Origin of the sequence: Tistrella mobilis KA081020-065 (genome assembly GCF_000264455.2) — a bacterium.
In the GTDB taxonomy this organism is placed as follows: domain Bacteria; phylum Pseudomonadota; class Alphaproteobacteria; order Tistrellales; family Tistrellaceae; genus Tistrella; species Tistrella mobilis.
In genome coordinates this window covers 110,957-223,496 of record NC_017956.1, presented here as the reverse complement: position 1 = coordinate 223,496, position 112,540 = coordinate 110,957, and the positions used below count along the sequence as shown (strand labels likewise).

The window sequence follows — 112,540 nt, the reverse complement described above, 5'->3', positions numbered from 1 at the left end:
CCGGTGCGGCTGGCTTCGGCCGAGACCTTGACCACGGTTTCCGCCACGTCGCGGGTGCCGTTGGCCGCTTCGGAAATGCTGCGGGCGATCTCGGTCGCCGCGGCTGCCTGCTGCTCCACGGCAGAGGCGATGGTGGTCGCAATGGCATCGACTTCCGACACCCGACGGCCGATACCGCCGATGGCATCCACCGCCGCATCGGTCTCAGCCTGAACGGCGCGGATCTGGGCGGCGATTTCTTCGGTCGCCTGGCTGGTCTGGCGGGCGAGGTTCTTGACCTCGGCCGCGACCACCGCGAAGCCCTTGCCGGCATCACCGGCCCGCGCCGCCTCGATCGTGGCATTCAGTGCCAGCATATTGGTCTGGGCGGCGATGCCGTTGATCAGGTCGACCACCCGGCCGATCCGGTCGGCCGCTTCGGCCAGGCCGTGGACGGTAGAGGCGGTGGCATCGGCCTCGCGCACCGCCAGGGCGGTGATGCGCGCACTTTCGGTCACCTGCCGGCCGATCTCGCGGATCGAGCTGGTGAGTTCGTCGGTGGCCGCCGCGACGGTCTGGACATTGGTCGAGGTCTGTTCGGTTGCAGCCGAGGCCGAGCCGGCATGGGCATTGGTCTGTTCGGCGATGCGGGTCATTTCGACCGCGGTCGATTCAAGCTCGTTGGCGGCCCCGGCGACCTGGTCGACCAGCTCGGCGATCTCCAGATCGAAATCACGCACCAACGCCTCGATCCGGGCGGCACGGGCATCGCGGGCGGCCTGATCGGCATCATGTTCCGCCTGCAGGCGCTGGCGCTCACGGGCGTTGTCGCGGAAAACCTCCAGCGCCCGCGCCATCTCCCCCAGCTCGTTGCGCCGGTCGGTGCCGCGGATCTCGACCGTCACGTCGCCATCAGCCAGCCGGCCCATGGCACCGGTCAGGCCGCGCAGCTCACGCGACAGCCCCCGCGCGTTGAGCGTAGCCAGCCCCACCAGAACCAGCGCCAGCAGCCCCGCCCACAGGGCATTGCGCAGCATCGCCGCCTGAAGCTCGGCATTCAGATCGTCGATGTAAACGCCGGACCCGATCACCCAGCCCCATTCCGGTACCAGCTTCACATAGGACAGCTTCTCCACCGGCTCGGTTCCGCCCGGGCGCGGCCAGTGATAGGTCAGCAGCCCCGACTTTTCCGGCCCGGTGGCCGCGTCGACCATCTTGTGGAAGATCAGGTCGCCGGTCGGATCCTTGAAGTCGCTCATATCCTGGCCGTTCAGCCGCGGCTGGATAGGATGCATCACCATCCGATAGTCCAGATCGTTGACCCCAGACATATTCACCATCATTGAAGCGCATGGCCTCCAGCGCCCGCAGCGCCGCAGCCTTGGCCTGATCGGCGGTGGCGGGGGTGGCGTGCTTCACTTCGGCCGCAACGATGGCGGCCGCGGCATCCACCGAGGAGCGGACCAGCCTTTCGCGATCTTCCAGCATCTGGGTGCGCTGGTCGAAGGCGCCGATGATCGCAAGCGCCAGAAGGCCGATGGCGGAGAGCCCGACCATCACGGCAAGCCTGAGGCCGATGGTCGCGTTCCTGAGGCGCGGCAACGAGAGCGACATAGGATGTGCCTTCCCGATCTTCATGACCGGCTGCGGGGGACGAGCCGGTGCTTCTTTTTGTGAAGACAACCGGTCGATGCCTGCCCCTTTGCGGACCTGGGTACGGCATCCCGGCTGCCGGACCCCGTCCGGCGGCTGCAAGACTAGGTCTTGCACCATGAACCCGCCTTGATCTGTGCCAAAGCCTAGACCTGATGGCATCATCTGCGACGCAATGCCGCAGCCTGCTGCGAAAGATCGATCTTGTGGTCTTCCGCACGGGAAAAGTCACGGCGACGGGCTAGACTGTGTGCGTTCCGTGATCCGTCGCGGGATCACCACCGTAGTTCACGGCATGGCCACCAGACAGTCGGCCGGCCCACGAAGGCGATGACGCCTCCACGAGGACGAGACAGATGACCTTGTTGACCAGGATCGGCGCGGCCTGCGCCCTGACCGTCACCATCGCGGCCGGCGTGGCCTACGCCCAGTCCGATGTGATCAAGGAACGCCAGGACGGCTTCCAGACCATGCGCAAACAGCTGGGGACCGTGAAGGCAGCGGTCGAGGGCGGCGGCCCGGCCGATGCCGTGATCGCCCCGGCCGAGGCGATGGTGGCCTATGCCGAACGTATCCCGACCCTGTTCCCGGCCGGATCGGACAGCGGCGACACCAAGGCGCTCGCCAGCATCTGGACGGATCGTGCGGGCTTCGAAGCGGCCGCCAGCAATTTCCGCCAGGCCGCCCAGGAACTGGCCGATACCGGCCGGTCGGGCGACATGGACGCCGTTGCGGCCGCCTTCGGTGATGTCGGCAAGGCTTGCGGCGCCTGCCACAACGATTATCGCGGGAAGTAAACCGCATCTACCTGACAGAGAAGAAACGGCGACACCCCGAGGTGTCGCCGTTTCGCTGTCGGCAGACTACGGCGGCCCGCTAGCCGCCCCAGACCATGATCGCCACCACGACGGCGATCCCGACCGCAAGGGCAAGGACGGCGCGTGGCAGGGAGCCCGCCCGCGGCGGCAGCGGCTTCACCTCCACCGGCGACACCCAGGGCTTGTAGCCGGTGATCATCGGCCGGATCAGGTTCTGGCGGCGGGCGATCCAGTAGAGCAGCACCGCCGCGACATGGACGCCGATCACCCAGGGCAGGATATTGCCCAGCACCGTGTGGATCGCGGTGATCTGCAGGCGGGTGTCATAGGACACCAGTTCTCCCAGCGGGCCCACGAACAGGATGTCGTCGTCGGTGAACAGGCCTAGCGTCACCTGCAGGCCGATCAACCCCAGCAGCAGCAGCACCATCCAGCCGCCGGCGGCATTGTGCCCGGCCTCGGGCGGCGCCGTCTTCGCATCGCGCAGCTCGCGCAGATGCAGCGCCACGGCCTTCGGCCCGCGCACGAAATCGGTGAACCGGGCATGGCGACCGCCGATCACCCCCCAGATCAGGCGGAAGACGATCAGCACGATGATCGCATAGCCGCACCAGACATGAACCTGGCGCGGCCCCTCACCCGTCGCCCAGGCCCCGATCACGGCTGCGGCCAGCAGCCAGTGGAACAGGCGGGTCGGCAGATCCCAGACCAGGGCCCCCTTCGGCTTCGCGCCGCCGGGGCCGGATCGGGAGGTGGCGTCGGACATGATCTCGCCCTCTTTGTCGTCATTCGGTCATGCCGGAGGTGCGGCCACCGGGGCCGCAGCCTCTTCAACATGTCGCGGGACGACATCGCGCGGCAAGACCGCAGATCCACAGGGCCCGGCTGACGTGGCGATTGTCACGGCCGCAACGCATCAGGGGCCGGAGACGGCCTGCCGCCCCCGGCCCCTGAGGATGTTGAAAGCGTCCCCGGTCAGGACGGCCGGACCGGGAAGAACCCGTCATACACGCAGATGCAGAAATTCAGCGTCAGCGCCGGCTGCCGGTTTTCATGCGCCTGATAGCTGCCGACCTGGGTCAGGCTGCGCACATCCATCATCACTACCGGCGAGGGCGACGGCAGCGGGTTTGGATACTGGGCATAGGGGGCAGCATTCGCGGTACGCCCGAGCATTGCCGTGGCTGACGGGGTCAGTGTCTGATCACTTGTGGCGGTTTCGTTGAGTGCCTGGGCTGTGTGAGTGTGGGGCGGGATCTGTGAGATCGACAAGGTCACGGTCTCGGTCCCGATCTGCTGCGCGACGGTGCGTGGCGTCAACCCGACACCGGTTCCCGACCCGACCGCCACCTGGCCCTGCAGATTGGGCAGGTTGATCTTGTTCTGACTGAGATTGCCGCCATACATGGTACCGATCACAGCCGCCAGGGCCTGATACTGCTGGATCTGAACCTCCTGACCGGCACAATACGCCCAGTTTGCCGGCGCGAAGGCGAACGTGAATGCGCGGATTTCACCGTAAAACGGATCTGCCATGATCGCCTTCTCCTCACGGACGGGTCGGGTAATTGCCCTTCAGGGCAATGATGAAGCTGATCACCAGCCCCGGCATAATATTGGCATGCGCGCCGCCGAGCCCGGTCGACCCGATCACTTGAGACGCCATCGGTCCGACATTGGTCGACGTCGGCGCCGTGGTCCTGTAGATACCAGCAAAAGTCGGCGCCGTGCTGGTCGGCACATTGGTGCCCAGCATCTGCGCCTGGGGCGCCTCGGTGGCCGAGGGCTGCGGATAGGTCTGCCAGCTATGGCTGTGCGCCGGCATCATCGCCTCGGTCAGCGTCACCGTCTCGCTGCCGAATTGCTGCGCCAGCGGATGCGGAAACGGCATGCCCGGCCCCTGTCCGGCATGCACCGCCATCCGGCCGCGCAGATCCGGCAACGCAAAGTTGGTCACCGCGTCGCCGCCGTACTTGACGCCGAGCAGCGAGTACAGTGCCTCATTACCCACGATCGGCAGCAGCGCGCCGTTGCAGATCGCCCAGTCTTCCGGCGCGTAATTGCCGGCGAACATCCTGATTTCGCCCAGAAATCCGTCCATGATGTCTCATCCTGTCGATGAAGATCTATCAACCGGTTGTGCACACCGATCCGGTGATTGCATGCCCGGCCGCAGAGATGATGGTCGGGTTCAGGACCGCGGCGGCCACAGCCCGGTGGTCGCGATGCAGTAGTACACCGCGAGACTGGGCTGCTCGTTAGGATGCGCCTGGCCGCCACCGGTGGAGGACACCGCCTCGGGACGGAGCGGCGTCAAAGTCGCCGTCGGAGGCGGCGTAAGATAAATCTCAGGCCCATCCGGCTGGGAGCCCGATTCACGTGAGTTGGCGAGCAGTGTGGTGATGCCCGTGGACGTCGTCGGCAGGGGCAGCGTGCCCTCGGTGCTCAAGGCGGACATCGTATGGGTATGCTGGGGCAGTTGGCCGACCGTCAGCGTTACGGTCTGGCTGCCGATGGCATTCCCCATGCTGTAGGAGAAGCCATTGTGCTGGCCCTGCCCCAGAGGAGCGCGACCGCGCAGATCCGGCAACTTGAACGTGGTTGGCCAGTTGCCGCCATAGGTGTTTCCGAGCAGAGCGGCAAGCGCCTGATTCTGGCTTACCTGCAGTTCCTGGCCTTCACAGGGCAACCAACCGGTCGGCGCAAAACCGAACGGAAAGATGCGGATTTCTCCAATGAAAGGATCCATCGTCCGTCATCCTCGCGGGGATCAAACAAACATTGTGGGCCGTAGAATGAATGCAACCTTCGAACCCCCAGCAGACACCAGGGCGTGTCGCTTTTGCATGCAACCGGCTGCCACACCGATAGATTAAAGAACGCTCAACTAACAGACGCAAACAAATTAAGTGCCCACAAAATATTAAATGGGCTCGCATTGCGTCTTATTCGCAAACATAGAAAAACGCCCGCGCTCCAGAGAGCGCGAGCCTCGAAGTAAATGCAACGCCGTTCAAATGTTCTTTACGCCTCCAAAAGGGCATGAGCCTCAGGAGTTACTATAATCACCGTCAGTATTTGTCACATAGAAATTACCCAAAGTGATCGTCCCCGTCCCTTCGACAACCAAAACAGGCTTCCGCCAAGTTGCGCACACACTCTCCGCATCAGCGGGCGTGCCACTAACACGGCAGAATTCGCTACGATTTTCTTCCATAGGGCACCCCGTACGCTTGCATCACTACATGAGAGAACCAGAAGCGCAACCGGTAAGCCAACAAGAACGGCTTCCGGACGCCGCATCGTGTACTATACTACACCTGGGCGATAATATCTGACGAATTGTCGATAAAACAGCCCAAAAAGCGCACATGAAGGAACAATCATGCGATCCCTCATGGATCTTACCGCCGACGAATTCGAAGCCGCTGCCGCCCACCCCTTCGACATCCCCTCGGGCGAAGCAGGGGTTCTGATCGAACGACTCACGCTTAAAAGCGTGACCCGTAAGCCTCCGTTGCCGAGCTTCGCTCGGGAACGGTTCAGCCTGTTTCTGGACGGCAGCCGGACGGATATCGCCATCGACGGTCAGGAGGTTCTGCTGTCGCACGAAACCATGGGCCAGATGCGCCTGTTCATGGTGCCGATCGGCCGCAATCCCGACGGGACGGTGCGGTATCAGATCGTGTTCAGCTGAGCCCTCTCTCCGGCGACCGTCTCGGCATCGGTGGGATAATCCCCCCAGCTCATATAGAAATAGGGGCCTTCCAGCCGGCGATCGACGAAGCCGAGCCGCTGATACAGCCGCCGGGCCGGGTTGTAGCTTTCCACGTGCAGCCCGATATAGCGGCCGGTGCGCGCGGCTTCGTCCAGCAGCACGCGGATGATGGCGGAGCCGATGCCCTGGCCGGTGAGGGCCGGCACCAGGATGATGTCCACCAGCCGGATCTCGGGCGCGCCCCCCCGGTCGATATACAACCGGCCGACCGGCGCACCGTCCTTCGTGATGATCAGGAAGGCGGTGGTGGTGTAATGGGTGGTGTAGTGGTTGTCCTGCAGCCGGAACTGATCGGCCAGGAAACTGCGCCGCGTGGCCTCGGGCCAGCCGGCGGCCTCGAGTTCCGCCCAACGGAACGAGATGTACAGCTCGCGCAGGAAGTCGGTGTCCTGGGGCGTGCGCGGCCGGACGGCGAAGCCTTGGGCTGCAAGCGCCGGCGGCATCTCGAAACTGAGGTCGGGGGCGGGCATGGTTTCGGACATGAGGCACTGCCTGGCGGATGGGATGAGAGAGGCCATGCATCATGGCCACGCCGTCAAACCATCCCACGCAGCGGTCGTCTGCGTCCAGGCGAAGTTGCGCCCGCGGCGGGGCGGACTGAGACCACTCAGGCGGCGACGCGCACCAGATCGTGCTCGGCCATCCGCTCCAGAAGCTCCATCAGATCGGCACGGATCTCTTCGGCATCGCCCTCGTAATCGGCGACCAGGGCGGCATGAAGATCGGCCACCGAGACCGGCCCGGCCATCCGCTCCCAGATGTCGGAGCCGATCTGGTCCAGGCCGTAATAATTGCCCTTGTCGACATGCATCAGCACAACCTCGCCGTCGATTTCGGCGATCATCAGATCGTCATTGCGGGTGACGGTGGTCTCGGGCGTGATCGGCATCGGAACGTCCTCTGGTGCGTCTGCGGCTGCGGGTCGGCCGGTGAACGATCGGCGACCTCTGATGGGGAAATATATCGAGCACGACGCGACAAAGCGCCATGATCAAGTGCATCGGCCGCCGGAAAAATGCCGGATGCACCCCGGCCGCACTCTGCCTTCGGTCTCGCACAACCATGATAGGGCAAAGGAGCGACGCTGATGCCGCACCCGTCATCCCCCCACCTCTCCTCACATCCCCGGATCGGCCGCCGCAGCTTTCTGGGGCTGCTGGGCGCCGGGGCAACCACACTCGCCGTCGGCGGTACTGCACCGTCCTGGGCCGCCGATCCGCTGCCCCGGCCGGTGGTCACCGGCGATGCCGCGCTGGCCCGGCTGATGGCCGGCAATGCCCGCTGGGCCGAGGGCAAACCGGAAGCGCGCGACCCCATGGCCGGCCGCGACGCCCGCGCCCGGGCGCAATACCCGATTGCGGCGATCATCTCCTGCGCCGACAGCCGGATCGCCCCGGAACTTGCTTTCGACCAGGGGCCGGGAGAGGTGTTCGTCGTGCGCCTGGCCGGCAATTTCGCCAATGACGACGGCATCGCGAGCCTGGAATATGCCGTGGCCGTGCTGGGCGTACCGCTGGTGATGGTGCTGGGCCATTCCGGCTGCGGCGCGGTTTCCGCCACCATCGACGTCATCCGCAACGGCACCATCCTGCCCGGCCATCTGCCCGGCCTGATCGATGCCATGCGCCCGGGCATCGAGCCGGTGGTCCTGTCCTCCGCGACCGGCCGCCCGGCCGCAGACCTGCTGGCCGATGCAACCATCGGCAATGTCCGCCACACCCTCAGCACACTGGCAGATGCAACCCCGGTTCTGTCCCAGGCCATCGCCGACACCCGTGTCAAGGCGGTGGGCGGGGTCTACGACATCGCAACCGGCAAGGTGACGCTGGTCTGACGAGGGCCTTGAAACCGGGCGCCGGGCCGCCGCTCGCCCACACGGTGGGTCGTATGCACGATAACCACCTGGATCATGAGCCAAGGGTGCATGGACGGCCCGTGATCGCCGGAGGGTAGCTCCGTCACGGAACACCGCCCCCGCAGGCATATGTCATCAAAGCGTGATGGCGGATCCGCCACAGCTTGATCATCATCTCCATATCTCATGAGTCATTGAGATATGGAGATGATGATGGACGAACCGCAGGCACTGACAGCCTTCGCGGCACTCTCCCAGGAGACCAGGCTCCGGATCGTGCGCCTTCTGGTCACCGCCGGACCTGACGGGCTGGCGGCCGGCGCCATCGGCGAGGCGATGGGGGGTGCGTCATCATCACGCATGTCCTTCCATCTCGGGCAGCTTCAGCAGGCAGGGCTTGTCACCTCCCGTCGCAACGGCCGCTCCATCCTCTACAGCGCAGCCTACCCGGCACTCTCGGATCTCGTCGACTTCCTGATGCGTGACTGCTGCCAGGGTCATCCCGCCGTATGCGCGCCGGCCAGCGCGGCAGGCGGCTGATGCAGATCCTGACGGAAAGGTCGGATGTCAGGGCCTGGAGCGATATTGCAGCGCTCGGCCTGACGCAGATCATCGGCTACGGCACGCTCTATTACAGCTTCGGCATCCTGGCGCCTGCCATGGCTCGGGATCTCGGCTGGCCGGAGGAATGGGTATTCGGCGCCCTGTCGATCGCGCTGCTCACGGGCGGTCTGATCGCCCCCTGGTCCGGACGATGGATCGACCGTTTCGGTGCCGGCAGGGTGATGACCGCAGGTTCCGTCACCGCAGTGCTGGCACTGGCGGTCTGCGCGGCGGCGCCCTCCGGTTTCACCTTCCTGCCAGCCCTCATCGCCATCGAGATCGCGTCGACCATGGTGCAGTACGGCGCGGCCTTCCCCCTGCTCGTCCAGCGTCATCCGCGGACGGCCCAACGCAGCATCGTCTGGCTGACCCTGATCGCCGGCTTCGCCTCGACCCTGTTCTGGCCGTTCACGTCGTGGCTGCACGGCTTCATGAGCTGGCGCGAGGTCTACATCGTCTTCGCGGCCCTCAACCTCATGCTATGCGTGCCGTTACACGCCTGGCTGAGCCGCCCGGCGGAGGCGGACCCGAAGACGCTCCGTGCCGGGCAGCCTGCCTCGGACCCGCCCGAGAGCCCGCAGGGCAGCGTCGCGCCTGCCAACCGACGAACGGCGTTCATCCTGATGGCGGCCGCTTTCGCCTTCCAGAGCTTCGTCAGCTCAGCGGTGCTGGTTCACATGCTGCCGATGCTGGGCAGCCTGGGCCTCGGGGTCATCGGGGTAACGGTCGGCGCCCTCTTCGGCCCATCCCAGGTGGCGAGCAGGTTGATCAACATGATCTTCGGCCGCAACCTGTCGCAGCTCATCCTGGCTGCGGTCGCCGCAGCCCTGTTGCCGGGTGCGCTGGTACTGTTGACGCTGACCGCGCCTTCGATTGCCGGGGCCATGGCCTTCGCCGTTCTGTTCGGCATGGGCAACGGCCTCTACAGCATCGTCGGCGGCACGCTGCCGCTGGCCCTGTTCGGCGCGGACGGCTATGGCCGGCGTCAGGGGCAGATCATGTCGGTCAGGCTGATCGTGGGATCCGTCGCACCATTCGCCTTCGCCCTGATCATGCATCAGCTCGGCATTCATACAGCGCTCGGCATGTCGGCAGGTCTGGGGTTCTGCGCCGTCGCCGCGCTGGCAATGGTCGCCGTTCTGCTACGGCGGACAGCCATGCCGGCTTCCACGGCGTCCGCGGTGCCATGACGAACGACCTTGCAATATCCCAAGGCCGGACGAGTGTCCGCCCGTCGCCGTGAGCGGCGGCGCTATCGGACCCGAGAGCGGAGATCGGTGGTGCGTGGCGGAGGGAGTGGGATTCGAACCCACGATACGTGTTACCGTATACACACTTTCCAGGCGTGCGCCTTCGACCGCTCGGCCATCCCTCCGGCCTTGTGCCCGATCGACTGTCTTGCTTGGGATGCTTTGCGGTGCGTGCATCCCGGTCGACCGGCGGCGCGCATTATAGCTGGACGACGGCGGGGCGCAACCGCCGATCTGGGGTCCGGGCCGGGATAATGGCAAGGGCATGTCGGAGCCTGGACATGCCGGGGCATATGCCGGAACCGCATGGCGGACGAAGTGCGGCGGCGGTTGCCAAGACGGGTTGATGGTCTAAGCTTGTCGTCGCTGGTCCTTGCACCCGCAGAACGGAGATTGTCTGCCGCATGTCGGTTCGCCGAAGCCTCGCCTTCCTGCTGCTCATCGCCGCCCTGGTTCTCGTCGGTCTCGAAGCCGTCGGGGCCTGGTATCAGGGGACATGGGAGATCATCCCCCTGTCCAGCCTGTGGGCAGCCATCGACCGCAACAGCCTGATCGGCCTGCAGGCCGGCATCGAGAACGCCCTGTGGCCCGGCCTGTGGCCGCCGGTGCGGACGGTTCTGGAACTGCCGATCTGGGCGGTGGCGGGCGTGCTGGGCGTCCTGCTGCTGGCAACCGGCGGCAGAAGCGGCGAGGGTGACCGGCGTCGGCGGTTCAGTCGGCGGCGCTGACGAAAAATGCCCGGGGTGCATCAACCCCGAGCATCAACTTTATCCGGACGACCGTCGATCGGTCGATCAGCCGTCGATCTTGAGCGCGGCGATGAAGGCCGACTGCGGGATCTCGACATTGCCGTAGGTCCGCATGCGCTTCTTGCCTTCCTTCTGCTTCTCCAGCAGCTTGCGCTTGCGGCTGACGTCGCCGCCATAGCACTTGGCCAGCACGTCCTTGCGCAGTGCCTTCACGGTCTCACGTGCCACCACCCGGCCGCCGATCGCCGCCTGAACCGCGATCTGGAACATCTGGCGGGGGATCAGGTCCTTCAGCCGTTCGCAGATCACCCGGCCACGCCCCTCCGACATGGCACGGTGGACGATGATCGACAGCGCGTCGACCGGCTCCTTGTTGACCAGGATGGTCAGCTTGACGAGATCGCTCTCCTCATAGCCCTGAAGCTGATAGTCGAAGCTGGCATAGCCGCGGCTGACCGACTTCAGCCGGTCATAGAAATCGAACACCACCTCGGCCAGCGGCAGTTCATAGACGACCATCGCCCGGCCGCCGACATAGGTCAGCTCCTTCTGCCGGCCGCGCTTCTCTTCGCAGAGCTTCAGCACGGCGCCCAGATGGTCGTCCGGAACCATGATGGTGGCGTTGATCATCGGCTCTTCGATATGGTCGATCTGCACCGGGTCGGGCATGTCCGCCGGGTTGTGCAGCTCCATGATCGAGCCGTCGATCTTATAGACCTTATAGACCACGCTCGGCGCGGTGGTGATGAGGTCGAGATTGAACTCGCGCTCCAGCCGCTCCTGGATGATCTCAAGATGCAGCAGCCCCAGGAAGCCGCAACGGAAGCCGAGGCCCAGCGCCGTCGAGGTCTCGGGCTCGAAATGCAGCGCCGCATCGTTGAGCCGGAGCTTGCCCAGGCTGTCGCGCAGATGCTCGTAATCGCTGGCATCGACCGGGAAGAGCGAGCAGAACACCACCGGCACCGTCGGCTTGAAGCCGGGCAGAGGGGCCGCCGCCGGCCGGTCCTCTTCGGTGATGGTGTCGCCGACCTGGGCATCGGCGATGTCCTTGATGCCGGCCGTGATGAAACCGATCGAGCCGCAGCCCAACGTGTCGATCATCAGCGGCTTGGGCGTGAACACGCCCACCCGGTCGACCGGATGCGCACGCTTCGTCGCCATGAAGCGGATCTTGGCGCCCTTCTTGAGCGTCCCGTCCTTCACCCGTACCAGAATGACCACGCCCAGATAGGGGTCGTACCAGCTGTCGACGACCAGCGCCTTCAGCGGTGCGGCCGGATCGCCGGCAGGCGCCGGCAGGCGGGCCACCAGGGCCTCCAGCACATCGTCGATGCCGACACCGGTCTTGGCCGAAATCGGGATCGCCTGCGAGGCATCGAGCCCGATCACGTCCTCGATCTGCTGCTTGATGCGCTCGGGTTCCGCCGCCGGCAGATCGACCTTGTTCAGCACCGGCACGATCTCGTGATCATTGTCGATGGCGAGATAGGCATTGGCGAGCGTCTGCGCCTCGACGCCCTGGCTGGCATCCACCAGCAGCAGAGAGCCTTCACAGGCCGACAGCGAGCGGCTGACCTCGTAGGAGAAGTCGACATGACCGGGCGTGTCGATCAGGTTCAGCTCGTAGGTCTTGCCGTCCTTGGCGTCATAGGTCAGCCGGACGGTCTGCGCCTTGATCGTGATGCCCCGCTCGCGCTCGATATCCATCGAGTCGAGGATCTGCTCCTTCATCTCGCGGCCCTGAAGACCGCCCAGCCGCTCGATCAGGCGGTCGGCGAGGGTCGACTTGCCATGGTCGATATGGGCGATGATCGAGAAGTTGCGGATGTTCGCGAGGTCGGTCATGGACATCCCCGAAGGGCCGGGCCCCGTCAGCCGGATGGGCACAAGGGGCCGGGCAGGCACAAGCGTTTGAGTTGCCGGGGAACATAAGGCCCGCAAGGGGCGCTGGCAACCGGGATCGGCGTCGGCGGGCCGGCGCAGGCAGACCGGGTTCAGGCGGCGCCGCGCACCAGCCCGTTGGCCACGGCCGGCGCTTCGTCTTCGGCCTCGTCCATCTCCACCACCCAGGGTGTGGCGTGGAGGCCCGGCAGGATCACGTCTTCATCCTGATCTGCCGCGGTATGCCCCAGCACCGCATAGAGCTGGATCGGGTCGGTCTTGCCGGCGAGCACGGTCGGCGCCAGCCGCTCGAGCAGGAAGCCCCCGCCGGCCTTGGCGACCACAGCCTCCGAGATCAGCAGGTCACGGCCATGCTGTTTGCACGCCGCCTCGATCCGGCTTGCAGTGTTGACCGTATCGCCGATCACCGTGTGTTCCAGCCGCTCGGGCGTGCCGACATTGCCGACGAGCGCCGGGCCGACATGCACGCCGATATCCTGGGCGAGCGGCGGTTCCCCTGCGGCGATCCGCCGCCGGTTCAGCCGCTCCAGCGCCTCGCGCATGGCAAGCGCCGTCTCCAGCGCCCGGCGGGCCGGGTTGGGGTCGGGTTCGGCCGAGCCGAAGGTCACCATGATCGCATCGCCGATGAACTTGTCGAGCGTGCCGCCATGGGCGAAGACGGTGGCGACCATCTCGGCATGGTAGCTGCGCAGCAGATCCAGCACATGGGCGGGCGGCATCTGGGCGGAGAGGTGGGTGAAACCGCGGATGTCGGCGAACAGAACCGCCACCTCGCGCACCACGCCGCCGGGGCGGAAGAAATCGTCACCGCCTTCGGCGATCCGGGCGGCCACGGCCGGCGAGAAATAGCGGCGAAGCTGGTCCGAGGCATGCTGCTGACGTACCGCCTGAACCGCCATGCGGCGGGCGACCCGGGTCATGACGGCGAGCAGCAGCCCCACCACCATCACGATCACCATATCGGCGACCACCAGCCTCGGCGCCACCCCCATGCCGGTCATGGCCGCGAGCGGATCTGTGGTGATCGCCGTGCGCGGATCATTCAGGATCATGCCCGAGAAACCCCCATAGATCGCCACGAAGCCGACGGCGATCACCAGCGGATAGGCCGGACGGAAGGCGAGCGCATTCACCACCATCACCATCAGCACGCCGACGGTCATGCGGGTCTGCAGGAAGAATTGCGGCCCGACCACCTGATCCGCGCCGGTGCCGATATACCAGATCACCGGCAGCCCGCTCAGCACCAGCACATCCAGAATGGTCGCCAGATAGCCGGTCAGCTTGGGACAGCCCTGGCGATCCAGATGCATCAGCAGGGCTGCGGTACCGATCGCAGCACCGCCGCAGAGCAGACCGACCAGCGCCAGTTCACCGATGGTGTGATAGAGGAAGACGTGCAACCCGAAGACGATGCCGAGCATGCCGAGCCGGGCAACCAGCGCAAAGCGCACGCCCTTCTTTTCCCGGGCAAGCAACAGTTGATCGACTTCGGACATGCGCCGGCAGCCTCTGACGGACAGGTATGGCAAGAAATGTGGCGATCTGGCGGAGGGTACAGCCGCCCCACCGCATGCAGGCCGACCGCATATGGGCGTGTTTCCGGGCGCCATCAATGCCGCAACCGTTCCGAATGACACCCGGATGACAATCATACGGCAGCGCAGCAAAAATGGATCGTGTCAAAAACGCAGGGGCGGCACGGTCTGCGACGCATGTCACACCCCGTGCCGCCCCCGGCTTTTTTTGTCGTGGCTGTTTCGTCCGGAGCTGCCGGCCCCCGTCAGCCCCGCAGCACGGCCCCCGTCGCCTTGGTGACCGCCGCGACGATCCGGTCCGACACCGCCTGGATTTCGGCATCGGTCAGTGTGCGCTCCACCGGCTGCAGGGTCACCGACACCGCAAGCGAGACCTTGCCGGCGCCCAGCCGCTCACCCTCGTAGCGGTCGAAGACCGAGACGTCGGTGATCAGCTTCTTCTCGGCGCCACGCACCGCCTTGATCAGCGCCTCGGCCGCAACCCCGGCATCGACCACGAAGGCGAAATCGCGCTCGACCGGCTGCAGGTCGTGCAGCACCAACGCCGGACGGGTCCGGTCGGCCTTGCGCTTGGGCTCCGGCAGGGCGTCGAGATCCAGCTCGAAGCCGACGGCCGGCCCCTTCACGTCATGAGCCTCGACCACCAGCGGATGCAGCTCACCGAAGAAGCCCAGCGTCAGCTTCGGCCCCAGCTTCATCGCGGCCGACCGGCCCGGATGGTAGTGGCCGGGCGCCTCGCCGGCGACGATCTGCACCTTGTCGGCATCCATGCCCGCCGCCGCAAGCGCCGCCAGGATGTCGGCCTTGGCATCGAAGACGTCGACCGGCCGCGGCTGCCCGGTCCAGCTGCGCGGCCCGGTGCGGCCGGTACGCAGACCGGTCGCCAGGTTGCGCTGGTCGGCGGGTGCGATGCCGCGCCAGCCGGGCCCGACCTCGAACCACCGGCCGTCCAACTCGCCACGGGCGGCAGCCCGACCGGCCACCATGACCAGAGAAGCGAGCGGGGTGGGCCGCATCACTTCCAGATCCGCCGAGATCGGGTTCAGCAGATGCAGCTCGTCCGCTCCGCCGCCGAAGCGCCGGGCGGCGGCCGCGGTCAGGAAGGAGTAGTTCACCGTCTCGACCAGGCCGCGGGCGGCCAGATCGCGGCGGACCCAGCCGGCCCGGCGACGCCGGTCGTTGGCTGCGGTGCGGGTCACCACATCCACCCGCGGCAGCGGCACCGGCGGCACGGCGTCATAGCCGTTGATGCGCAGCACCTCCTCGACCAGATCCGCCTCGCCCTCGACGTCCTGGCGCCAGCTCGGCACCCGGACCTGCCAGAGGGCGTCGCTCTCTTGCACCACGTCGAAGCCGAGGCGGGTGAGGATGGTGGCCTGCGCCGCCGGATCGACGACGATGCCGCCCAGGCTTTCCACCCGCGCCGGGCGGAAGCCGATGACCCGATCGAAGCCCGGCACCTCGCCCGCAACCGTGACCTCGGATGCCTCGCCACCGGCAAGCTTCAGGATCAGCGCGGTCGCAATCTCGGTGCCCGGCAGCACCGTCTCGGGGTCGACGGTGCGCTCGAACCGATAGCGGGCATCGCTCAGGATCGAGAGGGCCCGGCCGCTTTCGGCGATCCGCTTCGGATCGAACCAGGCGCATTCCAGCACCACCTCGGTGGTGGTCTCGTCGACGCCGGTCGCCTCGCCACCCATGATGCCGCCCAGGCTCTGCACCCCGGCATCGTCGGCGATCACCACATCGCGGCCGGCACCCAGCGCATAGGTCCGCTCGTCCAGCGCCTTCAGGCTTTCGCCCTCGGCGGCGGTGCGGATGGTCAGATCGCCGGTCAGCTTCTTCGCGTCAAAGACATGCAGCGGCCGACCCAGATCCAGCGACACATAGTTGGTGATGTCGACCAGCACCGAAATCGGCCTGAGCCCGACCGCGGTCAGCCGGCGCAGCATCCAGTCGGGCGCCACACCATTGGTCACGCCGCGGATGGTACGCCCGGCAAAGACCGGGCAGCCGGACTTGGCGTCATCGGTGATCCGGATGGCGACCGGGTTCGGGAAACGGCCGGCAACCGGGGTCGCCTCCAGCGGCTTCAGCGTGCCGAGACCGGCGGCGGCCAGGTCCCGGGCAATGCCGCGCACGCCCAGACAGTCACCCCGGTTGGGGGTGATCGCAATCTCGATGACCGGGTCGTCGACGCCCAGCACCGGCGCGAAGGGCTGGCCGAGCGGCGCATCCCCGGGCATCTCGATGATGCCGTCATGCTCGTCCGACAGGCCCATCTCGCGCATCGAGACCAGCATGCCGTTGCTTTCGACGCCGCGGATCTTCGAGGGCTTGAGCGTCAGCCCGGTGCCGGGCACGGTCAGGCCCGAACGGGCGAAAACCGCCTTCATGCCGGTGCGGGCATTGGGGGCGCCGCAGACGACCTGAACCTCGCCATCGCCGGTATCGACCCGGCAGACCCGGAGCTTGTCGGCATCCGGGTGCTTCTCGGCCGAGATGACATGGGCGACGGTGAACGGCGCGAGGGCCGCGCGCCGGTCGGTGATCTCTTCGACCTCGAGCCCGACGGCGGTCAGCGCCAGCGCGATCCGGTCCAGATCGGCATCGGTGTCGAGATGGTCCTTCAGCCAGGACAGGGTGAACTTCATCGCGAGTGATCTCCGTTCAGCGCGTCAGACCGCCGGCAAGCGTCGGCAGATCGGCCGCCGCGAAGCCGTAATGCTTCAGCCAGCGCGGATCGCCCTCGAAGAAGGTGCGCAGATCCGGCACGCCGTACTTCAGCATGGCGATGCGTTCGATGCCCATGCCGAAGGCGAAGCCCTGATACTCGTTGGGGTCGATGCCGGCCATGGCCAGTACCTTGGGGTGGACCATGCCGCAGCCCAGGATCTCCAGCCAGTCGCCGTAATTGCCGATCTTGAGTTCGCCGCCGCCGCGCTGGCAGCCGATATCCATCTCGGCCGACGGTTCCGTGAAGGGGAAATAGCTCGGCCGGAAACGCACCGGCAGATCGTCGACCTCGAAGAAGGCCTTGGCGAACTCGATCAGGCAGCCCTTCAGATGCGCCATGGTGATGTCGCGATCGATCACCAGCCCCTCCACCTGATGGAACATCGGGGTGTGGGTCATGTCGCTGTCGCTGCGATAGGTCCGCCCCGGCGCGATGATCCGGTAAGGCGGCTTGCCCGCCTCCATGGTGCGGATCTGCACCGGCGAGGTGTGGGTGCGCAGCACCAGGTTGGCACCGTCTTCGGCCTTGCCGCGGACGTAGAAAGTGTCGTGCATCTGCCGGGCGGGATGCTCCGGCGGGATGTTGAGCGCGGTGAAGTTGTAGTAGTCGGTCTCGATCTGCGGACCTTCGGCCACCTGGAAGCCCATATCGGCGAAGATGGCCGTCAGTTCGTCGATCACCTGCGAGATCGGGTGAATGCGGCCCTGGGGCTCGGGTCGCACCGGCAGGGTGACGTCGATCCGCTCGGCCGCGAGACGGGCATCCAGGGCCGCCGCCTTCAGCACCTCGCGGCGGGCCTCCAGGGCCGTCTGCAGCTGGTCGCGCACCTGGTTCAGCGCCTGGCCTGTCGCCTTGCGCGCCTCGGGGTCCAGGGCGCCCAGGCCCTTCAGCATCTCGGTGATGCGGCCCTTGCGGCCAAAGGCCTGAACGCGCACCTCTTCGAGCGCGTCGAGATCGGCGGCAGCGGCGATGCGCCCCTCGATCTCCTCCTTCAGGCTGTCGATGTCGGTCATGGAGGCCTCGGGATCAGTTTGGCTCGACGGTCTTATGCGGATCGGACGTCTGAGTTCCGACGGAGTCTTGGATCCGACGGAGGGGCAGAATGCGCGTTCACCGGTGACGATTCGATGACACCGCGCTCTTCCGGATAAACCTGGCTCAGAACGCAAAACGAGGGGTCCCGCAGGCGCGGGCCCCCTCGCTTCGATCGGCGTCCTTCTGTGCCGGATCCGGGTTACCGGGCGTCACCGCCCGGTATCCGCGTCTCTCAGGCACCGGCCTTGGCGAGAGCGCTCTGCGCCTGCTCGACAAGGCTCTTAAAGGCTGCGGGCTCGTGCACGGCCAGATCCGACAGGACCTTGCGGTCCATCTCGATGGCCGCGGCCTTCAGGCCGGCCATGAACTGGCTGTAGGTCATGCCCAACTCACGCGTACCGGCGTTGATGCGCTGGATCCACAGCGCGCGGAACTGGCGCTTGCGGACGCGGCGGTCGCGGTAGGCGTATTGCAGGTTCTTGTCGACGCGCTGCTTGGCTGCGCGAATCGTCTTGGACGAGCGGCCACGGGCGCCCTCGGCCAGCTTCAGAACCTTCTTGTGGCGCGCATGGGACGTCACGCCGCGCTTCACACGGGCCATCGTCTGTACTCCCGATGGAAATCATTCGGAGCCGGCCGGGCATCGGCCGGACACTGCATCTTCTGTCGTCGTCCGCCGGGAGCCGGTCAGGCGTAGGGCAGGAACTGCTTGACGATCTTCGCGTCGGCAGCCGTCAGGATCTGGGTCTTGCGGCTGTTGCGCTTCTGCTTCTGCGTCTTGGACGACATGCAGTGACGATGGAAGGCGCTGGCGCGGCGGACCTTGCCGCTCGCAGTCAGGCGGAACCGCTTCTTGGCGCCGCTCTTGCTCTTCAGCTTTGGCATTTTGCTCTCCGTCTGTTCAGGTCGCATCCCCCGGGACCGTCAGGAACGGCATGGGACGATGCGGAGCATCCATGGCGGACGGGCATGCCAGAAGCCACGGCCACCATGTCGCGCGGAACGGTCGCCCGTCCCGGCGTTTCGAAGCCGGCTTTATAGCGACGCCACCGGCACTTGGCAAGTGCAGGACGCACGCCGCTGCCGAAAAGGCAGCCGGGATCCCACGGGTCCCGGCGCCCATCGCAAGCCAGCAGGCACGAGACCGGTCAGCTCATGCCTTTTCGGCGGCCTTGTCCGCACCTTCGGCCTTCTCGCCCGGCTGGACGAGCGGTGCAAGCACCATGGTCATCTGACGACCTTCAAGGGTCGGGCGCTGCTCGACCTTGCCCAGTTCGACAAGATCACCCGCAACCCGCATCAGGACGCGCATGCCCAGATCCTGGTGCGTCACTTCACGACCGCGGAAGCGCATGGTGATCTTCACCTTGTCGCCTTCGGTCAGGAACTTGACGGCATGCTTCATCTTGACGTTGTAGTCGTTGTCGTCGATGTTCGGCCGGAACTTGAGTTCCTTGATCTCGATCGTCTTGTGCTTCTTCCGGGCCTCCTGGGCCTTCTTCTGCGACTCGTACTTGAACTTGCCGTAGTCGAGAAGCTTGCACACGGGCGGTTCGGCCTGAGCCGCGACTTCAACCAGGTCGAGCCCGGCATCGGCAGCGCGGTTCAGGGCGTCGTCCCGGGAGACGATACCGATCATGTTGCCGTCGGCGTCGATCAGACGCACCTGCGGCACGCGGATGGCTTCATTGATGCGATGGGCGTCGCGATTCGCGTTCGGCGCCACCGGCATTGGTCTTCTAGCGATGGTCAGTCCCCTTTCGATTGCCGACCGGAAACCCGCACCCTGCGGGCCGGATCAGGAAGCCCATGCCCGGGCACGACACCGGTCGATCAGAACCGGATATGGTGACGACGGGATGGTTCTTGAACCAGGCAACAGGGCATGAGGCGGGGTCGACGCGCACATGCGCGTCGCCGATATGACAGAAGGATAGTCACGGTCCGGTGTCGTGCAAGTCTTTCTTGAACGGCAACTTAGCCCCGGTCACGTCTCGAGCAGCCGGCGGATGGCGGTCGCGACCTCTCCGACCGACAGATCGGCAAGCCGATCCGACCGCAACCACGAGGCGCGCGGCCCCCGGGGACGGGTCAGCTGCGGGTCGCTCTCCTTCGAGAACAGGCTGAGCGAGGGGCAGCCGACCGCGGCGATCAGATGCATCGGCCCGGTGTCGTTGCCCACCGCGATCGCCGCACGCCGGGCAAGACTTGCGATCTCGGCAAAGCTGGTGCGCCCCTGCAGCGACACCGCCCGCGGCTCGGCAGCCACCACCGCATCGATCGCCCCGGCCTCGGCATTCGTGCCGATCAGCATCGGCACGATGCCCTGATCGGCAAGCAGCCCCGCGGTCTCGGCATACTTCGCGGCCGGCCAGCGCTTGCCCGGGCGATGCGCGGCGCCACCCGGCACCAGCAGACCGAACCGCCCCGGCAGATCGAAGCCGGACAGATCCGCCTTCAGGAAGCCGAGATCCGGCGCCGGCACCCGGGTGATCCCGGCCATGGCCAGCTGTTCGGCCTGACGCTCCAGCGTGTGCATGTGGTCGCGTTGCGGGTTGGCATGGGGCAACGCGCATCCGGGCGCAATGCCGGACCAGAGCGGCCGCGGCCGGTCGAACAGGCGGAAATAGCTGCTGCTGCGATCGCTGGTCTGCAGGTCGTAGACCCGCTCGAAGCCTTCGGCATTCAGCCGGCGTCGCATATCGCGGACCTTGCCGAACTGCCAGGCCTTGGGGCGCTCGTCGATCCAGATCTCGTCGAACAGCCCGCTCTGGTCCAGCAGCCCGGCATAAGGCTTCGTGGTCAGCAGGGTGATGCGGCCCTCCGGATGGGCCAGGCGGATCGCCTTCATCGGCCCCAGCGCCAGGATCACGTCACCGAAGGCGGAATGCTTGATCACCAGCACCCGGGCCTTCGGATCCGGCATTGGCGGCACGACGATCTTCTGTGCCCTCTTCATACCGGTCGCCCCCGGGCCAGCGCCTCCTCGTAGACCGCCAGCGTGGATGCCTGCATCCGGGCAAGGGTGAAGCGGCCGTCGACATGGGCGATCATCGCACGCGCCGCAGCGGCCCGCGCCTTCGGATCCATGGTCAGGGCCAGCCCCAGCGCCCGGGCCAGCGCCTCGGCATCCCCCGGCGGCACAAGCATGCCGCCGATATTCGTGTCCACGGTCTCGCGCGCGCCACCATGATCCGTGGCGATGATCCAGCGGCCCATCGCCTGGGCCTCCACCGGCACCCGGCCGAAAGCCTCGGGCTCCGTCGCCGGCGACACCACCACATCGGCGAGCATGTAGGCCGCCGGCATGTCGCGTTCGGCATCCGCAATGCCCACCACATCTTCCAGCCCGCGATCCCGGATCGCCTGCTCGACTTCGGCGCGGTAGCTCTCGGTGCCGGGGGCGGCGCCCACCATCACGCATTGCACATCGCGCCGCCCAAGCTCGGCCAGCGCATCAAGCAGCACGATATGCCCCTTCCATCGGCTGAGCCGGCCCGGCATCAGGATCAGTGCCCGGCTTTCGTCCAGCCGCCAGCGGCGGGCGAGTGCGATGATGCGGTCGGCCGAGACCGCTGCCGGATGGAATTTCGAAACATCCACCCCGCGCGGGATGGTCCGGATCACGGCCGGATCGACGCCATAGACCGTCTGCAGATGGTCGGCGATGAAGTCCGAGATGGCGATCAGCGGCCGGCCGCGGGTCATCACCGCGTTGTAGCGGCGCTTCAGCCAGCTGCCGTGACCATAGGTGCCGTGAAAGGTGGTCACGAAGGGGGTGCCGGTGCGCTCCGCCGCCATAAAAGCGCTCCAGGCCGGTGCGCGAGAGCGGGCATGGACCAGGTCGACCCCCTCTTCCCGGATCAGATCGGCAAGCCGCCCGGCATTGGCGCGGATCGCCCAGGGGCGCTTCGTCGCCAGCGGCAGGGTGACATGCCGGCCGCCCAGCCGCTCCAGTTCCACGGCCAGCGGTCCGCCCGCCGAGGCCACGACGGCACGCCAGCCGGCGGCGATCAGGCCGGCGGCGATGTCGACGGTGCCGCGCTCCACACCCCCCGGTCCCAGCGCCGGAAGCACCTGAAGAACGGTGCGCGGCCGGAAGGCCGACGCGGGGGGCGTCACAGGACCGTCGTTTGGGTCATGGGCGGGCTTGCTGCTAATATCGTCCGATTGCACCGGGTTCAGGGCTCCATGCGGGCACGGGCACGGCTGGCCCGGCCACCCGGCCGGATCCGCCCACAGACTACACGAGCGACCTTTCCGGCAGAAGTCCGGGCTGCTCACGCCCCGAAATGGTCACCGGTCCACCTGTCATGCATCCGGCCCGTCACGCCCGCCCTCATCCACATCCAACCTTATCCCCCAAATGGAGGATCGCGTGTCCACCCCCACTTCTTCCGCCGACCCCGCCCATCCCGCCGGTTCCGATACCGGCCGCATCGATCGCGGCGACGGCGTGCATCTGGCCTATCATCGCCATCTGCCCAAGCTCTGGGCGCCCGGGCCGGGCGTCGTGTTCCTGGGCGGGTTCCGCTCGGACATGACCGGCACCAAGGCCATGGCGCTCGACGGGTTCTGCGCCCGCACCGGCCGGCCCTATCTGCGGTTCGACTATTCCGGTCACGGCATCTCAGACGGCGCCTTCGAAGACGGCTGCATCGGCCGCTGGGTCGAAGATGCGCTGGTGATGATCGATCGCCTGACCGACGGCCCGCTGGTCCTGGTGGGCTCCAGCATGGGCGGCTGGATCATGCTGCGCGTCGCCCTGGCCCGCCCTGATCGGGTGAAGGGCATGATCGGCATCGCCGCGGCGCCCGACTTCACCGAAAGGCTGATGTGGCCCGACATGACCGCCGACCAGCAGGCGATGCTGCTCCGCGACGGCCGCCTGGAGATCCCATCGGAATACGACCCGGAGCCCACGGTGATCACCCGCCGGCTGATCGAAGAGGGGCGCGACAATCTGGTGCTCGACGGCCCCATCCCCTTCGAAGGGCCGGTGCGCCTGCTCCACGGCCTGGAAGATCCCGACGTGCCCTGGCGGCTGTCGCTGGAAACCGCCGCGGCACTGACCACCACCGATCTCCGGCTCGAGCTGGTCAAAGGCGGCGATCATCGGCTTTCGACGCCTTCCGACATCGCCATGCTGACCCGCACCCTCGACGAGGTGTGCCGGCTGGTGGTCGAAGCGGATTGATCCGGGGCCGCGGCTCCCCACATATCGGGGACCTTCAGACGCCGCAGCCTTCAGGAGTGCCCTGCCGATGATCGGAACGACGACCGACCGCATCACCCCGTGTCGTCGTTCCGTTCCGAAGGCTCTCCATGTCATCCACCACCGTGCACCTCAGCCTCCGCGGCATTGCCGCGATCGATCCCCGGGGGCGTGAGCTTTTTTCAGGGCTCGATCTCGATCTGGGCCAAGAGTCCCTTGGTCTCGTCGGTCGCAACGGCAGTGGCAAATCGACCCTGCTCCGGATCATCAGCGGCCATGCCTCTCCCGCGGCCGGTCGGATCGTCCGGCCGGCCGGCTGCCTGCTGCTCGACCAGACGGCAGGCACGCCGACGGATCTGACCATTGCCGATCTGATCGGCCAGAGGGCCGCGCTCGACCTCATCGACCGCGCGCTGACGGGGCGCATCGACGCCCGTGACGCAGCCCGCATCGACTGGGGCCTTGAAGCCCGGATCATCGCGGCACTGACCCGGATGGGCCTTGCGGACCTGGATGTCCGCCGCCCCGTCGCGACCCTCAGCGGTGGCGAACGCGCCCGGTTGCGGCTTGCAGGCGCGATCCTGGCCGAACCGGATCTGCTGCTGCTGGACGAGCCGACCAACCATCTGGACGAGAGCGGGCGGCAGGCGGTCGCCTCTCTCATCGCAGACTGGACGGGCGGGCTGATCATCGCGTCTCATGACCGGGACCTGTTGCGCGGCCTGCCCCGCATTCTGGAACTGGCGCCGGGCCGGGTCTTCCACCACACAGGCGGCAGCGAGGCTTGGCTTGCCGCGCGCACGGCCCGGGAAGCCGCGGCCCATGCCGCCATGGCCGCCGCCCGGGATCAGATGAGCCGGACAAAGCGCGAGGCCTCGGCGGCGGCCGCGCGTCAGGATCGCCGCGACGCCGCCGGCCGCCGGCATCGCGCCCGCGGCGACATGCCGAAGATCCTGCTCGATGCCCGACAGGATCGGGCGGAACGCAGCCGGGGCCGCGGGAACCGGCTGGCAGCAAGGCGTCTGGAGACGGCAGCAGGCGACCTGACGGCCGCCCGCGCCGCGCTCGACCTGACCGGCCGGCCGGCTTTCTCACTGCCCGCAACAGGTCTCGCCCGTGGGCGGGAGCTGCTCGACATGCGCGATGTCGTAACGGCGGCCGGCATCTCCCTGCCCGATCTCAGCGTCACGGGGCCGGAGCGGATCGCGATTACGGGCCCGAACGGTGCCGGCAAGACGTCGCTGCTCAGGATCGCCGCCGGGCTGGACCTGCCCCGCAGCGGTTCGGTCCGACGCCCCGGCCGGATCGCCCTGCTCGACCAGCATGCGGATCTGCTCGATCCGGCGCTCAGCCTGCTCGACAATCTGCGGCGCCATGCGCCCGATGCCGGCGAGGAAGCCCTGCGCGCAACCCTTGCACGCTTCCTGTTCCGCGGTGACGCCGCATTGCGGCAGACGGCCATGCTGAGCGGCGGCGAGCGGGTGCGGGTCGCTCTCGCCTGCCTGCTCGGCCAGGCGGAACCGCCGGAGCTGCTGCTGCTCGACGAGCCCACCAATCACCTGGATCTGGAGTCGACCGAGACGGTGGAGACCGCACTTGCCGCCTGGGATGGCGCCCTGGTCCTGGTCAGCCACGACCCGGACCTGCTCGCCCGGGTGGGCATTGGCCGGTATCTGCGGCTTCCCGCCTGACCGCCGCTACCGGCGCGCCGCTTCCGCCGCAAGCTGGGCGGCCAGCCCCTCCCGGTAGGTGCGGTATTTCAGCCGCACGCCCAGCTCCTCGCGGATCCGGTTGTTGTGCACCCGCTTGTTGTCGGCGTAGAAGCTGCGCGCCATCGGGCTGAGATCGGCCTCCTCGAACGGCACTTCCGGCGGCGGTGTCACCCCCAGCAGTTCGCAGGCATGCAGGATCACGTCCTGGGGCGGGGCTGCCTCGTCGTCGCAGAGATTGTAGGCGCGCCCGGGGGCGGGGCGGGCGATCGAGGCGGCCAGCACGGCGGCGATGTCGTCGACATGGATGCGCGAGAAGACCTGGCCCGGCTTCACCACCCGATGCGCCCGTCCGGCGCGGACCGTATCGAGCGCCGACCGACCAGGGCCATAGATGCCGGCCAGCCGGAAGAGATGGGCCGGCGCCTCGGGCGCCAGCGCCGACCAGGCCTGTTCCGCCGCCACCCGGCGGCCGCCCCGGCCGGCGGCGGCGATGGTCGGTGTGGTCTCGTCGACCCAGCCGCCACCATGATCGCCATAGACCCCGGTGGTCGACAGATAGCCGATCCAGGGCGCGGCACCGCGTGCCGCACCGGCTGCCGCTGCGGCGGCAATATCCGCCCCGTGAACCCGGATCACCGCATCGCCCCCGGCATCGGGGCCGACCGAAGACAGGATCGCCACGGCCCGTCCCAGATCCGCGAGACCTGCGGCGTCCATCGCTTCGCTGCCGTCGAACAGATGCGCGGCGATCCCCTCGGCCACCAGCTGATCGCGCTTGCCGGCGCTCCGGCAGGTACCTGCCACCCGGCCGCCCGCCGCCATCCAGGCCCGGGCCAGCGCCCGGGCGGAAAAGCCGAGGCCGAAGCAGAACAGCAGGCCTCCATGGCCCGCCACAGGGCGAAGCAGGGCCACGGGATCGGTCGCCTCGTGATCGGCGGGGTGGTCGGTCATGGCCCCTCCTCGGACAGGACACCGGCAGCCCGCCATTCGGTCAGCACCACCGGATCGGTTTCGCCCGGCAACCGCCCGGCCGCCGCGCCTGCAAATTCAGCCGGCGACATCAGCCGCGATGCCGCCCAGACCGCCATCGCCCGGACCTGCGCCGCACCATCCGCCAGCAGCGGCCGGAGTGCCGGCACCAGATCGGGCCGCCCGGAATTGCCGATCGCGATCGCGACATTGCGGACGAAGCGGTCGCGGCCGATCCGCTTGACGGCGGTCTTCGCGAACATGGTGCGGAATGCGCCATCGTCCAGTCCGGCCAGATCGGCAAGCGCCGGCGCCGTCAACGCCTCGCGGCCCGCCAGCTTCGTCTCGGCGGCCCCTCTCGCGAACTTGTTCCAGGGGCAGACCGCCAGGCAGTCGTCGCAGCCATAGATCCGGTTGCCCATGGCGGCCCGGAACTCCGCCGGCACCGGCCCGTCGAGTTCGATGGTGAGATAGGAAATGCAGCGCCGGGCATCCAGTTCATAAGGCGCCGGGAAGGCATCCGTCGGACAGGCATCCAGACAGGCCTGGCAGCTGCCGCAGCGATCGCCATGGGGGCGGTCATGGACGAGGTCGAGCCCGGTCAGCATCACCGCAAGAAAGGTCCAGGATCCGAAATCACGCGAAACCAGATTGGTGTGACGCCCCTGCCAGCCCAGCCCGGCCAGCGCCGCCAGCGGCTTTTCCATCACCGGCGCAGTATCGACGAAGAATTTGAGTTCGACCGCGCTTTCGTCCCACAGCCAGCGGGCCAGACGGCGCAACTTTGCCTTGATCACCTCGTGATAGTCGTCGCCCCGGGCATAGACCGACAGGCTGCCGGTCTCAGGGTGGGAGAGATTGGCGAGGGGATCGATGTCCGGCCCGTAATTCTGGGCGAGTACGATGGCACTGCGTGCCTCGGGCCAGAGCGCATCGGGGCTGCGGCGCCAGTCGATCCGGTCCTCGATCCAGCGCATGTCGCCATGGCGGCCGAGTTCGACGAACCGGTCGAGCGCCTCGCCCGTCGCAGGGGGAAGGCGGGCCGGGGCGAAGCCCACGGCATCGAAGCCGATCTCCCTGGCCCTGGCGCGGATCGCCGCCGTCCAGCCGGCGGGGTCGAGGTCGAGCGGCGGCCCCTTGCGCCTGGGCGGTGGCGGCGCGGGCGGGCGCCGATCAGAAATCGAGGTCGCCATAATGCGCCGCGGGCGCAATGCCGATGATCCGGTCCTTGAGCATGGGCCGGAAGCTCGGCCGGGACTTGATCCGGACATACCATTCCTTGGCGACCGGATGGCGGACCCAGGGCACATCGCCCAGATAGTCGATCGCCGAAAGATGGGCGGCAGCGGCCAGATCGGCCAGCGAGAGCTGGTCGCCGGCCAGCCATTTGCGCCGCTCGGTCAGGAAGGCCACGTATTCCAGGTGATAGTTGATATTGGCGAGGCCCGCGCGGATCGCGGCCGAAGTCGGCTGTCCCAAGCCTGCCAGGCGCTTGTCCACCTTCTCCCCCACGAGATTGCGGGTGACCTCGTCGGAGAATTTGTGGTCGAACCAGTCGATCAGCCGGCGCACCTCGGCGCGGTCGCCCGGCCGGCGCGGCAGCAGGGGATGTTCCGGATAGGCCTCTTCCAGATATTCGAGCACGGTGCGATGGCCGGCGACCACGGTGTCGTCGGCTTCAACCAGAACCGGAAGCACGGCTGCCGGATTGAGCCTCAGGAACTCGGTGCGGCGTTCCCACGCCTTTTCGAGCTGCAGATCGTGATCGAGCTGCTTCTCGCCGAGGGCCAGTCGGACCACGCGGCAACCAGGGTTCAGCCAGTGATGATAAAGCGTGCGCATGGCCGAGGACTTTAGCGCAGAGAACGGCGTCGGGCCACTACCGCATCACCGGTATAGAGCGCGAGCGCGATCCAGATGAGAACGAAGGCCACACCTTGCGCCTCGGAGACGGTTTCGCCCAGCAGAAACACAGCCACGGCGAGCTGACAGGTCGGATTGACGTATTGCAGAAAGCCCAGCAGGCCGAGGGGCAGGCGCGGCGCCGCAAAGCCGAACATCAGCAGCGGCACCACGGTCACGGCCCCGGCGGCCAGCAGCAGCAGCACCTGCAGCGGCCCTGCCGAGGGGATGGCCAGAGCACCACCGGCTGCCGCGAAGATCGTCCAGCCAAGCGCCACCGGCGCCAGCACCGCGGTTTCGATCGCAAGCCCTGCGACGGCACCGACGGCCGCAAGCTTGCGCAGCAGCCCATAGGTGCCGAAGCTCATGGCCAGCGCGATCGCGATCCAGGGCAGGCCGCCGCCTTCCCCCGCAATCCAGGCGACCCCGCCGATCGCCAGGAAGAAGGCCAGGATCTGCATCGCCCGCGGCCTTTCGCGCAGGAACACCACGCCCAGCACCACCGAGACCAGCGGATTGACGTAATAGCCGAGGCTGGCATCGACCGCGCGGCCGGTCTGGACCGCGTAGATATAGACCCCCCAATTGGCCGCGATGGCGACGGCGCTGAGGCAGAGCAGGCCCAGCACCCGGGGCCGGGCAATCACGGCGCGGATCTCGGCCCGGTGACGATGGCCCGCGGCAACGAAGATCAGCACGACCAGCGAGCCCAGGATCCGGTCGGCCAGAACCTCCAGCGACGGTACCGCGGCCAGGGCAGAGAAATAGAGCGGGAACAGGCCCCAGATGACGTAGGCGCCGAACGCCGCGGCGGCCGGCCGGCCAAGCCCCGGGGGCGCGCCGGCAGGCAGCGCCGGCGAGGGGCTCTGCGGGGTGGAAGACATCAGCGGTGCGGATCCGGAAGCGGGGGAGACGGGAACGCCTGGGCGATCCTATCCCCCCGCCCGTCTTCCCGCCAGGGGGCGCGGGCAGAAAGCTCCGCACCCCCTGCACGAGCGGGGCTCGGCCTCGGCCCGGCGTCAGCCCCGGACGTCGGCCGGCGTCAGCCGCGGAAATCGGTCTGGGTGCCGTGGGCAGCGATGGCGTCCGCCAGCCGCGCCAGACCGTGGACATAGGCCGCGGTCCGCCAGTCGATGCCGAGAGCCGCGACACGGTCGCCGATCGCGTCGCCTTCCCGTTCCATCGCCGCTTTCAGCCGCTCATGCACCTCGGCCTCGCCCCAGTACCAGCCCTGCCGGTTCTGGACCCATTCGAAATACGAGACCGTGACACCGCCGGCATTGGCCAGGATGTCGGGCAGCACGGTGATGCCGCGGGCAGTCAGCACTTCGTCGGCCTCGGGCGTCACCGGGCCGTTGGCCAGCTCCAGCACCACCGGTGCCGTGATCAGATGGACATTGCCGGCATGGATCATCTCTTCCAGGGCCGCCGGCACCAGCAACTCGGCATCCAGGGCCAGGATCTCGTCCGGATCGACCCGGCGCACGCCCGGCCCCTCCAGAAGACCGACCCCGCCCCGGGCCTTGGCGGCATCCAGCGCGTCGAAATCGATACCGCCGGGTGCCGCCACAGCACCCCGGCTGTCGGAAACGCCGACGATCGTCCAGCCGTCGGACGCCAGCAGTCGGGCCATATGCCGGCCGGCATTGCCATAGCCCTGAACGATCGCCCGCCGGACGCGGCCGGGCTGGTCCTCGACACCCAGCCGGGCAGCCAGATGGCGCAGCAGATACCATCCGCCGCGGGCCGTGGCGTCACCGCGGCCGAGCGATCCGCCCAGCGCCACCGGCTTGCCGGTGACCACCGCCGGCGCCGGTGCACCGGTCAGCGAGCCGTATTCATCGGCCATCCAGCCCATGACCATGGCGTCGGTATAGACATCGGGCGCCGGAATGTCGCGCTCCGGCCCGATCACGCCGGCGAAGGCCTGGACATAGGCACGCGACAGCCGCTCCAGCTCCGCCCGCGACAGGCCGTGCGGATCCACCCGGATTGCGCCCTTGCCGCCGCCATAGGGCAGGTTCATCACCGCGCATTTGAAGGTCATCCAGAAGGCCAGCGCCTCCACCTCGTCCATGGTCGAGGCGGGGTGATAGCGGATGCCGCCCTTGGTGGGGCCGCGGGTGTCGTCATAGCGGCAGCGCCAGGCGGTGAAGGCCCGCCGGCTGCCGTCGTCCATCCGGATCAGCAGCCGTGCCTTCAGGGTCTCGCGGGGGGCACCCAGCTTCTCCGCCACGTCCTGATCGAGGTCGAGATACGCGGCCGCCGCGTCGAGACGAGAGAGGGCCTGCCGAAGCAGCGGACCGCGTTCATCATCCAACATGTCATGTCACCAGTCTTTTGCGGGGGTTACGAGAGAGAACCGGCCCCGCCCGTCGCAGGACCGATCCTTGCGCGGTTTAACCGCCCCGCGATCGGACTGAAAGGAAATGTCGTTCCGGAATTCCGCAGCTGGAGAGTGACGGCAGCTGCGCCTGAACGAAAACGGCGGGCACCCTTCCGGATGCCCGCCGCTTCCCGTCTTCGTCGTCCGGCCCGTCCTCAGGTCCGGGCCCGAAGGCCCCGGGGCCGCCCCCGCGAGGGTCCGCCTCAGGCGGTGACCGCCGCGACCTCTTCCGGGTTCAGGGGGTGTTCGAGGCGCGAGACCATCTCCTTCGGCACCACCTGCCAGATGCGATCGAGCGTGCGATCCCAATCGTCGAGCAGGTTCTGGGCGAAGGCGGACTTGGTCTCGTCCACGTGGCGCTCGATCAGGCCGCGCAGCACCGCTTCCCAATGCGGGGTGGCGATGCGCTGCCAGACCAGCGTTTCCGGGTTCACGCGGCGCTCGAACGAGCCGTCGCTGTCCAAGATGAAGGCCATGCCGCCGGTCATGCCGGCACCGAAATTGTGGCCGACCTTGCCCAGGATCACGACTGTGCCGCCGGTCATGTACTCGCAGCCATTGGCCCCGCAGCCTTCGACCACCGCCTGGGCGCCGGAGTTGCGGACGCAGAAGCGCTCACCCGCCTGGCCCGCCGCGAACAGCTCGCCCGAGGTCGCACCATAGAGCACGGTGTTGCCGATGATGACGTTCTCGTTGCTCTTGCGGGTGGTCACGAAGGGCGGACGCACCACGATGCTGCCGCCCGACAGGCCCTTGCCGACATAGTCGTTCGAATCGCCGATCACCTCCAGCTTCAGGCCCTGCACGGCGAAGGCGCCGAGCGACTGGCCGGCCGAGCCGCGCAGACGCACAGTGATGTGCCCCGGCTGCAGCCCGTCCATGCCGAAGCGGCGGACGATCTTGGACGACAGACGCGTGCCCACCGACCGGTGCGTGTTGCGCACATTGTAGGTCAGCTGCATCTTCTCGCCCTCGTTGAGGGCCGGCGCCGCGTCGACGATCATCTGCGCGTCGAGGGTGTCGGGGACCGGGTTGCGGCCCGACAGCGAGAAGTAGCGGGGCAGATCGCCCGGATCGGCCTGGGCCAGGATCGGGTTCAGGTCCAGATCGTCCAGATGCGCGCTGCCGCGGCTGACCTGCGACAGCAGGTCCGACCGGCCGATGATTTCGTTCAGCGACCGGGCGCCGAGCTGGGCCAGGATCTCGCGCACCTCTTCCGAGATGAAGGTGAACAGGTTCACCACCTTCTCGGGCGTGCCGTCGAACTTGGCACGCAGCGCCGGATCCTGGGTGCACACGCCCACCGGGCAGGTGTTGCTGTGGCACTGGCGGACCATGATGCAGCCCATCGCCACCAGCGAGGTGGTGCCGATGCCGAATTCCTCGGCACCGAGCATGGCGGCGATGACGACGTCACGGCCGGTCTTCAGGCCGCCGTCGGTGCGCAGCCGCACCCGATGGCGCAGACGGTTGAGCGTCAGCACCTGGTTGGCTTCGGACAGGCCCATCTCCCAGGGCACGCCGGCATATTTGATCGAGGTCTGCGGGCTGGCGCCGGTGCCGCCATTGTGGCCCGAGATCACGATCACGTCGGCATTGGCCTTGGCGACGCCGGCCGCGATGGTGCCGATGCCCGAGCGGGCGACCAGCTTCACCGAGACCTCGGCATCGGGGTTGACCTGCTTCAGGTCGTAGATCAGCTGCGCCAGATCTTCGATCGAATAGATGTCGTGGTGCGGCGGGGGCGAGATCAGCATCACGCCCGGCGTCGAATGCCGGAGCTTCGCGATCTCGACCGTCACCTTGAAGCCGGGCAGCTGCCCGCCTTCACCGGGCTTGGCACCCTGCGCCACCTTGATCTGGATCTCGCGGCAGTTGTTCAGGTACTCGGTGGTGACGCCGAAGCGGCCCGAGGCGACCTGCTTGGTGCCGGAATTGGCGTTGTCGCCGTTCGGACGCGGCTGGAAGCGATCGCGGCTCTCGCCGCCCTCGCCCGAGTTCGAATGCGCACCGATCCGGTTCATCGCGATGGTCAGCGTCTCGTGCGCTTCCGCACTCAGCGCGCCCAGCGACATGGCCGGGGTCTCGAACCGCTTGCGTATCGAGGTGATGCTCTCGACCTCGTCGACCGGCACCGGCTTGCGGTTGGTCTTGAAGTCCAGAAGGTCGCGCAGATGGATCGGCGGCAGCGCCCGCACACCTTCGGCATACTTCTTGTAGAGGGTGTAGCTGTCGCTGGCGACGGCCGTCTGAAGCATGTGGATCAGCCGGCCGTCATGGCCATGCGCCTCACCCTTCGCCCGGTAGCGGTAGAAGCCGCCGATCGGCAGGATCGAGGCACCGCCCTGGAAGCCGCGCTCATGCTGGCGGATGGTCTTGCGCTCGATACCGGCGAGGCCGATGCCCGAGACACGCGACGACATACCGGGGAAGAACTCCGCCACCAGCGACCGCGACAGGCCCACCGCCTCGAAGTTGTAGGCGCCGCGATAGCTGCTGATCACCGAGATGCCCATCTTCGAGAGCACCTTGAGCAGACCCAGATCGGCAGCATGCTTGAAGTTCGACACCGCCTCGTCGATCGTCAGGTCGCCGAACAGGCCGCGGCGATGGCGATCATAGATCGTCTCCTCGGCCAGATAGGCGTTGATCGTGGTGGCGCCGACACCGACCAGCACCGCCATGTACTGCACATCGAGGCATTCGGCCGAGCGGACGTTGACCGAGCAGAAGGTGCGCAGCTTCTGCTTCACCAGATGGGTATGCACACCGCCCGCCGCCAGGATCATCGGTACGGCGACATTGGTCTCGTCCAGCCGCTCGTCGGTCAGGATGATGTGCTCGGCACCGCCGCGCACGGCATCTTCCGCCTCGCGACGGATCCGCTCCAGCGCCTTCTTCAGCACGCCTTCGCCCGCACCGGCCGGCATGGTGCAGTCGATCTCGACCGCACGATCCTTCATGTAACGGCGCATTGCCGCATAGGCGCGGTTGGTCACGACCGGGCTGTCGAGCAGCAGGATCTTCATCTGGCTCTCGTCCTGGGCGAAGACATTGCCCAGGTTGCCGAGGCGGGTATCCAGCGTCATGACCATCTCCTCGCGGAGCGGGTCGATCGGCGGGTTGGTCACCTGGCTGAATTCCTGCCGGAAGAAGTTGTGCAGGCCGCGATAATGGCTGGAGAGCACCGCGATCGGTGCGTCGTCGCCCATCGAGCCGACGGCTTCCTTGCCCTCTTCCACCATGGGATGAAGGATCAGCTCCAGGTCCTCGATGGTCAGGCCGACGGCCAGCTGGCGCCGGCGAAGCTCGTCGGCGTTGAAGCGCGGCTGGGGTGCAGGCACCTGATCGATCAGCGCGCCGAGCCGGGTGGTCTTGCCCGCCCAGGAGGCATAGTCGTGCTCCGCCGCGAGCAGGTCCTTGAGCGCGCGGTCGTGGTAGAGCTTGCCCTCCTGGAGGTCGACACCCAGGATCTCGCCCGGGCCGACCCGGCCCTTCTCGATCACGTCCTGATCGGTCAGCGGCACCATGCCGGCTTCCGACCCCACGACCAGCAGGCCGTCGGCGGTGATGGCATAGCGCATCGGGCGCAGACCGTTGCGGTCCATGCCCGCCGCGATCCAGCGGCCGTCATAGACCGCGAGCGCCGCCGGGCCGTCCCAGGGCTCCATGACCGTGTTCAGATAGGCGTAAAGCGAACGGTGCGCCTCCGGCACGTCCGGCACCTTCGACCACGCCGGCGGCACCAGCATCAGCTTCACCAGCGGCGCCGAACGGCCGGCATGGCACAGCGCCTCGAACACCGCATCGAGTGCGCCCGAGTCGGAGCTGCCCTGCGGGATCAGCGGCTTGATGTCCTCGCCTGCCGGCCCGAAGACCTCGGAGACCATCAGGGTCTCGTGGCTCTTCATCCAGTTGCTGTTGCCGCGCACGGTGTTGATCTCGCCGTTATGGGCGAGCATCCGGAAGGGCTGGGCCAGCGACCAGGTCGGGAAGGTGTTGGTCGAATAGCGCTGATGGTAGACGACGAAGTTCGACACGAACCGCTCGTCGAGCAGGTCGGGGTAGAACACCGTCAGCTGCTCGCCCAGGAACATGCCCTTGTAGATGATCGACCGGCTGGACAGCGAGCACATGTAGAAGTCGGCGACGCTCGCCTCGCGGACCTTCTTCTCGATCCGGCGACGGATGAGATAGAGGTCGCGCTCGAAGGCGACAGTGCCGTTGCCCTTGTCGTTGGCGATCATGATCTGCTCGATCTCGGGCCGCGTCGCCGCGGCCTTCTCGCCGATCGCCCGGGTGTTCACCGGCACCTGGCGCCAGCCATAGATCGTGTAGCCGAGCTCAAGGATCTCGCTCTCGACGATCGTGCGGCACAGCTCCTGGGCGCCGAAATCGTTGCGCGGCAGGAAGACCTGGCCCACGGCCAGTTCGCTGCCTTCGGCCATGCGATGGCCGGTGCGCTCGATATGTTCCCGGAAGAAGTCCTTGGGGATCTGCAGATGGATGCCGGCGCCATCGCCGGTCTTGCCGTCGGCATCGACCGCACCGCGGTGCATCAGGTTGGAAAGCGCGGTGATACCGGCCTCGACGACCCGCCGCTGGGGCGTGCCGTCGATCGAGGCGACGAGGCCGACGCCGCAGGCGTCGTGCTCGTCGGCCGGGTTATAGGCATGGGCGGCTTCCAGCTTGGCCTTGTTGGCAGCCCAGGCGGCAACGAAGGTCTCGGCCGTCTCGCGGATGATCTCGGACATGGCTCTGTCTCCCGTCCAGGCGTTCAGCTGGCAGCCGCCGACTGCTCGGCGGCGGTGATGCGGTTGCGGACATAGCGGTCGATCTGCTCGGCGGCATCGCGGCCGTCGCGGATCGCCCAGACGACCAGCGAGGCACCGCGAACGATGTCACCGGCGGCGAAAACGCCGTCGACGCTGGTCATGAAGGTTCGGATATCGGTCTTGAGCGTGCCCCAGCGGGTGGTCACCAGATCGGGGCACTCGAACAGCACCGGCAGATCTTCGGGGTCGAAGCCCAGCGCCTTGATCACCAGATCGGCCTTGAGTGTGAACTGACTGCCCTCGACCACCACCGGCGACTGACGACCCGACGGATCGGGTGCACCCAGGCGCATGCGGACGGCCCGTACCGCCTCGACCTTCTCATTGCCGAGGAAGGCTTCGGGGTTGGACAGCCACTCGAAGGTGACGCCTTCTTCCGTCGCATTCGCCACCTCGCGCTGCGAGCCGGGCATGTTCTGCCGGTTGCGGCGATAAAGGCAGGTCACCGAGGCGGCACCCTGACGGATCGAGGTGCGCACGCAGTCCATGGCGGTGTCGCCGCCGCCGACCACGACCACGTTCTTGCCCTTGGCCGAGAACCGCGCCTGCATCTCGTCGGACAGCGCATCGCCCAGATTGAGCCGGTCGGAGACGGTCAGGAAGTCGAGCGCCTTCTCGACACCCTGAAGCCCCACGCCCGGCACCTTGATCTCACGCGACTGATAAACGCCGGTCGCGATCAGCACCGCCTCGTGACGCTGGCGCAGCTCCTCGATCGTCACGTCGCGACCGATATCGACGCCAAGGTGGAACTTGATCCCCCCCTCTTCAAGCAGCTTCCAGCGCCGCAGCACGACCTGCTTGTCGAGCTTGAAATTGGGGATGCCATAGATCAGCAGCCCGCCGACGCGGTCGTAGCGATCATAGACATGGATCTCGTAGCCCCGGCGGCGCAGCATTTCGGCCGCCGCAAGGCCGGCCGGCCCGGCACCAACGATGCCGATCGACAGGCCCAGCTCGCGCTCCGGCTTCGGCGCCTTGACCCAGCCGTTCTCGAAGGCGGTCTCGGTGATGTACTTCTCCACCGACCCGATGGTCACCGAGTTGAAGCCCTTCTCGATGACGCAGTTGCCCTCGCACAGACGATCCTGCGGGCAGATGCGGCCGCAGATCTCGGGGAAGGTGTTGGTCGCCGACGAGATGGTATAGGCCTCTTCCAGCCGGCCTTCGGCGGTCAGCTTCAGCCAGTCGGGGATGTTGTTCTGCAGCGGGCAATGCACCTGGCAGAACGGAATGCCGCACTGGGAGCAGCGCGAGGCCTGGGTGGCCGCCTGTTCCGGCGCAAACCCCGCATAGATCTCGCCGAAATCTTTGGCGCGGGTTTGAGCGGTTCGCTTCTCGGGCATCTTCTGCTCGATACGGGTGAACTGCATCAGCTTGCGCGCCATGGTCCTCGTCCTTCGACCGTGGGCCGGGCATGTCCTGCCCGGCAGGGGGTTGGGTGTCCGCGCGCTTCGGCCGGGGCCGCGCCGCGGATCGGTTCGGTGCCGCCCGGGATCCACAGACGGGTCGCGGGCGACGTCTTTGTCAGGGTGGCGTCCGTGCCGGCAGGGTTCTGCATCGGCAACCCGCCAGGTCGGGCGGGTCCGGGGCTGTTCCTGGCTGCGGGCATGTCGTCTGCGGTCGCGTCAGGGTCCGCCTCGGGCGGGCGGAAGACGACGCGAACGCCGGGGAGGCTGGTCAGGGATCCATCCCGCCCGATCCCGGTCATTCCACCGACAGATCGACACGGCCGGACCCCGCCCCTTGCGCGCACGGAGGCCTTCGAAGGTCATATACGCCTTTCCAGACCGCCTGGCGAGTAAAAACGTGATGAAAGGTCCGAAACTGGACTACTTTTCTTCCGATGCCCCTGGGTTGCGAGCGATTCGCAGGTAGATCCGCGATGCTTGTCGAGATAATGGTCGCATTTCCTGACCTATATCACCACAAGCTTTTGTTTCAGAAGGATTGATGGTCAGCAAGGCCCAGATCGGCCATCCGGCACCGTGCGGCCATGCCATCCCCCGGAAAAGCATGCGGCCGGCCCCGTCGGGGCCGGCCGCATATCAGGTCTCGGCGCTGAAAAGCAGCTCAGTTCCCCGCGCGGCCGTCGCGCGGCCGATGGATCCAGGCGCGATAGCGGGCCAGATAGTCCGGCACCACCGCCTCGACCGGGGTCGGGCGGATGCCGAAGGCGGCAAACCCTTCAGCACCCTCGGTCACGACATTGTCGCGCTTCAGCATCCGCAGCTGGTCCGTGGTCAGCGGCGCCATGCCGCCGGGCAGCAGATCGCCGAAGCGGGCCACCACCCCGGCAAGCGCCCAGGGCATCGGCACCAGACCGCGATGCTTGCGCACGGTGGCGAGAATGTATTCCAGGATCTGGGCGAAGCTGTAGACCTTGGGGCCGCCCAGTTCGAAGGTCCGACCGGCAAATTCCGGCTCGTCGAGCGAGCGGACCACGGCCTCGGCGACATCCACCACCCAGACCGGCTGGAAGCGGGTCTGGCCACCACCGATCAGCGGCAGGGCCGGGGAGATGCGGGTCATCCCGGCGAAACGGTTGAAGAAGTCGTCCTCGGGGCCGAACAGGATGCTGGGACGCAGGATCACCGCCGTCGGGAAGGCCTCGCGCACCGCCGCCTCTCCGGCGGCCTTGGTCCGCCCATAGGCCGAGCTGCTTTCCGGATCGGCGCCGATCGCCGAGACATGGACCAGGGACCCGAGTCCGGCGTCAGCCGCAGCCTTCGCGATGTTGCCGGCGCCCTGGACATGGACGCCGTCGAAGGTGGCGCCCCAGCCTTCTGCCAGGATCCCGGTCAGATTGATCGCCGCCGAAGCGTCGGCGAGCGCCGCCCGCACCTGGGCTGCGTCGGTCACGTCGCAGGACATGATCGCGATCTGGCCGACATCACCCGCAGGCTTCAGGAACAGGGCCCGGTCCGCATCACGCACCGCCACCCTGATCCGCACGCCGGTGCGGGCAAGCCGCGCGACGACATAGCGGCCGAGGAAGCCCGAGCCGCCGAATACCGTGACGAGCCGATCCTTCATGGCGATCAAAGTCTCCCTCTCCTGGTCCGGCACCGCCGGTCGCGCAAACCTGGGGCTACACATAATCCGGCGGGTGCCGCGACGCAACGCCGGAGCCGCCCGATGCGACGGAAAGTCATGATCCGGCCGCGGCTTGATGACGATCGGATGACGTCCGGCAGCGGCCATCCCCACTTGGCGGGGGGGATCGGCTTGCGCTAAAACCTTGCCTCGGCAGGCAGTGGGTCTGCCGTGACGACAGCGGAGGCGCGGCCGGATGACCATTCACCTGTACGAAGGCGACCTGCCCGAGGATTTCGGTCGGCCGGCATCGATCGCCATCGACACCGAAACCATGGGGCTGAAGCCGCATCGGGACCGGCTGTGCCTGGTGCAGATTTCAACCGGCGACGGCGACGCCCATCTGGTGCGCATCGCCCGCGGCCAGACCACGGCGCCGCGGCTGGCCGCCCTGCTGGAAGATCCGGACGTTCTCAAGATCTTCCACTTCGCCCGGTTCGATCTGGCGGTGCTGCATGAACGGCTCGGCATCGACTGCCGGCCGGTCTACTGCACCAAGATCGCATCCAAGCTGATCCGGACCTATACCGACCGGCACGGCCTGCGCGACCTGCTGCGCGAGACGATCGGCGTCGAGATCTCCAAGCAGCAGCAATCGTCCGACTGGGGCGCGGATCAGCTGACCCCCGAACAGCAGAGCTATGCCGCCGGCGATGTGCTGCATCTGCACGCGGTGAAGCGCGTGCTCGACGAAATGCTCGCGCGCGAGGGCCGCACCGATCTGGCCCGCGCCTGCTTCGATTTCCTGCCGGCCCGCGCCCGGCTGGATCTGCTGGGCTGGGAAGAGCCCGACATCTTCGCCCATTGACCGGCCAGGCCCGCCGCTCATTCCGCCCGGCGGAACATGCGGCCGCGACTGCCCTTTCACGCGGCAGGCGGGCCAACCATATTGATCCGCATGTGCCGCCCTCTGCCGCACATGCCCCCCGCACACGACCACGGGACACCGTGCCGATGACCGCCGAGACCGCCCCCCACACCGCCGCCGATGACGGCCGCGCCCTTGCCGCGGCCGAACAGGCGCTCGCGCTCGAGATCGCCGGGCTCGAAGCCCTGCGCGCCGGGCTGGGGCCCGATTTCGCGCGCGCGGTGAACCTGCTTTACGCCACGAAAGGCCGGGTGATCGTCACCGGCATGGGCAAGAGCGGCCATGTCGGCGCCAAGATCGCCGCCACGCTCGCCTCCACCGGCACACCCGCCCAGTTCGTGCACCCGGCCGAGGCGAGCCATGGCGACCTCGGCATGATCACCCGCCAGGATGCCATTCTGGCCCTGTCCAATTCCGGGGCGACGCCGGAGCTGTCGGATATTCTGGCCCATAGCCGGCGCTTCGGCATCCCGCTGGTGGGCATCACCGCCCGCAGCGCCAGCCCGCTGGCCGAGGCCGCCGATGTGGCGCTGATCCTGCCGCCGGCACCGGAGGCCTGCCCGCTGCAGCTTGCCCCCACCACCTCCACCACCATGACGCTGGCGCTGGGGGATGCGATCGCGATGGCGCTGCTCGACCGGCGCGGCTTCACCGCCGAGGATTTCCGCGTCTTCCACCCGGGCGGCAAGCTGGGTGCGCGGCTGGTGAAGGTGGCCGACATCATGCACGGCCCCCAGGACCTGCCGCTGATCACCCCGGACCGCCCGATGGCCGAGGCGCTGATCGAAATCAGCGCCAGAAGCTTCGGCTGCGTCGGCGTGACGGATGATGCCGGCCGGCTTGCCGGCATCGTGACCGACGGCGACCTGCGCCGCCACATGGGCCCCGATCTCGCCGCCCGCAAGGTGTCGGAGGTGATGACGGCCGCGCCCAAGACCATCCGCGCCCGCGCCCTGGCCGCCGAGGCGCTGGCGATCATGAATGCCTACAAGATCACCGCCCTGTTTGCGGTGGATGACGACGGCCGGCCCGTGGGTATCCTCCACGTCCACGACTGCCTGAGGGCCGGCGTGGCCTGAAGGTCGGTATGGACCGAACGGCGCCCCAGCCCTTATCTCGCCCTCCTCTCCCCAGCCTGTCCCGCCCGGAGCAAGACGAGCCGACCATGGCCGAGACGCCCAGAATGCCCCCCTTGCCGACGGGCCCCCGGGCCCCGCGCCGGCGCAGCCGCTACAGCCGGTTCGTACGGCTGGCGCGGATCCTGCTGCCCGCGGTCGGCGCCGGGCTGATCGTGCTGGTGCTCGTGTGGTCGCAATTGTCGGGCATCGGCGGCGATGCCCGTATAGGATATTCGAAGATCGTCCGGGACGATGTGGATGCGCTCCGGATGCTGGAACCCAGATTTACGGGTGTGGATGCGGACGGCCGGCCATTCCGGGTGGAAGCCGACGAGGCGACCCAGCCGTCGGTCGACAGTTCGCAGATCACGCTCAAGACCATCCGCGCCGACATGACCGCCTCGGACGGAACCTGGCTCGCCATCCGGGCCAAGACGGGCGCCTTCGATCGTGATGCCGAACGGCTGAAGCTCGAGGGCGATGTCGAGGTGATCGCCGAGACAGGCTACGCCATGTCGACCCAACGGGTGGACGCCGAGCTGGGCAGCGGAACCATCCGGAGCGACAGCCCGGTGGTGGCGCATGGCCCGGTGGGAAGCATCGACGCCGCCGGCTTCACCGCCCGGCGGGAAAATGACACCATCACCTTCGATGGCCCTGTCCGCGTGACGGGCTATCCGGGTGTTGAGAGATGACGTCAGGAGCGCGCATGCCCTTCAGCCTTTCCACGGGCCGCCGTCACGGTGCGGCCCTCGCCCTGCTGGTGACGGCCCTTGGATCGGCGGCCGCCGTGATCCCGGTGCTCGCCCCCGTGCCGGCTGCGGCGCAGAGCGCCATCCGCACCTCCAGCATCGACACCTCGCAGCCGATCGAAATCACCGCCCAGGACTCGCTCGAATGGGCGGATGTCGAGCGGGTGGCGACGTTTCGCGGCGAGGTGAAGGCGGTTCAGGGCACCATGACCCTTTATGCCGACACACTGAAGGTCCATGTCGCCCAGCCCGGCGCGAAGGGTGCGAAGCAGGCCCCGCCGGAGGCGGGCCAGAGTGAGGGGCAGCAGGGTGAAGGGCAGCAGGGCGGCGGTCTTGCCGATGCCGCCGGCGAGATCTCGAAGATCGAGGCCGACGGCCATGTGCAGATCATCACCCCGAATGAGAGCGCCCGCGGCGATGTCGGCGTCTATGATGTCAACAAGGGCATGATCACGCTGACCGGCGCGGTAAAGCTCACCCAGGGCCGCAGCCAGCTTGAAGGCGAGCGGCTGGTGCTCGACCTGAACAAGGGCCGCAGCACGCTGGAAAGCGGTCGCAAGGGCCCGGTGCGCGGCCTGTTCGTGCCTGAAAAGAAGTGATGACCGACAAGACGTGACGCGGCGGCCCGCCGACAGGGCCGCATCATCGACGAGGAACACCGAGCCCTTGACCTCTGGCCATCAGGACATACCCGGCAGGCTTGCCGCCGACGCGCCCGAGCGCGCGGATGCGGGCGGCGATGTGCCGGCGGGGCTGGTCGCCCAGTCGCTGGGCAAGCACTACCGCAAGCGCCCCGTGCTGCGCGACGTGTCGCTCAACGTCGCCCGCGGGGAAGCGGTGGGGCTGCTTGGCCCGAACGGTGCCGGCAAGACTACCTGCTTCTACATCATCACCGGGCTGATCTCGGCCGATTACGGCCGGATCCTGCTCGACGGCGACGACGTGACCACCCTGCCGATGTACCGGCGTGCGCGCCTGGGCATCGGCTATCTGCCGCAGGAAGCCTCGATTTTCCGCGGGCTGACGGTGGAAGACAACATCCGCGCGACCCTGGAAGTGGCCGAGCCCGTGCGCGACAAGCGCGAGACCATGCTGGACGAACTGCTGGCCGAGTTCTCGATCAGCCATCTGCGCCGCACGCCCGCCATTGCACTCTCGGGCGGTGAGCGGCGGCGGGTGGAGATTGCGCGCGCGCTGGCGACCAGCCCGGCTTTCGTGCTGCTCGACGAGCCGCTGGCGGGCATCGATCCGATCGCGGTGGCCGATATCCGCGATCTGGTCTCGCATCTGAAGCATCGCGGCATCGGCGTACTGATCACCGACCACAATGTCCGTGAAACGCTCGACATCATCGATCGCGCCTACATCCTGCACGACGGCACCGTGCTGATGGAGGGCGCCCCCGAAGACATCGTCGCCAACGACGACGTGCGCCGCGTCTATCTCGGCGACCGGTTCAGCCTCTAGGAGCCCGCGCATGGCGCTCAGCCAGAGACTGGACATCAAGCTCTCCCAGGCGCTGGTCATGACGCCCCAGCTGCAGCAGGCCATCAAGCTGCTGCAGCTGAACAATATCGAACTCGGCGCCTTCGTGGACGAAGAGCTGCTGCAGAACCCGTTGCTGGTCCGTGCCGAAGAGCGCGACGAACCGCTGACGGCCCTCGCGACCGGCGACGCCGGCGACGATCCGCGGGGCCAGGACCCCGCTTTCGAACCGGGAGCCCGCACCGAGCTGACCGAACTGGTCGGCAGCGGCGTCATGCCGGATTCAGAGCACGCCCCCCTCGACACCGATATCGCCGGCATGTTCGAGAGCGACGGCCCGGCACCATCCCAGGAAACCCCTGCACAGCGCGAGATGGACCTGGATCCGGGCCTCGGCTTCGATGCCGGCGGGCCGGTCGGCCGCGGCGGCGACATGAATTTCGATGGCGACGACGAGGGCTTCGAAGCCCGCACCAGCGAGGCCACCACCCTTGCCCGCCATCTTGAGGAACAGATCGCGGTCGAGATCCCGGAGGGGATGGAGCGGGCGATCGCGACCGTGCTCGCCGGCCTGCTGGACGAGAACGGCTATCTGACCATGACCCCGGTCGAGGCGGCCCAGCTGATCGGGATCGACACCACACGCGTCGAGGCGGTGCTGACCAGGCTGAAGGGGCTGGACCCGACCGGCGTCTTCGCCCGGGATCTGGCCGAATGTCTTGGCCTGCAGCTGGCTGAGCGTGATCGCCTGGATCCGGCCATGCAGGCATTGCTCGCCAATCTGGACCTGCTGGCCCAGGGCGACCGGACCCGGCTGAAGCGGGTGACCGGGGTCGACGATGAAGACCTCGACGACATGATCCGCGAGCTGCGCGCCCTGGATCCGCGCCCCGGCCTGCGCTTCAGCGCGGACCCGCTGCAGACCGTGGTGCCCGACATCCTGCTCCGCCCCCGCCCCGATGGTGGCTGGCAGATCGAGCTCAACCCCGAGACCCTGCCCCGGGTTCTGGTGGATCATGCCTATGCAACCACCATCACGGCCCAGGCGAAGTCCAAGGCGGAGCGCGAATACATTTCCGAGCGGATGCAGACCGCAAGCTGGCTGGTGAAGGCGCTGGACCAGCGCGCCCGCACGATCCTGAAGGTGGGCAGCGAGCTGGTACGCCAGCAGGACGGCTTCTTCGCCCATGGCATCCGCCATCTGCGGCCGCTGACCCTGCGCGACATCGCCGATGCGATCGGCATGCATGAAAGCACGGTCAGCCGGGTCACTGCCAACAAGTACATGGCCACGCCCCGGGGCCTGTTCGAACTCAAGTTCTTCTTCACCGCCGCGATCGCCACCGCCGACGGCTCCGGATCGGTCTCGGCCGAGGCGGTGAGGCATCGGATCAAGGAACTGATCGACGGCGAGAGCGCCGATGCGATTCTGTCCGACGACAAGCTGGTCGAGCTGCTGGCTGCGGATGGCATCGACATCGCGCGCCGAACTGTCGCAAAGTATCGGGAGGGGATGGGGATCGGATCCTCGGTCCAGCGCCGCCGGGCCAAGATGGCCAGGCGCTGATACTGGAATCGGACCCCACTGCGGACCTGCCGGAAGGGAGGCCGGCCGGCCCGACGGCCCCGTCAACGATCCGCCCCCGGCAATGCGCCGGTGCAGGGCGCGTGGCAGTCTGTCACGCTCTGCCCCCATCGCAGACGCCGGATGCGGACAAGCGACAGGCGAGGGAACATGCAGCTTACCGTTACGGGCAAGCAGATCGACGTCGGCGACGCCCTGCGCGACCACGTCTCCGAGGAACTGGACCGCGGCGTCAGCAAGTATTTCGACGACGCCATCGACGCCCATGTCGCCTTTGGCCGCGATGCTCATCTGTTCCGCTGCGATATTTCGGTCCACGCCCGCCGCGGCGTCATGATGAAGGCCAGCGGCGCCTCCGACGAGATCTATGTCGCCTTCGATCAGGCGCTCTCCCGCGCAGAAAAGCAGCTTCGGCGCTACAAGCGGCGCCTGCGGGATCATCACCGCACTGACGCGCGGGCCGATGCTGCACAGAATTCATTTGCATCCATCCCGGCCCGCGCCTACGTTCTCGCCGCCGAGGAGGACGAGACGGTCGAGCGTGAGGACGTGGCCGACGGCCACCCGGTGGTGATTGCGGAAACCGACACCGCCATCCTGTCCCTGACCGTGGGAGAGGCGGTGATGCGCATGGACCTGGCAGATCAGGCTGCGCTGCTGTTCCGCAACAAGGCACATGGCGGGCTCAATCTGGTCTACCGTCGCGAGGACGGGAATATCGGCTGGGTCGATCCGCGCCAGCCGGCCTGAGGGTCGACGTCGAACGGCGGAGACGCCGGAACGTCGGTACCGGGCCGGTCGCGGCATCCGGCCCGGCGACCACCGGATCGCCGCTCCCGGTCCCGGAGGGGCCATCCGACGTGTAAGCCGGGGCCGCACGGGCGCCCCGGCTTTCCCACAAGAGGTTTCGATCGTCATGGAGATCGCGGATCTGCTGCGCCCGGAGGGGGTCTTTGCATCCCTGAAGTCCAGCAGCAAGAAGCAGGTTCTTCAGGATCTGTCGCAACGGGCGGCCGATCTGACAGGCATCGACGAACGCACCATCTTCGAGACGCTGCTCGAGCGCGAGCGCCTGGGGACCACCGGCGTCGGCAACGGCGTCGCCATTCCCCATGGCCGGCTGGGCGGGTTGGACCGGGTCCAGGGCCTGTTCGCCCGCCTGGAGCGCCCGATCGATTTCGACGCCGTGGACGACCAGCCGGTCGATCTGATCTTCCTGCTGCTGGCCCCGGAATCTGCCGGGGCGGACCATCTGAAGGCACTGGCGCGGGTGTCGCGGCTGCTGCGGGATGAACGGGTCTGCGACAAGCTTCGCGGCTCCGACACGGCCGAAGCGCTCTACGCACTGCTCACCGACGACGCATCGAGCAAGGCCGCCTGAACGCCGCCTGAACACGGGCCGCGCGCGCGACCGGACCGAGGGGCGCAACCTTGCCATGGCGACGGACCCGCAGACCATTCACGCCACCTGCATCTGCATCGGCCCGGCCGGCGTCCTGCTGACCGGGCCGAGCGGCGTGGGCAAATCCGATCTGGCCCTGCGACTGATCGATGCCGGCGCCCGGCTGGTCGCCGACGACCGCGTGGTGCTGCAGGCGGCAGGAACACCGGATGCACCATGGCCTGTCGCCTCTGCCCCTGCGGCGCTTTGCGGCTTGATCGAGGTACGCGGGGTCGGCATCCTGCGCAGCGATATGTCGGCACCCGTCCCGGTGCGTCTGGCGGTCCGGCTCCATCCGCCGGGGCACAGGATTGAGCGCCTGCCCATGCCCCATGCCGTCATGCTTGCCGGCGCCGCCGTCCCGGTGATCGATCTGGTGGCGGTGGAGGCCTCGGCGCCGGCCAAGTTGCGCGCCGCCCTGGCTGCCGTGCTCGATCCGCTTCAGAGGCATACATGACACCGATCCCCCGGTCCGCTGCAGCCCGACCCGATGCGAACGGCCCTGCCCGCCTGCTGGTGATCACAGGCCTGTCCGGCGCCGGCCGGACCTCGCTGCTGAAGGCACTGGAGGATCTGGGCTACGAGACGATCGACAATATGCCCGTCCGGCTGATGGCGCCTGCGGTCGAAGCCATGGCGCCAGGCGAGGCGCTGGCGGTGGGCGTGGACGTGCGTACCCGCGGCTTCGATGCCGCCGCGGTCGATCAGGCGCTGAGCCAGGTCGCCGCTCTGCCCGGGCTTGCCGCCACGGTCGTCTTTCTGGACTGCGACGACGAGGTGCTCTACCGCCGCTACACCGAGACCAGGCGCCGGCATCCGCTCGCCAGCGCAACCGATCGCCCGGTCGAAGACGGCATCCGCGACGAGCGGGCGCTGATCGCCCCCTTGCGCGACCGCGCCGATGTGGTGCTCGACACCAGCGAGTTCAGCCTGACCGACCTCAGGCGCAAGGCGTCCGAGCTGTTCGCCTTCGGCGGCTCTCCGGGGCTGCAGCTCTCGGTCACCTCCTTCGGTTTCCGCAACGGCCTGCCGCGCGATGCCGATCTGGTCTTCGACGTGCGCTTCCTGGCCAATCCGCATTACGATCCGCTGCTCCGGCCGCTCACCGGTCAGGATCCGGCGGTAGGCGCCCATGTCGCGGCCGATCCGCTGTTCACCCCCTTCTTCGACCGGATGCTGGACCTCATCCGCCTGCTGCTGCCGGCCTATGCCCGCGAGGGAAAATCCTATCTGACGGTGGCGGTGGGCTGCACCGGTGGCAAACACCGCTCTGTCTTCGTCACCGAACGTCTCGCAGAGGAATTGAGGCAGGACGGGTGGCGGGTTACAGTACGCCATCGCGACATGCCCGACGCGGATCTGGCGCGAACGGGATCCCCGGCTGCGAAACCGGTCTGAGGCGGCACTGCGCGCCTTCGCCGGCAGGTGGCTGCCCCTGAACTGAGGGGCCCCGGCGCGCGGCCACGATGGCGGGCGGTGCCGGTGCCTCCACAACAAGGTGACGACGGAACCGATGATCGGTCTGGTACTGGTGACGCACGGCCGGCTCGCCGACGAATTCGTGGCAGCAACCGAACATGTCGTCGGCCCTCAGAAGGCCATGAAGGCGATCTGCATCGGCCCCGACGACGACATGGAAAAGCGCCGCCAGGACATCATCGACGCGGTGGCCGCCGTCGACGGCGGCGATGGCGTGATCGTTCTGACAGACATGTTCGGTGGCACTCCGTCCAACCTCGCGATCTCAATCCTGGATCGGGCTCATGTCGAGGTGATCGCCGGCGTGAACCTGCCGATGCTGATCAAGCTCGCCAGCGTGCGCGAGACCGAGCCGCTCGCCAAGGCCGTGGCCAGCGCCCAGGATGCCGGGCGCAAATACATCAACGTCGCGAGCACCCTGCTCGCCGGCGACGGCCGCTGATCCGAGGGAGCCCCCGCCCGATGAACCAGTCCGCCGCGCCCTCCGGCGATCGCCTGAAGCGCACCGTCGAGATCATCAATCGCCGCGGCCTGCATGCACGCGCGGCAGCGAAATTCGTCAAGACGGCCGACAGCTTCTCGGCCGACATCGAGGTCACCCGCTGCGGCCAGACCGTGTCCGGCCGGTCGATCATGGGGCTGATGATGCTGGCCGCAAGCCCGGGCTGCACCATCGATATCGAGGCCGCAGGCGCCGACGCCCCCCAGGCCATGGATGCCCTGGTGACGCTGATCGGCAACCGCTTCGACGAGGATGAATAGCCGGTCTTCCGCGCATCCGGCCCTGCCGACCCGCCGTTCCGGCGGGTTTTTTCATGGCCCGGCCCGGCATGCGGCGGCATATTACCATATAAAGATAGCTTTATATTCCCTTGCCCGATCAGGGCAGCCAGGGCTATAACCAGTGGGAGAGACGTCTGCCGGTTTCCCGGCAAAGCCGCTATGCCCATCAGGAGCGCCCTCGATGACCACGTTCACGGACTACAAGGTCAAGGACATCGCCCTCGCCGAGTGGGGCCGCAAGGAGATCTCGCTGGCCGAGACCGAAATGCCGGGGCTGATGGCGCTGCGCGATGAATATGGCGCGTCGAAGCCGCTGGCGGGTGCGCGGATCGCCGGCTGCCTGCACATGACCATTCAGACCGCCGTGCTGATCGAAACCCTGATCGCGCTGGGCGCCGAGGTCCGCTGGTCGTCGTGCAACATCTTTTCGACCCAGGATCAGGCGGCAGCCGGCATCGCCGCCGCCGGCATCCCGGTCTTCGCCTGGAAGGGTGAGACCGAAGAGGAATACGAGTGGTGCGTCGAGCAGACCATCAAGGGGCCCGATGGCTGGACCCCGAACATGATCCTGGACGACGGCGGCGACCTGACCCTCATCATGCACCAGAAGTATCCGGAGCTGATGAACGAGGTCCGCGGCATCTCGGAAGAGACCACCACCGGCGTGCTGCGCCTCTACGAGATGGCCAAGACCGGCAAGCTGGCCTGCCCGGCGATCAATGTGAACGACAGCGTCACCAAGTCGAAGTTCGACAACCTCTATGGCTGCCGCGAAAGCCTGATCGACGGCATCAAGCGCGCGACCGACGTGATGCTGGCCGGCAAGGTCGCCGTGGTGGCGGGCTATGGCGATGTCGGCAAGGGCTCGGCCGAGGCACTGCGCGGCCAGGGCGCCCGGGTGCTGGTCACCGAGATCGACCCGATCTGCGCCCTGCAGGCCGCCATGGACGGCTATCAGGTCACGACCATGGATGAGGCGGCGCCGCAGGGCGACATCTTCGTCACCGCCACCGGCAATGTCGACATCATCACGCTCGACCATATGCGTGAGATGAAGGACCGGGCGATCGTCTGCAATATCGGCCACTTCGACAGCGAAATTCAGGTCTCGGCCCTGCACAATTACGAGTGGAACGAGATCAAGCCGCAGGTCGACGAGATCACGCTGCCCGGCGGCAAGCGCCTGATCCTGCTTGCCAAGGGCCGCCTTGTGAACCTTGGCTGCGCCACCGGCCATCCGAGCTTCGTGATGAGCGCGTCGTTCACCAATCAGGTCCTGGCCCAGATCGAACTCTGGAACAACGCCCAGGCCTATGAGCGCAAGGTCTACACCCTGCCCAAGCATCTGGACGAGAAGGTGGCGGCGCTGCATCTCGACAAGCTGGGCGTGAAGCTGACCAGGCTCAGCGACAAGCAGGCCCAGTATATCGGCGTGCCGGCGGAAGGCCCGTTCAAGCCGGAATACTACCGCTACTGAGTACCGCCCATCTCGTGGGATCGCACCACCGTTGCGCCGCCGCCGGGTCCGCCCGGCGGCGGCGTTGCGTTCACGGCCAATGACACGATCCCTGCGGTGTCGTGATTGCGGCCCCGGCCATGACTGCTAAACTCAGGTCATGGATCCGATCGTCGTCGCCGCAGTCATGACGGCCCTTTCGGCCGGCCTCGCCGTGTACGCAATCAGGCTGCGTGCGCGTGGGCGAGCCGTTGCCGATCGCCTGCAATCGTCCGAGCGTGAGCTTGCCGCCGAACGCCGCGCCCATGAAGCTGCTGCCGTCGCCGCCGAAACCGCCTCGGCACGGGCAGATGCCGCCACGGCCCTGCTCGACGCGCTGCCTCTGCCGGTCTGGTGGCGCGACATCAGCGGCGCGATCGGCGGCCACAACGCCGCTTTCGATGCCTTCCAACTGGGCGATGACGGGCATGAACGACCGGAATTCGCCAACCGTGCCCTGATCGCCCAAGCCCGCGCCCTGGCCCGCACCGCCCGCGATCGCGGTCTGCCGATGCGCGAACGCCGCGCCGTGGTCACCGACGGCGTGCGCCGGGTATACGAGATCCTGGAGATTCCGCCCGGAACCGACCGACCTGCCGTGGGCCTCGCTCTCGACGCCACGGCGCTCGCCGAAGCGGAAGCGGCGATGGAGCGGGTGGAAGCCGGCTATATCGAAGCCTTCGAAAGCGTCACCAGCGGCATTGCGGTCTTCGGCGCCGATATGCGCCTGACCTTCTGGAACGGGGCTTTTGCCCGGCTGTGGCATCTGAATGCCGCCTTTCTGGACCAGCGCCCACGTGAGGGCGAACTGCTTGAACGTCTGCGAGAAAGCCGGCGCCTGCCGGAAGTCGTGAATTTTCCGGCCTGGAAACGCGACCGGCTGGCCCTCTACACCAGCCTGTTTGCGCCGATGGAAGAACTGGTCCATCTGCCCGACGGCCGCACGCTCCATGTCATCATCGCGCCCCACCGCCAGGGCGGGCTGGTCCACATCTACGAGGATGTCAGCGACCGGCTGGCGCTGGAGCGGTCCTACAACACCCTGATCGCCGTGCAGCGCGCGACCATCGATGCCCTGGCCGAAGGGCTGGCCGTGTTCCGGTCCGATGGCCGGCTCGGCCTCGCCAACCAGACCTTCGCCCGATTGCTGGAAGTACGGCCCGATCAGGTCTCGATCGAGACGCCGCTCGGCCAGCTGCTGGATGCCGCGCGCCCCCTCGCCACCCGTGCCGACGATCTGGATCTCGTCCGGCAGGTGGTGGACGAGGCTCTGGTCGAACGCCGCCGCGGCGAGATGACGCTCGAACTCGCCGGCGATCGTTTCTTCTCCATTGCCGCCACCCCGCTCCCGGACGGGGCCGCACTGGTGTCGCTTGCCGATGTCACCGACACCATCCGGGTGCAGCGCGCCCTCCGTGACCGGGCCGCGGCACTTGCCGAAGCCGATCGCCTCAAATCCGAATTCGTCGCTCATGTCTCCTACGAACTGCGCACACCGTTGAATTCGGTGATCGGCTTCGCCCAGCTTCTTGCCAGCGAAATGGCAGGGCCGCTGAACCTGCGCCAGCGCGGCTATGCCGAAGACATCGTGCATGCCTCGGAACATCTGCTGGTGCTGATCAACGACATGATCGACCTTGCCTCGATCGATGCCGGTGACGTCACCCTTAATCGTCGTCCGGTCGATGTCTGCCAGCTTTTGCGGTCGGTAGCGGATCTCGCCCGCCAGCGTGCCAAGGCCGCCTCGGTGTCGATCGATCTGGACTGCCCGCCTGAGTGCGGCACGATCGATGCCGACGGCCTGCGCCTGCGTCAGGCTCTCTACAACCTGCTCGGCAATGCGCTGCGATTCACCCCCGTCGACACCCGGATCCGCATGGCAGCCGAAGCCCGCCCCGCGGATCCGGAAGGCGGCCCGTCGATGGTGGCGTTGATCATTTCCGACCAGGGCCCCGGCATCCCCGAGGAAGAGCGCGAACAGGTCTTCGAGCGCTTCTGGCGCCGTCGCCGCGGCGAACGCAAGGCCGGGGTGGGTCTCGGTCTGCCGCTTGCCCGCAGCCTGATCGAGCTGCATGGCGGCCGGATCCGGATCGACGATGCCCCGGGGGGCGGCGCGCGGATCACCTGCCTCTTGCCGGTGCAGGCACCGGCGGCAGCCCCGCCTCTGACCAGTCAACAGACTGAAATTCCGGCCTGATCGCCGCCTGCAACCCTGCCGTGACGGCCGCGAATTGATTGGACGGCAGCCGGGCCGAAGCCTATAAGATCGGAGCTATGATCAGGATCCCGTTCCTCAAGATGCACGGGCTCGGCAACGACTTCGTCATCATCGACCGACGGAGCGGCCCGGCCCGGGGCCTCGTGCTCGATGACGCGACCATCCGCCGGATCTCGGACCGGCGGCTCGGCGTCGGCTGTGACCAGTTCATTCTGATCGATCCGACCGACGACGACCCGATCGCCGCCGGCGGTGCCGATGCGGTGATGCGCATCCACAATGCCGATGGTGGCGAGGTCGGTGCCTGCGGCAACGCCACCCGCTGTGTCGGGGCCCTGCTGATGGACGAAAGCGGGCTCGGCCGCGCGACCATCGCCACGATCTCGGGCCTGCTCCGGGCAAGCCGCGATGCAGAGCAGCACGAAGCTGGCACGGTCACCGTCGACATGGGCCCCGCCCGGCTCGACTGGCGGCAGATTCCGCTGGCGGCCCCCGCCGACACGTTGGCCGTGGAGGGCGTGGAAGTCGGGCCGTTGAAGCTGCCGGTGGCGGTCAATGTCGGCAACCCGCATGCGGTCTTTTTCGTCGACGATGCCGAGGCGATCGATCTCACCCGCTGGGGGCCGATGATCGAGCGTCATCCCACCTTCCCTGAGCGCACAAATGTCGAAGTCGCCCATCTTCTGGGCCCCGACAGGCTGCGCATGCGGGTCTGGGAGCGCGGCGCCGGCATCACCGCCGCCTGCGGCACCGGCGCCTGCGCCACGGCCGTCGCGGCCATCCGCCGCGGCCTCACGGGTCGCACGGTCGAGATCGTGCTCGACGGCGGCCCGCTGGTCATCACCTGGACCGAAGACGATCGCGTCTTGATGTCGGGCCCGGTCGCGACCAGTTTCGAGGGGACGCTCCACCCGTCCCTGCTCGCCTGACCTTCGCTTCCTCATCCGGTTTTCCGCCCTCATGTCCGACCAGACTGACGATCCTCTGCGGATCATCACCTTCGGCTGTCGCCTCAATGCCTATGAGAGCGAGGTGATGCGCGGCCATGCCCGTGACGGGGCGTCGGACGGGCGGACGATCGTGTTCAACACCTGCGCGGTCACGGCAGAGGCGGAGCGTCAGGCCCGCCAGGCCATCCGCCGGGCACGGCGCGAGGATCCCGAGGCCCGCATCGTCGTCACCGGCTGCGCGGCCCAGATCCGGCCCGAAGCCTGGGCGGATATGCCGGAAGTCGACGCCGTCCTCGGCAACGAGGACAAGCTGAAGGCCGACCGCTTCGCCGCCGCCCTCGCCACCACACCCAATCGCCTCGCCCCGTCGGCTCCGGTCGCGGCGGCGGGTCCGGATTTCGTGGGCGCGACCGAACCCGCCCGGATCTTCGTCGACGACATCATGGCGGTGCGTGAAACCGCCGGCCATCTGGTCGAGGGGCTGGACGGCCGTGCCCGGGCCTTCGTACAGGTTCAGAACGGCTGCGACCACCGCTGCACCTTCTGCATCATTCCCTATGGTCGCGGCAACAGCCGCTCGGTGCCCCTGGGCGAGGTGGTGGCCCAGGTGCGCGAACTGGCGGCCCGCGGCTATGCCGAGGTCGTGCTGACCGGCGTGGACATCACCTCTTACGGCGCCGATCTGCCCGGTCGCCCAAGCCTGGGCAATCTGGTGCGCCGGGTGCTGAAGCTGGTGCCCGATCTGCCCAGGCTCCGGCTGTCCTCGATCGATTCCGCCGAGATCGACCCCGATCTGATGCAGGCGCTGGCGGAAGAGCCACGGCTGATGCCGCATCTGCATCTCTCGCTCCAGGCCGGCGACGACATGGTTCTGAAGCGGATGAAGCGCCGGCACAACCGGGCCCAGGCGATCGCCTTCGCCGAGGCCGTGCGCCGCATCCGTCCCGATGTCGTCTTCGGCGCCGACCTGATCGCCGGCTTCCCGACCGAAACCGACGAGATGTTCGCCAACAGCCTGAAGCTGGTGGAGGAGATGGGGCTGGTGCATCTGCACGTCTTCCCCTATTCCGCCCGCACCGGCACCCCGGCCGCGCGCATGCCCCAGGTGCCGGTAGCCGTGCGCCGCGAACGGGCGCGGGCCCTGCGTGAGGCCGGCGCTGCCGGGCTTCGCGGCTGGCTCAAGACCCAGATCGGCGCCGAGCTGCCGGTCCTGCTCGAGACCCCGGATACCGGCCGCAGCGAAGGTTTCGCCCTCGTGCGTCTGGCGACACCGGTCGATCCGGCGTTGGTCGGGGGGATCGTGACCGCCCGGATCACCGCAGCCGACGACGAAACCCTGGCGGGCGTGATCCTGCCGCATCATGCGGCCGACCACAGCCGCACCCATGACCACCCCCGTATCGACGCCGCAGGGAGGGCGACCGCTTGAGCGAGGAGCAGACGAGCAAAGGCGGCTGGCTGTCCCGCCTTCGGGCCGGGCTGAAGAAGACCAGCAGCCGCATCGGCGACGGTCTGGTCGGCATCTTCACCAAGCGCAAGCTCGACGCCGAGACGCTGGAAGAGCTGGAAGAGCTGCTGATCCAGGCAGATCTGGGCCCGGCGACGGCGGCGAAGGTCACCGCCGGCCTTGCCAAGGGCCGCTATGGTCAGGATCTGGGGCTGGACGAGATCAAGGCTCTGCTGGCGGACGAGATCGCCAAGATCCTGGAGCCGGTGGCGCAGCCGCTGAACTTCGCCCCGGCCGCCTCGGGCCCGCGGGTCGTGGTCATGGTGGGCGTCAACGGCACGGGCAAGACCACCACGCTCGGCAAGCTCTCGTCCGCCGCCGTCGCCCAGCGCCGCAGGGTGCTGCTTGCCGCCGGCGACACCTTCCGTGCGGCTGCCGTGGAACAGCTGGAAGTCTGGGGTCAGCGCGCCGGCGTGCCGGTGCTGAAGCGTGAAACCGGCGCCGATGCGGCGGGCCTCGCCTTCGACGCGGTAGAGCGCGGCCGCCGAGACGGCATGGATCTGGTGTTCATCGACACCGCCGGCCGGCTGCACAATAAGGCCGGGCTGATGGCCGAGTTGCAGAAGATCGTCCGCGTGATCGGCAAGGTCGACCCCGAGGCACCGCACGAGATCGTGCTGGCGCTGGATGCGACCACCGGCCAGAACGCGATCAATCAGGTGGAAACCTTCAAGTCGATGGTGCCCCTGACCGGCCTGGTGCTGACCAAGCTGGACGGAACCGCCAAGGGCGGCGTGCTGGTGGCGCTGGCAGACCGCTTCGGCCTGCCGGTCCATGCGGTGGGCGTCGGAGAAGGCATTGATGACCTGAAGCCCTTCGAGGCCCGGGCCTTCGCCCGCGCCCTCGTCGGACTGGAGACCTGACCCGATGACCGACAAGCCGAACGAGGGCATCGAAGCCCGCCCCACGGAGCAACGCCCGGCCGATGCCGGCACCGGCTTGATGCGTCTGGCGCTCGAAGCCGGGCCGCTGGTGGTGTTCTTCGTGCTGAATGCGAAATTCGGCCTGATGACCGGCACCGCCGGCTGGATGGCTGCTACCGCCATTGCGCTCACCGTCTCGTGGGTGCGCGAGCGGCGGGTGCCGATCCTGCCGCTGGTCTCGGGCGTGTTCGTGCTGGGCTTCGGCGGGCTGGCGCTGATCTTCGACGACGAGCTGTTCATCAAGATCAAGCCGACCGTGGTCAACACGCTGTTCGGTGTCATCCTGCTGGGCGGTCTGGCGCTCGGGCGGCCGCTGCTCAAGCCGCTGGTCGGTTGGGCCTTCCTTCTGGACCATCAGGGCTGGCTGAAGATCACCCGCAACTGGGGCCTGTTCTTCCTGCTGCTGGCGGTGATCAACGAGGTGGTCTGGCGGAATTTCTCCACCGATTTCTGGGTCGGCTTCAAGCTGTTCGGCATCATGCCGCTGACGCTGCTGTTCAGCATCTCGCAGGTGCCGCTGATCCAGCGTCACACCCTGGCCACCGGTGGCGACACCGGCGGCCAGGGGTGAGTTTCTTGCCGCTCAGCGCGGGCTGAGGCGCATCAGGCTGCCGTCGCGGTCGCCCGCCACCCAGATGCGGCCGGCATCATCCACCGCGATCCCGGTCGGGATATAGGCCGGCGGCATGCCGGCGGTCCCTTCCAGCCCGACCCGGCCCTTGAGGCCGGTCGAAATCAGTTCGCCCTTCGCCGTTTCAGGATCGAAGGCCAGCACCTGCCCCGTGCCGGTTTCCACGGTCACCAGTCGGCCATCGGGCAGGCGGGCAAGGCCCTCGGGGGCCTTCAGATCGCCCACGACGACCCGAAGCGCCTGACCGTCGACCGGCACTTCGACAATCCGGCCGGCACCGGTTTCGGCCACATAGACCGATCTGTGATCGGGCCCCGACCAGATCATGCGGGTCGGCATGACCAGATGCTCCACCACCGGCTTCTGATCAGCCGGGGCCGCACTGCCGTCCAGCGCTGCCTTGTGGATGGTTCCGCCGGCGGTCAGGACCAGCAGATGGCCGTCATCCGCCATCAGCGCATCCATGGGCGCGGCCAGCTTGTTGACATGGCCAAGCTCGGCACCGGTCGCGGGATCGAACATCTGCACCCCGCCCGCAAACCAGCTGGTCAGCAGGATCCGGCCGCCGTCGTAATTGGCATTCATCGGGTTTTCGAGATTGCTCGCATAGGCACGCGCGACGTCGGTCACCTTGCCTGTCGCCCCGTCGATGGTGCGATAGGCGAAGAGATCGGCCAGGTGCAGTGTCGAGCCGCCGCCGGCCTTGGGAACGGCCACCAGACCGCCCGGCACCGCCAGATCGCCCTTGATGATCGTATGCGTCCCGCCGGTCTTCGGGTCGATCTGGAAGATCGCCCCCTCCGCCATGTTCGAGACATAGATCGTGCCGTCCTCGCCGATGGCGAGGTTATCGAGCGCCGGATTGAGCTTTGTGATCACGGTGGCCGCGCCCGTCATCGGGTCGACGCGCTTGACCTCGCCCGTGACGGTATCGAGTGCCACCACCTTGCCATCGGCTTCCAGATTGGCCGCAGCCGGCACCTTGAAGCCTTCGGCAAAGGCCTCGACTTTCGGATCGTCCAGGTTCACCCGGGCAAGCTTGCCCTTGAACCAGAGCGGTCCGGTGAGCGTGCGACCGCGGATCTCGAAGCCGTTGAGCCCGCCCATGCCTTCCAGGAGCTGCTTTGCCGGCGTCGCCCCGGTCGGGTCGATCTCGTATAGCGCATCGCCCAGGAACACCCGGGTCGCGTAGAGCCGGCCGCCGTCATCGAAGTCGAGTGAGTTGATGCCGGGAAGGCCCGTCGCCAGCACCTGCACCGGTGCCGCCTTGCCCTGAAGCGCATCGCCCGAGATGGCCCGGACCTCGCCGGACAGGAAAGCCGTCCAGACGATGCGGCCGTCGGGCGCGATCACCAGATCGTCGGCCTGGCCGGCGGGCCGGTCGACGATCACCCGGGCCTTGCCGCTGACCGGGTCGACGCCGATGATCTGCTGGCCGACCACGCTGCCGCCGAGCACTTCGCCGTCGGGGGCGACCGCCAGACCGTGCACACCGCGGAACGGCGAGGGCTGAATGATGGTGTCGAGCTGCCATTCGGCGACCGGCGCGCTCTGCGCTGCCGCCAGGCCCGGCACCAGTGCGGCCGCGGCCACCCCGGCGGCGAGCCACCGCTTGAAGCTGAGAGACATTGGGACGTTTCCTCTGCGGATGATCCGGGGCATCCGGTCTTGGCCGGACGCTTCTCCGATATGGATCATGCGCGGGATTTGTCTCACCTGCCAGAGCCGAGGGCGTGCCGCCCCCGATTTGATATGACGTTCGCTTCAGACACTGTCGGAAGCGGCGTTGGCTCGCCGGAGGTCGGGCGAGGTCAGGCCTGCGCCGGTGGCGACTCCGTCTCGGGCACCAGCTCGGGTTTCCGCTCGGGTTCCGGCGGTCTGGGACGCCAGAAGTCCCGGCGGGAAACGGCATCGCCCTGGTGCAGGCGCTGCCAGTCCTTCAGGATCGCCTTGACCGTGGGGAAGGCGAGTTCGCCCCAGGGGATCTCGTCCCAGGTGAACAGGCCGACCTCAAGGCTTTCGATGCCGGCCGAAATTTCGGCCCGCGTCATCCGGGCCAGGTAGAAGATCTGGACCTGATGGATTTCGGGGATGTCATAGACCGCAAGCAGACGCTCGATCTCGGCGCGGGCGCCGGCTTCCTCGAACACCTCGCGCAGGGCGCCGTCGGCCGTGCTTTCGCCGTTCTCGAGGAACCCGGCCGGGATCGTCCAGAAGCCTTCACGGGGGGCGATCGCCCTCCGGGCGAGCAGGATGCGGTCTTCCCACATACAGACCGCCCCCACCACCATATTCGGGTTCTGGTAGTGGATCATGCCGCATTGGGTGCAGACGTGGCGCGGCCGGCTGTCGCCCTGGGGGATGCGCAGGGTGACGCGGCCGCCGCAGGACGAGCAATAGTCCAAGGCCGGGAACCTCCGGGCGGATGGCGGGTGCAATCGGGTCCGATCAGAGTGACAGCCCGGGCGGGGCCGGGCAAGCCCCGCCACCGGTCATCGTGTCGGCCGGCGATCAGCCGAGCAGCAGCGCGTCGTCGGCCAGTTCCTCGCCGCGCACGCGCTTGAACATGGCCAGCAGATCTTCGACCTGCAGACCCTGACGCTGTTCCCCCGACACGTCGAACACCACCCGCCCTTCGTGCAGCATTACCGTGCGTGTGCCGAAATCCAGCGCCTGCTTCATGCTGTGGGTGACCATCAGCGTGGTCAGCCGGCCTTCGTCGACAATATCGCGGGTGAGCTGAAGCACGAAATCCGCCGTGCGCGGATCCAGCGCTGCGGTGTGCTCGTCCAGCAGCAGGATCTTCATCGGCTGAAGCGTCGCCATCAGCAGACTGACCGCCTGACGCTGACCGCCCGAGAGCAGCCCCATGCGATCCCCCAGCCGCTTGTCGAGGCCGAGGTCGAGCCGCTTCAGCGCCGCGCGAAAGCGGTCGCGGCGATCGGCGCGCACGGCGGCCCCCAGCCCGCGATTGGCCCCGCGGGAGAAGGCGAGCGCCATGTTCTCTTCGATCGACAGCTTCTCGCAGGTGCCGGCCATCGGATCCTGGAACACCCGCGCCATCAGCCCGGCGCGACGCCGTGCCGGCCAGCGGGTGACGTCGGTGCCGTCGATCACGATCCGGCCCTCATCCACCCCGATTTCGCCCGACAGCGCGTTCAGGAAGGTCGACTTGCCGGCACCGTTGGAGCCGATCACACAGACGAATTCACCCTCGCCGATGGTGAGGTCGAGCCCGCGCAGCGCCCGCGTCTCAAGCGGCGTGCCCGGATTGAAGGTGACCTGAAGGCCCTTGGCTTCGATCATCGGATCATCCCTCCCGGCTCAGGCGGCCTTGCGCCGCCGCTGGGCCAGCACCCGCGGCAGCACCATGGCGGCGGCGACCAGCACGGCGGTCACCAGATTGAGGTCCGAGGCGGTCAGGCCCAGGAAGCCGGCATTCAAGGCCAGCGCCACCGCAACGCGATAGAGAATGGCGCCGACCAGGCAGGCGATGATCGCCCGGGCGATGGTGCGGGTCGACATCACCGCCTCGCCGCCGATCACCGAGGCCAGGCCCACCACGATGGTGCCGACACCCATGGTGACATCGGCACTGCCCTGGGACTGGGCGAAGAGCGCGCCGCCGATGGCGACCAGGCCGTTGGACAGGGCCATGCCGAGCAACGTCATCGCGGCGGTGTTGATGCCCTGGGCGCGGGCCATGCGCGCATTGGCGCCGGTCGCCCGCATGGCGAGCCCCATCTCGCTGTTCAGAAAACGGATCAGCAGGATCATCGCCGCGATCACCACCACGGCGAAAACCAGGGGCGTGAGCAGATAAAACGGCAGACCCAGACCCTCGAACGGGGTCAGCACGGTCCGTTCGCCCAGCAGCGCCACATTGGGCCGGCCCATGATCCGGAGATTGATCGAATAGAGTGCGATCATCATCAGAATCGAGGCGAGCAGGTTCAGGATCTTGAGCCGGACATTCAGCCAGGCCGTGATGCTGCCCGCGATGCAGCCCGCGACGAAGGCAAGGGCCGTCGACAGGAAGGGATCCCAGCCGCCGACGATCGCAGTGGCGGCGACCGCGGCCCCCAGCGGAAAGCTGCCGTCGACGGTCAGATCCGGAAAATCCAGGATGCGGAAGGAGAGAAAGACCCCGAGCGCCACCAGGGCGTAGACGAAGCCGGTCTCGATCGCACCCATCCAGGCGATCAGGCTCATCGCGCCCCTCCCCCGAGGCGCCCGGCGCAGCCCTGCGCCGGAAGGCATGCGTGCAGCATGTCGGTTGCGTTCCCGTCTGCCGCGTCCGCCGGGCCTGTCTCCGAAGCCCGGGCCGCGTGTGATCCCCACAGGTCCGAAGGGCCCGTTGCGGCCGTGCCGCGGGCCTCTGATGCCGCCGGCCGCCGTCTCCCCCGACGGCTCGGCAGTCGTGCCGCCAGGGTGACGGGGCAGTGGTAGCGGATCACCCCCCGTGCCGCAAGCGGATCGCAAGTCCATATCAGAAGTGTAGAACGAATGAAACTATTTCGCGAAGACCGATCCGGCAGGGACAATGCGGATGCCCCAGCAAAAATGCCGCCCGGCGAACCGGGCGGCATCCTGCAGCCTGCGACCCGAACCGGCCGTCAGATCACTTCACCACTTCCTTGGCGTCGGCGATCACCGCCTCGGGGATGGTGACGCCCATCTCCTTGGCCGAACCCGGATTCAGGTAAAGCTCGAGCTTGGAGACGGTCGAGGCCGGAATGTCGCCGGGCTTGGCGCCCGCCAGGATCTTGGCGACCATCTCGCCGGTCTGGACGCCGACGTCGTAGTAGTTGAAGCCGACCGCCGCGATCGCGCCACGGCCGACCGAGTTGGTGTCACCGGCATAGACCGGAATGTCGGCATCCTGGCCGACCTTCACCACGCTCTCGATCGCCGAGACCACGGTGTTGTCGGTCGGCACATAGATCGCGTCGACCTTGCCGACCAGCGACCGGGCGGCGGTGAGCACGTCGCTCGACTTGGGCGAGGCGGCCTTCTCGACCGTCATGCCGAACTGGCCGGCGGTCTTCTCCACCAGGTCGACCAGGGCCACCGCATTCGCCTCACCCGGATTGTAGATCACGCCCAGACGCTTCACGTTGGGGGTGATCCGGGTGATCAGCTTCAGATGTTCGTCCATCGGCGACAGGTCCGAGACGCCGGTGACGTTGCCGCCCGGCTTCTCCATGCTGCTCACCAGCTTGGCACCGACCGGATCGGTCACGGCCGAGAACACGACCGGAATGTCGCGGGTGGCCGCCGCAACCGCCTGGGCCGACGGCGTCGCGATGGCGACGATCGCATCCGGCTGCTCACCCACGAATTTGCGGGCGATCTGGGCCGCGGTCGCGACATTGCCCTGCGCGTTCTGATAGTCCCATGTCAGGTTCTTGCCGACCTCCCAGCCGGCCGCCTTCAGCGCATCCTGCACGCCCTGGCGGGTGGCATCCAGCGCCGGATGCTCGACGATCTGGGTGATCGCCACGGACTTCTCCTCGGCCGCAAGGCTGGTGCCGGCGGCGAGGCCCGCAATGGCGAGCCCGGCAAGCGATGCCGCGATCCGCGTGGTCCGGCGGCGGGTGATCATGGTCATGGAAAGACGCCCTTCCCTGGTGTCGTTGTGGCGCGGCAGCGTCCCCGCGCCGCGGTCCCTCGTCTTTTTCGCGTGCGGCCGACACGGGGACAACCGCCATCTCCCACGGCGGCTGACCGGCCGTATGCGCGCTGGCACAAGGATGCCCATGGCCTGCGCAGCGGGTCAAGCGCACCCGGCGATCCATCGGCGCCCGATGCACGCAGACCGGGCATGGGCATGGTCACCCACACGAAAACAGGGATGCATGCCACAAAAACACCGCCGGCCCCTGCGGAACCGGCGGTGGGAAGGACATCTCGACGGGACGACGTTCAGACGGTGATGTCGAGCACGCTGCCGCGCCCGCTGGCCTGGGGCGGCGGGGGCTGACGGTCGGCCGGGTTTTCCGCCTTGCCGGCGGCAGGCACCGCCTCGACGGTCTGCGTGCCACGCGGGTCGGCATAGCCTGCGACCTGGGTCGGCGCCACGGTCTGCGCGTTCAGGAAAGCGGCGGTGGGTGGGATCTGCATGGCCGTGCTCCGTAACCTCGGTACGGGCGACATCGATCACCCGTGCTCGCGTCAGATATCGTGATGAAGCGCGCACGGGTCAAGCCCCTGTTTGCACAGGGCGTTACGGCTTCCGTCGGTTCCGGTGCCCAATGACTCATCCGATGCGGTTTGACGGAAACCGCCCTGGCGCGCGATGATCCCGCATGTGGCGCGCCCTCTGCGCGCAGATCGACGTTTTTTCCAGTTGCACGCTCGTCCGCCCCGGGGTTCATGCACCAGGATCGACCCGCCGCCCTTGCCCGATCGCTCACCATCGCTGCCCTGGCGCTGGGCGCGCTGCTGACCGTGGTCGCGGCAGGTCTGGCCTGGCGATCCTACGAGACTGCGAAGACCGAGGCCGGCCGCCGCGCAACCGGACTGGCGCTGCTTCTGGCCGAGCATGCCGCCCGGGCCATGGATGCCGTCGACATCGAGGTTGCCCGCATCGCCGATCAGATCCGCAATGAGAACCGGCTGCCGGATCGTCAGGACAAACTCTGGTTCGACCGGCTGCGCCACATCGCCGACGAGACGCCGCAGATCCGGGCACTCTGGCTGATCGATCCGGCCGGCCGGATCGTGCAGGTGACCCATGACTGGCCGGCACCGGAGCTGACAGCGACCGATCGGACCTATTTCGCCCGGGCCGCGGCCGGCGCCGACGGGCTGATCATCGATCAGCCGGTCGAGGGAGTCCTGACCGGCAAATGGTACGTCCCGGCAGCCCGCGCGATCCGGACGATCGACAACAGGCTTCTGGGGGTCGTGGCCGCCGCGGTCGATCCCGCCTACTTTATTCAGGTCTACCGTTCAGTCGATGTCGGCCCCGGCGGCCGCCTGCTGCTGCTCGATACCGACGGCCGCAAGCTCGGCAGCGTACCGGACGGTGGAGCCCCAACCGGACGTGCGGCCGGAAGCGTGACCGGCCCCCGCAATCCTGCCGGCCTCGGCCGTGCCTGGACCGACCCGACGCGCATCGCACCAGACCGCGCGATCGTCGATCCCGATGACGGCGTGACGCGTCTTTATGGTCTTGCCGATGTCCCGGGGCGGCCGCTGGCCGTCGCCGCAGGCCTGTCACTCGCCGATATCCGCGCGGCCTGGGCGGAGGCTCGCATAGCCGATCTGATCCTGCTGGCGGTGGCAGCAGCGGTGCTCTCCGTCATGCTGCTTTTGATCCGCCGGCGCATCGTGGTGCCGATCGCCCGGCTGCATGCGGCGGTGGCGGAGCTTGGCGGCGGCAACACGATCCGGGAAGTACCTGCCGTCGGCGGCGCGCGGGAGATCGTCGAACTGGCAGACGGCATCGAGCACATGCGCGCCGCTCTTGATCGCCACACCCGTGATCTTGAAGGAGAAGTCGCCGCCCGCACGGCTGAAGCGGCCGATCGTGGCCGGCTGCTGGACGGGGCCTTCGCAGCGCTTGGCCATGGGATTGCGATCTTCGACCGGGACCTGGTGCTCGTTGCCTGCAATCGACGCTATGCCGGGCTGATGGGGGTTCCCGAAGAGCTGACACGGCCGGGTACACCACTTGCCAGAATTGCGGAACAGGCGCTTTACGAGGTGGCCGAGACAACGCGACCGGAGCGGATCGAAAAGCGGCTGACCCTTGCCCGGATGCGCGAAACCGCCACGCTGACCGAAACCTCTGCCCAGGGGCGGGTAGTTCGTATCACCCACAATCCCATGGCCGATGGCGGCTCGGTCGCGATCTATGAAGACGTCACCGAAGCACGCCAGATCGATGCGGCGCTGCGCGACAGCGAATGGCGCTACCGGCTGCTGGCCGAGAATGCCGGGGACCTGATCCTGCGTCAGGATCCGGAAGGTACCATCCTCTACGCCTCTCCGGCGTCGCAGCCCCTTTTGGGGCTGGAGCCCGACCGGCTGATCGGCCGGCGTCTCGCCGACCTGGTCGCGACCGAGGATGCCGACGTGCTTGCCGCCCACATGACCGCGCTTGTCGAGCATGGTCGCGATCGGGCGACCCTGCGCATGCGCCACGCGACGGGGCGCCCCGTCTGGGTCGAGGCCGGGGCCCGGATGATCCGCGACCCGCGTACAGGTGCCCCCGCCGAATTCCACGCCAGCCTGCGCGATGTCGGCGAACGGGTCGCCGCCGACCGGGCCGCCACCGAGAATTCCCGTTTGCTCTCGACCACGCTGGACAGCATGCGTCAGGGGCTGTGCCTGCTCGACGCGGAATTCCGTGTGGTGCTCCACAATCGGCGCTTCCTGGAGATGAACGGCCTGATGGCCGAGGACTGCCCGCCTCTGGCTGATTTCGAACAGCTGATGCACCTGATGGCCCGGCGTGGAGAATTCGGCGCCGGATCAGCCTTCACCGAGGTGACGCGGCGGCTTTCGGCGCTGCGCCGGCCCTGGCCGCAAAGCTGGGAACGCCGGCGGCCCGACGGGACGGTCTTGGAGATGGCGAGCGCGCCCTTTCCCGGCGGCGGGCTGGTGATGACCTTCACCGACGTCACGACCAGACGCGCCGCCGAGCGCGAACTGGCCCGCCAGACCGAGGTGCTGCGCCTGACCGTCGATGCGATGGAACAGGGGCTGATGCTGGTGGACCGCGCCCTCGACATCGTGGTGGTCAATCGTCGCTTTCAGGAGTTACTTGAAATCCCAAGCGGCATTGCCCGACCCGGCAACCCGATGACCGAACTGGTCCGGTTCGTCGCCCGTCGCGGCGAATTCGGCCCCGGCGATCCGGAACGGCTGGCAGAAGCCTGGCTCGCCCGGATGCGCGATCCGGCGCTGCTCGGGCAACCGGTGGAACATGTCCGCCCCGACGGCCGCCGGCTGGAGCTGATCCGCCTGCCGGTCGACGATGGTGGCACACTGACCATCTACACCGACGTCACCGATCGCCGTCGCATGCAGGACGCGCTGGAAGATGCGCGGGAGCGGGCCATCGGCGCTGCAGAGGCGCGGTCGCGCTTTCTGGCGACGGTGTCCCACGAGATCCGCAACCCGCTGAACGCAATCCTGAACGCCCTGCACTTCCTGGAAGACACCGATCTCGATCCCGAACAGGCCGGTCTGGCGCAAATCATGCGCCGGGCCTCGGAACTGCTGCTCGACCTGCTCGACGACGTGTTGGATCTGTCGCGGATCGAGGCAGGAAAACTGGCGGTCGATCCCAAACCCTTCGACCCCGTTGCCCTCGCCCGCGACGTGAAGGCGATGTATGACCCCCAGGCCCGGCGCAAGGGATTGGAGATTACCGTGGAGGCGGGGCCGGCGGTCCCTCCGCGGCTGATGGGGGATCAGCGGCGGTTGCGCCAGATCCTGGTGAACCTGACCGGCAATGCGGTGAAATTCACCGACACCGGCCGGATCACGCTCTCTCTTGATCTGCTGGCGGCGTCGTCGGGAGGAGCACCCGTCTTGCGGATCGACGTGATCGATACCGGCGTCGGCATCCCGCCCGAGCAGACCCGACTGCTGTTCGAGGAATATTATCAGGCCGGCGCGGATCAGGCGGCTGCCATGGCGCGGGGCGCCGGCCTCGGGCTGGCGATCGTCCGGCGCCTGACCGAACTCCTTGGTGGGCGCATCGGTTGCGACAGCGTTGCCGGAGAGGGCAGCCGCTTCTGGTTCGAACTTCCGGCGGTCCTGCCTTCGCCGCGCAGTCTGGCCAGTGCTCATCCCCTGTTGGCTCCCGAGCCTTCCAGGATCCCGCCCCGACGATATCCAGGACCGGAGACCATGCCCCGACATGCCGACACGGATGCGTTACCCGCCGACCCCGCCATCCGCATCCTGCTTGCCGAGGACAACGCCATGAACCAGATGCTGACCGCTCGTGCTCTGCAACGGGCCGGCTATACGGTTGACAGCGTGAGCGAGGGCAATGCCGCAGTCGAAGCGGCAACCAGCCAGGATTACGATCTGATCCTGATGGACGTACAGATGCCGGGCCTGAGCGGACTGGAAGCCACTCGTCGCATCCGGTCCCTCGAGGGGCCGCGGGGTCGCACCCCGATCCTGGCGCTGACGGCGAACGCCGGCCGGGAAGCCGCGGAAATCTGTCGCGCAGCGGGCATGGATGATCATCTCTCGAAACCCTTCCGGCGTGACGACCTGGTGGCAGCCGTGCGGCGCTGGCTCCCTGGTGGAGAAGGCCGGGCCGGACAGCCGCATGACGGCCTTGACGACGACACATCTCCGCCGGATCTGGCCCGTGGCAGCGATCGCTGACCTTCCCCTTTGAGTTGTTTCAATTGCACGCATAACGCAATATTTGTTTGAAACAATAACTCTTATTGGTAGGATACGAGAGAAGCAGGGGGCGCCGATCACGACCCCCGCCACCAGGCACAAGCCACCAGGCATAAACGGGAACGGGGCAATCCATGGCCCAGATCGACGATGGCGTCCAAAACGCCACGTCCCATGGCGCTGTGGCCGACATCGGCGTCGGCCCGATTGTCAGGGACGTGGCCGGAAACATCCTTCAGGCCCCCCGGGGAACCGAACGGGCCGATGGCAGCAACAAATGGGCATTTACCATTCTGGCGATTGCCTTCGGCGCCTTTGCAGCTGGTCTGCTGGTCGCCGGCAGCCTGATGGCAGGTGTCGGCCATACGCCTTCGGCGAGTTCGTCATGGAGCAGTGATCTGGCAGCCTCCGGCATATCGCCGTCGGGCACATTGCCGTCGGGCACATCGCCATCGGGCACACCCTGGTCCGGCTCGTCCGGCCTGCATGTCCGCTTCGCCGACCCTGCATGGAACGGTGTCACCATTCCCGACCATGCCCGTTGCAGCCGCTATGGTCCGGCCGGCGCTTCCCCCGAACTGATCGTCACCGGCCTGCCGGAAGGCACCCGTATGATTGCCGTCGCCTTCAATGACGACAGCTATCGGCCGCTCGCGACCGATGGCGGCCATGGCATGATCGCGATCGCAGCGGAAGGCGACACCGGCTGGGCCGTGGTCCCCGCCGTTCCAGGGGAAACGGCGGCTCTGCCCAAGGGAGTGACGATGATTGCCCCTCATCGTGGGCGACTCTCACCCGGCACGGCGTATCTCGGCCCCTGTTCAGGCGGCACCGGCAATCATTATTCCGCAGAGATCCTGGCCCTGCGCACGCCTTTGCCGTTGCCCGGGATGCGTCTTGCCGTCACCAAAGGCGACGTGCTCGGCCGATCCGTGATCAGTCTCGGCCGCTATTGACCGGGTAATCGGTCCAGAACCGCACCCATGTGCTTCACCCCATAGAAAACGGGGCCAATTTTTCTGACACAATATAGGACATCTCCCGATCAGGCGGCTTCACCTGATCGGGACTTACTTTTTAGCATTCAGAACTGTGACGTCACGTGCCCACGCGGCAGGCCTCGGGAAGCCCTCAGCGTCTCACCTGGCCGCGCGTCTTACTTGTCACGATCGCGAGTCAGGGCTTCGATCTGCTTCTGCAGATCGTTGAGCTTGTCGGCCAGCAGCTTGATATCCTCACCGGCGGCCGGTGCCGGAGGTGGGGCCGCTGGCCGCTCCTCGGTCTCGTCGGTGCGCGGCGTCTCGGGCATGCGCAGACCACCTGCGAACATGCGCATGGCCTGTTCCATCATCTGCATGTTCTGCTTGCTCATCTCCTCGATCGAGGGGAAAGGAAACAGATTGCCGAAGGTCCGGCGCACCTGCTCCTGATTCCGGGCAAGCGACTCCATCGACATTTCCAGATAGCGCGGCACGAAGGCCTGCAGACTGTCGCCGTAAAAGGAGATCAGTTGACGCAGGAAGCTGGTCGGCAACAGGTTGCGCCCCTTGCCTTCTTCCTCGACGATAATCTGGGTCAGAACCTGATGGGTGATGTCCTCACCCGTCTTCGCATCATTGACGATGAAGTCGATATCGTCCTTCACCATCTGCGACAGATGATCGAGCGTGACGTAGCTGCTGGTCGCGGTATTGTAAAGCCGCCGATTGGCGTACTTCTTGATCTTGACCTTTACCTTTTCGGTCCGCCCGGCGGTCGCTTCAGACTTCTCGGTCATTCTCTCCCCGCGCATTCATCGGGCCATGTCCGCGGGACACGGATCCCGCGCCTCATGGATCCTGTATCGTTATCGGCCCGTATCGGTGTCGGGCAATGTCGCCGCATCTGCCATGGGGGTCTCCCTGCGCGTGAGCGACCGGAGCCTTGCTGCACGGCAAAACCGACAAGAGACGCAGCATGAGTGATTAAATCACAGGGTTGATCCGCACCGCAACAAGAGGGACCGCAGCGCGGGGGAACGGGGTACCGGCGATCGCATGATCGCACCCCTCTGGCGCTTTCGCACAGGCCCCCGGATCGGTATACTCTGGCCATGTCGACCCCATCTGGCATACCGGCAACCGCCGCTGCATTTCTCGACCTCTGGGAGCGCCAGGCGTCGGCGATGGTGACCGACATCAATCTCGCCAAGGCGATCGATGCCGCAGCGGTCGCCGCCGCCCGTTCGGGCGGCAACAGCGCGTCTGATCCGTCGAGGACCCCCTCTCCCGATGAGCCGAGCCGCAATCCGACCCCAGCCGGAACCGACGCTCCAGACCGCGGCAGAGGCGGAAACACCGCCCGGAGCGCGTCCACGGTCACGCAAGCGGGTGACCAAGCCCCGGACAATGCAAACCACGACAACACCCGCACCGGAGCCCCTGCCGCCACCGGCGGAGACGCTGTTCCCCCGCAAGGGACCACGGCCGATGCCCTATCATCTGGGGATGACCAGCGCCTTGCTGACCAGCTCAGTCGCGGCCTTGCCGATGCTGCGCGACGGCTCTCTGCCCTGGGCTCCGCATCTGGCGGCACGGGGGGCGCATCTGACCCAGGTGCTGCAGGGGCTTGATCCCGCCGTCATCGGCGCCGAGGTCGCGGCCGAAGCGAAACGCCGGCTGGAAGCTCTGCTCGCAGGCGTCAACCGCTATCGCGATCACCCCTATGTCCGCGATCTCCCCGACCCGCCGGTCATCTGGCAGGAGGGTGCGACCCGTCTGCTGGACTATGGTGCTGCCGATCCGCTCGGTTTCACCCCCGGCGATGACGGTCTCAGGGGCGACGGCCGCATCGCCCTGTTCGTGCCCTCGCTGGTCAACCGCCACTATGTGATGGACCTGTCCCGCCGGCGCAGCCTGATGCGCTGGCTGATGGTCCGCGGCTTCCGCCCCCTGCTGGTGGATTGGGGCGTCCCGACCGGCACCGAACTCAACCTGTCCATCGAGGACTATGTCGCCCGCCGGCTGGGTGCGATGATCGCCCATGCCTCGGATCTCGCGGGGGCGCCCGTCCCGGTCGTTGGTTATTGCATGGGTGGGCTGTTGACCATCGCGGGCGTGCAGCTGGCACGGGAGCGCGTCGCCCGCATGGCGCTGATGGCGACGCCCTGGGATTTCGCCGCCGGCGATACCGCAGAGCGCCGCCTGATCCGCGTATTGGGTCGGTCCATCCTGAAGACGGTGGAGCAGACCGGCAGCATGCCGGTCGACATGCTCCAGATCCTGTTCGTGGCCACCGACCCGGCCATGGTGCCGCGCAAATTCCGCGATTTCGCAGCCCTTGACCCGGAAAGCGATGCCGCCCGGGATTTCGTAGCCCTCGAAGACTGGCTGAACGACGGCGTACCGCTGGCGGGGCCGGTCGCCCGCACGGTGGTCCACGACTGGTACGGCACCAACAAACCGGCAGAAGGTTGCTGGGAGGTGGCGGGAGAGATCATCGATCCCGGGGTTCTGGCCCCGATGCCGGTGCTCGTGGCCGTGCCGGAACGCGACCGGATCGTGCCTCCCCCGACCGCAGCCGCCCTGGCCGGTGTTCTGCCCGACGCCCGGCTGATCCGGCCGGCAGCCGGACATATCGGCATGATGGTGGGCAGTCGTTCAGCGAAAGAACTCTGGGAACCGCTCGCGCACTGGCTGTGCGAAGAGCCGGCCCCGGCAGCGCGGCGACGACGGCGCAGCCCCCCTCGAAAGTAGGGTACCGCGACCTCCCGCCACGCTTTTCCGGCGAGAAAACGCCGGTATAGTAGGAACCGAATAACGATCTGCGGGCACGGAGAGGACCAACCCGTCCCCGCAGCCTGCGCGCCCCGCGCGACAGAACAGGAGACAGTCTCCCATGACCGACGCCGTCATCGTTGCCGCCGCCCGCACCCCGGTCGGTGCCTTCAACGGCGCGCTCGCGCCGCTTTCCGCCGCCGAGCTGGGCACCATCGCCATCCGCGAGGCCATTGCCCGCGCCGGCGTCGATGCCGCCGACGTGTCCGAAGTGATCATGGGCCAGGTTCTGACCGCCGCTGCCGGCCAGAACCCCGCCCGTCAGGCCTCGCTCCATGCGGGCGTCCCGCAGGAAGTGCCGGCCTGGGTCGTGAACCATGTCTGCGGTTCGGGCCTGAAGACCGTGGCGCTGGCCGCTCAGGCCATCAAGTCGGGCGAGGCGAAGATCGTCGTCGCCGGCGGCCAGGAGAGCATGTCGAATGCTCCGCACGCAGCCCCGCTGCGCCAGGGCAAGAAGATGGGCGATCTGTCGCTGGTCGACACCATGATCAAGGACGGCCTGTGGTGCGCCTTCAACGGCTATCACATGGGCAACACCGCCGAGAACGTGGCACGCCAGTGGCAGATCACGCGTGAGGAGCAGGACGAATTCGCCCTGGCCTCGCAGACCAAGGCCGAGGCGGCCCAGAAGGCCGGGCGCTTCGCCGACGAGATCGTGCCCGTCACCATCGCCGGCCGGAAGGGCGATGTCGTCATCGACACCGATGAATATCCGCGCCACGGCACCACGCTCGATATGCTGACCAAGCTGAAGCCCGCCTTCGACAAGGCCGGCAGCGTCACCGCCGGCTCCGCCTCGGGCATCAATGACGGCGCCGCGGCGACCATCGTGATGTCGGCAGAGGAAGCGGAGCGCCGCGGGCTCGAGCCGCTGGGCCGCATCGTCGCCTGGGCGCAGGCGGGCGTCGACCCGGCGATCATGGGCTCGGGCCCGATCCCGGCCACGCGCGCGGCCCTGGCCAAGGCCGGCTGGACCATCGACGATCTGGATCTGATCGAGGCCAACGAGGCCTTCGCCGCCCAGGCGCTGGCGGTCGGCAAGGATCTGGGCTTCGATCCCGCGAAGCTCAACGTCAATGGCGGCGCCATCGCCATCGGCCACCCCATCGGCGCCAGCGGCACCCGCATCCTCACCACCCTGCTCTTCGAGATGAAGAAGCGCGACGCCCGCCGCGGTCTCGCCACGCTGTGCATCGGCGGCGGCCAGGGCATCGCCATGCTGGTGGAGCGCTGATAGATCAGCCGGTTACGTTTTGAAGTGTCTGGTTCACGAAAAAGTCATTTTATTTCGAAACCAACCTTCGTAACGTAGCATCGTTTCCCGGGGGCGCCGGGCCCACCGTCATGCTCAGGCGGCGGGTCCGGCGGGGAGCGAGACCCAGAGCAGTCCAATAAGCCTAGATCCAGGAGGCCAGGGAAGATGGCACGAGTGGCAATCGTCACCGGCGGTACGCGTGGTATCGGCCGTGCGATTTCGGAGCGTCTGAAGGCGGACGGGTTCACCGTCGCCGCCAATTATGCCGGCAACGACGCCGCGGCACAGGCGTTCTCGTCGGAGACCGGCATCGCCGTCTACAAGTGGGACGTGGGCAGCTACGAGGCCTGCGCCGAGGGCATCGCCAAGGTCGAGGCGGATCTCGGGCCGGTGGACGTGGTGGTCAACAACGCCGGCATCACCCGCGACGCCACCCTGCACAAGATGACCCAGGCCCAGTGGGACGACGTCATCCGCACCGACCTGACCTCGATCTTCAACATGTGCCGCCTGGTGATCGAGGGCATGCGCGCCCGCAGCTATGGCCGCATCGTCAACATCAGCTCGATCAACGGCCAGAAGGGCCAGATCGGCCAGGCCAATTATTCGGCCGCCAAGGCCGGCATGATCGGCTTCACCAAGGCGCTGGCACAGGAAGCCGCGTCCAAGGGCATCACCGTGAACGTGATCGCCCCCGGTTATGTTGACACAGAAATGGTTGCGGCGGTTCCCGAGGCAGTGCTGCAGAAGATTATCGGGACCATTCCCGTCGGCCGCCTGGGCAAGGCCGAAGAGATCGCCCGCGCGGTGAGCTTCCTCACTGCCGAGGATGCCGGCTTCATCACCGGCGCCACCCTCACCGTCAACGGCGCCCAGTACATCGCCGGCTGACCGGTTCCGCCCGCCGGCCCACTCGTGGCCGGCGGGCCCCCGCTTCGGGGCCGGTTGCCGCACTGCCGATCCATCATCGGAAGGTGACACCGACCCATGACCAGCCCCCTCGCCACCCTGTCGCCGACCCGCCGCCTGCGCGCTGCGGTCGCCCTTGGTGCCCTGCTGGCGGCCCTGGCCGCCGCCTCGCCCTCGCCCGCCCGCGCCGAACGCGATGTGCCCGACGCAGCCACCGTGCTGACCCTGTCGGAGACCGCCACCACCACTGTCGCCGCCGATCGTGCACGGGCGACACTGGCGGCGGAGGAACGCGGCGCCGATGCGGCGAAAGTTCAGGCCGATATCAACCGAAAGATCGAAGCCGCCCTCAATCTGGCGCGTGACGCGGCGCCCGTGAAGGTCGAAACCGGCGGTTATGGCGTCTATCCGATCGACCAGGAGGGCCAGGCCCGCGTCTGGAACGGCCGCCAGACGATCGAACTCGACAGCGCCGACATGACCGCGCTCGCCGAGCTTGCGGGCAAGCTCCAGGCTCAGGGTCTGGTGCTGCAGGATCTGTCGACCTATGTCTCGGAAGAACGCGCCCGGGCGGAAAGTGACAAGCTGACGCTTGAGGCCATTCGTCAGATCCGTGCCCGTGCCGATCTGATCGGCAAGGAAATCGGGACCCGCACCGTGAAGATCCGGGCGCTGAGCCCGGGAAGCGGCCCCGGAACGCCCCAGCCGATCCCGTTCAAGGCGATGCGCATGGAAGCGATGGCCGCCTCGGATATGGCGGCTCCGTCCATCGAGCCGGGCGAACGCACGCTGCGTCTGACGGTTCAGGCCGAACTGCTTCTGGAGCCCTGAGATGCGCCCCGGTGTTGCGGCCACATGCGGCCGCAACACCGGGGCTGCACCACGCTCACGAACCCGGCAAAGTGACGAGGTCGGCAACCAGCCCCCGAGCCACAAATGCCCCCGTTCGCCCCCTTCTCCTTCCTGGCACTTCTTGATGCCTCGCCCCGGTTCCATGCGTATCTGAGCGACACCTTTGCCGACCTCGAGCGGCAGCTCGACGTCATCGAACACACGAATGCCCGAGGCAACGACGCTCTGCTGGAAGCGGTCATTGACGAGCTGCTCCTCCTGCTTGAGCAGATGCAGCTCTGGTACGAACAGGCGCGCGAAGCGGCCATGGAAGCTGGGCAGGCAGGGTTACCGGCAGATCAGGCGGCGGCTTTTCAGGCCGCTTGTCATCATGCAGGCCTCAAGCGTTATTTCGCGCCGACCCTGACCCAGGTCGATGCCGAGGCAGGCTGGCTGCTGGTGCCGGCCGGAGACCGCGATGCCCTCGAAGCATGGCTTGCCGACCGGCCGGAGTAGGCCGGAGTAAGTCTGGACCAGATGCGTGGGCGCCCTGCCGTCACCCCGGCATGGTCTGCTGCATGGCAGGGCGATCGGCCACTGCCGCATACCATGCCGCCAGCTTCGGCCGCCCCTCACGCCAGGCATCATCTGCAAAGCGGAAGTCCATGTAACCGAGTGCCGCGGCAAGCGCGATCCGGCCGAGCCCGGGCTCCGTTCCGGCAAAGCCCGCCACCTCGCCCTCCAGCAGGTCGAGCGTACGCACGATCTTCGCCTTCTGCCGCGCGTCCCAACCCGCCCAACGATAGGGCTCCGGCCGGCGCAACCGCTCGATCAGCCGGGCGACGCCGGCCTCGATGACGCCATGAGCAAGCGCCGCCAGACGGCGTTCGCTCACCCAGCCCGCGGGATCGAGCGGCAGCAGCCGGTTCTCGCCGAAACTACGGTCCAGATATTCGGCGATCGTCAGGCTGTCGACCAGAACCCGACCGTCATCCAACTCGAGCGCGGGCACCTTCTCGAGAGGGTTCACCCGGTAGAGCCCCGACTCTTCGGTCCAGGGGTCTGCGATCGCCATCTCCAGCCGATCCGCGATGCCGAGTTCGAGAATCGCAAGGCGCACGATACGCGCAAAGGGCGAGGTGTTCGTGTAGTACAGCTTCATGGACCGCAGGTCTCTCTGATCGGCCACATCTTCCCGGCCCGACGCGGAATGTCGGGCAGGAAATCCTGGCGTTTCTCCCGGTCGAGAACGGTAGAGCAGATCCCGATCAGGTGGAACCACCGATCGGCCGCAGCCCCCGGGCGCAGGCGCCGCTCAAGCCCGATCCTTGGCACTGCGGATCGCCGCGAAGACATCCTCGGCCGGTCGACCGGCAAGCCCCATCGCCGCCGCAAGAACCGGATCGTCGGCCCGCAGGAAAGGGTTGGTCTCCTTTTCGTCGCCAAGACGCGACGGCACGGTGGCCCGCCCCTCTTCCCGTGCCCGTGCCACCGCCTCCGCCCGAACCGCCAAAGCGGGATTGGACGGATCGATGCCGCGCGCGAACCGGGCATTGGACAGGGTGTATTCATGGGCGCAGTAGACGGTGGTGTCGTCCGGCAGATCGCGCAGCTTCAGCAGCGACTGCCACATCTGGGGCATCGTGCCCTCGAACACCCGGCCGCAGCCCAGCGCAAACAGGGTGTCGCCACAGAACAGCGCGCCGTGTCGCTCGAAATACCACGCGATATGGCCCGATGTATGGCCGGGCACGTCCAGAACCCGTGCCACAGCGCCCCCCAGATCATAGGCATCATCCTGGGCGAGCGCGAGATCGATGCCGGGGATGCGTGCCCGATCTGCCGCAGGTCCGACGATGGTCAGCCCATAGCGCGCTTTCAGCTCCAGATTGCCACCGACATGATCACCATGGTGATGGGTGTTCAGGATATGGGTCGGCTGCCGCCCGGCACGCTCCAGCGCCGCCACCACCGGCCCGACCTCGGCCGGATCGACGATCGCGGTCGCGGTGGGCTGATCGTCGTCGTCGACCTTGATCATCCAGACATAATTGTCCGAGAGGCAGGGAATGCGTTCGACATCGATGCGGATCATCTGGCTCGTCCTTGAGGTTCCGGAAGGGGTGGCCCGGCTTCATGCCGGCCATTTTCCATCATCATAACACGTCCGGTCAGCCGCCGTGCGGCGGTGCGGCGCCTTGCCGGGGGCTCTTCGCGGCCCCATCTTGGGGGCTGCTGCCGGACATGCCGCCAGGGCACGCCGTCCGAACCCGCCGCCGGAGGATCGCGCCACCATGTGGCACGACATCATCGATCTCAGGAACTTCTACCAGTCGCGTGGCGGCCGGATCGCCCAGCGCCTGCTCCGTCGCGAGGTCCGCCGGATCTGGCCGCGAATCGGACCGGCCGAAACCCTGCTGGGCCTCGGCTACGCCACGCCGTTCCTGCGCCCCTTTCTGGGCGAGGCCGGCCGGGTGATCGCCGCCATGCCCGCCCCTCAGGGCGGCCATGTCTGGCCCCATGAGGGGCCCAATCTGGTGACGCTGGTCGAAGAGGCAGAGCTGCCCTATCCCGACCAGAGCATCGACCGGCTGCTGATGGTCCATGCGCTGGAGTTCGCGCCCGCCGCCCAGACCCTGCTGCGGGAATGCTGGCGGGTGCTGCGCCCCTCGGGCCGGCTGGTGGTGGTGGTGCCGAACCGGCGCGGTATCTGGGCGCGGGTCGACCGCACCCCCTTCGGCCACGGCCACCCCTTCAGCACCGGACAGCTGACCCGGCTGCTGCGCAATGCCATGTTCGTGACCGGCGCCCCCGAGACCGCCCTGTTCGCCCCGCCTGCCGAGCGCGGACTGTTCCTGCGGCTGGCGGGACCGATCGAGCATTTCGGCCGGCGCTGGCTGCCGGCGGTGGGCGGTGTCGTGGTTATCGAGGCACAAAAGCAGGTCTATGCCGCCACCCCGCCCGGGGGGCGTCGGGCGCCGGCCCGGCTGGCGGTCCGCAGCCGTGCGCGCGGGGCCTGGGCCCCGGCGCGCACGGCCACGCTCAGCGATAGACGAGATCGCGAAGGGTGAGCGCCAGCGGCGACCAGTAGGTGATGACCGCCTGACACAGCATCACCACCCCGATGAAGGGCAGCAGATAGGGCACCATCCGGTTCAACGGCACCCGGGCCACGGCGCTGGCTGCGAACAGGTTCACGCCAAAGGGCGGGGTGAACATGCCCATCGCCAGATTGACCACCATGATGATACCGAAATGCACCGGATCGATGCCGAAGGCGATCGCGACCGGCGCCAGGATCGGTGCGAGCACGATGATCGAGGCGGAGGTCTCGATGAACATGCCGACCACGAACAGCACCACATTGACCGCGATCAGGAAGGCCCAGGGGCCCGAGAAGGTGTCGGCCAGATACCGCCCCAGAGCCGCCGGCACGCCTGCCTGCGTGATCAGATACGAGAACAGCCCCGCCGCCGCGATGATGAACATGATCACCGATGACGAGATCACCGACTTGCGGAAAATCACCGGCAGATCACGAAGCTTCAGTTCGCGGTGAAAAACGAAACCGATCACCAGCGCCGCCACTACGGCGATGACCGAGGCTTCCGTCGGCGTGAAGACACCGCCATAGATGCCGCCCAAAACCACCACCGGTAGCATCAGCGAGGCAAAGGCTCGCCGGCCGGCGGTGAAGAGCGGCAGCCGGTCTTCGCCGTCGCGCGCGCCCCAGCCCTTGATCCGGCACCAGATCAGCACGGTCGCCGCAAGTGCCGAGGCAATCAGAAGCCCGGGGCCGAACCCGGCGATGAACAGCTCGCCGATCGATACCTCCGCCGACACACCATAGAGGATCAGCGGAATCGAGGGCGGCACGATCACCCCCAGCTCGGCCGAGACCGCCTGCAGCGAGGCGGCGTGCGGCCTGGGATAGCCATGGCGGGCAAGCGCGGGGATCAGGATCGCACCGATGGCGAAGGTGGTGGCGACCGACGAGCCCGAGATCGCGGCGAAGATCATGCAGGTCAGGACGCAGGTGACGGCGAGGCCGCCGCGCAGGCCGCCGACCAGCGCCTTGGCGAAGTCCACCAGACGCTGAGAAATCCCCGCCCGCTCCATGACGTTGCCGGCCAGGATGAAGAAGGGCACGGCGACGAGCGGGAACTTGTCGACGGCAATGAACAGCTGCTGCACCACGATCAGCAGTGGCAGTTTGGTGAAGGCATAGACGCCGACGGCGGCGGCCAGACCGACGGAGATGCCGACCGGGACGGAGAGCCCGAGCAGCACCAGCATGGCGATGAGCATACCCGCGGTCATGGCGTCAGACCTGCGTTTCGAGCGAGGGATCGGTTTCCTCGCGCCGGCTTTCGGGATCGAGCAGCCGCGCCAGCACCGCAATCATGCAGAAGGCCGCCCCGACCGGCAGAGCGGCATAGGCATAGCTGACCGGGATGTCGAGACCCGCCAGATTCTGGAACCGGACTCTGCGGACCACGATCCAGCCCTGCCAGACGACGAGTACCAGGAAACCGGTCGATGCGGCCGCGATGACGACATCCAGCACAAGCCGGGCACGACCCTTGAGCGCTCGGCGCGCCAGATCCACCGACACAGCGGCGCCGGTCCGGAAGGCACCGGCGGCGCCGAGAAACACCATCCAGGCGATGAGCAGCTGGATGGCGACTTCGGTCCAGGGGCTGGGCTGGGCCAGCACGAAACGCGCCACCACCTGCCAGAACCCCAGGAGAACCGCCAGGGCGAGTGCGATCATGGCGGTGAGAACCGCAAGACCGGTCAACACCCGGTCTGCGGCGAGAATCAGACGAATGATCATGTGGCCCCACCGATCGGAGGCGTGAACGACCCGGTCGCCGCCCCGGGATACGAGGGGCGGCGGACCGGGCCGCCACGGGTCAGGTCCGGCGGGAGAGGATCACTGCTTCCAGTCGCGGATGCGCTTGATCAGCTCCGGATCGAACCGCTTCTCGTATTCGGCATAGGCCGGCTTCAGCTCTTCCAGGAAACGCGCCTTGTCGGGATGCTCGACCACCGTCATGCCGGCGGCTTCGAGCTTGGCGATGCCGTCGGCTTCGAAGGTTTCCACCTGCTTGCGCATGGCATTGGCACCGATCTTGGCCGCTGCCTTGAAGGCCGCCTTATCCTCGTCCGACAGCTCCTCCCAGCGCGACGGCGCCATGATGAACAGGGCCGGCGAATAGACATGACCGGTGAGCGACAGGTACTTCTGCACCTGGGCGAAATTGCCCGACACGATCACCGGGATCGGGTTTTCCTGGCCGTCGATGGTGTGCTGCTGGAGGGCTGTGAACACCTCGGGGAAGGCCATCGGCGTCGGCAGGGCGCCGAGCGTGGTGAAGGCCCGCATATGCACGTCGTTCTGCATGGTGCGGATCTTCAGGCCTTTGACGTCCTCGGGCTCGGTCACCGCCTGCTTGCTGTTGGTCAGATGGCGGAAGCCGTTCTCCGCCCAGGCCAGCGCGATCAGGCCCCGCTCGGGGAACTTGTCCAGCACTTCCTGACCGATCTCGCCGTCGAGCACGCCGCGGGCATGGGCGTAGTCACGGAACAGGAAGGGGATGTCGAAGACCAGGGTCTCGGGCACGAAATTGCCCACGGGGCCGGTCGAGGTCACCACCAGGTCGATGGTCCCGAACTGAGCGCCCTCGATCATCTCGCGCTCACCGCCCAGCGCGTTCGAGGGGAACATCTCCACCTTGAACCGGCCATCGGTCTTTTCCGCCAGCGCATCCGCGAAAGCCTGGGCACCGACGCCGTAATGCGACGTGGCCGGCAGGCTGTAGCCCAGTTTCAGTGTCACAGGATCGGCCGCAACCGCAGCACCGCCGAACATCACCATCCCGAGCAGGGCGGCCGCAGCCGTTCCGAGCATCGTCGGTTTCATCAGGACGTTCCTCCCTCTAAGGTCCCTCGTTCTTCTCATCGTCCGGCGGGGCCGGTTCAGGCGCAAAGCGCCGGAACTCCGTCCCCCGGCCGCCGTTGGCCGCGGCTCGTTCCGGTGCGGCGACGACAATCCCCATCTACCAGGGCTCCTTCCCCAAGGAGCACGCCCCCGAGAGGCATATTTTCCCAAGGGGCATATCGTCGCGCTCTTCTGTTTTATCCTGCGGGCGAGGCCATGTCTCCCCTGGATCCACATGTTGGACGAGCGCATGCGTGGAGGCCGAGCCTTTTTCCGAGGCCCGGCAAGAAGATCGCAGGGCCTTTGCTGTTGCGCACAACGGGCAGGCTGGGTGATCCTGCGAGCGTCCGACCACAGATCGGCCGCCCCCATGACCCGCAACTCTCCAGATCTTCCGGTCAAACCCGATACTGCCTGGCGGCGCACGCTCGCCGCGGCCGATCGGGCAGCCTTGCGCGCACTTGCCCGGGGATGGCCGCTTGAACGGGTGCTGACCATCATCTGCACGGCGATGGAACGGCTGATCGAGGGATCTGCCTGTTCGGTCCTCATCCTCGACGATGACAGGAAGCTGCGTCACGGCGCGGCTCCGCACCTCCCGCAGGCCTATAACGCCGCCATCGACGGCCTGGAGATCGGACCTTCGGCTGGCTCATGCGGCACCGCCGCCTATACCGGCAGACAGGTCGTGGTCGAGGATATCCGCGAGAGCCCGCTTTGGGTGGACTATCGCGATCTGGCCGAGACTGCTGGACTCAGAGCCTGCTGGTCTACGCCGATCCGTGATCCGGAAAGACGGACGATCGGCACATTCGCGATCTACTTCTCCGACCGCCGCGGTCCCACCCGCCAGCATCTGCGGACGGCCGCACATATGGCTGCACTCGCCGCCGTGGCGATCGGGCGGCGGCGGGCAGACGATGCGGTTTTCGAAGCCAAGGCGCGCGCCGAGGCCGCCAGCGCGACCAAGACCACCTTCCTGGCCGGCATGAGCCACGAACTGCGCACGCCGTTGAACGCGATCATCGGTTTCGCCGAAATCATGTCGGCCGAGATGTACGGCCCCCTCGGCTCTCCGCGCTATCAGGATTATACCCGGATCATCGCCACCAGCGGTCGGCACCTGCTCACCCTGATCGACGATCTTCTCGATCTGTCCAAGATCGAGGCCGGACGCATGACGCTGGCTGCGGAACCGGTGGACCTGGCAGGGGTTGCCGCAGACGCCCTTGCGATGGCCGGGGCGGATGCGAAAGCGGTAGAGATCAGGGCACCGGATACGCCGGTCACCGCCCGCGGCGACCGGCGGGCGCTGACCCAGGTCGCGCTCAACCTCGTCAGCAATGCCCTCAAGTTCAACCGACCCGACGGCCGGGTCACCCTGCGGATCTTCAGGCCCGATCAGGATCATGCCGGGCTGGAGGTCAGTGACGAGGGCATCGGCATCCCGGCCGGCCGGCTGGCCGGTCTGGGCCAGCCTTTCGTGCGGGTGGAAAGCGATCACAAGCACCAGGGCACGGGGCTTGGCCTCTACATCTCGCGCAGCCTGATGGAATTGCAGGGTGGCCGGCTCGACATCGACAGCACCGAAGGTATCGGAACCACGGTTCGCGTCACCCTGCCCGCCGCCTGACCACCGGCATCACCCCCGGTCGCGGCTCAGCACGAACATCCCGATCTCGCCGATCAGATTGGCATAGCCGTCCGGCGCATTGCGGCGCACCACCCGGCCGCGACTGTCGAGCGCGAGCGAGATTTCGATCCGCACCCCGGCATGGGCGCAGGACCGGACGAAATCGGTGATCGTACAGAGATGGATATTGGGCGTGTCGTACCAGGCATAGGGCAGTCCGCGCGTCCGCGGCATCCGTCCGCGGATCAGAAGATGCGTCCGGCAGCGCCAATGGCCGAAATTGGGGAAGGAGACGATCGCCCGCCGGCCGATGCGCACCAGATTGCGGATCACCATGTCCGGCCGCCGGGTCGCCTGCAGGGTCTGGCTCAGCACGACCACGTCGAAGGCATCATCGGGGAAGAAGTCGAGATCGTGGTCCGCATCGCCCTGGATCACCGACAGGCCACGAGCGACCGATTCCTGCACACCCTGCTGGCTGATCTCGATGCCGCGGCCGTCGCAGCCCTTCACCCGGTCCAGATAGTGCAGCAACACCCCGTCACCGCAGCCGATGTCGAGAACCCGGGCCTGAGGCTCCACCATGCCGGCGATCAGGTCCAGATCGGGCCGCAGCGCCGGATAGCCGTGCGCATCACGGATGACGCCCGGGCCCATCGGCCGGATCCGGTCGTCGGCCGGCGGGGAGAAGGATCCGGTCATGTCCGGTCGATCCCCGCATGCCCCGCCACGCCGTCCAGGAAGCCTTTGACGATGCGGGCGAAGACCGGCTCGTCGAGCAGGAAGGCATCATGGCCGCGATCGGTCTCGATCTCGGTGAAGCTGACATTGCCGGCAACCGCCGCGATGGCGCGCGCCACGGCACGGCTCTCCGCCGTCGGAAACAGCCAGTCCGACGAGAACGAGATCACGCAGAACCGGACCCGGCTGCCGCGAAAGGCATGGGCCAGCACCCCGCCGTGATCGGCCGCCAGATCGAAATAGTCCATCGCGCGGGTGATGTAGAGATAGCTGTTCGCGTCGAACCGGTCGACGAAGGTGCTGCCCTGATGGCGCAGATAGCTTTCGACCTGAAAATCCGCATCGAAACCATAGGAACGCGCACCCCGATCCTGCAACCGCCGGCCGAATTTGTTGTGCAGCGCCATTTCGGACAGATAGGTGATGTGTGCGGTCATCCGCGCCACCGCCAGCCCCTTGACCGGCCGGCTGCCATGCTCGGCATAGCGCCCGTGATGCCAGTCGGGATCGGCCATGATCGCCTGGCGCCCCACTTCGTGGAAGGCGATGTTCTGCGCAGAATGACGGGCCGCCGTGGCGATCGGCACCGCCGCGAACAGCCGGTCGGGCAGGGATGCCGCCCATTGCAGCACCTGCATGCCGCCCATGGAACCACCCACCACCGCGAACAGCCGCTCGATGCCCAGATGGTCGATCAACAGGGCCTGGGCACGCACCATGTCGGCAATGGTCACGACCGGGAAACCGGTCCCCCAGATCCGGCCGGTCGCGGGATCAATGCCGGCAGGGCCGGTGGACCCCATGCAGCCGCCCAGGATGTTGGAGCAGATCAGGAAGTAGCGGTTGGTATCGATCGCCCGGCCGGGGCCGACCAGGTTTTCCCACCAGCCGGGCTTGCCGGTCACCGGATGGGTGCCGAGCACATGCTGATCACCGGTCAGGGCATGACAGATCAGGATGGCGTTCGACCGCGCCGCGTTCAGCCGGCCAAAGGTGGTGTAGGCGATCTCGATCGGCCCCAGGCTGCGGCCGCAATCGAGCGGCATCGGTTTGTCCACGGCCAGACATGCGATGCGGGTGACGCCGTCGGGCGCCCACCGGTCATTCTGTCCGGGACCCTCCGGCGGCGGATCCTCCGGCCCGTCTGGGGCCCGCCCGGCATCGGGGGCCATGGACGCCTCCCATCATCTCAGGTTGCATCCTGATCGCATTATGACGACCAGTTGGGAAGACAGCTAGCGGCCGCCCCCCGGCCAGTGTCAACGTTTTCTTTGATTTTGACCGTGCCCGCGACTATCAATGAACGCCGGGCAGCGGACGCCCGACGATCGGTGGCGCGCGGCGTCTGCACGCAGCCGCACCTGCCGCGCCGACCGTTCCCGTCCGATGCCCGTCCGCCCGCCCCCCCTCGTCCACGATCGACCGCGCCGGCCGCACCCACGCGCCTCGCGTGTTCCCGGAGATCGCGCCGCCCATGTCCAGCACGGAACCGACGCCCGAAGAACGCCTTGATGCGCTGCGCCGGCAGATCGACACCATCGACGACGATCTCCATGACCTGATCGTTCGCCGGACGGAGCTGGTGGAGCGTGTGGGTGAGATCAAGCGCGAGGCCTGGGGGCAGGTCAGCTTCATCCGCCCCGGCCGCGAGGCGCGCATGCTACGCCGGCTGAACGCCCAGCATCGCGGACGTTTCCCGCGACCGGTCCTGCTCCGGCTGTGGCGCGAGATGATCATCGGGTCGCTGTGTCTGGAAGGTCCGTTCTCGGTCGCGGTGCTGGATACGCGCGGCGACGGCGAGTACTGGGATCTTTCCCGCGACCATTTCGGCTCCTTCGCTCCGATGCATGCCTGGCGCAGCGCTTCCGACGTGCTGGCAGAGGTCAGCTCGGGCAATGCCACGGTGGGCGTCCTTCCCATTCCGGGGACCGGCGGTGCCGATGGCGATGCCCATTGGTGGCGCGGTCTGTTCAGCGAACGGCCGGGCACGCCCAAGGTCATCGCCCGCCTGCCCTTCGTCCGCATGCCCAACAGCCGGGCTCAGGATCTGGACGGCCTGGTGATCGCCACCCTCGAGCCCGAGGCAACCGGCGACGACCGCACCCTGATCGCGGTCGAACTCGAAGGCTCCGAAATCAGCCGCGACCGGCTGTTCGAAGGCTTCGACCGCGCAGGGCTCAAGGCCCGCTGGGTGGACAGCCACGTGACCGGTGGCCCGGCGAATCTGCGCACCCATCTTCTGGAAGTGGCCGAATTCGTCGGGGCCGGCGACGAGCGGCTCGGCCGCCTGGCCGGCTGCTTCAACGACGTGGCCGTGCGGGTGATCCCGATCGGCGGATATGCCACGCCGCTTTCGGCCGAGGAACTGCGATACCCCGCGCCGCCGGCCGAATAAGCCGGCGGCCGCCCCCGCATCGGCAGAGTGCCCGCGCCCCCGGGCCAGAAGACCAGAGACAGTGATCCGCCCGGCAGCCGCGACATTCCTGCGCACGGCCTTGCACGGGCCGCGGTTGACGATGAGTGGAGACCCCGCATGACCGCCCTTACGCCCCGTCCGGGCATCATGGACATCAAGCCCTATGTCGGTGGCAAGAATTCGGCCGACGGCGCCGTCCGGTCGATCAAGCTCGCCTCGAACGAGAACGATCTGGGCCCCAGCCCCAAGGCGGTGGAGGCCTATCTCTCCTGTGCATCGATGCTGCACCGCTATCCCGAAGGCGGTGCCGACGACCTGCGCGAGGCGATTGCCGAGGTGCACGGGCTCGATCCCGCGCGGATCGTCACCGGCTGCGGCTCGGATGAAGTGCTGACCCTGCTGACCCGCGCCTATGCGGGGCCCGAGGATCACGTCCTCTACAGCCAGTACGGCTTCCTGATGTATCCGCTGAATGCCAGGGGCGTGGGTGCGCAGCCGGTAGCGGCCCCCGAACAGGCGCTGGTCGCCGATGTCGACCAGCTTCTGGCCAAGGTCACGCCGAACACCCGGATCGTGTTCCTGGCCAACCCGAACAACCCGACCGGCAGCCTGCTGCCGTTCCCGGAGGTCCGCCGCCTGCATGCCGGCCTGCCGGCCTCGACCCTGCTGGTGCTGGACGCGGCCTATGCCGAATACGTCACCGACCCCGACTACTCGCCCGGTACCGAACTGGTCGACGCCGCCGACAATGTCGTGATGGCCCGGACCTTCTCGAAGATCTACGGCCTCGCCGCCCTGCGCGTCGGCTGGGCCTATTGCTCGCCCGTCGTCGCCGACGTGCTGAACCGGATCCGCAACCCGTTCAACGTGCCGCTACCGGCGCAGATCGCCGCCGCCGCCGCTGTGCGTGACCAGGAACATGTAGCCCGGGTGCGCGACTACACGGTCGCCAAGCGGACCTGGCTTGCGGGCGAGCTGACGGCCCTTGGCCTGACCGTCCATCCCAGCCACGGCAATTTCCTGCTGGTCGACTTCCCCGCCGAAGGGCCGAACACCGCCGCCCGCGTCTACGAAGCGCTGATGGCCGACGGCATCATCCTGCGCGCCATGGCGAGCTACGGCCTGCCCAATGCCCTGCGCATCACCATCGGTGCCGCCGACAGCCTCGACATCATGCTGGCCTCGCTGAAGAACATCCTGGGCCGCAACGCCGACTGATCATCGCCGTAGCGGACGGGGCGCCGGTCGCCTCGTCCCGCTGCCGACACCTGCCCTCCGCCTTCCGGAACCCGTCTCATGGTCAAGAACCCCCCGGTCATCGGCCGCCTTGCCATTCTCGGCATCGGCCTCATCGGCAGCTCCGTCTCCCGGGCGGCCCGCCAGTATGGCGCCGCGGGCGAGGTGGTGGCCTATGATCCGGATGCCGGACGGCTGGCGACGGCATTGGAGCTTTCGGCCATCGATCGTGCCGCGACCAGCATCGCGGATGCGGTGGCCGATGCCGACATGGTGCTGATCTGCGCACCGGTGGGTGCCATGGGCGGCATCGCCGCAGCCGCGGCCCCGGCCATGCGGCCCGGCGCCATCCTCTCAGATGTGGGGTCGACCAAGACCTCGGTCGTCGCCGACGTCGCCCCGCATGTCCCGGCCGGCATCCATTTCGTCCCCGCCCATCCGGTTGCCGGCACCGAAAAGTCAGGCCCGGAGCACGGCTTCGCCACGCTGTTCGACGGCCGCTGGTGCATCCTGACCCCGCCCTCGATCGAAGGGGCCGATGCCGGTGCGGTCGATCTCTGCACCCGGTTCTGGCGGGCGATGGGCAGCAATGTCGACGTGATGACGCCCGAGCACCACGACACGGTTCTGGCGATCACCTCGCATCTGCCGCATCTGATCTCGTACACCATCGTCGGCACGGTCATGGACCTGGAGGAGCACCACCACTGGGAGGTGTTCAAATATGCCGCGGGTGGCTTCCGCGATTTCTCGCGCCTGGCGGGGTCCGACCCGGTGATGTGGCGTGACGTCTTCCTGAACAACCGCGATGCGGTGCTGGAAATGCTCGGCCGCTTCACCGAGGATCTTCAGGCCCTGCAGCGGGCGATCCGCTGGGGCGAGGCGGACAAGCTCGAAGCCTTGTTCACCCGCACCCGCGACGCCCGGCGGGCGATCATCGAGGCGCGCCAGGCCTGACGCGCCTCCGACCCTGAGAACACCTCCGGGTCGTTGTCAGGACGGCTGCTCGGGCGGCAGCAGCGGTGCAACGGGCACGATCGGCAGGCCGGCCACGGTCAGCACGCCGGCCTGGATCGTCACCGGCACCCGCACCGCCTTGCGGCCGCCCTCCTCGACCTGTTCGAACAGGCCCAGCATCTGTTCCAGCATGGTGCGGACCTGCGGCGTCATGCGGCCGGACCGTTCCAGCCGGGCGAGCAATTCCTCGGCGCCGGCGATGCGGAAGGAGGCCGCCCCCTCGGGCCTCAGCAGTTTGTCGACCGCGAACGTGCCGTCGCCGGTCACCGTCACCTCGCCGGCGATCGCCTCGAAGCGGGTGAGGTCGACCGTGCCCCCGGCATCGCGCCAGCGTTCCAGCGCCGCACGATCGACCGGCTCGTCGATCGGCTGCGGCCGGGTGACGTCGATGAACAGCCGCGACAGCATCGGATAATCTTCTGCCTCGGGGTCGAGCCCTTCCATCTCCAGTGCCGCACGGGCGCCACCCTCGGCCTCGCGGCGCTCATGGACCTGAAGCCGCTCCATGGTGAAGGCGGCAGGCGGGGCATCGCCTTCGATCATGCGCCCCTTGATCTTCGTCATGTCGAGCGCCCCGCGCTCCAGCCGGCCGGCCTCGTCGAAGACCAGGCTCGACGCGGCGTGTTCGGGTTCGAGCTCGATCCGCGCCGTGGCATCGGCAAAGGCGATCGGGCCCTCGATCACCGCCACCAGATGGCGCATCTGCAAGGGCTGCACATAGACCACCACCCGGTCGGCCCGGACGGTATTGCGGCCGTTCTCCGCCGTCAGCACCGGCTGCGGCACGGTCGCCTCCACCCGGAACGGCCAGCCGTTCACGGCCACGTCTCCATGCGCAAAACTGCGCCCGGATGTCGCCTGGTCGGCCGCAAAGGCGTCGACGGACGCCTTCACCTCGTCGGCGATGCGGAACCAGACCACCGTCCAGGCCCCAAGGGCGACCACCGGGATGGCAAGGAGAACGAACACACGCTTCAGTCGCATGAGGCCAGGGCTTTCTCCGTTGGACGGCAGCACCACGAGCGGCACGGCTGGGGCCTGTATAACGCGGCGAGGAACAGGGGTCGAGATATGGGAGGATCGCCCCTCAATGGTCACGGGGCTGCGGCCCGGTCATGGACAGCCAGACGGTCACAAAGCTTTTCGCGCCCGCAGGTCGCGGCGTAGACTGCACGGCTGAAACTGCCGGACGGGCATGACATGGGAAGGCGGATGATGTCGATGGACGGTGGCGACGTCTGGGTGTTCGGCTACGGCTCTCTGATGTGGCGGCCGGGCTTCGAGCCGGCAGAGGCCCGGGCAGCGCTGCTCTACGGCTATCACCGCGCATTGTGCATCTATTCCACCCGCTATCGCGGCACGCCCGAGCGGCCCGGTCTGGTGATGGGGCTGGATCGCGGCGGCGCCTGCCGGGGCATCGCCTTCCGTATCCGGGCCGACGAAACCCGAACCGTGCTCGCCTATCTGGACGACCGCGAGATGGGCCAGGATGATCGGGTCTATCTGCGCCGGATTCTGCCGGTCCGGCTCGACGACGGCCGCCGGGTACCGGCCGTCACCTATGTCGCCGATCGCAACGGCGCCCGCTATACCGGCCGGCTGGGGCTGGAACACATGGCGGAGCTGGTCCGCGCCGGCACCGGCATGATGGGAACGGCCCGGGACTATCTGTCGCAGACGCTGGAGCGGATGGCCGAGATGGGCCTGCATGGCGGCCCGCTCCGCGACGTTCTGGACGCGGTGGCACGCGGCGTCGAGGTCCCGACGGCGGAGTACACCCGCGCAACAAATTTGCCTTCCGGGCCCACCTCGGGTAAGCACGTGTAGGATCAGAAGAACCAAGGCGATGGAAACGCACAGGACGGCCGCCAGACGATGACCGAAACGGACGGAACGCCCGCCGGAAAAGGGGCACTCGATACGGGCAACAATCCCGCCCTCAGGGCGATCTTCGGCGAAGACCACCCGCTGATCAGCCATTTCGGTCTCGAAGTGCTGGAGATCGACAAGGGTCTGGCGGTGGTGCGCCTGCCCTATCGCAGCTTCATGATCGGCAACCCCGAGACCGGCGTGCTGCACGGCGGCGTGGTCACCACGCTGATCGACAGCGCCTGCGGCATTGCGGTTTTCACCGCCCTGCCCCGGCTGCAGCCGATCGCGACGCTCGACCTGCGCATCGACTATATGCGCCCGTCCACGCCGAACAAATGGCTGCACGCCCGCGCCCGGGTAACCCGCGTCACCCCCAATGTTGCCTTCGTCACCGCCGAAGCCTGGCACGAGGGCGAGGACGGCCCCATCGCCACCGCCGCCGGCAGCTTCATGATCGGCACCAAGGTGACCCATCGCGAGGACGCCGAATGACCAGCCTTCAGGATGCCATCGAGCGGTCGCGCGCCACCGGCGACTTCACGCCCCTGAACCAGGCGGTGCCCTATGCCCGGTTCCTGAACCTCACCGCCAATCTGGTCGAGGACGAACTGGTCTTCCGGATGGGCTATCGCCCGGAGCATATCGGCAACCCGGTGCTTCGGGCGCTGCATGGCGGGATCATCGGCTCGCTGCTGGAAACCGCAGCCCTCTCCCACGTCACCTGGGAGATGTCGCAGGTCCGCGTGCCCAAGACGATCACCATCACCATCGACTATCTGCGCTCGGGCCGGGCCGTGGATACCTATGCCACCAGCCGGATCACCAAGATGGGCCGTCGGGTGGTCAATGTTCACACCACGGCATGGCAGGAAGACCGGGCGCGCCCGATCGCCTCGGCCATCGCACATTTCCTGATCGACTGAACACGGCTCCGGGGATTTCATCCACATTTCGGACGACATGTGGATGCCGGCGCTGACTCCTTTTCAGATCAAAGAGTTAAAAAGACTCTCAGACTCTGTTCAGCCCGGATGCCCGCACGGATCCCCAGATCATACACAGAGTTATCCACAGACTGCGGTGGATGGTCGCATCACCTCAGCGCTCCCCGGATGATCCATGCGCCAACCGGGCCGAGGCCGGCTCGATGACCGCCGCGACGGCATCGAGCAGCGCATCCCCCTGGAGCCCGGGGGCCAGCGGCGGCAGGATCTCGATCACCGTCACCCCCGGCCGCTTGTCCAGCAGGCCCTTGCCCCAGAACAGGCCGGTGTTGAGCGCCACCGGCACCACCGGCAGATCGGGAGTGGCCCGCGCCACCAGGGCAAGCCCGCGCTTGTAATCGGGCGGCGCACCGGGCGCACGGCGGGTGCCTTCGGGAAAGATGATCAGGGGCCGGCGCTCGGCCGCACAGGCCCGGGCAGCGGTGTGCATCCGCCTGAGCGCAGACGGTCCGCGCGCCCGGTCGATCGGCACCATGCCCACCCGCTTCAGATACCAGCCGAAGACCGGTATAGAGGTCAGCTCCCGCTTGAGCACGAAGGCCGGCCGGTCGAAAAGCGCGCCCAGCACGAAAGTCTCCAGCATCGACTGATGCTTGGCAGCGATGATGAAGGGCTCCGGCGGCAGATGCGCGCGGCCGCGGATCTCGACCCTGAGGCCGACCAGCAGCCTCAGCACCGCCAGGAACCCCCGGATCCACACCCGGCGCAGCCACCAGAGCGCCCCCCGACTCCAGGCGACGGGCAGGGCCGCCAGCATGATCACCGTGCCCCAGAGATAGAAGAACAGGCTGAAGACCAGCGCCCGCACCGCAGTCATGCCCCGACCTCGTCAACCATGCCGGCCGGCCAGGGCAACAGCTTGCGGAGCAGCCAGTCCCGCGCCCAGGCGACCAGGAATTTCTGATACTCGGCCAGGAACAGCGCGGCCGTGCCCGGCCAGCGCCACCAGCCGTCCTGCTTGACATGTTCCGGGATGACCGGATGGGGCAGGATCTCCACCCCCGGCAAGGCACGGCGAAACTCGATCAGAGCCCGCGGCAGATGATAGGACGCCGTGACCAGGCGGATCGAGCGCACGCCCTGCGCCTCTGCCCAGCCCCAGGTCTCGCGGGCATTGCCCACCGTGTCGCCGGCGGAAAAGCCCAGCACCACGCGCCCCGCATAGTCTGCGGCCTCACGTCCCGACGCTTTCAGCAGGCCAGGCAGGTCGACCCGGCGGTCGACACCCGAAATGAACAGCCGCGGAGCCGCCCCCGCATCCAGCAGATCCAGCCCCACCCCCAGCCGGTCGGCGCCGCCAGTCAACACCACGATTGCATCGGTGCGCCGCCAGTCGGGCGGGGTTTCGGACGGTAGGGTTTCGGCATAGATCACGAAACCGGCTGCCCAGGCCCCCACCGCCACCAGCAGCAGGCGCCAGACCAGCAGGCGCAACCGCCAGGGGCGCCGTCGCGGTCCCCCTGCCGATGCGCCGCCCAGCCGCCGCCCACGGCCACGGCGGCTCACGGCATCGCCCTCAGGCGCCGGATGACGGTGATGCGGGCGACCAATGCCGCCACCACCGCCAGGGCCGGCGTCACCAGAATGAGGCCGCCCCAGCCGACCGGCCCGGGATCGAGCCGCGGCAGCAGCGGCGCCGAGGTTTCGGGCAGAACCGCGCCCGCGGCAAAGACCAGCGCCGCCGCCACCAGGCTGCCGGCCAGGCCGCCCCAGAAGCCGACCCGGAGCCCCTGCATGGCGAACTGCCGGGCGACATAGTCGTCGGGTGCGCCCATGACATGGAGGATGTCGATGGTCTCGCGATGGATGGCCAGCGCGGTCTTGACCGCAAAAATCACCGCCAGCGCGGCGGCAAGCCCGAAGAGCGCGCCCAGCCCCGCCGCGGCTGCCTGCACCGTGCGGCCGATCGCCGCCAGCCGCGCCACCCAGTCGCCCGGCCGTTCCAGCCGGGCGCCCTCGATCAGCTCGGCGATGCGATCGGACAAGGCCTCGATCTCCCCCGGCCGGGCCGGTGCGAGCGTCAGATCGACCAGGGTCGGCAGCGGCAGATCCACCTCGGCCAGTTCCGGCCCCAACCAGGGGGAGACCAGGGCTTCGGCATCCTCGCGCGGGACCGGCCGGATCTCGCGCACCAGCGGCTCGGCCTCCAGCAGCCCGATCAATGGCCCGAGCCGGGCATCGGGCCCGTGATCCTGATCTTCCGATGCCGGCAACCAGATGGTCGCCCGATCGCCGAGCGCCGCGGCCCAACGATCGATCGCCCGGTCGGCCGTGCCGATCGCGATCAGGGCCAGCGCCAGCAGGGCCGCCATCGGCGCCAGCAGCCAGGGCAGAAAACGCGCCGACAGATCCCGGCCGAGCGGCAGGCCCGCACCACGACGACCGATCATGACCGCCCCTCCCCGCGCGTGTCTTCGGCGCGTGGCGCCACCGGCGCCGTGCGCTGAACCACGGGTCCCCGCGGCGGCGGGGCGGGCGGCATGGTCTTCAGCCGTCCCTCGGTCAGCACCAGGCGGGGATGGCGAAAGCGGGCAAGCAAGGTCGTGTCATGGGTGGCGATCACGATGGTCGTGCCCAGCTTGTTCAGCTCTTCGAAGAGGTGCATCAGCTTCAGGCCCATCTCGGCATCCAGATTGCCGGTCGGCTCGTCGGCAAGCAGAAGCCGCGGCCGGACCACAACCGCCCGGGCGATCGCCAGGCGCTGCTGCTGGCCACCCGACAGCGTGGCGGGTGAGGCCGCTTCATGCTCACCCAGCCCCACCCAGGCCAGCAGCTCCCCCACATCGCGGCGGATCTCGGCCTCCGGCGCCTTCAGGATGCGCAACGGCAGGGCGACGTTGTCGAACACGCTCAGATGCGGCAGCAGGCGGAAATCCTGGAAGACCACGCCCATGCGCTGACGCATGCGTGCGCGATCGGCACGGCCGAGTTCGCGGACATCCCGGCCGAAGAGCGAAATCTGCCCCGCCGTCGGCCGCTGGGCCAGGTAGAGCAGCCGCAGAAGTGTGGACTTGCCGGCACCGCTCGGGCCGGTCAGAAAGTGATAAGAGCCGGGTGCGAGGCTGAAGCTGACGCCGTGCAGCACCTCGGCGCCGCCGTCATACCGCATGCCGACGTCGTCGAACCGGACTAGAGCCGTCTCGTCGGCCATCGATCCTGCCTGTTGCGAGGGGGTTCCGTAGGAGGGTATCCTCATGACGCGCCGCGGGAAGCATGGCACGGGGCCGGTGGCCTTGCAACCGGCACCCGGTGGAGCCTATAACCCGCCCGGACGGAGGCTGCAACCTTGGCTGCACCCGTTCATCCGGCGCGAGGACCTCCCCTGCCAGGCCGCCCGGCGGCACGGCGCATGCCGCCCCGCACACCCTCGGTTTCGAGCGATGATCCTGACCTGCCCGGCCTGTTCGACCCGCTATACGCTCGACCCGCAGTCCCTGGGCCCTGATGGCCGGAAGGTGCGTTGCACCCAATGCGGCCATGTCTGGCACCAGGACCCGCCGGCCGACATGCCGCGCCCCCTGGCGCTGCCCCGTGACGAGAACCCCGACGAGCCCGCCAGCCTGTACGAGCGGCGCCCGGTTGCCATGGATATGGCCCCCGCCCGCAGCCCGCGCTGGCCGGCCTTCACCGCCCTCGGCATCGTGATCGCCGCGATGATCGGCGGCCTGATCGTGGGCCGGGAACAGGTGGTACGCGCCCTGCCCTTCACCGCCGCCGTCTATGGCACGCTGGGCCTGGGTGTCGGGGGAGAGGTGCTGGGGCTCGAGGTTCGCAACCTGGTTGCCCGGGGCGAAACGGTCGAGGGACGGCCGATCCTCGAAATCGACGGCGAGATCTACAATCTCTCCGACGGTGTCCGGGCCGTTCCGCCGCTCACGATCATGTATTACGGCGCGGGCGGTCAGGAACTCGGAACGTCGAGCTTCAGCGTCTCGTCGAACCGCATGCTGCCCGGCGAGGTTCTACGCTTCAACCAGCGGGTCGAAAATCCGCCGCGAGAGGCAGTCCGCTTCGACGTGCGCTTCTCGGCCGCAGAATAGACTCCCAAAGGCGCCGCCGCCGCCAGGCGCGGCGCCTTATCCATCCCCGACATCTGGAGACCAGACCGCATGCGTCCGGAAGGCGACATCCGCACCCTGATCAGCCGAGGCGAAATCGACCAGAGGATCCAGGGGCTCTCCTCGGAGATCGCGTCGAGCATGGGGCCGGAACCATTGCTGGTCGCCATCCTGAAGGGCAGCTTCGTCTTCTGCGCCGATCTGATCCGGGGCCTGCACGGCGCCGGCATGCAGCCTCAGGTCGATTTCATGATGCTGTCCAGCTATGGCCGCAGCACCACCAGCTCGGGCGTGGTCGAGATCCGCAAGGACGTGACCGACTCGGTCGAGGGCCGCCAGATCCTGCTGATCGACGACATCCTGGAAAGCGGCCGCACCCTGCGCTTCGCCCGCGCTCACCTGCTGTCGCGCGGCGCTGCGGAGGTGAAATCCTGCGTGCTGCTCCACAAGCCCGGCAAGGCGAAGGTGGAGTTCCAGGCCGATCATGTGGGCTTCACCGTCGACGACCTGTTCGTGATCGGCTACGGCCTCGACTACGCTCATTATTTCCGCGAGCTGCCCTTTATCGGCGTGCTGGCCCCCAAAGAGGGCTGACCCCGCTCGGCAGCCCGGCGGTCGAACGGCAAGAGGGCGGCAGCCGGTCACCGGCTGCCGCCCTCTTCATTCATGCGCGGGTCCGCCGGATCTCAGATCCAGTCGGGGACACGGTCCATCGCGATCAGCTCGTCGACCGTCTGGCGCGGACGGATGACGGCATAGCGGTCGCCATCGACCAGCACCTCGGGCACCAGTTCGCGGGCATTGTAGGTGTTGGACATGGTGGCGCCATAGGCACCGGCAGAACGGAAGGCGACCAGATCGCCCCGCGCCACCGGCGGCATCGGCCGCTCCCGGGCGAAGACGTCGGTGCTCTCGCAGACGGGGCCCACGATCTCCACCGGGTCCCGCGGCGCCCCGGCCGCGGGCTCGTTGACAGCCACCACCTCGTGATAGGCGTCGTAGAGGGCCGGACGCATCAGGTCGTTCATGCCCGCATCCAGGATCAGGAAGCGCTTGCTCGCCGTCTCCTTGACATAGACCACCTCGGAGAGCATCAGCCCGGCATTGCCGACGATCACCCGGCCCGGCTCGAAAATCAGCTTCAGATCCAGGTTGCCGGTCACCCGGTGCACCATCTCCGCATAGGCCTGGGGCGCAGGCGGCGTCTCGTCGCTATAGGGGATGCCGAGGCCGCCCCCCAGATCGAGATGGCGGATCGGGTGACCTTCGGCCTTGAGCCTGCGGATCAGCTCCACCGTGCGGGTGAAAGCCGCCTCGAAGGGTTCGAGCTTCGAAAGCTGCGAGCCGATATGCAGGTCGATGCCGGTCGCCTCGACATGCGGCAGCCGTCGGGCATGGGCGTAGACGTCGATCGCGCGATCCCAGGCGATGCCGAACTTGTTGTCGGCCTTGCCGGTGGTGATCTTGGCATGGGTGCCGGCATCGACATCGGGGTTGATGCGCAGCGACACCCGCGCCGTCACCCCCATGGCTGCCGCCACCTGCTCGATCGCGTCCAGTTCGGCGTCGCTTTCGACGTTGAACTGAAGGATGCCCGCCTCCAGCGCCGCGCGGATCTCGGCATCGGTCTTGGCCACGCCGGAGAACACGATCTTCCCGGCCGGGATGCCGGCAGCCAGAGCACGCTTCATCTCGCCTGCCGAGACGACATCGGCGCCATAGCCCTCCGCCGCCAGCAGCTTCAGGACCGCCTGATTGCCATTGGCCTTCACGGCATAGCAGATCAGCGGATCCAGCCCCGCCAGCGCGTCGCGAAAGACGCGGGCATGGCGGGTCAGGGTCGCGCGGGAATAGACGTAGACCGGGGTGCCCACCTCGGCCGCGATCCGGGTCAGCGGCACGTCCTCGGCATGGAGGATGCCGTTGCGGTATTCGAAATGATCCATGTCGTCCTCGGGATCGGGCGTCAGTAGGGCGGCACACCAAGGCCGGGGCCATTGGTGCGGCCCGGGGTCACCAGGCTCTTCGGGTCGGACCCCACCGGATAGTTGGGGATCTTCTCCTTGTCGACGGTGCCGTCGGATTTCACCGCCATCGGCGGCACCAGTTCACCCTTCTTGCCGCAGGCGGCAAGGGCCGTCGCCATCATCAGGGCCAGGACGAGGTATCGGAGGCGGATGGAGAAGTGGCTCACAGAAAGCGCTCCCTGGCTTCGGCCGCACGGGCACGCACGCCGTCAGGCGCGGTACCGCCGAACGAGGTGCGGCTGCGCACCGAGGCATCGACGGTCAGCACCGCCATCGCCTCGGCCGTGATCCGGGCATCCACCGCCGCCAGATCCTCGGCGGAAAGTTCGTCGAGCCGGAGCCCGCGGGTCTCGGCGGCGCGGACCACGCGACCGGTCAGATGGTGCGCCTCGCGGAAGGGCAGCCCCACCACCCGCACCAGCCAGTCGGCCAGATCGGTCGCCGTGGAATAGCCGCCCGAGGCCTGGGCACGCATGGCATCGGGGTTGATGGTCAGATCGCGGATCATGCCGGTCATGGCCTGGATGGCCAGCGACAGGGCGTCGACCGCATCGAAGGTCGGCTCCTTGTCTTCCTGCATGTCCTTCGAATAGGCGAGCGGCAGCCCCTTCATCACCGTCATCAGCGCGACCTGGGCGCCCATGATCCGGCCGACCTTGGCGCGGACCAGTTCGGCCGCATCGGGGTTGCGCTTCTGCGGCATGATCGACGAGCCGGTGGTATAGGCGTCGGACATGCGCACGAAGCGAAAGGGCGCCGACGACCAGATCACCAGCTCTTCGGCAATGCGCGAAAGATGGGTGCCGCAGATGGCCGCCGCTCCCAGGAACTCCAGCGCGAAATCGCGCGCCGAGACGCCGTCGAGCGAGTTGGCCATCGGCCGGTCGAAACCGAGTTCGGCGGCCGTCATGTGCCGGTCGATCGGGAAGGAGGTGCCGGCCAGCGCCGCCGACCCCAGCGGGCTTTCGTTCAGCCGGCGGCGGGCATCGGAGAGCCGGCCGCGATCGCGACCGAACATCTCGACATAGGCCAGAAGATGATGACCGAAGGTCACCGGCTGGGCGGTCTGGAGATGGGTGAAGCCGGGCATCACCGTCTCGGCATGCTGTTCCGCACGCTCGATCAGCGCCGCCTGCAGATCGCGGAGCTGGCCGTCGAAACGGTCGAGCATGTCGCGCAGCCACAGCCGGAAATCGGTCGCGACCTGATCGTTGCGCGACCGGCCGGTGTGCAGCCGCTTGCCGGCATCGCCGATGATCTCGGTCAGCCGGGCTTCGACATTCATATGGATGTCTTCAAGCTCGCGGCTGAACGGAAAGTCACCGCCCTCGATCTCGGCCAGAACCTGGTCGAGCCCGTTTTCGATCGCAGCCACGTCCTCGGCCGAGAGGATCCCCCTGGCGCCCAGCATCCGGGCATGGGCGCGCGAGCCGGCGATGTCCTGGGCGTAGAGGCGCTTGTCGAAATCGATGGAGGCGTTAATCTCCTGCATCAGATCCGAGGGCGCGCTGTCGAAGTGGCCGCCCCACATGTTCACGCCGCTCGCGCGGCCGGCGCCGCCCTTGCTGTCGCTGGTCATCTCGCTCCTCGGCTTCCTGGCAGGTCGGGGGACCTGGATGGTCTCCCCGGGTTTCGACGGATGGGGACGGCGATTGCGCGGCAGGCGGATAGTCGCGACAGCCCTTCCTCACACGGAGATCCGCCTCGCATGAAGAAACCGGTCATCGCCGCTCTCGCCGCCGCCGTCGTCGTCATCGTGGCGGGTGTCCTTATCTACCGCGGCTTCGGCCCCGCCGACAAGCCGGGTGGGATCGATGCCTCCTTTGCACGGGACAGTCTGGCGAAGCTTCAGGTCCAGGACCAGCCCGCTCCGCTGCCGGCACTTGAAATGACCAGGCTCGACGGCAGCCCGGTGACGCTTGCCGACTACCGGGGCAAGGTCGTGCTGCTCAACTTCTGGGCCACGTGGTGCGCACCCTGTATCGAGGAAATGCCGGCCCTGAACCGGCTACAGGCCTCGCTCGGCGGCGCCGACTTCACCGTGCTTGCGGTCGCGGCCGATCAGGGTGGTGCGGCCGTGGTCGGCCCCTTCCTCGAAAAGCTGAATCTCGACCGGATCGAGGTTGCGATCGACAAGCCCATGCGCACGCTGGGGGCCACCAGGGTCGCCGGCCTGCCCACCACCCTGCTGATCGATCGCGAAGGCCGCGAGATCGCCCGGCTGGTCGGCATCGCCCATTGGGATGCACCCGAAGGTGTGGCCCTGATCAACGCCGCCATCGGCAAAGCGGCGGCGGGCCGCTGAGGTTCAAACGGCAGGGGCCGCCCGGAAGGCGGCCCCAGAAGATTCGATGATCCTGTGCCGCGTCAGCGGGTCGGCACGGGAACGTCGCCGCGGTAGTCGTAGAAGCCGCGATCGGTTTTGCGACCCAGCCAGCCGGCCTCGACATACTTCACCAGCAGCGGGCAGGGGCGATACTTGCTGTCGGCCAGGCCGTCATACAGCACCTGCATGATCGACAGGCAGGTATCGAGGCCGATGAAGTCGGCCAGCTCGAGCGGACCCATCGGATGGTTCGCGCCCAGCTTCATCGCGGTGTCGATCGCCTCGACCGTACCGACGCCCTCGTAGAGCGTGTAGATCGCCTCGTTGATCATCGGCAGCAGGATGCGGTTGACGATGAAGGCCGGAAAGTCTTCCGACACCGCCGGAGTCTTGTCGAGCTTGAAGACCAGCTCGCGCACCGCCTCGTAGGTCGGGTTGTCGGTCGCGATGCCGCGGATCAGTTCCACCAGCTGCATGCGCGGCACCGGGTTCATGAAATGCATGCCCATGAACCGCTCGGGGTGACGCATGGTCGCAGCCAGGCGGGTGATCGACAGCGACGAGGTGTTGGTCGCGACGATCACCTCGTCCTTCAGCATGTCGCGGATCTCGGCAAAGATCTTCCGCTTCAGTTCTTCGCTCTCGGTGGCCGCCTCGATCACCAGGTCGATCGTCTCGAAGCCGCTGTAACCGACCTGCGTCCTGATCCGGGACAGAGCGGCGGGCTTGTCCGCGGGCTCGATCTCGCTGCGCGACACCTGACGGTCGAGCGCCTGCTCGATCCGGTCCATCGCCTTGGCGAGCTGCGCCTCGGAAATGTCGACCATCGTGACGTCGTAGCCGGCGAGCGCGCAGACATGCGCGATGCCGCGGCCCATCTGGCCTGCCCCGATGACGCCGATCTTCCTGATCATGAGGACCGCACCTTCTTCGACTTGATAGCCCGGGACAGGGCTCGGCGTCGCTTGCTTTACACAAGTTACGCCAGACCCCGCACCGGGCTCGGTTTTCTTTCACATGACCGGCATCGTTCCGGTCATATGTTACTTCACTTCTGCAGCGTCTCGGTCAGCTCGGGGACGATCTTGAACAGATCGCCCACAAGGCCGTAATCGGCGACCTGGAAGATCGGTGCCTCTTCGTCCTTGTTGATCGCCACGATCACCTTGCTGTCCTTCATGCCGGCCAGATGCTGGATGGCACCCGAAATGCCGACCGCGACATAAAGCTGCGGCGCGACGACCTTACCGGTCTGGCCGACCTGGTAGTCGTTCGGCACATAGCCGGCATCGACGGCCGCGCGGCTGGCGCCGACGGCGGCGCCCAGGGCATCCGCCAGACCTTCGATGATCTTGAAGTTGTCGGAGCTGCCGACGCCGCGGCCACCCGACACCACGATCTTCGCGCTGGCGAGTTCGGGACGCTCGGACTTGCTCAGGCTCTGGCCGACGAAGCGGCTGAGGCCTGCATCCTCACCGGCGGCGATGGTCTCGACGGCGGCGGAACCGCCCTCGGCCTCGGCCGCCTTGAAGGCGGTGCCGCGGATGGTGAGGACCTTCACCTTGTCGGAGGACTGCACGGTCGCCAGCGCATTGCCGGCATAGATCGGACGGACGAAGGTGTCTTCCGACACGATTTCAATGGCGTCCGAAATCTGCGCGACGTCCAGCAGAGCAGCCACGCGCGGCAGCACGTTCTTCGCAACGCTGCTCGACGAGGCGACGATGTGGCTGTAGTCGCCGGCCAGACCCACGATCAGCGGGGCCAGGTTCTCGGGCAGGCCACCCTGATACTGGTCGCCCTCGGCATGGAGTACCTTGGCGACGCCCTGCACCTTGGCGGCTGCCTCGGCGGCCGCACCGGCATCCTTGCCGGCAACCAGCACATGCACATCGCCCAGCTTCGCACCGGCGGTGACGGCGTTCAGGGTCGCGGCGCCGAGCGACGCGTTGTTGTGATCGGCAATGACGAGAACCGTCATGGTCAGATAACCCCCGCCTCGTTCTTCAGCTTGTCCACCAGCGTCGCGATATCCGGCACCTTGATGCCGCCCTTGCGCTTCGGCGGCTCGGTGACCTTCAGCGTCTTCAGACGCGGCGCCACGTCCACGCCGAAATCACCGGGGGTCTTGGTGTCGAGCGGCTTCTTCTTCGCCTTCATGATGTTCGGCAGCGAAGCGTAGCGGGGCTCGTTGAGACGCAGATCGGTGGTCACGATCGCGGGCAGCTTGAGCGAGACGGTCTCGAGACCACCGTCGATCTCGCGGATCACCTCGACCTCGCCGTCACCGACGGTGACTTTCGATGCGAAGGTGCCCTGGGCCCAGCCCAGCAGCGCCGCCAGCATCTGGCCGGTCTGGTTGGAGTCGTCGTCGATCGCCTGCTTGCCCAGCACCACCAGCTGCGGCTGCTCGGCCTCGGCCACCGCCTTCAGCAGCTTGGCGACGGCGAGCGGCTGGACCTCTTCATCGGTCTCGATCAGCAGGCCGCGATCCGCGCCCATGGCCAGCGCCGTGCGGATCTGTTCCTGTGCACCCTTGGGGCCGATGGACACGACCACGATCTCGGTGGCCTTGCCGGCTTCCTTCAGCCGCACGGCTTCCTCGACCGCGATCTCGTCGAAGGGGTTCATCGACATCTTGACATTGGCGAGGTCGACGCCGGTCTGGTCAGCCTTGACGCGGACCTTGACGTTATAGTCGACCACGCGCTTGACGGGGACGAGTACCTTCATAGATCTCCCGACTCCAGTTGGGTTTCTTGGCTCTACGTCGTCCGGTCGCATCCCCCGACCCCTCAGCGGGTGCGGATCCGGACCAGGACGCCCGGCAGCGAACGGCAGGGCGCCGGCTCTCCGTCGGACGACAGGCGACAGGCGACCGGCTGACCGCGACGGCCTGCGTCACATGGCCCCGGCTGCCGGTTCCCCGATTGAGTCCACCGCACATTAGGCGCTGCGACGTGCGGTGTCAATTTCGGGGCACCTCTCGAAAATTCAAGGAACGCCGCGGCTTAACGCCGCGTCAGCGGTTGGCGCCCGGCACCCAGAGGACGTCGCGCGCGCCCTTGTCGTTCAGATGGCGCGCCAGGACGAACAAATGATCGGACAGACGGTTGAGGTAGCGGAGCGCCGCCTCGTTCACCGGCTCCAGCCGCATCAGCTCGACCAGTTCGCGCTCTGCACGACGGACGACCGTTCGCGCCAGATGCAGATGGGCCGCAGCCGGGGTGCCTCCGGGCAGGATGAAGGATTTGAGCGGCTGAAGCCCGGCATTCATTGCATCGATCTCGGTTTCCAGGCGGTCGACCTGGGCCGGCAGAATGCGCAGCGCCCTGGCCTCCCGCGCGGGATCGTCGCCGGCGGGGCAGGCAAGGTCCGCCCCCAGATCAAACAGATCGTTCTGGATCCGGGCGAGCATGCGGTCTTCCTCGCTCTCGGTCTCCAGATGCAGCCGCACCAGCCCGATCACGCCGTTCGCCTCGTCGACCGTGCCGTAAGAGGCGACCCGGAGGTCGTCCTTCGGCCGGCGGCTGCCATCGCCGAGCGAGGTTTCGCCGCGATCGCCGCCGCGGGTGTAGATGCGGGTGAGCTGGACCATCGGGGGCTCCGTCGGTGGGTGAAAGCAAGATAGCCAGGGGGCGATGGCCACGGCCGGCGGGGGCCACGGCCAGCGGGGGCCACGACCGGCGGGCTCAGCCGCCCGTCATCGCCAGGAACAGCAGAACGAGCAGGATCGCCAGCGCCTGCAGCAGCACCCGCCACTGCATCAGCTTGTTCGAGTATTTCTGGTTGAAGCGTCCGCCGACGAGCATCGACATCACGCCCACCAGGAGAACACCGGCCGTGGCGACCATCGCAACCACAATCAGAACCGGCATCACGCCTGACATCGTATCCATGGCCCGCAATATGGCCCCGCCGGGCCCGGTCTGACAGGGTCAACCGGTCCCGGCGGGGGAGATTTTCGCGCGAAGGCCGGCTTCCCTGCGGAAGCCGGCCCCGTCACCCTCAGCCCAGCAGGCGGCGGGCGATGACCTGCGCCTGGATCTCGGCCGCACCCTCGAAGACGTTGAGGATGCGCGCATCACAGAGCACGCGGCTGATCGGATATTCCTCAGCATAGCCGTTGCCGCCATGAACCTGGACGGCATTGTCGGCCGTGGCCCAGGCGACGCGGGCCGCCAGCAGCTTGGCCATGCCGGCCTCGAGATCGCAGCGCCGGTCGCTGTCCTTCTCGCGCGCCGAGAAATAGGTCAGCTGGCGAGCGATCATGATCTCGACTGCCGCCCAGACCAGCTTGTCGAAGACCCGCGGGAAGGCGTAGATCGGCTTGTTGAACTGCACGCGCTCATGGGCGTAGCGCAGCCCCATTTCCAGCGCCGACTGCGCAACGCCGACCGCGCGGGCCGCCGTCTGGATCCGGGCGCTTTCGAAGGTCGCCATCAGCTGCTTGAAGCCCTGACCCTCGGTCCGGCCCAGCAGATTGTCGGCGGGCACGGTGAAATCGTCGAAGCCGATCTCGTATTCCTTCATGCCGCGATAGCCGAGCACGCGGATTTCGCCGCCGCTCATGCCCTCGGCCGGGAAGGGATCGGCATCGGTGCCGCGGGGCTTCTCGGCCAGGAACATCGACAGGCCGGAATAGTTCTTCGTCGCCGGATCGGTGCGCACCAGCAGGGTCATCAGATCGGCGCGGGCGGCATGGGTGATCCAGGTCTTGTTGCCGGTCACCCGATAGACGTCGCCATCGCGCGTCGCGCGGGTCTTGAGGCCGCCGAGGTCGGACCCGGTGCCTGGCTCGGTGAAGACCGCGGTCGGCAGGATCTCGCCCGAGGCAAGGCGCGGCAGCCAGCTCTGCTTCTGATCTTCCGTACCGCCCAGCCGGATCAGCTCGGCCGCGATCTCGGACCGGGTTCCCAGCGAGCCGACGCCGATATAGCCGCGCGACAGCTCTTCGGTAACCAGGCACATCGCGACCTTGGAGAGGCCGAGCCCGCCGAATTCCTCGGGCACGGTCAGGCCGAAGACGCCCAGCTCCGCCATCTGGTTAACGACCTCGATCGGGATCAGCTCGTCGGCCTTGTGCCAGTCATGGGCGAAGGGGACGACCTTTTCCTCTACGAAGCGGCGGAACTGGTCGCGGATCATCAGCAGGGTCTCGTCCTCGAGCCCCAGCTCGCCGAAATTACCCTCGGCGATCAGCGCCGCCAGCCGGGCGCGCACCACAGCGGTGTTGCCCGCACGCAGGAACAGCCCCGCATCGCCCTGGGACAGTGCCGCCGCCTCGTCGATCAGGCCGAAATCGGCAGGACGGACGATCTCGCCCTGCGACATGGGCAGGCCACCCTGCAGCTGCGCCACATACTCGCCGAAGGCGGTCTGCAGCATCAGCCCCTCGATTTCCCCCAGCCGTCCTTCGGCCTCCAGCCGGCGTGCCCAGCCCAGCATCTGGCGCAGGGCTTCGACATAGGTCGCCGTCCAGGCAAGACCGTGGGCGGCATGCTGGCTGGCATCGAGCACGGCGGCATCGACCTTGCCGTCACGGCGCACCATCCCGCCCACGGCGGTCTGGACGGCGTCGGCATAGGCCTCGACGGCGGCAAGGGCACGTTCGGCCCGGTCGAGCAGATCGTCGATCAGGACGGGGGCGTCGGTCACGGGCGAAAGGGTCGCGGTGGAAGCGGACATGGGAGAAATGGTCCTCTGGTCGGAAGACGTGTCGAACACTGCGGAGGTCGGAAACGGCGGGATACCGGAGCGGATATGGCCCTGAGGCGGCCGGCGTCCAGCGCCGCCCCGGCTGATCCGATGCGGCATCCAGACGACGGTGCGGCGCCGCCCGCCCGATCCGCTCCCCTGACGAGGCCGGATCGGGGCAGGCAGCGCCGGGACCGGGCGAGGCGGCACCGCCGCCCGGTCGCTCACCGCGTCAGGTCTGTCAGCCGTCGATGGCGTCCTCGATCGTCCGCAGGCCCGGGCGCGGCGCCTGGACCAGCACGGCCATGTTGCCGGGCTTATGCTGGTTGCGGAGCATCTTCATATGCGCCTCGGGGATGTCGTCCCACGAGAAGACTTCCGACATGCAGGGATCGATGCGGCGCTCGATCACCAGACGATTGGCCTGGGCTGCCTGCTTCAGATTGGCGAAATGGCTGCCCTGGATGCGCTTCTGGCGCATCCACACGAAGCGGGCATCCATGGTCAGGTTGTAGCCGGTGGTGCCGGCGCAGAACACGACCATGCCGCCGCGTTTGACCACATAGGTCGAGACCGGGAAGGTCTGCTCACCCGGGTGCTCGAACACGAAGTCGACGTCATTGCCCTTGCCGGTCACGTCCCAGATCGCCTTGCCGAAGGCGCGGACGCGGCGGATGTAGTCGTTGTAGCCCTGGACGTCATCGACTTCGGGCAGACGGCCCCAGCAGTCGAAATTCTTGCGATTGATCGCCGCCTTGGCGCCCAGGCTGAGCACGAAGTCGCGCTTGTTGTCTTCCGAGATGACCGCGATGCCGTTGGCGCCGGCCGTGGCGATCAGCTGCAACGCCATCGAGCCCAGGCCGCCGGCAGCGCCCCAGACAAGGATATTGTCACCCGGGCGCAGGATGTGCGGGCGATGGCCGAACAGCATGCGGTAGGCCGTGGCGAGCGTCAGCATGTAGCAGCCGCTCTCTTCCCAGGTCAGATGGCGCGGGCGCGGCATCAGCTGGCGCGACTGCACGCGGCAGAACTGGGCGAACGAGCCGTCCGGGGTCTCGTAGCCCCAGATGCGCTGCGACGGCGAGAACATCGGGTCGCCGCCATTGCACTCCTCGTCGTCACCATCGTCCTGGTTACAGTGGACGACGACCTCGTCGCCCACCTTGAAGCGCTTCACCTTGGAGCCGATGGCCCAGACGATGCCCGAGGCATCGGAGCCGGCGATGTGATACGGCGCGCCATGGCCGTCGAACGGCGAGATCGGACGGCCGAGCGAGGCCCAGACGCCGTTATAGTTGACGCCGGCGGCCATCACCATGACCAGCACTTCGTCCGGCGCCAGATCCTTGGGGGTTTCGACGACCTCGACCTGCATGGCGGTGTCGGGGTTGCCGTGACGCTCCCGGCGGATGCACCAGGCGTACATCTGATCCGGAACATGGCCCAGCGGCGGAATCTCGCCGACCTCGTAGAGCGACTTGACCGGCTGGGTGCGGGTCGTCTCGGCGGCGGTGGTGTCAGTGTTCATGGGAAGACCGTGCCCTCGTTCTACTTCTCTCGACCTTAAGCGTCCGCAGGTGGGGTCGGGGCACCACGCAATCCTGCGGCCTCCTGGCAGCGCCCCGATGTCCGGGGCCGGCGTACTGTCGTGGAACCGCGCGTATTGTTCGCGCGTTGGTTCTTGTCATTCGTTCTTGGTGGTATCGTTCGGATGGTCCGGCGGTCCCGTCCGCAAAGGGACGACGGGACCAGAACCCCGGAAGATCAATCGCGGTACGGTCGCATGCTGCGACGCGATCGCGACCGGAGCTTTCCGGTTGCCGTTCATGATTTTCCGGATATAAGGGATTTTCAAGCCCTTTTTTGCGGCGCAAAATAGGGCCTTATTTCCAATGGGGCGCCCTCAGGGTAAGATTCGACACAGAACCCCGCCACGACAGGACGAAAAGATGCCGAAGCAGCCGAATTCCGCCGCAGAAGCGGCAAGCGGCGCCATGCCGCGCCGCGATACGCCCTGGCTGATGCGCACCTATGCCGGCCATTCCTCGGCGGAGGAGAGCAACAAGCTGTACCGCACCAATCTGTCGCGCGGTCAGACCGGTCTCTCCGTCGCCTTCGACCTGCCGACCCAGACCGGCTACGACGCCGACCACATCCTCGCCCGGGGAGAGGTGGGCAAGGTGGGCGTGCCGATCTGCCATATCGGCGACATGATGACGCTCTTCGACGGCATCCCGCTCGAGCGGATGAACACCTCGATGACGATCAACGCGACCGCGGCCTGGCTGCTGTCGCTCTATATCGCCACCGCCGAGAAGCAGGGGGCGCCGCGGGCGTCGCTCCAGGGCACCACCCAGAACGACATCATCAAGGAATATCTGTCGCGCGGCACCTATGTCTTCCCGCCCAAGCCCAGCCTGAACCTGATCGCCGACACCATCGCCTTCACCTATCGGGAACTGCCCAAGTGGAACCCGACCAATGTCTGCTCCTACCATCTGCAGGAAGCAGGGGCGACGCCCGAGCAGGAACTGGCCTATGCGCTGGCGACGGCGGTGGCGGTGCTGGACACGGTGCGTGCCGGCGGCCAGGTGCCCGAGGCTGATCTGCCGCAGGTGGTGGGCCGGATCAGCTTCTTCGTGAATGCCGGCATCCGCTTCGTCACCGAGCTTTGCAAGATGCGCGCCTTCACCGAGCTTTGGGACGAGATCACCCGCGACCGTTACGGCGTTGCGGAAGAGAAGTTCCGCCGCTTCCGATACGGCGTGCAGGTGAACTCGCTGGGCCTGACCGAGCAGCAGCCCGAGAACAACGTCTACCGCATCCTGCTGGAAATGCTGGCGGTGGTGCTGTCGAAGAACGCCCGCGCCCGCGCCGTGCAGCTGCCGGCCTGGAACGAGGCTCTGGGCCTGCCGCGTCCCTGGGACCAGCAGTGGTCGCTGCGCCTGCAGCAGATCGTCGCCATGGAAACCGACCTTCTGGAATACGGTGATCTGTTCGACGGCTCGCCGGTGGTCGCGGCCAGGGTCGAGGAGCTGAAGGCTGGCGCCCGCGCCGAACTGGCCCGGATCGAAGAGATGGGCGGGGCGGTGACGGCGGTCGAGAGCGGCTACATGAAGCAGCGCCTGGTCGAAAGCAACGCCCGGCGCGTGGCGTCGATCGAATCAGGCGAGATGGCGGTGATCGGCGTGAACAAATTCGTCGAGACCGCGCCCTCGCCGCTGACCTCGGGCGAGGACGGCGCCATTCTGACCGTCGATCCCGGCGTCGAACGCCGCCAGATCGAGAAGCTCCAGGCCCACAAGGCGGCCCGTGATGCGACGGCGGTGGAGGCGAGCCTCGCCGAACTCGCCCGTGCGGCCAAGGAAGGCCGCAACATCATGGAAAGCTCCATCGCCTGTGCCCATGCCGGGGTCACGACCGGTGAATGGGCCGAGACGCTGCGTCAGATCTTCGGCGAATACCGCGCCCCCACCGGCGTCGGCGGCAGCGTGGTCGAGGTGCGCGGCGATCGCGACCGGACCGAGGCGGTGCGCGCCAAGGTGGACAGCCTGTCGGACCGCCTGGGCCGCCGGCTGAAATTCCTGGTCGGCAAGCCCGGCCTCGACGGCCATTCCAACGGCGCCGAGCAGATCGCCCTGAAGGCCCGCGACTGCGGCATGGAAGTGGTCTACGAGGGCATCCGCCTGACCCCGGCCCAGATCGTCAATGCCGCCCTCGAAGAGAGCGTTCATGTCGTGGGCCTGTCGATCCTGTCGGGCAGCCACAACGAACTGGTCGCCGATGTCATGCGCCGCATGGCCGAAGCCGGGCTCACCGACGTGCCGGTGATCGTGGGCGGCATCATCCCCGACGAGGACGCCCGCAAGCTGAAGGCGGCCGGCGTCGCCCGGGTCTACACGCCCAAGGACTTCGAAATCACCCAGATCATGGCCGACATCGTCGACCTGGTCGACGGGCTCAGCCGCGAAGCGGCGTGATGTCCGCACGCCACGAAAACCGGGCGGCAGGGCGCCGCCCGGTTCTGATTTCGGCCTGCCTTCTGGGCAGGCCGGTTCGTTTCGACGGCCGGGGTGCCGCACGACCGCATCCGCTGATCGACGATCTTCACGCCGAAGGTCGGCTGATCCCGCTCTGCCCCGAGATGGCGGGTGGTCTGCCGACACCACGACCGCCGGCGGAGCTCGACAGCCGCCGCCGGGTGATCGACGCAACCGGCGCCGATGTCACCGCGGCATTTTCAGCCGGTGCCCGCATCGCCGTCGAAACTGCCCTGGCCCATGGCGTGCGCCTGGCGCTGCTCAAAGCGCGGAGCCCGTCCTGCGGGGTCGGGCGGATCCATGACGGCAGTTTCAGCGGCCGGCTGATCCAAGGCGACGGCCTGACGGCCGAGGCTCTTGCCACCGCCGGTATCGAGGTGTTTGCCGACGACGATCTCGACAACGCAGCCCGGCGGCTGGCCGAGATCGATCGCCTGAATGGTTGATCAGCCGGAGGCTCACTTCGTCTCGACCGACAGGCCGCCATTGCCGACCTCGACCTCGATGCCGCTCTTCTGACTCTCCTCGTAATACTGGTAGCCGCCGACGGCGACAACAACGAGCAGAGCACCGATAATCAGATACAGAACGTTCCGGCTCATTTGTATGACCTCGTATCTTTCGGGAGCAACGAATGTCACCCGACTTCGCTTGACCACATGACGTCATGAAAGATGCATCAGGTCAATAGATCGTAACGTTACGGCAGGGTCCGCCCCGGAATGAACACGGGTTATGTCATTTGATGGCACTGCGTGACGACTTGATCCATGACATTGCCCTGGATCTGACGTCGCGTCATCGGCCGGCTTCCTGTAGCGTGGGGACCAGAGCGCCACCAATGCAGGATCCGGATCATGCTAAGGATGACGATCAACCCGCCGGTCTTCTTCGGCGCCGCTTCCATCATCCTCGCCTTCGTGGTCGCAGGGGCCGCGATACCCGAGCAGATGGAAGCCTTGTTCGCCGTCGTCCAAAGCGAGATCCTGCATCGCTTCGGCTGGTTCTACATCCTGGTGGTCGCGATCTTCCTGGGCATGGCCCTGTTCCTCGGCTTCAGCCGCTTCGGCCGGCTGAAGCTCGGCCCGGACGATTCCGAACCGGATTTCCGCTACGGATCGTGGGTGGCCATGCTCTTTGCCGCCGGCATGGGCATCGGACTCATGTTCTTCGCGGTCGGCGAGCCCATGACCCATTTCGCGAGCCCGCCCGTGGTCGAGCCCCGCTCGATCGAGGCGCAGCGCTCGGCGATGAACATCACCTTCTTCCACTGGGGCATCCACGCCTGGGCGATCTATGCCATCGTCGGCCTGTCGCTCGCCTATTTCGGCTATCGCTACAACCTGCCGCTGACGATCCGCTCGGGCCTCTATCCGCTTCTGAAAGAGCGGATCCACGGGCCGATCGGCCATGCGGTCGACATCTTCGCGATCTGCGGCACGGTCTTCGGTCTCGCCACCTCTCTGGGCTTCGGCGTTCTGCAGATCAATGCCGGTCTCGATCATCTGATCGGGCTTGAAGTCTCTCCGATCGTGCAGGTGACACTGATCGCCGCCGTCACCGGCGTGGCCACCATCTCGGTCATCAGCGGCCTCGACAAGGGCGTGCGGATCCTGAGCGAGACCAATCTGGTGCTCGCCGTGGCGCTCATGCTCTTCGTGCTGGCCGTGGGGCCCACCACGATGCTGTTCCGGGCCTTCGTCCAGAACATCGGCATCTATCTCGACAATTTCGTCCTCAAGACCTTCAACCTCTATGCCTATGAACCGCGCTCGTGGATCTATTCCTGGACGCTGTTCTACTGGGCCTGGTGGATCTCGTGGTCGCCCTTCGTCGGCATGTTCATCGCCCGGATTTCGCGCGGACGGACGGTGCGGGAATTCGTGATCGCGGTGCTCTTTGTCCCGCTGGGTTTCACCTTCCTGTGGATGACCGTGTTCGGCAACACGGCCATGTTCATCGACACCGAGGTCGCCAATGGCGCACTGGCCGCCGCGGTCGCCGAGGATGTGTCGGTCGCCCTGTTCCAGTTCCTCGAATATCTGCCGCTCTCGTCGATCACGGCGGTTCTGGCGGTGATGCTCGTTACCGTGTTTTTCGTCACCTCGTCGGATTCGGGCTCGATGGTCGTCGACACCATTGCCTCGGGCGGTGCGACCAACACCCCGATCCCGCAGCGGGTGTTCTGGTGCGTGCTTGAAGGCGTGGTTGCGGCGGTTCTGCTGCTGGCCGGCGGTCTGTCGGCGCTTCAGACCGTCACCATCGCCAGCGCCCTGCCCTTCGCCGTGGTGATGCTGCTGCTGTGCTGGAGCCTGTTCCGCGGCATGAGCGCAGATCTTGCCCACCGGCCGCTCGGCGCCCCCGTCACGACCACAGGGGTCCCGGCCGTCGAAGCCGGCTGGAAGCGCCGTCTTGGTCAGATCCTGCACACGCCGGATGAAAAGGATGTGCGTCGCTTCCTGGACGGTACCGCCACGGATGCGCTGAGGGCAGTGGCGGCTGAATTCAACGGCCGCGGCCATCCGGCCGAGGTGGAACGCGACGAGACGACGGGCGGTGTCTCGCTGGTGCTGCCTGCCGAAGGCGTGCGAAACTTCATCTATGGCATCCAGCCGGCCAGCCACCCGCTGCCCGCCCTGACCGCGATGGATGCCGCCCGCCCCGATCTGCGCCACGAGGCCCGCACCTGGTTCAGCGACGGCAGCCGCGGCTATGACGTCTACGGCCTGACCCGCGATCAGTTGATTTCCGACGTGCTGGTCCAGTTCGACCACTACCAGTCCCTGGTCCAGTCGCCCGGTGCCGCACTCTTCGCCGGCGCGCCGGAACAGACCCCCGAATAGGCAGGCGCTTTGGCCCTATGCTTCATCCGTCCGCCGCCGACATCTTGAACGAACTCCGTCAGGCAATCATCGACGGAGCCTTTCCGGCGGGCACTGAACTGCGCCAGAACGCGCTGGCAGAAAGGCATGGGGTCGATCCGGCCCTGATCCGCTCAGCCCTGCTGCAGCTGGATGCAGAAGGGCTGGTGCGGATCCTGCCGGGCATCGGCGCCGTGGTGTCGTCGATCTCGCGAGAGGAGATCGACGACGTCTTCGACCTGAGAGTGATCCTGGAGCCGCGGCTGCTGCGCCGCGCCGTTCCCGCCCTGACAGCGGCCGATTTCGCCCGGATCGAGACCATCCATCATCTGTTCATCGGCGCCGTCGCCGCCAGCGACATGGCCCGCTGGGGTGCCCTGAATGCCGAACTGCATCTGGCGATCTACACACACGCCCGTCTGCCGCGCAGCCTGCGCATCGTGACCGGACTGCTGCAGACCTGCGATCGCTATACCCGGCTTCAGCTCTCCACCACCCCGTCCCCCGGCCGGGCCGAGCGGGAACACGGCACGCTGATCGCTCTCTGCCGAAGGGGGGAGATCGATGCCGCCTGCAGGGTGTTGACCACCCATATCGACGGCGTGCGGGCGGATCTGCATGCCGCCCTCGCCTGAGCCGCCATCACGTCACGCGACCCGCCCCTCCTACCGGTCAGGGATGCATGCGCGCGCCCTTGGTGATCCGGTCGACCACGCGTCGATCGGCCCGCATGCCCAGGCCGACCAGCTTCGCCGTCTCTGGCCGCTGTTCTGCAAAGACCGCGCGGTTGGCGGCGTCATGGCCGGTCGCAAACATCTCTTCGACATAGAGCGCCGGCACCACCTCGCGCTCCAGACAGCGGCGGCGGATGGTGGCGAGCGTCGGGCCATCGGCCGCCAGCACGATGACCGGCTGCACCGACAGCGGCAATGCGGCATTGCCCGCGGCATCGCGATAGGGCTCGCCCATGATCTCAGGCGCGGCCCCGGTTACACCGCTCATCAGGAACGCCGTGACATTCAGTTTTTGCCACACGGCAAGATCATCGCGCACCACCAGCGCGATCTTGGTCTCGAACTGCATATCTCCGCGAGCTCCTTACGGGAGGGGGCGGCTGCGATCCGGCGAAGGAGTGATTTCAGCTCCTCTGCTGCCGGGCCGCCCAGGGCCGCATCGACATCGGCATTCAGCGCGTCCATCTCGGCCTGGAGCGGGCCACGCAGCGCCAGGCCCCGATCGGTCAGGTGCAGGGCGTTGACCCGCCGGTCCCGGGCGGATGGCCGGCGCGCGATCAGCTCCAGCTTGACCAGACGGTCGATCACGCCGGTGATGGTGGCGCTGTCCAGCACCAGGCGGGTGCCGATGGCGGCACCGCTCTGCCCGTCCTCTTCCCACAGGAGCTGGAGCACGGCGTACTGGACCGGGGTCACCCCATGCCGGGCCAGCCGGTCGCGGGCCGCGCGTGTCACGGCCTGAGCGGCCTTGCCGGTCAGGAAACTGATGCAGTCTTCGATGCGGTTCATGAGATGAACTCTCGCATACATATATCTCGTATACGAGTCTTTTTATCGGCCGGCATCCCCGGGCGAATGGCAGGCCTGCCTCACATCAGCGGCACGCCCGCGATCCAGCGATGGCCTGCGAAAAGGGCCACATAAACCACGAGCGCCACCAGCCAGCGCCACCAGGCGATCTCGGCAAAGGCACCCTTGGCCTTGCCCGCGAAGACGGCGGCAAAGGGGATATACGAGCTGGCAGCGGCAAACAGCATCCACGAGACCGGCATGTCGCGGCGCTTGCGGATCTCGATCAGCCGGCTGCCGGCGAATGCGACGATGAAAATCGTGACGCCCAGGATGGTGGTGGCCAGGTCGCCATTGGCCAGAACATGGGCCACCGCCCAGATCATGATCCCCCACATCAGCGGGTGTCGGGTGATCTTGAGCACACCGACCGCCTTGGGCGCGGGCGCACCGGCGGCATCGGCCCCGGCCATGGTCGGGTTGCGCTGGGTAAGCCCCAGCACGGCAAAGGCGACCGCAAACAGCATCAGGGTGAAGGCAAGATGACGCAGCGCCCCGCTGCCGTCCCAGAGCGGCACATAGGGCGCCTGCCCATAGCCCCAGATCAGAATGCCGAGAGAGAAGAGCGCCACCAGAGAGAACAGGGCGCGATAGGCGCCCTCCCCCAGAGAGGCGATCATATAGCGTCTGACCGCCGGGATGCCCGGCACCAGATGGGTGATGAGGAACAGCACCGCGCCGATGGCGAGGCCGATCATCTGATGCATGGATCCCGTCCTCTGCGTTCTTATGGCACGTGCCCGTGCCCGGTCATGCTCAAGGCAGCATGACGCAGCAGGATGACGGGTTCAATCCCGGGCAGGTGGCCTGCCCGGAACATATTCCGGCTCAGAACATGTTGAGTTCGAGCCGGGCGTCCTCGCTCATCATCTCAGGGGTCCAGGGCGGATCCCAGACAACCTCGACGGTCACGTCGGAGATGCCTGCAATGTCCCGGATCTTGGTCTCGATCTCGACCGGCAGGCTTTCGGCCACCGGACACATCGGCGAGGTGAGGGTCATGCGGATATAGGCCTGGTCGCCCGCATCGATGCGCACCTCGTAGATCAACCCCAGATCATAGATGTTCACCGGGATCTCGGGGTCGTAGCAGCTGCGCAGCACATCGATGACCGCGGCTTCGAGATCGCCCGGATCGTCCTGCGGTAGTGGGTTCGTGTTGTCGCTCATATCGCCTGTTTCCGTTCGAAACCCGTCGTCTCCGGCCGCCTGCATCGGGGGGCCTGATGATTGCCTTGGGCCACGTCACTCGGTCGAAACCGGCCCGCCGGCCCCGCCTGCGTCGCCGCCATGCTCCAATGCCCGGGTCAGGGTGTGCCAGGGCAGGGTGGCGCATTTCACGCGGCTCGGAAATTCGCGCACGCCTCCCAGTGCCGCCAGAACGCCCAGGGTCGCCTCGACCTCCGGATGGTCCAGCGCCCGGGGATCGGCCCCGGTCACCAGATCGCGGAACCGGGTGAACATCTCCGCGATCTCGGCCCGGCTGCGCCCCTGTACCACCTCGGTCATCATCGATGCCGAGGCGGTCGAGATGGCGCAGCCACGACCTTTGAACGCGATCTCCGCCACCCGATCCCCCTCGAACCTCAGATCGACCGTCACCTCGTCGCCGCAGAGCGGGTTATGCCCATGGGCGCTGGCATCGGCC

At 67.3% G+C, this 112,540-nt stretch carries 108 protein-coding genes and 1 tRNA gene (2 of these 109 cut by a window edge); 49 read left to right on the top strand and 60 right to left on the bottom strand.

The annotated features are described in order from the left end of the window. A protein-coding gene (locus TMO_RS01105) for a methyl-accepting chemotaxis protein (protein WP_228382249.1) crosses the window boundary here: on the bottom strand, positions 1 to 1,310 show its 5' portion. The gene continues 106 nt to the left of window position 1, outside the view; 1,310 of the gene's 1,416 nt are visible here — the first part of the coding sequence; its start codon is at positions 1,308 to 1,310; the stop codon falls past the left edge of the window. Between TMO_RS01105 and TMO_RS31130 the strand changes: the two genes are divergently transcribed. Both TMO_RS31130 and TMO_RS01100 read left to right on the top strand, forming a co-directional pair. Further along, positions 1,297 to 1,656: a hypothetical protein gene (locus tag TMO_RS31130; protein WP_145978045.1), complete on the top strand. Its 360-nt coding sequence runs from the start codon at positions 1,297 to 1,299 to the stop codon at positions 1,654 to 1,656. The genes TMO_RS01105 and TMO_RS31130 overlap by 14 nt on opposite strands. Positions 1,657 to 1,988: 332 nt before the next feature. Beyond that, positions 1,989 to 2,429, top strand: a complete 441-nt coding sequence (locus TMO_RS01100) for a c-type cytochrome (RefSeq protein WP_014743732.1) — start codon at positions 1,989 to 1,991, stop codon at positions 2,427 to 2,429. A 79-nt stretch (positions 2,430 to 2,508) separates the two neighbouring features. Here TMO_RS01100 and TMO_RS01095 read toward each other — a convergent pair whose 3' ends face one another. The 4 genes from TMO_RS01095 to TMO_RS01080 form a co-directional block, all read right to left on the bottom strand. Next, a complete protein-coding gene (locus TMO_RS01095; RefSeq protein WP_014743731.1) occupies positions 2,509 to 3,216 on the bottom strand; it encodes a cytochrome b/b6 domain-containing protein in 708 nt (235 codons plus the stop codon). 209 nt (positions 3,217 to 3,425) lie between these two features. Next, positions 3,426 to 3,986 (bottom strand): phage tail protein, encoded by a 561-nt coding sequence (locus tag TMO_RS01090; protein ID WP_014743730.1) that lies wholly within the window; start codon positions 3,984 to 3,986, stop codon positions 3,426 to 3,428. 13 nt (positions 3,987 to 3,999) lie between these two features. After that, positions 4,000 to 4,551 (bottom strand): phage tail protein, encoded by a 552-nt coding sequence (locus tag TMO_RS01085; RefSeq protein WP_014743729.1) that lies wholly within the window; start codon positions 4,549 to 4,551, stop codon positions 4,000 to 4,002. Between the two features lie 90 nt (positions 4,552 to 4,641). Further along, on the bottom strand, positions 4,642 to 5,199 hold the full coding sequence (locus TMO_RS01080; RefSeq protein WP_014743728.1) for a phage tail protein: 558 nt from the start codon (positions 5,197 to 5,199) through the stop codon (positions 4,642 to 4,644). Between the two features lie 648 nt (positions 5,200 to 5,847). On the opposite strand from TMO_RS01080, the gene TMO_RS01075 reads away from it, so the two are divergent. Then, on the top strand, positions 5,848 to 6,147 hold the full coding sequence (locus TMO_RS01075; protein WP_041604772.1) for a DUF6916 family protein: 300 nt from the start codon (positions 5,848 to 5,850) through the stop codon (positions 6,145 to 6,147). Here the strand turns inward: TMO_RS01075 and TMO_RS01070 are convergent. Then, positions 6,129 to 6,710 carry a GNAT family N-acetyltransferase gene (locus TMO_RS01070; protein WP_014743726.1) on the bottom strand — a complete coding sequence of 194 codons (582 nt, stop codon included), beginning with the start codon at positions 6,708 to 6,710 and terminating at the stop codon, positions 6,129 to 6,131. The two genes, TMO_RS01075 and TMO_RS01070, sit on opposite strands and share 19 nt — an antisense overlap. Positions 6,711 to 6,835: 125 nt before the next feature. Beyond that, the gene (locus TMO_RS01065) at positions 6,836 to 7,117 is read right to left on the bottom strand and encodes a PqqD family peptide modification chaperone (RefSeq protein ID WP_014743725.1); all 282 of its coding nucleotides are present in this window, start codon (positions 7,115 to 7,117) and stop codon (positions 6,836 to 6,838) included. 198 nt (positions 7,118 to 7,315) lie between these two features. Between TMO_RS01065 and TMO_RS01060 the strand changes: the two genes are divergently transcribed. From TMO_RS01060 to arsK, 3 genes are all read left to right on the top strand, one after another. Continuing rightward, positions 7,316 to 8,062, top strand: a complete 747-nt coding sequence (locus TMO_RS01060) for a carbonic anhydrase (protein WP_014743724.1) — start codon at positions 7,316 to 7,318, stop codon at positions 8,060 to 8,062. 234 nt (positions 8,063 to 8,296) lie between these two features. Next, positions 8,297 to 8,623: an ArsR/SmtB family transcription factor gene (locus TMO_RS01055; RefSeq protein ID WP_041605194.1), complete on the top strand. Its 327-nt coding sequence runs from the start codon at positions 8,297 to 8,299 to the stop codon at positions 8,621 to 8,623. Continuing rightward, positions 8,623 to 9,876, top strand: a complete 1,254-nt coding sequence (gene arsK / locus TMO_RS01050; protein WP_041605191.1) for an arsenite efflux MFS transporter ArsK — start codon at positions 8,623 to 8,625, stop codon at positions 9,874 to 9,876. Before TMO_RS01055 ends, arsK begins: the two co-directional genes overlap by 1 nt. A gap of 95 nt (positions 9,877 to 9,971) precedes the next feature. On the opposite strand, the gene TMO_RS01045 is transcribed toward arsK, so the two are convergent. Next, positions 9,972 to 10,061: transfer RNA gene (locus TMO_RS01045), tRNA-Ser, on the bottom strand. 279 nt (positions 10,062 to 10,340) lie between these two features. Here TMO_RS01045 and TMO_RS01040 point away from each other — a divergent pair. Beyond that, on the top strand, positions 10,341 to 10,664 hold the full coding sequence (locus TMO_RS01040; RefSeq protein ID WP_014743721.1) for a hypothetical protein: 324 nt from the start codon (positions 10,341 to 10,343) through the stop codon (positions 10,662 to 10,664). A gap of 66 nt (positions 10,665 to 10,730) precedes the next feature. Here the strand turns inward: TMO_RS01040 and lepA are convergent, their stop codons facing one another. From lepA to TMO_RS00995, 9 genes are all read right to left on the bottom strand, one after another. Further along, on the bottom strand, positions 10,731 to 12,530 hold the full coding sequence (lepA, locus tag TMO_RS01035; protein ID WP_014743720.1) for a translation elongation factor 4: 1,800 nt from the start codon (positions 12,528 to 12,530) through the stop codon (positions 10,731 to 10,733). A gap of 149 nt (positions 12,531 to 12,679) precedes the next feature. Beyond that, positions 12,680 to 14,086 (bottom strand): adenylate/guanylate cyclase domain-containing protein, encoded by a 1,407-nt coding sequence (locus TMO_RS01030; RefSeq protein WP_014743719.1) that lies wholly within the window; start codon positions 14,084 to 14,086, stop codon positions 12,680 to 12,682. A 284-nt stretch (positions 14,087 to 14,370) separates the two neighbouring features. After that, entirely contained in the window at positions 14,371 to 16,779 is a 2,409-nt protein-coding gene (gene pheT / locus TMO_RS01025) for a phenylalanine--tRNA ligase subunit beta (protein ID WP_014743718.1), read from the bottom strand. Positions 16,780 to 16,795: 16 nt separating this feature from the next. Beyond that, positions 16,796 to 17,875 carry a phenylalanine--tRNA ligase subunit alpha gene (gene pheS, locus TMO_RS01020; RefSeq protein WP_014743717.1) on the bottom strand — a complete coding sequence of 360 codons (1,080 nt, stop codon included), beginning with the start codon at positions 17,873 to 17,875 and terminating at the stop codon, positions 16,796 to 16,798. Between the two features lie 254 nt (positions 17,876 to 18,129). After that, positions 18,130 to 18,498 carry a 50S ribosomal protein L20 gene (gene rplT / locus TMO_RS01015; protein ID WP_014743716.1) on the bottom strand — a complete coding sequence of 123 codons (369 nt, stop codon included), beginning with the start codon at positions 18,496 to 18,498 and terminating at the stop codon, positions 18,130 to 18,132. Between the two features lie 86 nt (positions 18,499 to 18,584). Then, the gene (gene rpmI, locus TMO_RS01010; protein ID WP_014743715.1) at positions 18,585 to 18,782 is read right to left on the bottom strand and encodes a 50S ribosomal protein L35; all 198 of its coding nucleotides are present in this window, start codon (positions 18,780 to 18,782) and stop codon (positions 18,585 to 18,587) included. A 268-nt stretch (positions 18,783 to 19,050) separates the two neighbouring features. Continuing rightward, on the bottom strand, positions 19,051 to 19,629 hold the full coding sequence (infC, locus tag TMO_RS01005; protein ID WP_014743714.1) for a translation initiation factor IF-3: 579 nt from the start codon (positions 19,627 to 19,629) through the stop codon (positions 19,051 to 19,053). A 255-nt stretch (positions 19,630 to 19,884) separates the two neighbouring features. Next, positions 19,885 to 20,856, bottom strand: coding sequence for a glycosyltransferase family 9 protein (locus TMO_RS01000; RefSeq protein WP_014743713.1), 972 nt, complete (start codon positions 20,854 to 20,856; stop codon positions 19,885 to 19,887). Continuing rightward, positions 20,853 to 22,019, bottom strand: a complete 1,167-nt coding sequence (locus tag TMO_RS00995; RefSeq protein WP_041604771.1) for a glycosyltransferase family 4 protein — start codon at positions 22,017 to 22,019, stop codon at positions 20,853 to 20,855. The genes TMO_RS01000 and TMO_RS00995 overlap by 4 nt, the downstream gene beginning before the upstream one ends. 256 nt (positions 22,020 to 22,275) lie before the next feature. On the opposite strand from TMO_RS00995, the gene TMO_RS00990 reads away from it, so the two are divergent. Continuing rightward, positions 22,276 to 23,094 (top strand): alpha/beta fold hydrolase, encoded by an 819-nt coding sequence (locus tag TMO_RS00990; protein ID WP_014743711.1) that lies wholly within the window; start codon positions 22,276 to 22,278, stop codon positions 23,092 to 23,094. A 128-nt stretch (positions 23,095 to 23,222) separates the two neighbouring features. Next, positions 23,223 to 24,803 (top strand): ABC-F family ATP-binding cassette domain-containing protein, encoded by a 1,581-nt coding sequence (locus TMO_RS00985; RefSeq protein WP_014743710.1) that lies wholly within the window; start codon positions 23,223 to 23,225, stop codon positions 24,801 to 24,803. A 6-nt stretch (positions 24,804 to 24,809) separates the two neighbouring features. Here TMO_RS00985 and TMO_RS00980 read toward each other — a convergent pair whose 3' ends face one another. The 8 genes from TMO_RS00980 to TMO_RS00945 all read right to left on the bottom strand — a co-directional run bounded on the left by TMO_RS00980 (position 24,810) and on the right by TMO_RS00945 (position 37,952). Continuing rightward, positions 24,810 to 25,775, bottom strand: a complete 966-nt coding sequence (locus TMO_RS00980) for an SDR family oxidoreductase (RefSeq protein WP_014743709.1) — start codon at positions 25,773 to 25,775, stop codon at positions 24,810 to 24,812. Continuing rightward, complete coding sequence (gene queG, locus TMO_RS00975) at positions 25,772 to 26,986, bottom strand: tRNA epoxyqueuosine(34) reductase QueG (protein WP_014743708.1); 1,215 nt, start codon at positions 26,984 to 26,986, stop codon at positions 25,772 to 25,774. Before queG ends, TMO_RS00980 begins: the two co-directional genes overlap by 4 nt. Next, positions 26,967 to 27,635, bottom strand: coding sequence for a glutathione S-transferase family protein (locus tag TMO_RS00970; protein WP_014743707.1), 669 nt, complete (start codon positions 27,633 to 27,635; stop codon positions 26,967 to 26,969). The genes queG and TMO_RS00970 overlap by 20 nt, the downstream gene beginning before the upstream one ends. 11 nt (positions 27,636 to 27,646) lie before the next feature. Further along, entirely contained in the window at positions 27,647 to 28,579 is a 933-nt protein-coding gene (gene rarD / locus TMO_RS00965; RefSeq protein WP_014743706.1) for an EamA family transporter RarD, read from the bottom strand. 158 nt (positions 28,580 to 28,737) lie between these two features. Next, positions 28,738 to 30,018 (bottom strand): Glu/Leu/Phe/Val family dehydrogenase, encoded by a 1,281-nt coding sequence (locus tag TMO_RS00960; RefSeq protein ID WP_014743705.1) that lies wholly within the window; start codon positions 30,016 to 30,018, stop codon positions 28,738 to 28,740. Between the two features lie 266 nt (positions 30,019 to 30,284). Then, entirely contained in the window at positions 30,285 to 34,835 is a 4,551-nt protein-coding gene (gene gltB, locus TMO_RS00955) for a glutamate synthase large subunit (RefSeq protein ID WP_014743704.1), read from the bottom strand. A gap of 23 nt (positions 34,836 to 34,858) precedes the next feature. Continuing rightward, the gene (locus TMO_RS00950) at positions 34,859 to 36,304 is read right to left on the bottom strand and encodes an NAD(P)-dependent oxidoreductase (protein ID WP_014743703.1); all 1,446 of its coding nucleotides are present in this window, start codon (positions 36,302 to 36,304) and stop codon (positions 34,859 to 34,861) included. Positions 36,305 to 36,989: 685 nt separating this feature from the next. Next, positions 36,990 to 37,952 carry a complex I NDUFA9 subunit family protein gene (locus tag TMO_RS00945; RefSeq protein ID WP_041605182.1) on the bottom strand — a complete coding sequence of 321 codons (963 nt, stop codon included), beginning with the start codon at positions 37,950 to 37,952 and terminating at the stop codon, positions 36,990 to 36,992. 256 nt (positions 37,953 to 38,208) lie between these two features. Here TMO_RS00945 and TMO_RS00940 point away from each other — a divergent pair, with 256 nt between their 5' ends. The 18 genes from TMO_RS00940 to TMO_RS00855 all read left to right on the top strand — a co-directional run bounded on the left by TMO_RS00940 (position 38,209) and on the right by TMO_RS00855 (position 55,187). Then, the gene (locus TMO_RS00940; protein ID WP_014743701.1) at positions 38,209 to 38,820 is read left to right on the top strand and encodes a ribonuclease D; all 612 of its coding nucleotides are present in this window, start codon (positions 38,209 to 38,211) and stop codon (positions 38,818 to 38,820) included. Positions 38,821 to 38,966: 146 nt separating this feature from the next. Further along, on the top strand, positions 38,967 to 39,959 hold the full coding sequence (locus tag TMO_RS00935) for a KpsF/GutQ family sugar-phosphate isomerase (RefSeq protein WP_014743700.1): 993 nt from the start codon (positions 38,967 to 38,969) through the stop codon (positions 39,957 to 39,959). Between the two features lie 113 nt (positions 39,960 to 40,072). Continuing rightward, the gene (gene lptC / locus TMO_RS00930) at positions 40,073 to 40,693 is read left to right on the top strand and encodes an LPS export ABC transporter periplasmic protein LptC (RefSeq protein WP_187297798.1); all 621 of its coding nucleotides are present in this window, start codon (positions 40,073 to 40,075) and stop codon (positions 40,691 to 40,693) included. A gap of 14 nt (positions 40,694 to 40,707) precedes the next feature. After that, complete coding sequence (locus tag TMO_RS00925) at positions 40,708 to 41,349, top strand: LptA/OstA family protein (RefSeq protein ID WP_014743698.1); 642 nt, start codon at positions 40,708 to 40,710, stop codon at positions 41,347 to 41,349. An 88-nt stretch (positions 41,350 to 41,437) separates the two neighbouring features. Further along, on the top strand, positions 41,438 to 42,217 hold the full coding sequence (gene lptB, locus TMO_RS00920; RefSeq protein ID WP_051045425.1) for an LPS export ABC transporter ATP-binding protein: 780 nt from the start codon (positions 41,438 to 41,440) through the stop codon (positions 42,215 to 42,217). A 10-nt stretch (positions 42,218 to 42,227) separates the two neighbouring features. After that, positions 42,228 to 43,802 (top strand): RNA polymerase factor sigma-54, encoded by a 1,575-nt coding sequence (gene rpoN, locus TMO_RS00915; RefSeq protein ID WP_014743696.1) that lies wholly within the window; start codon positions 42,228 to 42,230, stop codon positions 43,800 to 43,802. Between the two features lie 168 nt (positions 43,803 to 43,970). Continuing rightward, positions 43,971 to 44,570: a ribosome hibernation-promoting factor, HPF/YfiA family gene (hpf, locus tag TMO_RS00910; protein ID WP_014743695.1), complete on the top strand. Its 600-nt coding sequence runs from the start codon at positions 43,971 to 43,973 to the stop codon at positions 44,568 to 44,570. A gap of 166 nt (positions 44,571 to 44,736) precedes the next feature. Beyond that, positions 44,737 to 45,201: a PTS IIA-like nitrogen regulatory protein PtsN gene (ptsN, locus tag TMO_RS00905; RefSeq protein ID WP_014743694.1), complete on the top strand. Its 465-nt coding sequence runs from the start codon at positions 44,737 to 44,739 to the stop codon at positions 45,199 to 45,201. A 55-nt stretch (positions 45,202 to 45,256) separates the two neighbouring features. Next, positions 45,257 to 45,718 (top strand): HPr kinase/phosphorylase, encoded by a 462-nt coding sequence (locus TMO_RS00900; protein ID WP_014743693.1) that lies wholly within the window; start codon positions 45,257 to 45,259, stop codon positions 45,716 to 45,718. After that, entirely contained in the window at positions 45,715 to 46,659 is a 945-nt protein-coding gene (gene rapZ / locus TMO_RS00895) for an RNase adapter RapZ (RefSeq protein ID WP_014743692.1), read from the top strand. The genes TMO_RS00900 and rapZ overlap by 4 nt, the downstream gene beginning before the upstream one ends. 115 nt (positions 46,660 to 46,774) lie before the next feature. Then, positions 46,775 to 47,182 (top strand): PTS sugar transporter subunit IIA, encoded by a 408-nt coding sequence (locus TMO_RS00890; protein ID WP_014743691.1) that lies wholly within the window; start codon positions 46,775 to 46,777, stop codon positions 47,180 to 47,182. A gap of 20 nt (positions 47,183 to 47,202) precedes the next feature. Beyond that, positions 47,203 to 47,502, top strand: a complete 300-nt coding sequence (locus tag TMO_RS00885) for an HPr family phosphocarrier protein (RefSeq protein WP_014743690.1) — start codon at positions 47,203 to 47,205, stop codon at positions 47,500 to 47,502. A gap of 202 nt (positions 47,503 to 47,704) precedes the next feature. Continuing rightward, positions 47,705 to 49,000 carry an adenosylhomocysteinase gene (gene ahcY / locus TMO_RS00880; RefSeq protein ID WP_014743689.1) on the top strand — a complete coding sequence of 432 codons (1,296 nt, stop codon included), beginning with the start codon at positions 47,705 to 47,707 and terminating at the stop codon, positions 48,998 to 49,000. Between the two features lie 139 nt (positions 49,001 to 49,139). Continuing rightward, positions 49,140 to 51,215, top strand: coding sequence for a sensor histidine kinase (locus tag TMO_RS00875; RefSeq protein WP_014743688.1), 2,076 nt, complete (start codon positions 49,140 to 49,142; stop codon positions 51,213 to 51,215). A 77-nt stretch (positions 51,216 to 51,292) separates the two neighbouring features. Continuing rightward, positions 51,293 to 52,165: a diaminopimelate epimerase gene (dapF, locus tag TMO_RS00870; RefSeq protein WP_041604770.1), complete on the top strand. Its 873-nt coding sequence runs from the start codon at positions 51,293 to 51,295 to the stop codon at positions 52,163 to 52,165. Positions 52,166 to 52,196: 31 nt separating this feature from the next. Beyond that, on the top strand, positions 52,197 to 53,615 hold the full coding sequence (mtaB, locus tag TMO_RS00865; RefSeq protein WP_014743686.1) for a tRNA (N(6)-L-threonylcarbamoyladenosine(37)-C(2))-methylthiotransferase MtaB: 1,419 nt from the start codon (positions 52,197 to 52,199) through the stop codon (positions 53,613 to 53,615). Continuing rightward, entirely contained in the window at positions 53,612 to 54,556 is a 945-nt protein-coding gene (ftsY, locus tag TMO_RS00860; protein ID WP_014743685.1) for a signal recognition particle-docking protein FtsY, read from the top strand. Before mtaB ends, ftsY begins: the two co-directional genes overlap by 4 nt. Before the next feature lie 4 nt (positions 54,557 to 54,560). Continuing rightward, positions 54,561 to 55,187, top strand: coding sequence for a septation protein A (locus TMO_RS00855; protein ID WP_014743684.1), 627 nt, complete (start codon positions 54,561 to 54,563; stop codon positions 55,185 to 55,187). Positions 55,188 to 55,199: 12 nt separating this feature from the next. Here TMO_RS00855 and TMO_RS00850 read toward each other — a convergent pair whose 3' ends face one another. The 6 genes from TMO_RS00850 to TMO_RS00825 form a co-directional block, all read right to left on the bottom strand. Then, the gene (locus TMO_RS00850) at positions 55,200 to 56,876 is read right to left on the bottom strand and encodes an NHL repeat-containing protein (protein ID WP_014743683.1); all 1,677 of its coding nucleotides are present in this window, start codon (positions 56,874 to 56,876) and stop codon (positions 55,200 to 55,202) included. Positions 56,877 to 57,058: 182 nt separating this feature from the next. Further along, on the bottom strand, positions 57,059 to 57,652 hold the full coding sequence (locus TMO_RS00845) for an NUDIX hydrolase (RefSeq protein ID WP_014743682.1): 594 nt from the start codon (positions 57,650 to 57,652) through the stop codon (positions 57,059 to 57,061). Positions 57,653 to 57,758: 106 nt separating this feature from the next. Next, a complete protein-coding gene (locus TMO_RS00840) occupies positions 57,759 to 58,553 on the bottom strand; it encodes an ABC transporter ATP-binding protein (protein WP_014743681.1) in 795 nt (264 codons plus the stop codon). 18 nt (positions 58,554 to 58,571) lie between these two features. Next, entirely contained in the window at positions 58,572 to 59,459 is an 888-nt protein-coding gene (locus TMO_RS00835; RefSeq protein WP_014743680.1) for an ABC transporter permease, read from the bottom strand. A 409-nt stretch (positions 59,460 to 59,868) separates the two neighbouring features. Further along, a complete protein-coding gene (locus TMO_RS00830) occupies positions 59,869 to 60,858 on the bottom strand; it encodes an ABC transporter substrate-binding protein (protein WP_014743679.1) in 990 nt (329 codons plus the stop codon). 314 nt (positions 60,859 to 61,172) lie between these two features. Next, the gene (locus TMO_RS00825) at positions 61,173 to 61,370 is read right to left on the bottom strand and encodes a hypothetical protein (protein ID WP_014743678.1); all 198 of its coding nucleotides are present in this window, start codon (positions 61,368 to 61,370) and stop codon (positions 61,173 to 61,175) included. Positions 61,371 to 61,622: 252 nt separating this feature from the next. Here TMO_RS00825 and TMO_RS28920 point away from each other — a divergent pair, with 252 nt between their 5' ends. Together TMO_RS28920 and TMO_RS28915 are read left to right on the top strand one after the other, a co-directional pair. Next, positions 61,623 to 65,606, top strand: coding sequence for a PAS-domain containing protein (locus TMO_RS28920; RefSeq protein WP_014743677.1), 3,984 nt, complete (start codon positions 61,623 to 61,625; stop codon positions 65,604 to 65,606). A 155-nt stretch (positions 65,607 to 65,761) separates the two neighbouring features. Continuing rightward, a complete protein-coding gene (locus TMO_RS28915) occupies positions 65,762 to 66,583 on the top strand; it encodes a hypothetical protein (protein ID WP_014743676.1) in 822 nt (273 codons plus the stop codon). A gap of 200 nt (positions 66,584 to 66,783) precedes the next feature. Here TMO_RS28915 and phaR read toward each other — a convergent pair whose 3' ends face one another. After that, positions 66,784 to 67,404, bottom strand: coding sequence for a polyhydroxyalkanoate synthesis repressor PhaR (gene phaR, locus TMO_RS00810; RefSeq protein WP_014743675.1), 621 nt, complete (start codon positions 67,402 to 67,404; stop codon positions 66,784 to 66,786). Positions 67,405 to 68,125: 721 nt separating this feature from the next. Between phaR and TMO_RS00805 the strand changes: the two genes are divergently transcribed. The 5 genes from TMO_RS00805 to TMO_RS00785 all read left to right on the top strand — a co-directional run bounded on the left by TMO_RS00805 (position 68,126) and on the right by TMO_RS00785 (position 72,953). Further along, the gene (locus tag TMO_RS00805) at positions 68,126 to 69,361 is read left to right on the top strand and encodes an alpha/beta fold hydrolase (RefSeq protein WP_228382248.1); all 1,236 of its coding nucleotides are present in this window, start codon (positions 68,126 to 68,128) and stop codon (positions 69,359 to 69,361) included. A gap of 142 nt (positions 69,362 to 69,503) precedes the next feature. After that, a complete protein-coding gene (locus TMO_RS00800; protein WP_014743673.1) occupies positions 69,504 to 70,676 on the top strand; it encodes an acetyl-CoA C-acetyltransferase in 1,173 nt (390 codons plus the stop codon). A 186-nt stretch (positions 70,677 to 70,862) separates the two neighbouring features. Next, complete coding sequence (gene phbB / locus TMO_RS00795; protein ID WP_014743672.1) at positions 70,863 to 71,588, top strand: acetoacetyl-CoA reductase; 726 nt, start codon at positions 70,863 to 70,865, stop codon at positions 71,586 to 71,588. 96 nt (positions 71,589 to 71,684) lie between these two features. Next, complete coding sequence (locus TMO_RS00790; RefSeq protein ID WP_014743671.1) at positions 71,685 to 72,437, top strand: SIMPL domain-containing protein; 753 nt, start codon at positions 71,685 to 71,687, stop codon at positions 72,435 to 72,437. A gap of 105 nt (positions 72,438 to 72,542) precedes the next feature. Continuing rightward, the gene (locus tag TMO_RS00785) at positions 72,543 to 72,953 is read left to right on the top strand and encodes a hypothetical protein (protein WP_014743670.1); all 411 of its coding nucleotides are present in this window, start codon (positions 72,543 to 72,545) and stop codon (positions 72,951 to 72,953) included. 40 nt (positions 72,954 to 72,993) lie between these two features. On the opposite strand, the gene TMO_RS00780 is transcribed toward TMO_RS00785, so the two are convergent. Continuing rightward, the gene (locus tag TMO_RS00780; protein ID WP_014743669.1) at positions 72,994 to 73,599 is read right to left on the bottom strand and encodes a glutathione S-transferase family protein; all 606 of its coding nucleotides are present in this window, start codon (positions 73,597 to 73,599) and stop codon (positions 72,994 to 72,996) included. 153 nt (positions 73,600 to 73,752) lie between these two features. Further along, positions 73,753 to 74,532: a hydroxyacylglutathione hydrolase gene (gene gloB, locus TMO_RS00775; RefSeq protein WP_014743668.1), complete on the bottom strand. Its 780-nt coding sequence runs from the start codon at positions 74,530 to 74,532 to the stop codon at positions 73,753 to 73,755. Positions 74,533 to 74,731: 199 nt separating this feature from the next. Between gloB and TMO_RS00770 the strand changes: the two genes are divergently transcribed. Further along, positions 74,732 to 75,508, top strand: coding sequence for a class I SAM-dependent methyltransferase (locus TMO_RS00770; protein ID WP_014743667.1), 777 nt, complete (start codon positions 74,732 to 74,734; stop codon positions 75,506 to 75,508). Here the strand turns inward: TMO_RS00770 and TMO_RS00765 are convergent. From TMO_RS00765 to TMO_RS00755, 3 genes are all read right to left on the bottom strand, one after another. Further along, positions 75,480 to 76,757, bottom strand: a complete 1,278-nt coding sequence (locus TMO_RS00765; RefSeq protein WP_041604769.1) for a TRAP transporter large permease — start codon at positions 76,755 to 76,757, stop codon at positions 75,480 to 75,482. The genes TMO_RS00770 and TMO_RS00765 overlap by 29 nt on opposite strands. A gap of 4 nt (positions 76,758 to 76,761) precedes the next feature. Continuing rightward, complete coding sequence (locus tag TMO_RS00760; RefSeq protein WP_014743665.1) at positions 76,762 to 77,274, bottom strand: TRAP transporter small permease; 513 nt, start codon at positions 77,272 to 77,274, stop codon at positions 76,762 to 76,764. A 99-nt stretch (positions 77,275 to 77,373) separates the two neighbouring features. Next, positions 77,374 to 78,363 carry a TRAP transporter substrate-binding protein gene (locus tag TMO_RS00755; RefSeq protein ID WP_014743664.1) on the bottom strand — a complete coding sequence of 330 codons (990 nt, stop codon included), beginning with the start codon at positions 78,361 to 78,363 and terminating at the stop codon, positions 77,374 to 77,376. Between the two features lie 388 nt (positions 78,364 to 78,751). Here TMO_RS00755 and TMO_RS00750 point away from each other — a divergent pair, with 388 nt between their 5' ends. Beyond that, positions 78,752 to 80,014 carry a GAF domain-containing sensor histidine kinase gene (locus TMO_RS00750; protein WP_051045282.1) on the top strand — a complete coding sequence of 421 codons (1,263 nt, stop codon included), beginning with the start codon at positions 78,752 to 78,754 and terminating at the stop codon, positions 80,012 to 80,014. Positions 80,015 to 80,023: 9 nt separating this feature from the next. Here TMO_RS00750 and metW read toward each other — a convergent pair whose 3' ends face one another. Together metW and metX are read right to left on the bottom strand one after the other, a co-directional pair. Beyond that, positions 80,024 to 80,671: a methionine biosynthesis protein MetW gene (metW, locus tag TMO_RS00745; protein WP_041605168.1), complete on the bottom strand. Its 648-nt coding sequence runs from the start codon at positions 80,669 to 80,671 to the stop codon at positions 80,024 to 80,026. Between the two features lie 41 nt (positions 80,672 to 80,712). Next, positions 80,713 to 81,927 carry a homoserine O-acetyltransferase MetX gene (metX, locus tag TMO_RS00740; protein ID WP_041604768.1) on the bottom strand — a complete coding sequence of 405 codons (1,215 nt, stop codon included), beginning with the start codon at positions 81,925 to 81,927 and terminating at the stop codon, positions 80,713 to 80,715. A gap of 302 nt (positions 81,928 to 82,229) precedes the next feature. On the opposite strand from metX, the gene TMO_RS00735 reads away from it, so the two are divergent. The 3 genes from TMO_RS00735 (at position 82,230) to TMO_RS00725 (ending at position 85,364) form a co-directional block, all read left to right on the top strand. Then, a complete protein-coding gene (locus TMO_RS00735) occupies positions 82,230 to 83,150 on the top strand; it encodes a chorismate mutase (RefSeq protein WP_014743660.1) in 921 nt (306 codons plus the stop codon). Between the two features lie 138 nt (positions 83,151 to 83,288). Further along, complete coding sequence (gene hisC / locus TMO_RS00730; protein WP_014743659.1) at positions 83,289 to 84,389, top strand: histidinol-phosphate transaminase; 1,101 nt, start codon at positions 83,289 to 83,291, stop codon at positions 84,387 to 84,389. Between the two features lie 78 nt (positions 84,390 to 84,467). Next, positions 84,468 to 85,364, top strand: a complete 897-nt coding sequence (locus TMO_RS00725) for a prephenate/arogenate dehydrogenase family protein (RefSeq protein WP_014743658.1) — start codon at positions 84,468 to 84,470, stop codon at positions 85,362 to 85,364. Between the two features lie 36 nt (positions 85,365 to 85,400). On the opposite strand, the gene TMO_RS00720 is transcribed toward TMO_RS00725, so the two are convergent. Further along, the gene (locus TMO_RS00720; RefSeq protein ID WP_014743657.1) at positions 85,401 to 86,408 is read right to left on the bottom strand and encodes a DUF2125 domain-containing protein; all 1,008 of its coding nucleotides are present in this window, start codon (positions 86,406 to 86,408) and stop codon (positions 85,401 to 85,403) included. A gap of 228 nt (positions 86,409 to 86,636) precedes the next feature. On the opposite strand from TMO_RS00720, the gene TMO_RS00715 reads away from it, so the two are divergent. Genes TMO_RS00715 through TMO_RS00705 form a run of 3 tightly spaced genes read left to right on the top strand, consistent with a single transcriptional unit; the run spans position 86,637 to position 88,219 of the window. Beyond that, complete coding sequence (locus TMO_RS00715; RefSeq protein ID WP_014743656.1) at positions 86,637 to 87,251, top strand: gamma-glutamylcyclotransferase; 615 nt, start codon at positions 86,637 to 86,639, stop codon at positions 87,249 to 87,251. 48 nt (positions 87,252 to 87,299) lie between these two features. Continuing rightward, positions 87,300 to 87,788 (top strand): PaaI family thioesterase, encoded by a 489-nt coding sequence (locus TMO_RS00710; protein ID WP_014743655.1) that lies wholly within the window; start codon positions 87,300 to 87,302, stop codon positions 87,786 to 87,788. Then, a complete protein-coding gene (locus TMO_RS00705) occupies positions 87,785 to 88,219 on the top strand; it encodes a PaaI family thioesterase (protein ID WP_014743654.1) in 435 nt (144 codons plus the stop codon). Before TMO_RS00710 ends, TMO_RS00705 begins: the two co-directional genes overlap by 4 nt. 175 nt (positions 88,220 to 88,394) lie before the next feature. Here TMO_RS00705 and TMO_RS00700 read toward each other — a convergent pair whose 3' ends face one another. From TMO_RS00700 to ftsE, 4 genes are read right to left on the bottom strand one after another with little or no spacing between them, the layout of a single operon-like run. After that, on the bottom strand, positions 88,395 to 89,117 hold the full coding sequence (locus TMO_RS00700; RefSeq protein WP_014743653.1) for a lysophospholipid acyltransferase family protein: 723 nt from the start codon (positions 89,115 to 89,117) through the stop codon (positions 88,395 to 88,397). After that, the gene (locus TMO_RS00695; RefSeq protein WP_228382247.1) at positions 89,114 to 89,806 is read right to left on the bottom strand and encodes a YdcF family protein; all 693 of its coding nucleotides are present in this window, start codon (positions 89,804 to 89,806) and stop codon (positions 89,114 to 89,116) included. Before TMO_RS00695 ends, TMO_RS00700 begins: the two co-directional genes overlap by 4 nt. Further along, positions 89,803 to 90,690, bottom strand: a complete 888-nt coding sequence (locus TMO_RS00690; protein ID WP_014743651.1) for a cell division protein FtsX — start codon at positions 90,688 to 90,690, stop codon at positions 89,803 to 89,805. The genes TMO_RS00695 and TMO_RS00690 overlap by 4 nt, the downstream gene beginning before the upstream one ends. Then, positions 90,687 to 91,451: a cell division ATP-binding protein FtsE gene (gene ftsE, locus TMO_RS00685; RefSeq protein WP_014743650.1), complete on the bottom strand. Its 765-nt coding sequence runs from the start codon at positions 91,449 to 91,451 to the stop codon at positions 90,687 to 90,689. The genes TMO_RS00690 and ftsE overlap by 4 nt, the downstream gene beginning before the upstream one ends. Before the next feature lie 229 nt (positions 91,452 to 91,680). Between ftsE and TMO_RS00680 the strand changes: the two genes are divergently transcribed. After that, positions 91,681 to 92,340 (top strand): MJ0042-type zinc finger domain-containing protein, encoded by a 660-nt coding sequence (locus tag TMO_RS00680; RefSeq protein WP_014743649.1) that lies wholly within the window; start codon positions 91,681 to 91,683, stop codon positions 92,338 to 92,340. A 69-nt stretch (positions 92,341 to 92,409) separates the two neighbouring features. Continuing rightward, entirely contained in the window at positions 92,410 to 92,952 is a 543-nt protein-coding gene (gene hpt, locus TMO_RS00675) for a hypoxanthine phosphoribosyltransferase (protein ID WP_014743648.1), read from the top strand. Positions 92,953 to 93,044: 92 nt separating this feature from the next. Here the strand turns inward: hpt and lysA are convergent, their stop codons facing one another. The 3 genes from lysA to argH are packed head-to-tail and all read right to left on the bottom strand — an operon-like array spanning position 93,045 to position 95,964. After that, a complete protein-coding gene (lysA, locus tag TMO_RS00670) occupies positions 93,045 to 94,304 on the bottom strand; it encodes a diaminopimelate decarboxylase (protein WP_014743647.1) in 1,260 nt (419 codons plus the stop codon). Positions 94,305 to 94,324: 20 nt separating this feature from the next. After that, positions 94,325 to 94,552, bottom strand: a complete 228-nt coding sequence (gene lptM / locus TMO_RS00665; protein WP_041604767.1) for an LPS translocon maturation chaperone LptM — start codon at positions 94,550 to 94,552, stop codon at positions 94,325 to 94,327. After that, positions 94,549 to 95,964 (bottom strand): argininosuccinate lyase, encoded by a 1,416-nt coding sequence (gene argH, locus TMO_RS00660; protein WP_014743646.1) that lies wholly within the window; start codon positions 95,962 to 95,964, stop codon positions 94,549 to 94,551. Before argH ends, lptM begins: the two co-directional genes overlap by 4 nt. 129 nt (positions 95,965 to 96,093) lie before the next feature. Between argH and TMO_RS00655 the strand changes: the two genes are divergently transcribed. Continuing rightward, entirely contained in the window at positions 96,094 to 96,690 is a 597-nt protein-coding gene (locus TMO_RS00655; protein WP_014743645.1) for a TlpA disulfide reductase family protein, read from the top strand. Positions 96,691 to 96,752: 62 nt separating this feature from the next. Here TMO_RS00655 and TMO_RS00650 read toward each other — a convergent pair whose 3' ends face one another. The 7 genes from TMO_RS00650 to ccrA all read right to left on the bottom strand — a co-directional run bounded on the left by TMO_RS00650 (position 96,753) and on the right by ccrA (position 103,936). Further along, entirely contained in the window at positions 96,753 to 97,625 is an 873-nt protein-coding gene (locus TMO_RS00650) for a 3-hydroxybutyryl-CoA dehydrogenase (protein WP_014743644.1), read from the bottom strand. A gap of 134 nt (positions 97,626 to 97,759) precedes the next feature. Continuing rightward, positions 97,760 to 98,692: an electron transfer flavoprotein subunit alpha/FixB family protein gene (locus TMO_RS00645; RefSeq protein WP_014743643.1), complete on the bottom strand. Its 933-nt coding sequence runs from the start codon at positions 98,690 to 98,692 to the stop codon at positions 97,760 to 97,762. Positions 98,693 to 98,694: 2 nt separating this feature from the next. Then, a complete protein-coding gene (locus TMO_RS00640; protein WP_014743642.1) occupies positions 98,695 to 99,444 on the bottom strand; it encodes an electron transfer flavoprotein subunit beta/FixA family protein in 750 nt (249 codons plus the stop codon). 289 nt (positions 99,445 to 99,733) lie between these two features. Then, positions 99,734 to 100,309 (bottom strand): cob(I)yrinic acid a,c-diamide adenosyltransferase, encoded by a 576-nt coding sequence (locus TMO_RS00635; RefSeq protein WP_014743641.1) that lies wholly within the window; start codon positions 100,307 to 100,309, stop codon positions 99,734 to 99,736. A 94-nt stretch (positions 100,310 to 100,403) separates the two neighbouring features. Continuing rightward, entirely contained in the window at positions 100,404 to 100,589 is a 186-nt protein-coding gene (locus tag TMO_RS00630) for a twin transmembrane helix small protein (RefSeq protein ID WP_145978042.1), read from the bottom strand. Positions 100,590 to 100,719: 130 nt separating this feature from the next. Further along, positions 100,720 to 102,399: an acyl-CoA dehydrogenase family protein gene (locus TMO_RS00625; protein WP_014743639.1), complete on the bottom strand. Its 1,680-nt coding sequence runs from the start codon at positions 102,397 to 102,399 to the stop codon at positions 100,720 to 100,722. Positions 102,400 to 102,649: 250 nt separating this feature from the next. After that, positions 102,650 to 103,936, bottom strand: a complete 1,287-nt coding sequence (gene ccrA / locus TMO_RS00620) for a crotonyl-CoA carboxylase/reductase (protein WP_014743638.1) — start codon at positions 103,934 to 103,936, stop codon at positions 102,650 to 102,652. Between the two features lie 421 nt (positions 103,937 to 104,357). Here ccrA and TMO_RS00615 point away from each other — a divergent pair, with 421 nt between their 5' ends. Together TMO_RS00615 and TMO_RS00610 are read left to right on the top strand one after the other, a co-directional pair. After that, positions 104,358 to 106,388, top strand: a complete 2,031-nt coding sequence (locus TMO_RS00615; RefSeq protein ID WP_014743637.1) for a protein meaA — start codon at positions 104,358 to 104,360, stop codon at positions 106,386 to 106,388. Then, positions 106,388 to 106,894 (top strand): DUF523 domain-containing protein, encoded by a 507-nt coding sequence (locus TMO_RS00610; protein ID WP_014743636.1) that lies wholly within the window; start codon positions 106,388 to 106,390, stop codon positions 106,892 to 106,894. The genes TMO_RS00615 and TMO_RS00610 overlap by 1 nt, the downstream gene beginning before the upstream one ends. A gap of 12 nt (positions 106,895 to 106,906) precedes the next feature. On the opposite strand, the gene TMO_RS31490 is transcribed toward TMO_RS00610, so the two are convergent. Further along, positions 106,907 to 107,050, bottom strand: a complete 144-nt coding sequence (locus TMO_RS31490) for a hypothetical protein (RefSeq protein ID WP_014743635.1) — start codon at positions 107,048 to 107,050, stop codon at positions 106,907 to 106,909. Between the two features lie 255 nt (positions 107,051 to 107,305). Between TMO_RS31490 and TMO_RS00600 the strand changes: the two genes are divergently transcribed. Then, entirely contained in the window at positions 107,306 to 109,291 is a 1,986-nt protein-coding gene (locus TMO_RS00600) for a BCCT family transporter (RefSeq protein ID WP_041604766.1), read from the top strand. Between the two features lie 44 nt (positions 109,292 to 109,335). Further along, positions 109,336 to 109,944 (top strand): GntR family transcriptional regulator, encoded by a 609-nt coding sequence (locus TMO_RS00595; protein WP_267019347.1) that lies wholly within the window; start codon positions 109,336 to 109,338, stop codon positions 109,942 to 109,944. A 37-nt stretch (positions 109,945 to 109,981) separates the two neighbouring features. On the opposite strand, the gene TMO_RS00590 is transcribed toward TMO_RS00595, so the two are convergent. The 5 genes from TMO_RS00590 to sufU all read right to left on the bottom strand — a co-directional run. After that, positions 109,982 to 110,392: a DUF2000 family protein gene (locus tag TMO_RS00590; RefSeq protein WP_041604765.1), complete on the bottom strand. Its 411-nt coding sequence runs from the start codon at positions 110,390 to 110,392 to the stop codon at positions 109,982 to 109,984. Further along, positions 110,329 to 110,832: a MarR family winged helix-turn-helix transcriptional regulator gene (locus TMO_RS00585; protein ID WP_014743631.1), complete on the bottom strand. Its 504-nt coding sequence runs from the start codon at positions 110,830 to 110,832 to the stop codon at positions 110,329 to 110,331. The genes TMO_RS00590 and TMO_RS00585 overlap by 64 nt, the downstream gene beginning before the upstream one ends. Before the next feature lie 80 nt (positions 110,833 to 110,912). Continuing rightward, positions 110,913 to 111,599: an NnrU family protein gene (locus TMO_RS00580; RefSeq protein WP_014743630.1), complete on the bottom strand. Its 687-nt coding sequence runs from the start codon at positions 111,597 to 111,599 to the stop codon at positions 110,913 to 110,915. 121 nt (positions 111,600 to 111,720) lie between these two features. Next, a complete protein-coding gene (locus TMO_RS00575) occupies positions 111,721 to 112,062 on the bottom strand; it encodes an iron-sulfur cluster assembly protein (RefSeq protein WP_014743629.1) in 342 nt (113 codons plus the stop codon). 75 nt (positions 112,063 to 112,137) lie between these two features. Next, positions 112,138 to 112,540: the 3' portion of a Fe-S cluster assembly sulfur transfer protein SufU gene (gene sufU, locus TMO_RS00570; protein ID WP_014743628.1), read on the bottom strand. Its footprint extends 101 nt past the window's final position; 403 of the gene's 504 nt are visible here — the last part of the coding sequence; its start codon lies off the right edge, out of view; the stop codon is at positions 112,138 to 112,140.

What these genes read in the sequence shown, in the direction of transcription:
- TMO_RS01100 (WP_014743732.1), top strand. Translation starts at nt 1,989, where the DNA reads ATGACCTTGTTGACCAGGATCGGCGCGGCCTGCGCCCTGACCGTCACC.
- TMO_RS01095 (WP_014743731.1), bottom strand. Translation starts at nt 3,216, where the DNA reads ATGTCCGACGCCACCTCCCGATCCGGCCCCGGCGGCGCGAAGCCGAAG.
- TMO_RS01090 (WP_014743730.1), bottom strand. Translation starts at nt 3,986, where the DNA reads ATGGCAGATCCGTTTTACGGTGAAATCCGCGCATTCACGTTCGCCTTC.
- TMO_RS01085 (WP_014743729.1), bottom strand. Translation starts at nt 4,551, where the DNA reads ATGGACGGATTTCTGGGCGAAATCAGGATGTTCGCCGGCAATTACGCG.
- TMO_RS01080 (WP_014743728.1), bottom strand. Translation starts at nt 5,199, where the DNA reads ATGGATCCTTTCATTGGAGAAATCCGCATCTTTCCGTTCGGTTTTGCG.
- TMO_RS01075 (WP_041604772.1), top strand. Translation starts at nt 5,848, where the DNA reads ATGGATCTTACCGCCGACGAATTCGAAGCCGCTGCCGCCCACCCCTTC.
- TMO_RS01070 (WP_014743726.1), bottom strand. Translation starts at nt 6,710, where the DNA reads ATGTCCGAAACCATGCCCGCCCCCGACCTCAGTTTCGAGATGCCGCCG.
- TMO_RS01065 (WP_014743725.1), bottom strand. Translation starts at nt 7,117, where the DNA reads ATGCCGATCACGCCCGAGACCACCGTCACCCGCAATGACGATCTGATG.
- TMO_RS01060 (WP_014743724.1), top strand. Translation starts at nt 7,316, where the DNA reads ATGCCGCACCCGTCATCCCCCCACCTCTCCTCACATCCCCGGATCGGC.
- TMO_RS01055 (WP_041605194.1), top strand. Translation starts at nt 8,297, where the DNA reads ATGGACGAACCGCAGGCACTGACAGCCTTCGCGGCACTCTCCCAGGAG.
- arsK (WP_041605191.1), top strand. Translation starts at nt 8,623, where the DNA reads ATGCAGATCCTGACGGAAAGGTCGGATGTCAGGGCCTGGAGCGATATT.
- TMO_RS01040 (WP_014743721.1), top strand. Translation starts at nt 10,341, where the DNA reads ATGTCGGTTCGCCGAAGCCTCGCCTTCCTGCTGCTCATCGCCGCCCTG.
- lepA (WP_014743720.1), bottom strand. Translation starts at nt 12,530, where the DNA reads ATGACCGACCTCGCGAACATCCGCAACTTCTCGATCATCGCCCATATC.
- TMO_RS01030 (WP_014743719.1), bottom strand. Translation starts at nt 14,086, where the DNA reads ATGTCCGAAGTCGATCAACTGTTGCTTGCCCGGGAAAAGAAGGGCGTG.
- pheT (WP_014743718.1), bottom strand. Translation starts at nt 16,779, where the DNA reads ATGAAGTTCACCCTGTCCTGGCTGAAGGACCATCTCGACACCGATGCC.
- pheS (WP_014743717.1), bottom strand. Translation starts at nt 17,875, where the DNA reads ATGACCGACATCGACAGCCTGAAGGAGGAGATCGAGGGGCGCATCGCC.
- rplT (WP_014743716.1), bottom strand. Translation starts at nt 18,498, where the DNA reads ATGGCCCGTGTGAAGCGCGGCGTGACGTCCCATGCGCGCCACAAGAAG.
- rpmI (WP_014743715.1), bottom strand. Translation starts at nt 18,782, where the DNA reads ATGCCAAAGCTGAAGAGCAAGAGCGGCGCCAAGAAGCGGTTCCGCCTG.
- infC (WP_014743714.1), bottom strand. Translation starts at nt 19,629, where the DNA reads ATGCCGGTGGCGCCGAACGCGAATCGCGACGCCCATCGCATCAATGAA.
- TMO_RS01000 (WP_014743713.1), bottom strand. Translation starts at nt 20,856, where the DNA reads ATGAAGAGGGCACAGAAGATCGTCGTGCCGCCAATGCCGGATCCGAAG.
- TMO_RS00985 (WP_014743710.1), top strand. Translation starts at nt 23,223, where the DNA reads ATGTCATCCACCACCGTGCACCTCAGCCTCCGCGGCATTGCCGCGATC.
- TMO_RS00980 (WP_014743709.1), bottom strand. Translation starts at nt 25,775, where the DNA reads ATGACCGACCACCCCGCCGATCACGAGGCGACCGATCCCGTGGCCCTG.
- queG (WP_014743708.1), bottom strand. Translation starts at nt 26,986, where the DNA reads ATGGCGACCTCGATTTCTGATCGGCGCCCGCCCGCGCCGCCACCGCCC.
- TMO_RS00970 (WP_014743707.1), bottom strand. Translation starts at nt 27,635, where the DNA reads ATGCGCACGCTTTATCATCACTGGCTGAACCCTGGTTGCCGCGTGGTC.
- rarD (WP_014743706.1), bottom strand. Translation starts at nt 28,579, where the DNA reads ATGTCTTCCACCCCGCAGAGCCCCTCGCCGGCGCTGCCTGCCGGCGCG.
- TMO_RS00960 (WP_014743705.1), bottom strand. Translation starts at nt 30,018, where the DNA reads ATGTTGGATGATGAACGCGGTCCGCTGCTTCGGCAGGCCCTCTCTCGT.
- gltB (WP_014743704.1), bottom strand. Translation starts at nt 34,835, where the DNA reads ATGTCCGAGATCATCCGCGAGACGGCCGAGACCTTCGTTGCCGCCTGG.
- TMO_RS00950 (WP_014743703.1), bottom strand. Translation starts at nt 36,304, where the DNA reads ATGGCGCGCAAGCTGATGCAGTTCACCCGTATCGAGCAGAAGATGCCC.
- TMO_RS00945 (WP_041605182.1), bottom strand. Translation starts at nt 37,952, where the DNA reads ATGAAGGATCGGCTCGTCACGGTATTCGGCGGCTCGGGCTTCCTCGGC.
- TMO_RS00940 (WP_014743701.1), top strand. Translation starts at nt 38,209, where the DNA reads ATGACCATTCACCTGTACGAAGGCGACCTGCCCGAGGATTTCGGTCGG.
- TMO_RS00935 (WP_014743700.1), top strand. Translation starts at nt 38,967, where the DNA reads ATGACCGCCGAGACCGCCCCCCACACCGCCGCCGATGACGGCCGCGCC.
- TMO_RS00925 (WP_014743698.1), top strand. Translation starts at nt 40,708, where the DNA reads ATGCCCTTCAGCCTTTCCACGGGCCGCCGTCACGGTGCGGCCCTCGCC.
- rpoN (WP_014743696.1), top strand. Translation starts at nt 42,228, where the DNA reads ATGGCGCTCAGCCAGAGACTGGACATCAAGCTCTCCCAGGCGCTGGTC.
- hpf (WP_014743695.1), top strand. Translation starts at nt 43,971, where the DNA reads ATGCAGCTTACCGTTACGGGCAAGCAGATCGACGTCGGCGACGCCCTG.
- ptsN (WP_014743694.1), top strand. Translation starts at nt 44,737, where the DNA reads ATGGAGATCGCGGATCTGCTGCGCCCGGAGGGGGTCTTTGCATCCCTG.
- TMO_RS00900 (WP_014743693.1), top strand. Translation starts at nt 45,257, where the DNA reads ATGGCGACGGACCCGCAGACCATTCACGCCACCTGCATCTGCATCGGC.
- rapZ (WP_014743692.1), top strand. Translation starts at nt 45,715, where the DNA reads ATGACACCGATCCCCCGGTCCGCTGCAGCCCGACCCGATGCGAACGGC.
- TMO_RS00890 (WP_014743691.1), top strand. Translation starts at nt 46,775, where the DNA reads ATGATCGGTCTGGTACTGGTGACGCACGGCCGGCTCGCCGACGAATTC.
- TMO_RS00885 (WP_014743690.1), top strand. Translation starts at nt 47,203, where the DNA reads ATGAACCAGTCCGCCGCGCCCTCCGGCGATCGCCTGAAGCGCACCGTC.
- ahcY (WP_014743689.1), top strand. Translation starts at nt 47,705, where the DNA reads ATGACCACGTTCACGGACTACAAGGTCAAGGACATCGCCCTCGCCGAG.
- TMO_RS00875 (WP_014743688.1), top strand. Translation starts at nt 49,140, where the DNA reads ATGGATCCGATCGTCGTCGCCGCAGTCATGACGGCCCTTTCGGCCGGC.
- dapF (WP_041604770.1), top strand. Translation starts at nt 51,293, where the DNA reads ATGATCAGGATCCCGTTCCTCAAGATGCACGGGCTCGGCAACGACTTC.
- mtaB (WP_014743686.1), top strand. Translation starts at nt 52,197, where the DNA reads ATGTCCGACCAGACTGACGATCCTCTGCGGATCATCACCTTCGGCTGT.
- TMO_RS00855 (WP_014743684.1), top strand. Translation starts at nt 54,561, where the DNA reads ATGACCGACAAGCCGAACGAGGGCATCGAAGCCCGCCCCACGGAGCAA.
- TMO_RS00850 (WP_014743683.1), bottom strand. Translation starts at nt 56,876, where the DNA reads ATGTCTCTCAGCTTCAAGCGGTGGCTCGCCGCCGGGGTGGCCGCGGCC.
- TMO_RS00840 (WP_014743681.1), bottom strand. Translation starts at nt 58,553, where the DNA reads ATGATCGAAGCCAAGGGCCTTCAGGTCACCTTCAATCCGGGCACGCCG.
- TMO_RS00835 (WP_014743680.1), bottom strand. Translation starts at nt 59,459, where the DNA reads ATGAGCCTGATCGCCTGGATGGGTGCGATCGAGACCGGCTTCGTCTAC.
- TMO_RS00830 (WP_014743679.1), bottom strand. Translation starts at nt 60,858, where the DNA reads ATGACCATGATCACCCGCCGCCGGACCACGCGGATCGCGGCATCGCTT.
- TMO_RS00825 (WP_014743678.1), bottom strand. Translation starts at nt 61,370, where the DNA reads ATGCAGATCCCACCCACCGCCGCTTTCCTGAACGCGCAGACCGTGGCG.
- TMO_RS28920 (WP_014743677.1), top strand. Translation starts at nt 61,623, where the DNA reads ATGCACCAGGATCGACCCGCCGCCCTTGCCCGATCGCTCACCATCGCT.
- TMO_RS28915 (WP_014743676.1), top strand. Translation starts at nt 65,762, where the DNA reads ATGGCCCAGATCGACGATGGCGTCCAAAACGCCACGTCCCATGGCGCT.
- phaR (WP_014743675.1), bottom strand. Translation starts at nt 67,404, where the DNA reads ATGACCGAGAAGTCTGAAGCGACCGCCGGGCGGACCGAAAAGGTAAAG.
- TMO_RS00800 (WP_014743673.1), top strand. Translation starts at nt 69,504, where the DNA reads ATGACCGACGCCGTCATCGTTGCCGCCGCCCGCACCCCGGTCGGTGCC.
- phbB (WP_014743672.1), top strand. Translation starts at nt 70,863, where the DNA reads ATGGCACGAGTGGCAATCGTCACCGGCGGTACGCGTGGTATCGGCCGT.
- TMO_RS00790 (WP_014743671.1), top strand. Translation starts at nt 71,685, where the DNA reads ATGACCAGCCCCCTCGCCACCCTGTCGCCGACCCGCCGCCTGCGCGCT.
- TMO_RS00785 (WP_014743670.1), top strand. Translation starts at nt 72,543, where the DNA reads ATGCCCCCGTTCGCCCCCTTCTCCTTCCTGGCACTTCTTGATGCCTCG.
- TMO_RS00780 (WP_014743669.1), bottom strand. Translation starts at nt 73,599, where the DNA reads ATGAAGCTGTACTACACGAACACCTCGCCCTTTGCGCGTATCGTGCGC.
- gloB (WP_014743668.1), bottom strand. Translation starts at nt 74,532, where the DNA reads ATGATCCGCATCGATGTCGAACGCATTCCCTGCCTCTCGGACAATTAT.
- TMO_RS00770 (WP_014743667.1), top strand. Translation starts at nt 74,732, where the DNA reads ATGTGGCACGACATCATCGATCTCAGGAACTTCTACCAGTCGCGTGGC.
- TMO_RS00765 (WP_041604769.1), bottom strand. Translation starts at nt 76,757, where the DNA reads ATGACCGCGGGTATGCTCATCGCCATGCTGGTGCTGCTCGGGCTCTCC.
- TMO_RS00760 (WP_014743665.1), bottom strand. Translation starts at nt 77,274, where the DNA reads ATGATCATTCGTCTGATTCTCGCCGCAGACCGGGTGTTGACCGGTCTT.
- TMO_RS00755 (WP_014743664.1), bottom strand. Translation starts at nt 78,363, where the DNA reads ATGAAACCGACGATGCTCGGAACGGCTGCGGCCGCCCTGCTCGGGATG.
- TMO_RS00750 (WP_051045282.1), top strand. Translation starts at nt 78,752, where the DNA reads ATGACCCGCAACTCTCCAGATCTTCCGGTCAAACCCGATACTGCCTGG.
- metW (WP_041605168.1), bottom strand. Translation starts at nt 80,671, where the DNA reads ATGGGCCCGGGCGTCATCCGTGATGCGCACGGCTATCCGGCGCTGCGG.
- metX (WP_041604768.1), bottom strand. Translation starts at nt 81,927, where the DNA reads ATGGCCCCCGATGCCGGGCGGGCCCCAGACGGGCCGGAGGATCCGCCG.
- TMO_RS00735 (WP_014743660.1), top strand. Translation starts at nt 82,230, where the DNA reads ATGTCCAGCACGGAACCGACGCCCGAAGAACGCCTTGATGCGCTGCGC.
- hisC (WP_014743659.1), top strand. Translation starts at nt 83,289, where the DNA reads ATGACCGCCCTTACGCCCCGTCCGGGCATCATGGACATCAAGCCCTAT.
- TMO_RS00725 (WP_014743658.1), top strand. Translation starts at nt 84,468, where the DNA reads ATGGTCAAGAACCCCCCGGTCATCGGCCGCCTTGCCATTCTCGGCATC.
- TMO_RS00720 (WP_014743657.1), bottom strand. Translation starts at nt 86,408, where the DNA reads ATGCGACTGAAGCGTGTGTTCGTTCTCCTTGCCATCCCGGTGGTCGCC.
- TMO_RS00715 (WP_014743656.1), top strand. Translation starts at nt 86,637, where the DNA reads ATGATGTCGATGGACGGTGGCGACGTCTGGGTGTTCGGCTACGGCTCT.
- TMO_RS00710 (WP_014743655.1), top strand. Translation starts at nt 87,300, where the DNA reads ATGACCGAAACGGACGGAACGCCCGCCGGAAAAGGGGCACTCGATACG.
- TMO_RS00705 (WP_014743654.1), top strand. Translation starts at nt 87,785, where the DNA reads ATGACCAGCCTTCAGGATGCCATCGAGCGGTCGCGCGCCACCGGCGAC.
- TMO_RS00700 (WP_014743653.1), bottom strand. Translation starts at nt 89,117, where the DNA reads ATGACTGCGGTGCGGGCGCTGGTCTTCAGCCTGTTCTTCTATCTCTGG.
- TMO_RS00690 (WP_014743651.1), bottom strand. Translation starts at nt 90,690, where the DNA reads ATGATCGGTCGTCGTGGTGCGGGCCTGCCGCTCGGCCGGGATCTGTCG.
- ftsE (WP_014743650.1), bottom strand. Translation starts at nt 91,451, where the DNA reads ATGGCCGACGAGACGGCTCTAGTCCGGTTCGACGACGTCGGCATGCGG.
- TMO_RS00680 (WP_014743649.1), top strand. Translation starts at nt 91,681, where the DNA reads ATGATCCTGACCTGCCCGGCCTGTTCGACCCGCTATACGCTCGACCCG.
- hpt (WP_014743648.1), top strand. Translation starts at nt 92,410, where the DNA reads ATGCGTCCGGAAGGCGACATCCGCACCCTGATCAGCCGAGGCGAAATC.
- lysA (WP_014743647.1), bottom strand. Translation starts at nt 94,304, where the DNA reads ATGGATCATTTCGAATACCGCAACGGCATCCTCCATGCCGAGGACGTG.
- argH (WP_014743646.1), bottom strand. Translation starts at nt 95,964, where the DNA reads ATGACCAGCGACAGCAAGGGCGGCGCCGGCCGCGCGAGCGGCGTGAAC.
- TMO_RS00655 (WP_014743645.1), top strand. Translation starts at nt 96,094, where the DNA reads ATGAAGAAACCGGTCATCGCCGCTCTCGCCGCCGCCGTCGTCGTCATC.
- TMO_RS00650 (WP_014743644.1), bottom strand. Translation starts at nt 97,625, where the DNA reads ATGATCAGGAAGATCGGCGTCATCGGGGCAGGCCAGATGGGCCGCGGC.
- TMO_RS00645 (WP_014743643.1), bottom strand. Translation starts at nt 98,692, where the DNA reads ATGACGGTTCTCGTCATTGCCGATCACAACAACGCGTCGCTCGGCGCC.
- TMO_RS00640 (WP_014743642.1), bottom strand. Translation starts at nt 99,444, where the DNA reads ATGAAGGTACTCGTCCCCGTCAAGCGCGTGGTCGACTATAACGTCAAG.
- TMO_RS00635 (WP_014743641.1), bottom strand. Translation starts at nt 100,309, where the DNA reads ATGGTCCAGCTCACCCGCATCTACACCCGCGGCGGCGATCGCGGCGAA.
- TMO_RS00630 (WP_145978042.1), bottom strand. Translation starts at nt 100,589, where the DNA reads ATGCCGGTTCTGATTGTGGTTGCGATGGTCGCCACGGCCGGTGTTCTC.
- TMO_RS00625 (WP_014743639.1), bottom strand. Translation starts at nt 102,399, where the DNA reads ATGTCCGCTTCCACCGCGACCCTTTCGCCCGTGACCGACGCCCCCGTC.
- ccrA (WP_014743638.1), bottom strand. Translation starts at nt 103,936, where the DNA reads ATGAACACTGACACCACCGCCGCCGAGACGACCCGCACCCAGCCGGTC.
- TMO_RS00615 (WP_014743637.1), top strand. Translation starts at nt 104,358, where the DNA reads ATGCCGAAGCAGCCGAATTCCGCCGCAGAAGCGGCAAGCGGCGCCATG.
- TMO_RS00610 (WP_014743636.1), top strand. Translation starts at nt 106,388, where the DNA reads ATGTCCGCACGCCACGAAAACCGGGCGGCAGGGCGCCGCCCGGTTCTG.
- TMO_RS31490 (WP_014743635.1), bottom strand. Translation starts at nt 107,050, where the DNA reads ATGAGCCGGAACGTTCTGTATCTGATTATCGGTGCTCTGCTCGTTGTT.
- TMO_RS00600 (WP_041604766.1), top strand. Translation starts at nt 107,306, where the DNA reads ATGCTAAGGATGACGATCAACCCGCCGGTCTTCTTCGGCGCCGCTTCC.
- TMO_RS00590 (WP_041604765.1), bottom strand. Translation starts at nt 110,392, where the DNA reads ATGCAGTTCGAGACCAAGATCGCGCTGGTGGTGCGCGATGATCTTGCC.
- TMO_RS00585 (WP_014743631.1), bottom strand. Translation starts at nt 110,832, where the DNA reads ATGAACCGCATCGAAGACTGCATCAGTTTCCTGACCGGCAAGGCCGCT.
- TMO_RS00580 (WP_014743630.1), bottom strand. Translation starts at nt 111,599, where the DNA reads ATGCATCAGATGATCGGCCTCGCCATCGGCGCGGTGCTGTTCCTCATC.
- TMO_RS00575 (WP_014743629.1), bottom strand. Translation starts at nt 112,062, where the DNA reads ATGAGCGACAACACGAACCCACTACCGCAGGACGATCCGGGCGATCTC.